Source organism: Glutamicibacter sp. 0426, assembly GCF_001906485.1.
GTDB lineage: Bacteria > Actinomycetota > Actinomycetes > Actinomycetales > Micrococcaceae > Glutamicibacter > Glutamicibacter nicotianae.
Map to the genome: position 1 here is coordinate 56,675 of NZ_MPBI01000003.1, position 111,583 is coordinate 168,257.

Below are 111,583 nucleotides of genomic sequence, written 5' to 3' on the forward strand. Positions count from 1 at the left end.
TATTTGTGTAAGCTCTACCCAGAACCTTCAACCACGGGAGAACTCATGGCCAGGCCCTCCAAGCCCAAGCTCAGCACTACTGCTATCGCCGATGCAGCACTTGAGCTCGTTGATGCCCATGGCGAGTTCACCCTGCCGCAATTGGCCAAGGTGCTTTCGGTCTCGGCCTCATCCCTGTACAACCACGTGCAGGGAAAGGGAGAAATCATCGAGTTGATGCGCGGGCGGGCCATGGCTGAAATCCGCCTGCCCGACCTGGGCAACGTCTCCTGGCAGGAAGCCGTGCGGGATATTGCCACGGAATACTGGGCCTCATACTCCCAGCACCCGCGGCTGATCCCGTTGCTGACCAGTCATACGGTTCGCGACAGCACCACCCTGCGGGTCTACGACGCGCTGGCCGAAGCTTTTGCGCTGGCCGGATTCGAACCGAAGCAGCGGCTGCAGGCCATCACGATCGTCGACTCTTTCGTGCTCGGTTCAGCGTTGGATGCGGCCGCCCCGGCAGAGGTCTGGCAGGCTGATGCCGAATCCTCAAAGGCGTTTACAGACGCACTTTCAGTAGGACTAGGCATCCATCAACGGGCCGAGCAAACTTTCTTGACAGGACTTGACGCCATTCTGCGAGGACTTGATCCCGCGGATCACGGATGCGATTAAGCCATTCGACGACAATACTGGCCATCCGGATAGAATCCCATCCCTTCTGGCAGGTTTCCCAGACCTCTAGGTTAGACGAATAGTTCATTTCGTCCACCTGCTCGCCATTACCCATTGGTAATGATCAAAGGGTCTATTAATCCCTGATACGTTGATAAATTCACAGGCATTCGCACGTCAACACACCACTCAGGAGGATAATTCATGGCTCCGACTTCAAGCCAAAAATCACGCAAGGTCAAAGCCCTGCTTGCCGGCGGTCTGGTTCTCGGTGTCGGCGCTGCCGTAACTTTGGCAGCCTGGACCGACCAAGAATGGGCCACCGGAACTTTCAGTGCTGGCACTTTCGATATTGAAGGCAGCATCGACGGAACCACTTGGGCTTCGCATGCGTCATCAGGCGAAGCCGCAGCGCTCTCGTTCGAACTTAACGCGGATAATCTAACACCAGGCGACAAGGTTGCAGAAACATTCGCACTGCGAACCGCTGCAGGAACCACCTACGGTGCCACCGTCGATTTGATCGAGGCATCGTCAATCGGCGATAACGCTTCTAATCTCAGCTACGAGATCTTCACTGTGCCTGCAATCGGCGACTGCAACGCTGACGCCACCGCTGGAACGGGTACAAGTATTGTCAGCACTGGAACTGCCTTCAGTGCAGGAACTCCTACTGCTACGGAATTTAATTTGGCAGCTGGGTCTACTGCAGATGCTGGCTCATCGACCGTGCTGTGCTTCCAAGTAATTGCGGGCACAGGCTTGATAGAAGGCGGGGACGCAACCGCGACCTGGGGCTTCGAAGCTACTTCGCAGCAACCTTAATAGCGAATATTCGCTTGGCATTGTCGCTGGAACCGTGACCGCGAGCCCGCGTTCGGGTGATAACTTGAACGCGGGTTTCGTGCCGTCCAATTTCGGTGTCTAGTGGCATTGAAATCAGAAAATACGACTGAGTCACGAAATGAGGGCAGGGTGGGAGCACACAAAGCGCAAGCCCACACGGCGTCGACGTTCGCTGTCCGCCTAGGGGATCTCCTGCTCACGATCTTGGCCCTTGCAGGATCATTGTGCTTGGTGTTCGTCATACTCAGCTTGACTCTGAACATTTCGATAATGATGTTCAAGACTGGTTCCATGAGCCCTACAATCACTGCTGGTTCCATCGCACTGGTCAAGGAAATCCCTGCAAGCGAATTAGAAGTCGGCGATATTGCCACTGTTCAACGCGGCCACGGAGAATTGCCTGTTACCCACCGAGTCACAGAGATCAAGAGCGTTGCCCGAGACGGCACAGTGACCTTTACGATGAAGGGCGATGGAAACGCCACGCCAGATGTAGAGCCGTACAGCGCCTCCACTGTCCAGCGCGTGTTCTTCTCCGTCCCAGAGCTTGCTCCCCTGATCCAGAAGCTCAATTCTCCATATGTACTTGGCATGCTGACATTAGGAGCCGCCGCGCTCGTCGTCTGGGCCTTCTGGCCCCACGATCGAGGTGAAGAGGAAGAAGACGAGCAAGTCAAGGAGCAGGGGTATCCACAGTACTCGGTGCTCCTGCCAGCGGTGCTCCTCGCTGCTACCGTGACTTTCGTCCCGCAAACGCAGAACTCCACGATCCATAACGTGGAAGGGGAATACCTGCGCCTCGCGTCCATCTCAACTGCGACAATGTCGAATATGAGCCCTGGTCAATCAGCAACATGGTCGATCGATGTTTGGGCAGAGGCAGCAGACGAGGGCCTCATCGATGTAGAGCTGCGCATCCTGCCCTCATCGGGCGAGTCCTCTCCATGGGAAATTACTGTGCTCAGCTGCACTGTTTCTGGCGATGCGTTGCCTTCTGCCTGCATTCAGCCCCCACGCGAGTTACTTTCGGATCTGTCTGCGTCCATGGTCGCGGTTAAGCCGGGCATCAGCGTTGCAAGCTTTAGTTCCGAAGAACGGCACAGGTTCCAAGTCGTCGCTTCGCTAAGTTCAGGGCTCCCGGCAAGCAAATCTATTCCGCCCTTGGAAGTGGCTCTTCTCGCCACTGGCTTAGGAGAAGAAGTTTCCGCCTCCCCAGATCCGCCGGACTCAGACTCCCCCGACGGCCCCGGTGAAAACAACCGCGATCTTGCTGAGACAGGCTCAGCGAACCTGCCAGCATTCGTAATCCTTGCGTCGTCCGTTACAGCCCTAGGGGCCTCGCTACGCTTACTCGGAAGGATGCGCCGAAATGGATAAACATCGCTTCGGCACTCTTCCTAGAAGGAAAATAATCGCAGTCCTTCTGGTCCTAGTACTGTCTCTTGCTGGCCTGGCTAACACCCGGATTGCCAGCACAACGGCAACGTGGACAGAGCGATCAATCGCCTCCGCGCAATTCTCAGCAGCATCGCTCGGGCCGGTTAAATCAAGTTCCTTCCAATGCTTCGACATCGACAGTGGATTGCTCGGCACAAAATTGCTGAGCAATGAATTGCTCTTTACCTGGGACGACCCGATTGGTTTTGAAGATCGCCCCATGGAGTACCGGATAACTTGGGATGGTGGAATACTCGGCGCGAAGGGTGAAGCGAGGATCACGGACGGAACTAATCAGTACAAATACCGGGCTGTGCTGCTCGGACAAATTCTCAGTTTCAATATCGATTTCAAGGTCTACCCGGTATACGGAACGTGGGAAGGACCGCCGACAACGTACACAGCAAGAACTATCTCCCTGCTGTTATCTGTAACGATGGACTGTTAGCATTCCAACGACTGTTAATCTCGGTTCGCCAGATTCATCCCGGTAGTCGCGTCCGGCGCGGAGGCAAAGAGATTCAGGCCCATGGCGCGCGAGAGCTGCCCGATGGCAAGCTGCGCACGCACCGAGTTCCCGGCCATGTCCAATGGCGGCGAGAACGCGCCGATGGCACCCTTGCCGGGAGCCACCGCGACGATACCGCCGGAAACACCTGATTTCGCCGGGATACCGATTTCAAAAAGCCATTCACCCGAGCGCTCGTACAAGCCATTGGAGGCAACCGTCGCCAAGGTGTCGCGGCAAACATCAGCATCCACAACGCGCTGTCCGGTCACCGGGTTCACGCCGCCGTCAGCCAGTGTCGCTCCCATGATGGCCAAATCGTGCGCGTTGATGTTCAGCGAGCACTGCTTGGTATAGACATCCACGGCATCATAGGGGTCGCCATCCAACCGGCCGTAGCTCTTGAGCAAATGCCCCAGGGCCTTGTTCCGCTCGTTGGCCAACGACTCGGAATGGTAGACCTCGTCATCCAGGCTCAGCGACCGGCCGGCGAAGGCGGAGAGTCCTTCGCGCACGTTCTCCCATTTCTTGGCAGCGGTCTTCCCCGGCATCAGCGAGGTCGTGGCGATGGCACCGGCATTGACCATCGGATTCATCGGCAACCCGTTGTTCAATTCCACTGCCATGACCGAATTGAACGACATGCCGGTGTTATTCACTCCGATGCGGTCCCGGACGACTTCGCGGCCGTGCTCCTGGACTACCAGCGCATAGACGAACATCTTCGAGATCGACTGGATCGAAAAGAGATGGCTGCAATCGCCCACCGTGTGGACCGAGCCGCCCACGTGGGACATGGCGATGCCAAAGAGGTCGGGATCGGCTTGACCCAGGATCGGAATGTAGTGGGCCAGCAATCCCTCATCGACATCCGCATAGCGCTCATGGGCTTCCTTGAGCAAGGCATCGATGCGATCATGCTCCAGCTCTCCGGTTGAAACCTGCTGAACGACGTCGTCGAAGTCGGTAGGAATAGTTTCGTTATTCCCTTCCGAAGGATAGGTCATTTTCACCTGCCTTTGATCCTGTGGCCATTAGTCCATGCTGCTTGATTTGACCTTATCAACAGCTTCGGCGCTTGGCACCTCGCGTCAACCTCGAAGCGGACAGAATCACGCTCGCCGCGGACCTCCAACTAGAGAATCCCCTGTGTTTTCCCCGACATTGTGGAGCAACTAACAGCGCAAAGTCCTCCGCCTGACTTAGCATTTTGTGTATGGCTAAGGGTATTACTTTTCATACGCGCAAGTGGGTTCGCCCAGAAGACTTGAACGCAAACGGCACGCTGTTCGGCGGCAGCCTGTTGCGCTGGATCGATGAAGAAGCTGCGATCTACTCGATAATCCAGCTGGGCAACAAGCACGTTGTCACCAAGTTCATGTCCGAGATCAACTTCATCGCTTCCGCAAAGGAAGGCGATTTGATCGAGATGGGCCTGACCGCCATCGACTTCGGCCGGACCTCGATCACCCTGCGCGCAGAGGTGCGCAACATCTTCACCCAGGAATCGATCCTGACCATCGAAAAGCTGGTGTTCGTGAACATGGGCACGGACGGCAAGCCCCAGCCTCACGGCTACGACCAGATCACCTACACCCGCGATCGCATCCCGCTGGAAATCACCAAGGCTCTGATCTAGCCTCTGTTCGATTGCCCGAAGCCCTCACTAAACCAAGGGTTAGATTCAAGGTCCCGCTCGGCCGCACCTCGTTGCGTGCCCCGGCGGGACCTTGCTTTATTTGCAGGCAATTCACCCCAAGCTCTTGCACTGGGTTCTTGCGTCCAGCAAAGTTGATTCTGCACCGAGGAATTCCCGCCTACGCAGAAGCGAGCCACCCATGGGACAAATGATTTTCGTCAACCTGCCGACCGCAGATCTAGCAAGAGCCGACAAGTTCTACGAGGCTCTGGGCTTTACCAAGAACTCCACGTTCTCCGATGAGAACGCCACCTCCTGGATCATCGACGAGAACATCTTCGTGATGGTGCTGCGCCAGGAGTTCTTCTCCAGCTTCCTGGTCAATGGCGATCAACCGGCACTCGGAAATGGCGTGCGCGAAACGCTCAATGCCATCTCTGCGGAAACTCGCGAAGGCGTCGACGATTTTGTCGCACGTGCCGAGGCCGGCGGCGGCAACGTCTACCGCCCGGCGGATGAGCCCTTCCCGGGCATGTACCAGGCAGCCGTCCAGGACCCGGACGGGCACGTCTGGGAAATCGCGTGGATGAGCCCCGAAGCAATGGAAAACCCTGCCGGCTGACCTGCTAGCCAAGCTCGGAATTCCGCAGGTGCCGCGACTCTTCTGATTTACGGCGCCTGCGGAACTGCTTTTTCATCCCCTGTGCCGGATATATCGGCTCAGGCCAGCGAGGTTGCAGCTGGTCGCCTAAGGTAATGCCGCGCATGCGCCGCCCGAACATCGGCAGCACCCATTGCCTCAGCCATTCCACATCTCGCTGGGTGGCCTGCCAGAACGCGACCCGGTCCGCGGCGCCAAAGGGATCGAAAACCAGCTGGTGCGGATATCCGAGGATCTCCAGGATCCGGATGGCCATATAGCGATGGCCTGCACGGTTCATATGCAGCTTGTCGATATCCCACATGCGCTTGTCCCGGTAGTCATCCCAGTTCCAGTAATCAACGAGCACCACCGAATCCGGGTAGCGTTCGGCCAGCTGGCGCACGCAGTCGTTGAAGCGCCAGTTGCGCCGCTTGAACGGGGCGAGCACCGGGTGCACCGGGATATCGAACCCGGTGAACAACAAGACCTTGGCGCCAGTGGAGACCAGAGCGTCGACTGCTTGGGCATATTGCGACAGGAACTCCTTCATGTCCTTACGGAATTCGAGGATGTCGTTGCCGCCGGCATAGAAGGTAATCACCTCCGGCTTGAGCTCCAAAGCAACGGGGATCTGCTCGTCGATGATCGATTTCAGCCGGCGGCTGCGGATGCCCAGATTCACGTACTGCCATTCGGGATCCGACTTGGACAGCTGCTTGGCCACGCGGTCAGCCCAGCCACGCACCCCGTTGGGCAGCCTGGGTTCCCAGTCCCCCACGCCTTCGGTGAAGGAATCCCCGATCGCCATAAACAGCCGTCCCATGCTACCGACGCTAGAAGCCGAAAGTTCCTAGCAGGAAGCTTGCTGTTGAATTTCTGGCAAACGCTGGCAGTTCAGAAAGCCTTGCGCATGATCAGCCGCGGCATCTTGCTGGCTTGGGCGTCGCTGACTCCGACGATCTCGAACCCGACCTGCTCGAACATTTTCCGCGTTCCAACGAACGCCATAGTCAAGTCCATGCGTCCTTCAGGATCCACCGGGTAGGCCTCGACCGCTGGCGCCCCGAGCTCCCGCGCATACTCCACTGCGCCATGGAGCATGGCCCGGTTCACGCCCTGGCGGCGGTGGCCGCCGCGCACCACCATGCAGATGATGCTCCAGACCTCCACGTCATCCACGGGCCTGATCAGCTTGGACCTCTCCAGCAGCGGGATCTGCGAGCGCGGGGAGATGCTGCACCAGCCTACCGGTTCACCGCCACGATAGGCGATGACACCCGGGGCAATCGTCTCGGCGCTCAGCGAGCGCATGGCTTCGAACCGGTCCCCTGCGCCGCGCTCCCTGATTTCGGTGGCACTGAGCCGGTGCGACAAGCACCAGCAGTGATTCTCGCGATGGTGCGGGTTCACTACCGTGGCGAAGTCTTCCATGCGCTGCTCGGTCAGGGGCTTGACCTCGATGGGCGCTGTTCCGACGGCTTGCGGATCCTGATTCGTTTCCATCTGTCCATCCTGCGCTTCGAACGGCCGCAATGGCACCCCGACAGGAAAATTCTTCGGGTTTTCCATAATGAAGAACTCCGGTTCCCTCGGTGTTGGCGCTGACCTGCGCACTCTAGTGTTGAGGTATGACTTCGACACCTAAGGTTTCACCGGGCACCGCACCGACCCGTCCCCCACTGAGATTAGGCATGACGCTGCTGCAAATGGCGTTGCTCGGTTCCGCCGGCCTGATCATGTTTTCACTTTTGCTCGGATGGCTCTCGCTCGGCATCGCGCTGACCCCTCTGCTCGGCCTGGGGCTGGTCTTCCTGGCCGGCCTCGTCTATGCATTCTTCGGCATCGCCCGCTTCGAGCTCATGCGAGTCAGCAACCTCTACGACATGGACGTCACTGCCCTGATCTGGCGGTCCCGCCGCCGCGAGGGTTTCGGCGAATACGTCCGCTCGTTGGGGCGCAACCTGGCCAACGGACGCATGTGGGCCCTGCTGGGAAGCTTGCTCTTCTCCTGCCTGGCCGGTTCGCTGATGCTCAGCGCAATGGAGCTGGCAGTCCGCACCGGCATCGTCGCCTTCGCCCCGGTCCTGCAATCGGGTCAGGCTGATCCGCTGGCGAGCGTTCCAGGGCTGTGGGGCCTCCAGATCCCGGTTGGCCAGGCTCCGTGGCTGCTACTGGCTACCCTGCTGGGACTGGCAGTAGTTGTCGGCCTCGTCTTCTTGCACCGCATGGTCACCGTGGGAATCGTCGGCTCGATTGCCCGCGAGAGCGCACTGGTGGAACGCGTTCGCACCACCGCGGTGCAGCGCGAAGGAGCCGTGCGGGCCGCAGAGGTGGAGCGTACCCGCATCGAACGCGACCTGCACGACGGGGTCCAGCCCCGGCTGGTTTCCGTGGCCATGACCCTGGGCCTTGCGCACCAGCAGATCGACTCCGATCCGCAGCAGGCCAAGGATCTGGTGGCTGAAGCCCACGCTTCGACCAAGTCGGCGATTACCGAACTGCGCCAGCTCACCCGCGGAATCTATGCCTCGGTGCTCGATGACCGCGGACTGGATGCGGCGCTGTCGGCCATCGCGGGCCGCTCGCACATCCCGGTGGGACTGGATGTCCAGCTCAATGGCCGCTACCCGCGGGTGGCTGAGGCGGCGGTGTACTTCGCCATCGCCGAAGCGCTGACCAACGCGGCCAAGCATTCGCGGGCCCAGCGGTGCCAGGTCACCGTGAGGGTGCGGGAGCACGAGGGCCAGCAAAGCTTGTGGGCCCGCATCGAGGACAACGGCACCGGCGGGGCGCGCATCACCCCCGGCGGAGGCCTGGATGGTATCAACAATCGGGTTCTCGCCGCCGGCGGCACCCTGAACCTGGACAGCCCGGCCGGCGGGCCAACCGCAGTGGAGGTGAACGTGCCATGCGCGTACTGATATGCGAAGACTCGGTCCTGCTGCGCGAAGGACTGGTCAGATTGCTGGCGCACAGCGGCCACCAGGTGGTCGCGGATCTGCCAGAGGCCAGCGGGCTGATGGATTTCCTGGAGACCGCCTCCGCGGAAGAATTCCCGCAGATTTGCATCCTGGATGTCCGGCTCCCGCCGACCTACACGGATGAAGGCATCCGCGCGGCGCTGGAACTGCGCAAGAAGTATCCGGATCTGCCGGTGCTGGTGCTCTCCCAGTACGTGGAGGAACGCTACGCCTCTGAACTGATCTCCACCCAGTCCTCAGCGATCGGCTACCTGCTCAAGGACCGTGTTGCGGATGTCAGCGAGTTCATTGCTTCGCTGGAGCAGATTGCAGGTGGCGGAACAATCCTGGACCAGGAAGTGGTGGCACAGCTGTTGACCCGGCGAAATCACGATGACCGCATGCAGAACCTGACCGACCGGGAACGCACAGTCCTGGCCGCATTGGCCGAAGGAAAATCCAACCAGGCCATCGCCGCGCTGCTCTTCCTCTCGGAAGCCAGCGTTGAAAAGAACATCACTTCCATCTTCCAGAAGCTCGGCTTGGAAGCCGACGGAACGGGCAACCGGCGCGTGCTGGCAGCCCTGGCCCATATCGAAACCCTGGGCACCAACCGCACAGACAGGACAGGATCATGACTTCCACGCACACCATGCCGCTACCCCCAACCCCTCCGGCTCCCTCCAACAACGGCAAGCCGCTGAACATCATCCTCGCGGTGCTAGGCGGGCTGGTCATTCTCACCCTGGTCATCGCCACGGCACGCAGCGCTTTCGCTTCGGTGTCCCGGGAGCATTCGATCCACGAAGCCGAGGTCTCCGGGGTGACCGCCTTGGAAGTTTCGGCCAGCTCGGGACGCTTCGATCTGGTCTTCGCAGACACCGAGAAGGCAAGCCTTGAAGTGCGAAGCGCCAAGGCCGCCAGCTGGAAGCTGCACCGCGAAGGCAACCGGCTCGTTGTCGATGCCCCGAACGCCTGGGACAACTTCTGCTTCTTCGGCTGCGGATTCGACGAAAATGAGGCAACGCTGGTGCTTCCACAATCCCTGAATAACGGAACCCTGGATGCCGACTTCGATTTGTCCGCCGGATCCTTCAATGCCGTTGGCAACTACAAGGATGTCGTGGTGGAGGTCGGCGCCGGGGATCTGGAACTCACCGGCAGCGCGCACACCGCCGATGTTGATCTGGGTGCCGGCGAAGCAACGGTCCGCCTGGAGAATGTCGAGAGCGCACGGTTCGACATCTCGGCCGGCGAACTGATCGGCGAACTGTCGGGCGAGGCGCCCAAGAGCATCGACGGCAGTGTCAGCGCCGGCTCGCTGGAGCTGCAGCTGCCCGAAACCACCTACGACCTGCGGCAGAATACGGCCGCCGGTTCGGTTGAGAACCAGCTTGCAACCGATCCGAACTCGCCGCATAAGATCACCATCCAGGTGGCTGCCGGCAATGCCATCCTGTACCCGGAAGGCACCGACAAGGAATCGATTGACCGCTAGTGCCGGTTTTCCCGGACAAGCAACAGCGTCCCTTCCTTTGATCAGTTCACGCTGATCGAAGGAAGGGACGCTGTTTCGTTCTGCTGGCAGTGGCCAGACCCCGGCGTGCGGACCGGCCGAAGATGCTGCCCGTTAGGTCCAGCCGTCCGTCGCCTCGCGCAGTTCTGCATAGCGGGCATAGATTTCCGGACGCGGCTGCGCCTCGAAACGAGTCGGCGCGGCAATATCCCAGTGCGGAGGCTCCTCCTTGCCGCTCAGTGCCCAGGCCGCTTGCCGGGCGGCTCCCAGCGCCACGTATTCCGCGGGCTGCGGAACGTCCACGGCGACGCCGAAGACCTGCGGGGCAATTCGCCGCACGGCTTCGGATTGGGCGCCGCCGCCAATCAGCAGGATCCTGCGGGTCGCCACCCCGGTGGCATTTTCAAGGGCTGCCACCGCATCCTTCATCGAGCACAGCAGGCCTTCCACGTAGGCGCGGGCCATCTCATTGCGTGTGGTGCCCGTGCGCAGCCCCCGCAGCACGCCCGTGGATTCGGGCCTGTTGGGGGTCCGTTCGCCGCCGAAATACGGCAGCAGGGTGACACCGCCGGATCCGGGTTCGGCACCCAGGGCAAGATCGGAGAATTCCTGCTGGGTCACGCCCAGCATGCGCGCACCGAAATCCAGCACCGGCGCTCCATTGAGCGTGCAGGCCAGCGGCAGGTAGTTCGCGCCGGCCGCCACGAAGCCGCTGACCATGCCGCTGCCATCATGCACGCTGCGCTCGACCAGCGCGGAAGCCACGCCCGAGGTGCCCATGGACACGCACACATCGCCCGGCTGCAAGTCCAGCCCCAATGCGGCAGCCATGTTGTCACCGGTTCCGGCCGCGATCTTGGCTCCCTGCGCGGTCTGCCCGACCAGTTCATTGGCGGCGGCAAGCCGCGGGAGCTGAACAGGATGCCCCAGGGCCTGCTCCGCCAGCTCGGGCAGGAACCGCCGCTCGGCCGTCGAGTAATAGCCGGTCCCGGAGGCATCTCCGTGATCCGTGACGAATTCCTTGCGCCCGCCCAGGTGCCAGGTGAGGTAGTCGTGGGGAAGCACCACGCGGGCGGTGCGCCGGGCGTTCGCCGGTTCGTGTTCGCGCAGCCAGCGCAGCTTGGTGATCGTCAGCGACGCCACCAAGACGCTGCCGACCTTGTCGGCGGTAGCTTGGGCACCTCCCAGTTCACCGCCCAGCTGCGCGGCCTGCGGTGCCGAGGACACGTCATTCCAGAGCATCGCATCGCGCACCGGCTCGTTCCGGGCATCTAGAGCCACCATCCCGTGCTGCTGCCCGGCCACGGACAACGCAGCGGCCCGGTCGATCAATCCGCCAGCGCTGGCTTCCAAGGCTTCGATCCATCGTTCGGGATTGATCTGGGTGCCCGGCAGATGCGGCTGGCGGCTGCTTGCCACTATCTCGCCGGTGGCTGCGTCGACAAGCAGCGCCTTGCACGATTGCGTCGAGGAATCGATTCCAAGGACATGGGTAGGGGTCATGAGTTGGCCTTCGTCGAGGTAGTGGCGATATGGATGCGCGGGCCCAGGCGTTGCAGCTCGGTGCGCGTTGCGGCGTCGAGCCCGTCATCGACCACAATGTCGTCGAATTCGCCGAGATCCATCACATGGTACATGCCCGAAGATTCGAATTTGGTGGAATCGACGACCAGGATCTTGCGCCCGCCCATTTTCAGCAGGCTTCGCTTGGTCAGGGCGGCTTCCGCGTCCGGGTGCAGCAGCGCATGGTTCTTGATCGCGGTAGTGGACACGAAGACCGCGTCAGCGGTGAGGCGCTGCGCCTGCTCGACCACGATGGATCCGAGGAACGAGTCGGTTTCCTGGTAGTACTGCCCGCCCAGGCCGACCAGGGCGATGTTCGGCAGCGAGGAAACGATCCCCATCAGCGCGAGCGAGTGCGTGATCACGGTGGATGGCTGCCGGGCTTCAAGGTGCGCGCCCAGTGCACCCACGGTAGTGGAGTCGTCCAACGCTATGACAGCGTCCGGCTCGATCAGCGTTGCGGCCGTGGCGGCCAGCTCCTGCTTGATCTCGGCATGCAGGTGCCGGCGCAGTTTCACGTCCCGCTCAGCAAGGCGTGCGGTAATCGCCCGCGCTCCGCCGCGGATGCGTTCCAGCCGGCCGTCCTTGGCCAGGTGGTCAAGGTCCCGGTGGATCGTCATTGCGCTGACGCCGAAAATCTCGGCCAGCTCCTCGACGCGCGTACGCTGCATGCGATTGACGTAACCGGTGATCTCATCACGCCGGTCGTCAGGAGACAATCCCGCGACATCTTCGGCAGCAGCTGTTCCCACTCTGGATTCCCCATTATTCACAATTTCGATGATATGTCCTGTGCACTGAGTCGCAAAAGACTGAACCTCAGACAAATAATTTAACACTTTTAATGTTGAGTTTGTGTTTGTGGTGTTAGATTGATTCCAGCACAAAGCAGAGAAGGCAGTCCGGCCGCAAAGGAGCGCATACGATGTCCATCCCCCAGTCCACCGCACCGGGAGGCGTTTCGCCCCGGGAATCCTTGCTGGATCGAATGGGATTGCCCCGTCCCCTGCTGTGGGGATTCGTCGGCCTGATGATCTTCATGATCGGCGATGGCGTCGAAACCAATATCCTCGCGCCGTACCTGACCGGCGAGCACGGCTTCTCCATCCCGCTGGCCGGCACCCTGGTCACGGTCTACGGCGTGGCGGTGGCCGCGGCCGCATTCCTGTCCGCTTCGCTCTCGGATCTATGGGGCCCGCGCAAGGTCATGCTGATCGGCGCAGCCACGTGGATCGTGTTCGAAGTGCTGTTCCTCGGGGTTGCACTGAACTCGTCCAGCACCGCGCTGGTCTTCATCACCTACGGCTTGCGCGGTTTCGGTTATCCGTTCTTCGCGTACGGTTTCTTGGTGTGGATCTCCGCGACGGCAAATGCCAAGCGCCTGGCTGTGGCCATCGGCTGGTTCTACGTGGCCTTCAGCGCCGGCTTGCCAACGCTGGGTGCACTGACCGCCAGCGCATCCATCGATTTGTTCGGGTTGGGCTACTACCAGACCCTGTGGCTGTCCTTGGCCCTGGTGGTCATCGGTGCCGCGGTAGCCCTGATCGGAGTCAAGGAGAAAACCGGACGCGCGCCGCTGGTCGACAACCCCGAACAGGTCTGGCAGACCATGAGCTTCGGCTTGCGCCTGTTGGTCACCAACCGCAAGGCCATGATGGTGATGCTCACCCGCACCATTAACTCCGTGCCAACCTACGGCATGGCAATCTTCTTCCCGGCATTGTTCGTTGACCGGTTCGGCTGGAGTGTTGGCCAGTTCCTCATCCTGACCACGGTGATCTACGCAGTGAACATCCCCTTCAACCTGGTCTTCGGGGCGCTGGGCGACAAGCTCGGCTGGTCCAAAACCGTGGTGTGGTTCGGTGCGGTGCTGTGTGCCATCTCCATGCTCTCGCTCTACCTGGTGCCGGCATGGGCCGTGGATAACGGCCTGGACTTCGCCTACGGACTGACCTTGTTGTGCGGTGCAGTGTTCGGCATTGGGCTGGCCGGCTTCGTGCCGCTGTCCGCCATCGCGGTCTCCCTCGCGCCGCAGAACCCCGGCGCTGCCATGGCTTCCTACAACTTGGGTATCGGTGCTGCAGTCTTCGCCGGTCCACTGCTGGTCGCCCTGCTCTACAACCTGCTGGGCGCTGCCGGCATGGTGTACCTCTTCGCGGCGCTCTACCTGGTGGCAGCCCTGATGTCCCATAGCCTGCGCGGAACCCAGCCCTGTGCGGAAGCTGCGCCGCTCAGCGAAGTCGCCCAGCGCGCCTAAGCATCCCCCGACCTCCCACTTCCTAGGAGTTGTGAAACCGTGAAACTGTCCAACAACGCGCTGGCCAATCTCCAGACCGACGCCGAGCTCCCCCGCTACGACCGCAGCCAGCTGCGCGCTGGCATCGTGCACTTCGGAGTAGGCGGATTCCATCGAGCGCACCAGGCAATGTACCTCGATCAGCTCATGAACGAGGGCAAGGCTCTTGACTGGGGCATCATCGGCATGGGCGTCATGCCTTCGGATGCGCGCATGCGCGATGTCCTTGCCGAGAGCGACGGGCTGTACACCCTGATGGTGAAGAACCCCGACGGCAGCGTCGAGGGCCGCGTCATTGGTTCCATCCTGGACTTCATCTACGCCCCGGATGACCTGCAGCGGGCCATTGAGCAGCTGGCAGACCCGCAGATCCGCATCGTGTCCTTGACCGTCACCGAGGGCGGCTACAACGTCAACCCGGTCACCGGCGAGTTCGACCAGCAAAATCAGGCCATCCTCGATGACCTGGCCAACCCCGAACAGCCGCGGACCACCTTCGGGCTGATCTGCGCGGCACTGAAGCTGCGCCGCGAACGGGGCATTGCTCCGTTCACCGTGATGAGCTGCGACAACATCCAGGGCAACGGCGAGGTCGCACGCAAGATGTTCGGCGCCTTCGCCTCCGCGTCTGACCGGGAGTTCGGCGCTTGGGTTCAGCGGCATGTCCCGTTCCCCAACTCCATGGTGGACCGCATCACCCCGGTGACGACCGAGGCCGATCGCGCCGAGGTTTCAGAACGCTATGGCATCGACGATGCTTGGCCGGTGGTCTGCGAGGACTTCGCGCAATGGGTCCTGGAGGACAAGTTCACCAGCGGCCGGCCACCTTTCGAGGAGGCCGGGGTCCAGCTGGTAGATGACGTGGTCCCCTACGAGCTGATGAAGCTGCGTCTGCTGAACGCCACCCACCAGGGCCTGTGCTACTTCGGGCACCTGGCCGGCTACCGTGCCGTGCACGATGCGGCCCGCAACCCGCTGTTCGCGCAATTCCTTCTGCGCTACATGAAGACCGAGGCAGAGCCGACCTTGCGCCTCCTGCCCGGCGTGGATCTGGATGCCTATCAAAACAAGCTCATCGCCCGCTACAGCAACGAGCATGTGGCAGATACCATTGCACGGCTGTGCGCCGATTCCTCAGACCGCATCCCGAAGTGGCTGGTGCCGGTAATTCGCGAAAACCTCGCCACTGGAGGCGAGGTGGCCCTGTCCGCCGCGATCGTTGCCAGCTGGGCGCGCTACGCCGAAGGCGTCGATGAAAACGGCGAGCCGATTGAGGTGGTGGACCGCCTGGCCGATCAGGTGCGCGCCGCGGCAGCGCGCCAGGGACAGGACCCCCTGGCCTTCCTGCGCCAACGCGACCTCTTCGGGGATCTGGTGGAGGACGAGCGATTCACCGCGCCCTACCTGCGGGCGCTGGAATCCTTGCACGTCCACGGCGCCATGCAGACCCTGGAAACGATCATGAGCGCCGAGCTCTCCGCCTAAAAACAGCGAAAGGGACAGCTTCTCTCACGAGAAGCTGTCCCTTTCGTTCGTTGGGCAAAAATTGCTGCCAGCCTGCTGCGGGGCAATTCCGCGGGGGAATTTGCCGTGCTTGGCCGGGGCCTAGGCCTGGTTCTTCTTCAGAGCGGCCAGTCGTGCTTCGATCTCGGAAACCTGCGGTTCGCCGGCTTCGATCTGCGCGGCGCCGTCGGCTTCTTCCAGGATGTCCTGCGGAGCGTTGCTGGCCTTCAATGCCGCCAAGCGCGCATCGACTTCGGTGGCCGCACCGAGGTCATCGAGCTGCGCGAACTGCGCATCGAGTGAGGATGCGGCCAGTTCCTGCGCACCACGGACCTTGGCTTCGTCCTGGCGGATCTTCTGCTCGAAGCGGCTGATCTCGCTGGTCGGGTCGTTGATGTCCAAGGCCTTGAGGGTGTCCATCATCTGGTTCTGGGTCTTGGCATTGCGGGCGCGAGCTACCAGCTCATCGCGCTTGGCCACCAGTTCCTGGCGTTTGGTCTGCATGGTGTTCAAGCCGGTCTTCAGCTTGTCCACGACTTCGCGCTGGGTGGAGATGGTGGATTCCAGGTTCTTGGCGCGCTTCTCGGCGTCCATCTGGCGCTGAATCGCCACGGTGGCCAGCTGGTTGAACTTCTGCTGGTTGGCGGAATCGCCGTCGGCGGCATATTCATCAGCCTTGTTCGACGCGGCCAGCGCCTTGCCGCCCCAGTCCTTGGCTTCCTGCAGGAACTTGGCATGGTCATCCTCGGCCATCCGCAGGTTGCCGATGGTCTGGGCGACTGCTTGCTCGGCCTGGGCAATGTTGTTGGTGTAATCGCGGACCGTCTGGTCCAGCATCTTCTTCGGATCCTCCAGGGCATCCAAGGCAGCGTTGGCGTTAGCCTTGCCGATACCGAAAATCCGTGCCCAAATTGAGCGCTTCTTGGCCATAGTGCGTCCCTTCGTCTTCCGTTGCTTAAAGCTTAGGGGAATTAGCGGTGGCGCTCTAACCAGAGATCCTTCTGCGTCGGGAAACTGCCTACGTTAAATGGCGCAGGTACCGGCCCGGGGCGTCCAGGAAAAGCCGCCAATTGCGCACCATGTCCAAGTCGTCATAGCCCGATTCGCGGATTCCCCATTCCCCGATTTCATAGATTTTCGCCTCCGGCAGGGAAGCAAGAAGCGGCGAGTGGGTGGAGAGAATCACTTGGGATCCGGCGCGCAGCAGATCGGCAATATGCGAGAGCAGCATCAGGCAGCCGTTGAAGGACAGGGCTGATTCGGCTTCGTCAAAGACCCACAACCCGTTTACCGCGGAGCGCTCGGTGAAGAATTCGATGAATGATTCGCCGTGGCTCTGGAAATTGTGCTTTCCGTGCGAGCCGATGGATCCCAGGTAGGCGAAGTGCCCATGCATGGTCTCCGCGCGCAGGAACACTCCTGCCTTCGACGCCCCGGCCCCGCGTTCCAATTGCAAGTGCGAGGACAGCCCGGATTCGGTGGCCTGCGTGTGGTGCATGCTGTGGTTGGTTCCGCCCTCGGCATTCAACCCGAAAGCCGCGGCGATCGCTTCGACGAGCGTGGATTTTCCGGCGCCGTTTTCGCCAACCAGCACGGTCAGCTGGCCAAGTTCCAGCCCCTCGTCCAGCAGTTGCCTAACTGCCGGGATCCGGGCCGCCCAGTCGGAGCGATCCATCGGTGCCTTGGGATGCTCGGTGATCCGGCGAACCGGCAACGTGTCGAAAGCTGCGCTCATGAACCCGAGGCTACCAGCAGCCCGCGACAGCCTGGCCGGCGTAGAACAGTAGCGGCCCCGTGGCCGCGCGGCTGCGTGGGCAGGGCGCGGCCACGGGGCCACATCGGTTTCCTAGCGGTTGACCGGGAGCATGTTTCCGGCGAAGAACTCGGACAGTTCCTCGCGCGCATCCAGCGCGAAGATGCCTGCGACGTACTGGTCCGGGCGGACCACCACGATGGCGCCATCCTTGCTGATCTCGCGGTCGCGGAAAATGTCGCGGCCGTGGCCGGCAGCGAATACCTGGTTGATGTCGTGCAGGCCGTACGGAACCTTCAGCGGCTGGAAGGCCTTGGGCACGTCATGCAGCTCGACCTCGGTGTAGTCCTGCTGGTAGATGGCCTTGGCGTCGAAGACCGCATCCTCGTCCCCGCCGGCCGGGGTGTAGACGTTGCGCGGCGAGGAAGGATCCTCGGCCCACCAGGTGGCGAAGTCCGCCATCTTGGTGCCTTCCAGCGCCGGGGCGGCGGCGTCGGCGAAGACGTAGACGCGCCAGCGGCCGTCGGCCTCGTGGAAGTGGCCCAGGTGGCGCCAGCGGTTATCCGAGCGGCGGATGACCTCGGCGGACTTGAAACGCTTGCCGATCGGGAAGCCGGGGGCCAGTTCCTGGTGCTCGGTGCCGGTGGTGATCGAGGAATCGGTGTACTGGGTCATGAACCCGGCAGGGAATTCCATGGTCTGGGTGTAGTACTTCTCCAGCTCGTCCGGGTCGTCCCAGTCCTCGACGGACTTGGCCATCAGGGTGGACCATTCCTTGTCGAAGTCGATCAGGTTCTGCGCGATCACCTTGCGCTCCTCGGCGTAGGTGTCCAGCAGCGAGTCCGGGGCGCGGCCTTCGAGCACCGCGGCCAGCTTCCAGCCCAGGTTGAAGCCGTCCTGGATGGACACGTTCATGCCCTGGCCGGCCTTGGCCGAGTGGGTGTGGCAGGCGTCGCCCATGATGAAGGCGCGGGCGCAGCGGGTGCCGCGCTCCTCGTCTTCCACGTCGTCGAAGCCGTCGGTGATGCGGTGCGCCACCTCGTAGACCGAGAACCAAGCGACGTTCTTCACGTCCATGGTGTACGGGTGGATGATGCGGTTCGCGGTGGCCACGATCTCTTCGACCGGGGTCTTGCGGATGGCTCCGGCGTCCTCGGGGGTCAGTTCGCCCAGATCCACGTAGAAGCGCACCAGGTAGCCGCCCTCGCGCGGGATGAGCAGGATATTGCCCTGGTCATGGGACTGGATGGAGCACTTGACCTGGATGTCCGGGAAGTCGGTGTTGACCATGACGTCCATGACGCCCCAGGCGTGCAGCGCGGCATCGCCGTGCAGCTTGTGGCCCAGCGAGCGGCGCACCTGGCTGCGCGCCCCATCGCCGCCGACCAGGTACTTGGCCTTCACGGTGCGCTCCTCGCCGGCGCGTTCCCCGGCAACGTACTTGATGTGCGCGGTGACCGGGTATTCGGCCGACGGGTCGATCTCGCAGTCCAGGAATTCCACGCCGTAGTCCGGGGTGATCTTGCCCGGCGCTCGCTCGGCGTCGCGCAGGAAATAGTCGAGGATGCGCGACTGGTTCACGTAGATGTGCGGGAATTCGCTCATCCCGGTGGAGTCGTCAGCGGCGCGGGAGTGGCGCTTGATGTTCGCAGGGTTTTCCGGGTCCGGGGTCCAGAAGCACATCTCCACATTGCGGTAAGCCTCTTCGATGACCTCATTGGCGAAGCCGAAGGCCTGGAAGGTCTCCACCGAGCGGGCCTGGATGCCGTCGGCCTGGCCGACTTCGAGGCGGCCCGGGCGCATCTCGATGGCGCGGGCGTTGATGCTCGGGAAGCGAGAGAGCTGCGCGGTCACCACGGCGGCGGCCGGACCGGTGCCAACGATCAGCACATCCATTTCATCGGGGATTTCCTCGGCGCGGTTGATACCGTAGCCGGCGGCTTCCTTGACGCGCGGGTCTCCGGAGACGTATCCCCTGTGGTGAATCTGCATTATCTGGCTCCTTGTACTGTGCCGCCACCCGGCATTGTCTCTATAGTTGCGACACTGTTGTAACTATAGAAACAATCGTAGCTTTCACGTAGGCTGGAGGCAAGACGTACGTCACACCGGGAACAGCGCGGGAAGCTTCCGCGCATGCCAGATGAAATGATTGGATCATGAGCAAAACCACCGAAGGCGGTTCGCAGACCCTGGGTCGCGGGCTAGAAGCACTGACCCTGATCGGGGAATCCCCGGCGCCGCTGAGCGTCTCGGAACTCGCAGGGCTGCTGGGCGTGCACCGCTCCATGGCCTACCGGCTGGTCAAGACCTTCGAGCAGTACGGTTTCGTGGAACGCAATCCGGCAGGCGAGCTTGAATTGGGAGCACGCCTGGGCGCGCTGGCACGCAATGTCGCCAAGTCCCTGCAGGCCGCGGCCGCACCGCATTTGGCCACCGTCTCCGATGAGCTGCAGATGACCGCGCTGCTGGTGGTCTTCGACGGTGAAGCGGCTGTCACGCTGAGCACCGCCGAACCCCGGCTGGCCGATGCCACCGTGGCCCAGCGCCCGGGCACCCGCCATCCCATCGACAACGGGGCACCGGGACGGGTCATCCGCTCCATGCTCAATCCCGGCGAATATCCGGCCAAGGATTTCGAATTCAGCCATGACGAAGTGATCCCGGGGCTGACCTCGATTGCCGTTCCGCTGCTGCTTCCGCAGGGCAAGCCAGCGGCCATTGCCGTGATCTACCCGCCACTGGAACGCGACCGCAACCACATTGCCCACGTGCTCGCGGCCGCGTCGGCGCGCATCTCGGCAAGCCTTGGCGTCCGCTCCTGACGCGGCACCGGCTGGCTGGCTGCGCTAGCTACGCGGTACAAGCCTCATTGGAGCACCCTGCATCGCGTGGAAGGTAGGTGTCGGTTCCCTCTACCTGCTCCCACACGATGTGGCGGTGCTGCCCGCAGCGCTCGCACGAAGGAGCCAGGTACGTGGACCGCTCTTCCATGGTGTATGCCCGAAAATCACCCATCACAACCTCCCGATGACCAGCCGCGAAGCGAGGTTCACGGCCTGCTGGACCTGCTTGGTGCCTACACTCTACGCGCGGAAAGCACAACCGGCTAGGGTCTGCCGCAAGCGGTTACCCACAGCCCCGCCAGCAGGCTCGGCCACCTCGTGGCAAACTAGGGCAGAGAACCGGAGACCACCGTTTCACCACTGCAGGACCGCTACCAAGGAAGAAGCCATGAGCACCTCAGAGCAGAAGCTGCACCGCTTGAAAGAACGCATCACCCTGTTGCTGAACAAGGCGGAGAACACCAATTTCCCGCATGAAGCGCAGGCGTTCCAGGAGCATGCCGAACGGCTCATGGTGCGCTACGGCATCGGCCGCGCCGAGCTGGACGCGGATTCGGCTGACCGGGGCAAGAAGAAGGAACCCATCGTCGAGGAGCACTTCGATATGCGCGGCGTCTACCGGCTGGGCCAGCGCGACGGACTGTCCGCGGTGGGACGGGCCTTCCGCACGGTGTCGATGCTGCAAAGCAACTACTCGAACTCCTGCCGACTGTACATCATCGGCCACGAATCGGATGTCGCCACGGTCAAGAACCTCTTCGCTTCCCTGGTGGTCCAGGCCACCGCCGCCATGGCCCACTGGTGGGCGCAGGAGGGCAAGCTCTACACGAACTGGTACACCGACTCGGAGAAGACCATCGAGCGCCGCGAGTTCCAGCGCAGCTTCTACCTGCAGGTCGCCTCGCGCATCGCCAACCTGTATCAGGAAGAAAGCGAGCAGAACGGCAGCGGCACCGAACTGGTCCTGGCCAGCCGCAAGGAGCAGGTGGACGACTACGTCAGCAGCAACTACCCGTTCCTGCGCCGCAGCAGGAACCGCGCCACCTCCGGCAGCGCCAATGCCTCATTGGCCGGACGCGTGGCAGGATTCAAGGCGGATCTCGGTTTCGGCAAGCACGTCGATTCGGCCACTCCGGGCGAGGTTGCCAGCTAGCGCACTTCCCGAAGCTGGGTGTCCTCGATGTAGCGCGGACGCCCGGCCATGATCCCGACCAGGGTCTGGAAGACGATCAGGCCGGCGATCAGCCAGATCGGGGCGACCCATGAACCCGAGGTCTCATGCAGCACCCCGACCAGGAACGGTCCGGGAAAGGCCATCAGGTAGCCGGCCGATTGGCCGAAGGTGGACAGCTTCGACACCCCGGCCGCAGTACGGGCCTTCAATCCGATCATGGTCAGCGCCAGCGGGAAGTTCGAACCGCAAATGCCCAGCAGCACAGCCCAGAGCACCGCTCCCTGCACCGGCGCAAGCAGCATGCCGATAATCGCGATGATGCCCACCGCCCCGTTGAAGATCACCAGCGGAGCCTGATTCGAGAATTTGGCAGCCAGCGCTGGCATCACGAAGGACAGGGGAACGCCCACGCCCAGCAGGATCGCCAGCAGGGATCCGGCAAAGGCCGGCGAGACTCCGAAGTCGATGAAGATCTTGGGCAGCCATCCCATGAAGATATAGGCGACTGCGGACTGGCCGCCGAAGAACAAGGCCACCCACCATGCGGTGGCATTCTTGCGCATCGGCCCGATGCCTGCCCCGTCAGTTGAGCTGCCGGCCAGCTGCTGCTGGGCCGCGATCTGGTTGCGCATGCCGAAGTACACCAGCAGCCACAGCATCAGGGCCAGCAAAGCCAATATCGCCCAGAAGCCCAGGCCCAGGCGCCAGTTCCCGCCAAGCATCTGGTTCACCGGCACGGCAATCCCAGCCACCCCGGATGCGCCCAAGGCGACCGCCGTGGTGTAGGCGCCGGTGACAATCCCGATCTTTCCCGGGAACCAGCGCTTGACCAGCACCGGCATCAGGATATTGCCGACCGCGATGCCGGCCAGAGCCAAAGCGGTGCACAGCAGGAAGAACCCGGTCCCCGGCGCGACCGCGCGCAGGGCGATGCCCAGCAGCACGGCTGCCATGGCCGCGGCCACCACCAGCTCCGGGCCGCGCTTGCCCGCCAGCCGCGGAGCCAAGGGGCCCATCAGCGCAAAGCACAACGGGGGGATGCCGGTGATCATTCCGGCCACGAACCCATTCATCTGCAGGTCCTCGATCACCAGATCGAGCAGCGATCCCAAGGAGGTGACGGCCGGGCGCAGATTCAGCGAGGCCAGGATGATCGCGAGGATCAGCAAGGCGCCAAACCCCTTGGACAGGGTGGCGTGGTTTTTCGGGAAGTCAGGCATGGTATCCACAGACTATCCGCTTCAATTCACGGATCCCATATCCGTTGCCTTCACTACGCTAAAAGGCCGCCCCGGAAAAGGGGACGGCCTCGTGGCACAGGGCAATACCCAACGGATTAGCCCAGTTTGGCGCGCACCATCTGCGAGAGGGCCTTGCCGTCGAAGCGGCCAGCGATTTCGGCGCCAACCAGCTTCATTGCCTGGCCCATGTCCTTCATGGTCAGCTCGTGGTCGGCGGCCAGTTCCGCCATGACGCGGTCGACAACCTCTTGGGCTTCTGCTTCGCCCAGCGCCTTCGGCAGGTAGGTGGAGATGAAGGCGGCTTCGGCCAGCTCGCGTTCGGCGTGTTCGGCACGCCCGTCCTTGGCAGCCAGGGCAGCGGTTTCCTCGCGGTTGCTGACTTCCTTGCGCAGCAGGTTCTCCACGTCCTGGTCGTTCAGTTCCGTGGGGTTCTTCCCGGATTTCTCCTTGGTGCCGATGGCGCTGAGGATATTGCGCAGGGTCGTCTTCTCCAGCTCGTTGCCGGCCTTCAGGTGGACGATGCTGTCATCGCGCAGGCGATCTTTCAAACTCATGGGAGCTGCCTTTCACTTCGTGTGCTTGAAATTTTACCCGCATAGCTTCCTGCACTATTTCTTTTAGGCCAGTGCGGATGCACGTAGCCGCTTTTGATACAGTGACCAGATGAAACCACTGCGCGCTGGCGCCATCGTTGCCGCGCTGGCGCTGATCGCAGTTCTCCTGATGGTCTGGAAACCATGGGACTCCTGCGATGCTCCCGATGACGTGTGCGATTTCCTGGCAACCGTCGCGGATCGAGATGGCGTCTTGGGCTCCCAGGTGTCCTCCAGAGTATCGAAGCACGACCCCTTGGACGCACCAGAACTGTCAGTTGACGTGCAATTCGAGCTCTCAGATCAGCTCGCCCCCGGGCAAGCCAGAGAAGCCGTCACCCAGATGGCCCAAGACATCCAGGCCGGAGCCCCGGCGCTGGACATGAATGAAATCCACCTGTCTTTCGTTGCCGGCCCCTCGCGGAAAATCCAGGGGTCGAAGACCAAGGCCTACCCGTTGGAAGTCAGCGAAATTATCTCCCCCGCCGCCGCTGACGAACAAGCGAAACCTGGCCTGCTGGGCGAGAAGGCAGCCTTCGCCTTCGGCCTGCGCCGCCATGGCGCGGCCAGCGTGATCAATGGTTCGGCCACGGCGGACAATCTGGAACAGCTGCTGAAACTGGGAGAATTCACGGCCCGGGCCAAGCACCCGGCCGAGCTGGCGCTCGCAGATCACAGCGTGCGTTATTCGGCCACAGACCGCACCGACATGTCCGAGCTCCAGCTCCTTGCCGATGCAGCCAAGCGGGGGATCTTCCAGAACGCCGGCATTGATAATTCCGGGTTGCACCTGACCCTTGGCAACCAGACGCCAGCAGCAGCGAAGCAGGAAACCCGCTTGTGGCTGGAGCAGCATGAAGCATTTGACGAGGCCATGCCCTATAAGCTGTTCTCGGCTGGATACGAGATCCTTGCCGAAGGCTGGGTTGGCGGCAAGAAACCCGAGTCGCTCATTCCCCGACCGGTGGTTCTTCCCGATAACGTCACCAGCTGGCCGCAAGACCCGTCGGCCCCATGGTGCACGGAAGGCGATGTGGACATTGCTTTGGGAGCACCCGACGCGGCTGCCGGTTCCCGGTACCTGCCGGTGTTTGCCAAGAACGTTTCTGCCCGCCCGTGCGCGCTGCGCTCCTACCCGCAGATCGCTTTCCTCAACGCGGATGGCGACGCCCAACCGGATGTCCAGCTGCAGCCCGAACCGGGCATCCTCCTTGAACGCGTCACCATCCCTGCGGGCGAAGCGGTGATCTCGACTTTGGAGTGGAATGCCATGTCGACATCCCTGGATCCGGATGAAACCGTTGCACTGGGCATTGCCGCGGCCAGGGGCATGACACCGGTCGAGCTCGCACCGGCCGTCGACGGCCAGCCCACAACCCTTGACATCCTGGATGGCGCGCGGATCACGCAGAGCCCTTGGGTCCAGGCCCGCGACGGGTGGACAGTTCCATCCGGCGCTTTCGCCCAGTAATCCCCTGCCCGGCCAAGGCCCTAGGCGAGGTTGCCTACTGCTCGCGTGGCGGGAATGCCTTGTACTTGCGGTAGTGGTTGACCGCGTTCAGCAGCAGGTAGAGCTTGCGGCGTGGGTGCTTCTCGGCGGAGAACTTCAACGGGTTCGACACCTTGCCGGCCTTGAGCAGCCCCTCGGCCTTGCGTCCGGTATCGCTATCGAAGAATCGGCGCAGCAGATGGTGCGGCAGCACGGTGAACAGCCGCTGGCGCGACAGTTGCAGCACCCCTGCCCCGGTCTTCACCACGGCGTCCGTTTCCGGGTCTGAATTGTCGAACTGCGCGCCGAGGAACTCGGTGACGTAGAAACGGGCAGGGTTCACCCCGGCCGCGGTCAGGTAGAAGTGGTTGCGGCCCAGGCGCGGGTTGATCTCGAAGAATTTGATCTGGCCATCGCGGTGGTCGTATTTGGCATCGATCATGGCGATCCCGCGCCAGCCCAGCTCCTCGAGCATGCGGGCTCCATCCGCGGCCATTTGGTCGTTCCGGCCGGTGACGATGGCGGCGGAGTTGCCCAGCACCAGCGGGGCGTGCTCCTCGATCACCACTTCGCCGTAGCCTGCGAAGATGACCTTTTCTTCCTGGGTGGCGAAGTAGGTGCACAGGCGCATCGCGTCATCGCCGCCGGGAATGTATTCCTGCAGGATGTAGCCCGCGTCGTAGCCGCTGCCATCGATCTTTGCCAGCAGCGCTTCAAGCTCCGCACGGCTGTTGATGGTGTGGATCTTCTGCTTGCCTTCGAACTTGGCGGCAATCCACGCCGCGGAGCTCGAGGGCTTGCCGATGACCGGGTAGTCGAAAGAGCCAACCAGGGATTCCAGCTCGGATCCCGGGTAATACACGGCCGTGCGCGGGTGGGCGATGCCCAGCTTCTCGGCGAGCGCGTAGAAGTTCTCCTTCAGCGCCGCCCCCTCGATGGTTTCCAGCTCGGGGTACGGGATGACGTACTGGCCTTCCAGCTGCGCGCGGTGCTTGGCGATCAGCATGATGTGGAAGTCCAGCGAGCCGAAGAGCATCAGCGGCCGGTCCCCCGCGGCTTTCAGCTCATCGGCCAGATCGGCCAGGGCCGCGACCACGCGTCCCTCGTCGGCCATGGATCCGATGGGGCGCAGCTCGATGGCGACCGAGTGCTCGATGACGCCGTTGCCGGCGGCCGGCAGGACTACCGAGCGCACGCCGTAGGCCTCGTAGAATTCGCGCGCCAGGGTGTAGGTGCCGATATCTCCGCCGAGGATGACGGGGACAAAGGGCTGGGTTGGATCGATTGCCACAGTGGTGCTGTCCCTACTTCTTGCGCCAGTTCATGTACTTTTCGAAGGCCCAGGCCAGCGGCTTGTTCAGCGCAAGGTCCCATTCGCCGTTGGTCTGCACGATGTCGCAGCCGGTGTTGGTCTTGAACTTGGTCAGCCCGGAGAGGTGGTGCTCCTTGTCCAGGGTTGCGCTCACGCCGCCCTGGTCCAGGTAGCGGCAGCCGGCCTCGATGGAGTCGCTGACCATATGGTGCATGATCGCCTTCGGGGCGAACAGCTTGCGCTGCTCCGAGGAGGAGGCTCCGTACAGGTACCAGGCAAGGTTCGAGGAGCGGATGACAATGGCGGCCGCGAGGTCCACGCCTTCATTGCTGGCAAGGTACAGGGTGCAGGAGCCCGGCACCGCTTCGTTGAGCACGGTGTGCATCTTCTCGAAGTAGCTCAGCGGGCGGCCGGTGAACTCCTGGCGGTCGGCGGTGTGGTTGTACAGGGCATGGAAGCGGACCATGTCCTTGGTTTCGCCGATCTCGATTTCCAGGGTGCTCTTCAGCGCCTTGCGGGTCTCGTTGCGGGTTGTCGAGGAGTAGCTGGCCATAACCTGCTCGCTATCCAGCTGGTTGCCCTCCTCATCCTGCAGTGCCACGCGGGCCACGTATTCTGGCTGGCCAGCGGCGAAGTCCAGGCCCACGTCTTCTTTGGTGAATCCCAGGTCCAGCAACGCGTCATTCAGTGCCAGTGCGGTGCTCGACGTGCTCTTGGTTTCCAGGTCCTGCAGCTGGGTGAAGCCTTCCTTGCCCAGGTTCTTGCGCACGGCGGCGGCACCCCAGGTGCGTACTGCAAGCCCCGGGCCCATTTTCAGCTGGAAGGCGCCACGGTTCTTGAGGTAGGAGGCCAGGGGGCGGATGACCGCTGCCGGTGCGTAGGCACCGAAGTCGATAACCGGGCCATCGGGCAGGTAGGCAAGGGTCTTCTTGATGACCGGGGCCGCACGATGCAGCACCAGTGCGGCTCCTACCAGTTCGTCTTCCTCGAAGAAGCCGAGGGATTCACCCCTCCAGCCGCCCTTGACCTGAGCCCATTCGGGACGCTGCAGGAAGCTGACGTCGTGGGCGGTCTCAAGGAATGCTGAGTGCTCGGTACCGGATATCGGACGCACATGAAGTTCGTTGTGGCTCACGGGTGAAATCCTACCGTGCTTCCCTGCCGGATTGGGGGACGCAAGATACCCCCAGGGGGTACTTGACTTAATACCCCTAGGGGGTATTATCGAAGTATGGATACCAACCACACGCCACATGAAACAGCCGAGCACCACGGCTACCACGCGGACAAAAGCGCTCTGGAACGACGTTTGAAGCGCATTGAGGGCCAGGTGCGCGGAGTGGCCAAGATGGTAGATGACGACAAGTACTGCATCGACATCCTGACCCAGATCTCCGCCATCAACGCGGCATTGCACAAGGTCAGCGTGCAGCTCATCGATGACCACATCGGCCACTGCGTGGTTGATGCGGCCAAGTCCTCCATCGAGCAGGGCGACCCGTCCATCGTGCAAGACAAGATTGCCGAGGCCACGGCCGCCATATCCCGCCTGGTGCGCTAAGCCCGCGCCCACGCACCAATTTTCCAATTCACACAGAATTCATCGAAAGAGAGCAAGATCATGAGCCACAACTGCAACTGCGGATGCTCCTCGGAAAAGAACTCCAACCAGGGCCTGCAGATCCAGCCGCGCACCGACATCGCCGCGGCCCCGACCCAGACCGAAATCAAGGTCTCGGGCATGACCTGTGGGCACTGCGTCGCTTCGGTCACCGAAGAACTCAAGGAGATCGCCGGGGTTGATTCCGTGGACGTCGCACTGGACGCACAGGGAATCTCCACCGTGAAGGTCACTTCCGCCTCGGCGCTCGCCGAGGATTCCATTCGCCAGGCTATCGACGAGGCAGGCTACACCGTCGAAGCCATCAACGCCTAGCCACCGCACGGCACAGGCACCCGCGCCGCCGCCGGCGGCGGCGGGAAAGTTCAAGGTATTTTCATCATGACTTCCGAAACCCCCACCCACTCCCCCGAATTGCGCACCGTAGATCTGGACATCCAGGGCATGACCTGCGCCTCCTGCGTTGGCCGCGTAGAGCGCAAGCTGGGCAAGCTGCCCGGGGTGACCGCTTCGGTCAACCTCCCGTTGGAAAGCGCCAAGGTCCAGGTCCCCGCGGGGATCAGCGATGACGAGCTGATCAGCACGGTCAAGGCCGCCGGCTACGGCGCCTCGTTGAAGCCCGAGGCCAAGGCCCCCGTGCACCACGAAGAGCATGAGCACGGCGGGCACGAGCATCTGGTGCCCAACCACCTGCTGCGCCGGCTGGTGGTCTCCGCGGTCTTCACCATTCCGCTGTTCATCATCTCGATGGTTCCGGCCGCCCAGTTCCCGCACTGGGGCTGGGTAGCCTTCGCACTGGCCACCCCCGTGGTGCTCTACGGCGCCTGGCCATTCCACAAGGCGGCCGCAATCAACGCGCGTCACCTGGCCTCCACCATGGACACGCTGGTGTCGCTGGGCGTGCTGGCCGCCTACCTGTTCTCCGCCATCCAGCTGTTCCTCGATCCGCAGATGACCGCCCATACCGGCATGGCCATGAGCGAGCACCAGCTGTACTTCGAGACCGCAGGCGTGGTGGCCACACTGCTGCTGCTCGGGCGCTACCTTGAGCACCGGGCCAAGTCCTCGGCCTCCGATGCGCTCAAGTCGCTGCTGAACCTGGGCGCCAAGCACGCCACCGTGCTGCGCGAGGGCCAGGAAGTGAAGATCCCCGCCGACCAGGTGCGCCTCGGGGAACACTTCGTGGTGCGCCCGGGCGAGAAGGTCGCCACCGACGGCGTGGTCATCTCCGGCACCAGCGCCATCGACACCTCGCTGATCACCGGCGAATCGGTGCCGCAGAAGGCACAGCCCGGAACCAACGTCACCGGTGCGACGCTGAACACCTCCGGACGGCTGGTCGTCGAGGCCACCCGCGTCGGTTCGGACACCACGCTGGCCCAGATGGGCCGGCTGGTTTCGGAGGCCCAGTCCGGCAAGGCCCCGATCGCACGGCTGGCTGACCGCATCTCGGCGGTCTTCGTGCCGATCGTGCTGGGCATCGCCGTGCTCACCTTCCTCACCTGGTGGCTGGTCACCGGTGATACCTACGCGGCCTTCGTCGCAGCCGTCGCCGTGCTGGTCATCGCCTGCCCCTGCGCCCTGGGCCTGGCCACCCCGATCGGCCTGCTGGTCGGCACCGGCCGCGGCGCCCAAATGGGCATCCTGATCCGCGGACCCCAGGTTCTGGAGGACACCCGCAAGCTGGACACCATCGTGCTGGACAAGACCGGCACCGTCACCACCGGCGTCATGGCGCACACCGGAACCCGCACCGTCGATGGCGTCGACGAGGCCACCGCACTGGCGCTGGCAGGAGCCGTGGAGCACCACTCCGAGCACCCCATCGCCCAGGCCATCGCCGCCGCGGCGTCCGCCCAGGCCCCGCTGGCCGAGGTCACCGGCTTCCATGCGGAGCCAGGCGGCGGCGTGAAGGGCACCGTAGGCACCCAGCTGGTGGTCGTCGGGCGCCCCTCATGGCTCGAATCCCAGGGCGTCATGCTGGACGGAACCGCCCGGCAGATGCTCCACGAGGCCGAGCAGGCCGGCGCGACCGCCATCCTGGTCGCGGTGGACCAGCAGTTCCAGGCAGTGATCTCGGTGGCAGACAAGATCAAGGACAGCTCCGCGAAGGCCATTGCCGAACTGCAGGAACGCGGCCTGCGCGTCGTGCTGCTGACCGGCGACAACAAGTCGGTAGCCGCCGAGGTGGCAGCCCAGGTTGGCATCGAGGAAGCCGATGTCTTCGCCGGAGTCTTCCCCGCCGACAAGGCCAAAGCGATCAGCGCGCTGCAGGAGCAGGGCAAGGTCGTGGCCATGGTGGGTGACGGCGTGAACGATGCGCCGGCACTGGCCCAGGCGGACCTGGGAATCGCGATGGGCTCGGGCACCGACGTGGCCATCGAGGCGGCTGACATCACCCTGATGGGCAATGATCTGCACCAGGTCACGCAGGCCATCGACCTGTCCGCCAAGACCCTGTCCACCATCAAGATGAACCTGTTCTGGGCCTTCGCCTACAACACCGCAGGCATCCCGATTGCGGCCCTGGGCCTGCTGAACCCGATGATCGCCGGTGCTGCCATGGCGGCCAGCTCCGTGCTGGTGGTGCTCAACTCGCTGCGGCTGCGCAGTTTCGGAAAGCAATAGCGCTAACTAGGAACAAATCATGGGGCGGACCGTGCAAGAAATTGCGCGGTACGCCCCATCTTTTCTGCAATCCCCTAGCCACCCCCGTTTTTCCGGCAAGAAATCGTCCGGGGAAAAACGATGCCAAAGACCCCGATCCTCAAGTACGTTAGAGCCAAGCGCGCACCACGCGCAGATAGCTGAATCGTCTTCCGCACAGGAAACCACGGCAGGCCGCCAGCGGTATGCGGCGCTCGCCGACCAAGACCTGGGAATTCCAACCCGGCACCGGCTGTCCCGGGTTGGAATATTTTCAAGGATTGGCAGCTCTCCATGAAATTGTCAGCCGCAGTACCCGCCGTCGTGGACAGCAGTTCCACCGATATTCTTGCCGTCGCCAACTCGCCCATCTTGTGGGCCTGCGCGATCGGCGTTTTCCTGGTCATCGTCCTCCAGAGCCTTATCTACATGAAAGCGGCCAAGACGGCCGCCCCGCATATCGGGATGAGCCAGGAAGAAGTCAGCACCAGCTTCAAGGCCGGCGCAATCTCGGCCCTCGGCCCGTCGCTGGCGGTGGTCCTGGTGGCCATCGCGCTGCTGACCGTCTTCGGCACCCCGGCGGTGCTGGTGCGCATCGGCCTGATCGGCTCGGTCTCCTACGAGACCGCGGCCGCCGCAATTGCCGCCAAATCAGCCGGAGCCGAATTAGGCGGCCCCACCTACACCCAGGCAGTCTTCGGGCTGGCGCTGGCGGCCATGTCGCTGGGCGGGGCCATGTGGATGATCGCCACGCTGATCCTCACTCCCCTGCTCAAGCGCGGCGACTCCGCCTTGCGCAAGGTCAACCCCGCGGTGATGTCCGTGGTGCCCGGAGCCGCGATGATCGCGGCGTTCATGGTCCTGGGCATTGGCGAACTGCCGAAGTCCGCATTGCATATCGTCGCCTTCGCCTCGTCAGCGGTGATCATGACGATCTTGATGCTGCTGGCCCGATGGCTGCAGGCATCCTGGATCAAGGAATGGGCATTGGGCATCGCCATCCTGCTCTCCTTGGCCATCACCTATTTCGCTGGCCGAATCTAGCGCGCAAGGAAACCAAGGAGCACATCATGCCACAGGCAACGAACATCCACGAAGCGCTGGGAGCCTTCGACAGGACCACCTCGCGCTGGGGACGGATCACCATGCTCATCGGCCTGGCCTTCTCTCTCGCGGCCCCCGCCTACCTGGTCTTCTTCTCCGGTCTGGATATCCCGCTCTCCGGCATACTCGCGGCTTTCGGCGCACTGGCTGCGGTCTTCGGAGTCATCTGGATCGTCGAACCGCTGACCTACTTCCCGATCCTCGGCGCCTCCTCGATGTACCAGGCGTTCATGATCGGAAACATCTCCAATAAGCTGCTGCCGGCGGCGATGATCGCCCAGTCCACCATCGGGGTGAAACCGGGCACACGCAAGGGCGAGCTGGCTTCGGTGGCCGCGATCTGCGGCGCAGCCGCGGTGCATTTGGCCTCGCTGTTCATCTTCGTCGGGCTGCTGGGCACCTGGCTGGTCAGCGTCATTCCCGCCGGCCTGATCACCACCGTGCAGACCTATATCCTGCCCACCGTCATGGGTGCTGTCGTCGTCCAGGCCATCGTCAGCCAGAAGGCCCCGCGTGCGGCCATCATCGCGCTGGTGGTCTCGCTGATCGTGGTCTTCGGGCTGGTTCCGCTCTCCCCGCAGATGGGCTTGTTCTCCACGGCCATCGCGGTCATCGGCTCGGCGGTCATCGCCTGGTTCCTGCGCGACAAGCGGGCCATCGCCGCGGCCCGGGAACCCGATGAGCACGGCAATCCGCCCGAGGGCCCGGTCTACTAGGACCGGATGCCGCCAACTACCCCGCCACCGCATCGACTGGAAGGCCAGAACCGGAAATGACCCGCATCCCAGCATCCTTGCAGCTCACCGCCGCATCCGCGGCAGAGCTGATCAGCACCTACAAGCATCTGCATGCCCATCCCGAACTGTCCATGCAGGAGCACCGCACCGCGGATTTCCTGGCCCGCAGGCTGGGCGACGCGGGATTGGAGGTCTTCCGCTGCGGCGGCACCGGAGTGGTGGGGGTGCTGCGCAACGGGCCAGGCCCGGTGGTGGCCTTCAGGGCCGATACCGACGGGCTGCCGGTGCTCGAGGACACCGGCCTGGACTATGCCAGCGAAGCTACCGGTGTGCTGGAGGATGGCACCGAGGTGCCGGTGATGCATGCCTGCGGCCACGACTCGCACATGGCCGTGGCCCTGGCAACCGCCGAGCTGTTTGCCCGGGGAACCGATGCGTGGGCGGGCACGCTGGTCTTCATCCTGCAGCCGGGCGAGGAAACCGCTGCCGGGGCCAAGGCCATGGTGGAGGACGGATTGTGGGACAAGGCGCCCAAGCCCGAGGTGGTCTACGGCCAGCATGTCATGGGCGAGCTGGCCGGCACCGTCACCCTGATGGGTGGGGCGGCGATGACCACCGCTGATTCCTTCCGGGTGACGGTGATGGGCCAGGGCTCGCACGGCTCGATGCCGGAGCATTCAATTGACCCGATCGTGCTGGGAGCCGCCATGGTGATGCGCTTGCAGACCGTTGTTTCCCGCCAGGTGGCCCCGCAGTCGGCAGCTGTGCTCACCATCGGCTCCTTCAATGCGGGGCTGAAGGAGAATGTGATTCCCGATCGCGCGGTCTTCACGATCAATGTGCGCACCTTCGATCCCAAGGTGCGCCGCACCGTCCTGGATTCCCTGCGCCGGATCATTGCCCACGAGGCACTGGCCTCGGGAGCACCGAAGCCGGTCATCGAGGACATCTCCAATTTCCCGCCCTTGTACAACGACCCGGAGGAAGCCGGGAAGCTCGCCGAGCAGTTCCGCGGGGAATTCGGTGCAGAGAAGGTCGTGCAAGGCACTCCGGTGATGGGCAGCGAGGATTTCGGCGCGCTGGCATCAGCGATCGGGGTGCCGAGCGTGTTCTGGTTCTTCGGCGGCAACAGCGCCGAAACCCTGGCCGCCGGGGCTCCCCCGGCCAACCACTCGCCGTTCTTCGCCCCGATCACCGATCCAACGCTGGCCACCGGTGTGCGGGCCGCCGTGCGTGCCCTGTACTCAAAGGTTGGCCAGCAGTGAACAAGGACTGCCACTTGCCCCGGGGGCCATCCTGGCGCTGGCCTTGGAGCCGACAGGGATCGGGGCCGCGACGGAGTCCACCACTTCGCATTGGCTGGTGAAGCCGTCGGCATCCATCGGGCTGGTTGCCGCGAACTGCAGGAATTTGTGCGCCTTCGGCCTTCTTAGTTCCAGTTGGGCTCCTCGTTTGGCGTACCGGGATTCCCTGGCCGGGCGGAGTCACGAGGTGGCGAAGCGACCGGCAAGCCTGCTGAATGCCACCGGGCGTGATCCATGGATCACGAAGAACGCTCGGCACTAGACGATCTCGTGCTTGGGACAACCGCCCCGCTGGTGCCCCGCCGGGCAGGCAAGCACGGCACCGCTGCCGCCTGGACGCCGCAGGGCCGTGCTTGCCTGCTTTGGCGACTACATCGGCAGATGGTTCTCGTACCAGTGCTTGGCAATATCCACGCGGCGGGCTACCCAGATGTCCTCGAACCCGGAAATGTAGTCCAGGAAGCGGCGCAGGCTGGCGATGCGGCCCGGCTTGCCCACCAAGCGGCAGTGCAATCCGATGCTCATCATCTTCGGCGAGCCTTCCTGGCCTTCGCGATACAGGGTATCGAAGGCATCCTTGAGGTAGGTGAAGAATTGGTCACCGGAGTTGAATCCCTGCGGCGTCGCGAAGCGCATGTCATTGGCATCCAGGGTGTAAGGAACGATCAGGAACGGCTTGCCTTCCTTCGTCTGGGTCCAATAAGGCAAATCGTCTGCATAGCTGTCGGCCGAATAGAGGAATCCGCCTTCTTCCATGACCAGTTCCAAGGTGTTGTCCGAAGGCTTGCCCTGGTACATGCCATAGGGTCGTTCACCGGCCGTTTCGGTGTGAACCTTCACCGCGTCATGGATGTGGCGGCGTTCCTCTTCCTTATCGAAATCCTTGTATTCCAGCCAACGGTAGCCGTGGCTGGCAATTTCCCATCCGGCCTCGTTCATGGCCTGCACGGCTTCGGGATTGCGTGCCATTGCGGCAGCCACTCCGAAGACGGTAACCGGAAGGTTCCGCTCGGTGAATTCGCGATGCAGACGCCAGAATCCGGCGCGCGAGCCGTACTCGTAGAGCGATTCCATATTCTGGTTGCGCTGTCCTGGCCACGGCGCGGCACCGACGATTTCGGAGAGCAGATGCTCGGAAGCGGGGTCTCCGTCAAGAACGCAGCTTTCGCCGCCTTCTTCGTAGTTGACCACGAATTGCACCGCAACCTTGGCACCTGCGGGCCACTGCGGGTCAATGCTCTTGCGGCCGTAGCCCACGAAGTCGCGATTGCCGTTCTTTTGCTCAGATTCGCCCATGGATGGTCCCTTCTTTGTTCACTCCGCACGCATGGCAGGCTCGGAAATACATGATGATGCAGTGCTTCTCGCGCTGCCGGAAGACCGGACTGGCCCGGACTGGAAGTTTGTATTGTGCATCCTGCCACACCCTGCCGCAGACGGTGAATTGTGAAACGTCTCCCCAACCCGAAGCACCCCGGCCTCGCCCTCTGCTGGATCGGCAGTCGCGTGCCTATGGCAGCAACACCGCCGTGGCCCCGATGCACGCACCATGGGAAAGCCCGCTATTCGTTACGAAGCAAGAAATCCTTGATTTCCGGCAGGTGATCTCTTGTTCCCGGGGATTGCGCGGTTGCTGTCGGCCCAAAATGTGAAAATACGACTTGCACCACGTTGAGGTTTCTGCGCATACTGTGATGGCAATCACCACATATGCCGCTGATGCGTGGCGGGAGAGACCCGCCCACACCATGGGCGGGCGCCGTAGGAGCAATTTCCTCCCCGGGAAACTCTCAGGCACCCGTACCGCCACGACTAGGCAAATCTGGAAAGCAGTGCGGCACGGCCGCACTCACCGAAGGAGCAAGCTTCGCCCAGTAATCGGGCCGAAGTGAAAACTCTCAGGTCGACATACAGATTGGGGAGGGACCAAGAACAGTGCCGCACCGAGCGCACCGGATTCGAGGTACTCCCCGTGGCTGGCCTGGTCCCTGCTCTTTGCGCAGCGTCCCGGGCAAGCCTGCTGGACTGCTCCGAAACGGAAGTGTTCATCGAAGCGAGACTGCGCTCCAAGCCAACCCGGCTTGGAGGCAGATCAGCTTCGGGGCGCCACGCCACACTCCTGGAAGGCAACCAGCATGAGTACCACCAGTTCTGACCCCACTCTCGAGCGCGGGCTCTCCAATCGACACATCCAGCTGATCGCCATTGGCGGCGCTATCGGCACGGGCCTGTTCATGGGCTCCGGCAAGACCATTTCGGTCGCCGGCCCGTCGGTCATCTTCGTCTACATGATCATCGGCTTCATGCTCTTCTTCGTCATGCGCGCCATGGGCGAGCTGCTGCTGAGCAACCTCGAATACAAGACTTTCGCCGATTTCGCCGGAGATCTGCTCGGTCCCTGGGCCGCCTTCTTCACCGGCTGGACCTACTGGTTCTGCTGGGTAGTCACCGGCATCGCCGATGTGGTGGCCATCGCCCACTATGTCGCCTTCTGGTGGGGCGACCTCCCGTTGTGGATCCCGGCCCTGGCATGCATCGCACTGCTGCTGGTGCTGAATCTGGCCACCGTGAAGGCCTTTGGCGAAACCGAATTCTGGTTCGCGCTGATCAAGATCGTGGCCATCGGCGCGCTGATCGTGGTCGGCCTGGTCATGATCATCACCGGTTTCCAGCACGACGGCACGACTTCCTCCTTCGCCAACCTGTGGGCGCACGGCGGCATGTTCCCCACCGGCTTCATGGGCTTCGTCGCCGGCTTCCAGATCGCCGTGTTCGCGTTCGTGGGCATCGAGCTGGTGGGCACCACCGCAGCCGAAACCAAGGACCCGGAAAAGACGCTGCCCAAGGCGATCAACTCGATTCCCGCGCGCATCCTGTTCTTCTATGTCGGCGCCCTGCTGATCCTGATGATGGTCGAGCCGTGGAACCTGTTCTCCGCCGAGAATTCCCCGTTCGTGGGCATGTTCGCCCTGGCCGGCCTGGCCGGCGCCGCGGGCATCATCAACTTCGTGGTGCTCACCTCCGCCACCTCCAGCGCCAACTCCGGCATCTACTCCACCTCGCGGATGCTGCGCGGCCTGTCCCTGGAAGGCGATGCCCCGAAGAGCTTCGCCAAGCTCTCCGGACGCAAGGTCCCGAAGAACGCGCTGATGTTCTCCTGCATGTTCCTGCTGGCCGGCGTCGCCCTGCTCTACAGCGGCGACTCGGTGATGGGCGCCTTCACCTTGGTCACCACCGTCTCGGCCCTGTGCTTCATGTTCGTGTGGACCATCATCCTGCTCAGCTACCTGGTCTTCCGGGCCCGCCGCCCGCACCTGCACGATGCCTCGAAGTTCAAGGTGCCAGGCGGAGTTCTCATGCCGTATGTGGTGCTCGGCTTCTTCGGCTTCATCATCTGGGCACTGACCACCCAGGCCGATACCTTCACCGCCCTGCTGATCACCCCGGCCTGGTTCCTGGTCCTGGGCGCCGGCTACCTGTACATCCGCCGCAACCCGCAGCACCAGGAGCTGCGCGCCGCGCACCTGGCCAAGGTGGCGCACGAACGCTACGAAGCGGCCGCCTACCGTGACGCGAAATCTTTCGCCAATCACGAGCAGGAAGCTGCCCCGCGGGCCAACGAAAACGTGCACCAGTAGCACTGCACGCACCGGCTGCGCAGCCCAGGCCCCGGCATCTTGCCGGGGCCTTTCTGCGTGCTCGCTGGGATCGCTATTGAGGCTTGCAGGATTGATGCCATCATTGGTTCAGCCAGCAAGCGCTGGCTACCTTCGAAAAGCTGCCTCAGGAGGAAAGAACCATGACATCAACGGGTCCATTGCCGCGCATCGAATCCGGCCAGGTGCCGGCGGACTTGCCCGACTGGATGCGTGATGACCGGGGGCTGCGGGCCGCCTACCGCTTCGATTCCTCCAGCACTGCCCTGCAGTTCATAGTCCAGGTGGGCTTGCGTGCCGAGCAAGACAACCGGCATCCGCATCTGGATTGGCGGATCACCACCGTGGAGCTGCGTCTGGCGCCCAACCAGCCTGAGCGGCTCTCAGCGCCCGAGATGCAATTGGCCCGCCACATCTCCATCGAAGCCAGCAAGCTCGATGCCCAGGTGATCACCGGGAATCAGTAGCCGCTTCCCCCGTTCATCTGCGCTGGCGGCGGGACACGATCGAGGAAATGATGATGCTCTGCGCCGCACCCACAGCGGCGCCGAGCGCCGTCATGGATATCCGGTCGATGAGCAGCGACGAAGGCGGTTCCGGGCTGACCAGGTGGACCATGAGCAGCGCGGAGATGGTCATGAAGACCATGCCCACCGCATAGTTGCGCAGGATCACCAGCTCGATGATGAACTGCGAGGCCAGCGCGGCGGCCAGGACCACCCAGAGCGGGGAATCGAAGGCGAAAACCACGGCAGCCAGCGCCACCCCGAGGCAGGTGCCCACGCAGCGCTGCAGCCCACGGGCCACGCGCGCATAGGCATCGATGCCGGTGACCGCAGCGATCGCGCCGAGGCTGGCCCAGTACCAGTGGCCGTCGCCGACCAGGCAGGCGATGACTGCAGCGAGCAGCACGCCCGAACCCATCTGCAGCGACTCCGGCATGGCACGGTCGCTGGGAGCCCAGTTGAATCCGGAGCCAAGGGTATGGCGCAGGTTCGCTTTGCGCAGCGAGAGGCCCAGCATCAGCAGCATGCTGAAGACCATCGTGCCGCCGCCGGCCAGCAGCACCCCGGTGAAGTTGTCCACGGTAGCCGGCAGGCTCAGGCAGGCTCCGCCGGCGAAGACCGCGAAGATTGGTCCTGGCGGCATCCAGCGTGCGGCATGCGAGACGTAGTTGGCGCCGAAGCCGATAACTGCCAGCACCAGCGCGCGCACCAGGAACGGCGCATCGATGAGCGAGAAGTAGGTGCCCAGCAGCATGGCGAGCAGCTGCACGATGCCTGCCGAGAGCTGCTGCCAGAAACGCGGCGCATAGGCATCGAAGCGGCCGAAGACCGCGCAGAAAGCGCCGAATGCGGCGTACATTGCCCAGTCCAGCCGGCCAGCACTTGCCACGAGGATCAGCGGCACGGCCAGGCTGAGCGTCGCCTTGGATGCCGGGATGAGCGACGGGCGGTGCGGGGCCACGATGACGCTTCGCCGCATGACTTCCTTCAGATGGCGTTTCACTGCTGCGCTTCCCCGTCCTGGGCGGCGACCAGCTGGAGCAAGGTGCGCAACTGGACTTGCTGTTGCGCATCCAAGGCGCCAAACACCTTGGCCTCGCTGTGCTCGGCGGCGGCCATCGCCCGGGCAGCGAACTTCCTGCCTGCGGCGGTCAGCGTAATGAGGTTGCGGCGGCGGTCTTCCGGATCGACGTTGCGTTCCAGGATGCCGCGACTGGACAGCTGGTCGAGGTAGGCCACCAGGTGGCCACGGTTCAGATTCGAGCGTGCCGCCAGGTCATTCTGCGAGATGCCGCCGAACTCCTCCAGCGCGCAGATTATGGTGAAATGATGCCTGGTCAAGGACTCGGATTCCATCAGCTCGGTCAGCTCCTGGGTGCCGATGCGTCCGGCGCGGGCAGTGAGATAGCTCAGAGAGTTCCATTGGAACTGGGGAATCTGGTGTTCAGCCATTCCCCCAAAATATCATTTCATTTCGAAACGATTTCAAAAAGAAGCGTTTTATCGATGAATCTCACATGGCAATGACGGCCATCATCGCCCACCCGTTCTGCTCAAACACCATCCAGCGGGACGGGTGGACGATTTGGCTTGGCCTCCCCGCCGTTCAGAGCCCCTGGTCTGCCACCAGGAACTTGGCTCCCATCTCGCCGATGAGGATGGCCGGGGCGTTGGTGTTGCCGGTGGTGATCTTCGGCATGATCGACGCATCAATGACGCGCAGGCCGGCCAGGCCGCGGACGCGCAGCTGCGGATCCACCACTGCCTGCGCATCGGTGCCCATGCGGCAGGTACCCACCTGGTGGTGGTAGGTCACCACGTTGTTGCGGATGTACTCCCCCAGCTGCTCATCGCTCTTCACCTCATTGCCCGGGTACACCTCCCGGGCACCCCAGTCCTGGGCCAAGGCGTCCTGCTGGACCATCGCTCGGCACTGCTTCATCGAGTACACGAACGCCTCCAGATCCCGCGGATCATCCAGGGCATTCAAATCGATGTTCACCTGATCTTCCAGTCCAGGTCCGCTCAGGGTGATTTCTCCACGGCTGTGCGGGGTCACGATTCCGGAGTGCAGGGTGAATGCAGTGCCCTCGATCGGTTCCATGCCCGGGGAGTACATTGGCACGGCGAAGAAAATCGGCTGGGTGTCCGGGCGGTCCAGGTCTGCGCGGGAGCGGGAGAACATGTGCGATTGCGAGACCGAGACCCCGGTGCGCGGGGCAGGAATGTCCCGGGTGGTGGTTTCGGCGATGACCGGGGCGAGCAGGTGGTCATGCAGGTTCTTGCCCACCTGGTCCAGCTCATGCAGCGGCTCGACACCCACGGCCTGGAGCTCGGCCGCCGGACCGATTCCGGAGCGCAGGAGGATCTGCGGGGAGCCCAAGGCGCCGGCGCTGAGCACCACCTCATCGGCGCGCAGCTCCTGCAGCTGCCCGCCCTTCTGATAGCGCACGCCCACCACGGTGCCGGATTCCAGGATCACCGAGTGCACTTCGGCGTCGGTGATGATCTCAAGACGCTCGCGCACCGGCTTGAGGTAGGCCTTCCAGGTGTTGATGCGTTCGCCGCCAACGACGTTGATCTGCTCCTTGGACACGCCGTCCAGCTGCTCACCGTTGTAGTCGGGGTTGAACTCGATGCCGGACTGCACTGCCGCGTCGATGATCGACTGCTGGATTTCATCCAGCTCGTAGTCGTTGTCCACCGGCACCAGCCCTTCGGTGCCGTGGAACTTGCTCGCGCCGCCGGAGAAGTTCTCGATATCCTTGTAGATCGGCAAGACGTTCTTCCAGGCCCACTGCTCGCCGCAGTCCTTGGCCCAGTCGTCGTAGTCCTGCGGTGCGCAGCGCACCCAGATGGTTGCGTTCAGCGCGTGCGATCCGCCGAGCACCTTGCCACGAGGCAAGTGCATCGGCTTGTTGGCGGCCCCTGCCATCGGGACCGTGTGATAATCCCAGTCGTCCTTGCTATGCCACAGTTCGCCCATGCGCGAGAGGTCATGGATGGCCGGGTTGGTGTCTTCGGACCCGGCTTCGAACAAGGTCACATGCGCTCCCGCGTCCACCAGCCGGCGCGCGACGACCGCACCTGCTGAACCTGCTCCGACGACAATGACCGACTTGCTGCCCATGGAAACTCCTCCACCTTGAGGTGCTGCGAAATGTATTTATCCCAGTCTGTACAGGTCAGCAGGTTTTCCATTGTCATCGTGCGCACAGCAATTGGCAACGCGTGCGCAGTATCCGCTTGGGGCCGCTTCGGCTATTTGCGGATCCGGGCCGCTCGCAATTCGTCGATGCGGACCAGGACCACTCCGCCCACGATCAGCAGGCCGCCGAACAGCTGCACCGCACCGGGCAGCTCGGCCAGCAGCAGCCAGGCCCAGAGCACCGCGAAGAGCACCTCGGTCAATGAGATGAAGCTTGCCACCTTGGATCCCAGTTCCCTCGCGGCCATCACGCCGGTGGTGTAGGAGAACACGGTGGCGATCAGGATCAGCCCGGTCAGCGCCAGCCACCACGGGGTCTCGAAGCCGGCGAAAGAGCCAGTGCCGGGAGCCCAGTGCATGGGAAGGATGCCCAGTCCTCCCACGGCCAGCATGGTCAGCGCACCGACTGCCATGCCCCCAGCAGAGAGCATGATCGGCGGCAGCGCTCCATCAACCTTGGCGCTGATGAAGAAGTAGACGGTCAGCCCGATGGCCGCGCCCAGTCCCCAGAGCACGCCAATCGGATCGATACGTGTCGTACCGGTCAGGTCGAGCACCGCTACCAGCCCAGCCAGCGACAGCAGGGTTCCGGCGATGGTCGCCACGGACGGGCGCTTCTGGTGCCTGGCCCACAGCACCAGCACAATCAGCACCGGCGCCAGATACTCCAGCAACAGGGCCACGCCCACATCCAATCGCTGCACCGCCAGGAAATAGCACAGCTGGCAGGCGCCCACCCCGAAGAGTCCGAAGAGCACAATCGATACCCAGTTGGTGCGCAGCAGCACCCACCGTCCGCGCATCGCCAGCAGCGCCGGGATGGCCAGCACCAGCGCCGCGCCCGCCATGCGGGCAGCTACCGCGGCGGTAGGGCTCCAACCGGCCTCGAAAAGCCCCTTGGCGAAGGAGCCCGACAACCCGAAGGCGGCCGAGGAGGCCAGTGCAATCCAAATGCCCTTCGATTGGCTGGGATGGCTGGTCGCAGCGTAGGTGGAAGCTGCAGGCGCACCGGGGGTAGGCAGGTCGCTCATGAGGGTCTTTCGCGCAGAATTTCATGCCCCGTTCAGGGGCAAATGGGGGTATGAGCATGACGATACGGTTAGGCTTGAGTGGCAGTCAATCCACCCACCCTCCAGGAACGAATTATGACCTTTGCCCCAGATATCGAAGCGTCGCTGAAGACCGTGGTGAATCTGCTGAATACCGAGGTGCAAATCGTGGATATGCTCTCCACCGTCGCTGATCTCGATGAGTTCCTCGACGCGGAGAACTTCGACGGCTCACGCGCGCACAACCAGGCGGAGCTGCGTTCCATCCGCCAGCTGCGTTCCCAGCTGAAGAACATCTGGATCGGCACCGAAGAAGAATCGGTGTTCCGGGTCAATGCCATCCTGCGCAACGCCAACGCCCAGCCGCAGCTGATCAAGAGCGAATCGCTGGGCTACCACCTGCACGCCACCACCAACAGCACCCCGCTCTACGACCGGATGGCGGTGGATGCCGCGATGGCGCTGGCCGAGGTGATCCGTTCCGGCGGTTTGCAGCGGCTGCGCATCTGCGCCTCCAAGGACTGCGAGGCGGCATTGCTGGATTTGTCGCGCAACCGTTCCAAGCTGTACTGCGATACCCGCAACTGTGCCAACCGCGAGCATGTGCGCGCCTACCGTGCGCGCAAGGCGTCAAAGCGCTCGGGCCAGCAGCTGCCCGACCGCTGAGCGTCCGGCCTGGATCGAGTTGGGCGATGCTCCTCGCCTTTTGCCTTGCGCGGGCCATATGATGAACACACAACCGGGACACCGGCAGTTGCAGTAGTGGAAGGGGCAGGCCATGACTCAGGAAACCCACGCTTCGGATGATTACGAGGCTCGGATCGAAGCTGCTGAGAGCGGCCCGCTGAAAGCCGCCGCCCGCTGGGTTGTAGCCCTGGCATCGGCAGCCTTGGGCGATGCCGAATACGAAGCGAATGAGCCGCAGGTTGTCGTGCATTCGCGCCAAGACGATTCGGTAGTCCTGCGCATCACGACCTCCAGCCTCGAGGAGGCTGAACGTCTGGTCGTCCAGATCCGCGAGGACCTGGAAACGTTGAGCACCGACGAGTTCAAGGCGGAGTGGGAAGGCGCCGGCGACAAGTCCTAGCCGCGCCGGTCGGCGATCAGTGCTCGACGAGAATCCCGTCGATATCCGCGTACACCATCGCGCCGGGACGGATGTTCACGTCCCCGATGCTGATGGCTTCGTCGACTGAGCCATGCGAGCGCTTGACGGTCTTGCGCGGGTTGCTGCCCAGCGCCTTGATGCCCAGCTCCAGTTCGGCCAGTGCGGCCCGGTCGCGCACGGCGCCGCTGATGATGACCCCGGCCCAGCCATTGGCTTCAGCGCTCTCTGCAATCATGTCGCCCATCAGTGCGTAGCGCAGGGACGCTCCCCCATCGACCACGAGCACCGCGCCGTTGCCCGGGAAGCTCAGGATTTCCTTGACCAGGCCATTGTCCTCATGGCACTTCACGGTGCGTGCCGGCCCGTAGAAGGACAGCCGCCCGCCAAAGTCCTGGAACTGCAAGGAGACGGACTGCAGCGCATCTCCATGCTGGTCGTAGAGGTCGGCGGTGCTGATCGGTTCCTGGTGCATGTCGCTTCCTTCGTGAGCTGCGATAGTGGTCCACCACACAGCTTAGCCCTCAGCGCACGCAACCCCAGAGCATGACAAAAGGTTTAGAGGTTCAGCTCCGCCTCATACGCCTTGGAGTCCAACGCTCCCAGACGCGAATTGCGCCGGCCATAGGCCAAATAGATCGCGGCGCCCACGGCCATCCAGATTCCGAAGACCAGCCAGGTGATCCCGGCCAGATTGAACATCAGGAACAGGCAGGCAGCGATACCCAGCATCGGAGTCACCGGATACAGCGGGACGCGGAAGGTGCGCGGGATATCGGGCTGGGTCTTGCGCAGGTAGATCACCGAGACGCCCACTAGCGAGAAGGCGAAGAGGGTGCCGATGCTGGTCGCTTCGGCCAGCTGGCCCAACGGGATCAGCGAGGCGGCAATGGCCACGACCGCGCCGGTGACGTAGGTGCCGATGACCGGGGTGCGGGTGCTCGGCGAGATCTTGGCGAAGAAGCGCGGGATCAGGCCATCGCGGCCCATGGACAGCAGGATGCGGGTTTGGCCGTACAGGGTGGTGAGCACCACCGAAACGATCGCGATCACCGAGGCCAGGGCGAAGGCCAGGACCATCCACTTCTGCCCGGTGATCTCTGAAACGATTTGCACCAGGGCGGCTTCCGAATCGGCGAACCACTCCCATTCCCGGGCGCCGATGGCCGCCACGGCAACCAGCACGTAGATGGCGGTCACCATCACCATGGCGATCATGATGGCCCGCGGCAGATCCTTCTGCGGGTTCTTGGCTTCCTCGCCAGCGGTCGAGGCGGCATCGAAGCCGATGTAGGAGAAGAAGACCATGGAGGCAGCACCGGTCACGCCCGCGGCGCCCATGGGCAGCAGCGGCGCGAAGTTGCCGGCATTGAAAGCGGTGAAGGCGACGACCACGAAGAAGACGAGGATGGCGATCTTCACGATCACCATGACGGTGTTGGCCAAGGCCGATTCACGGGCACCGCGGACCAGCAGCAAGGTGGCCAAGATGACCACAATCAGTGCCGAGAGGTTGATGATGCCGCCCTCGCCCGGGCCGGCGGCCAGTGCTTGCGGCAAGGCGAGGCCGAAAATCTCCAGGGTCTGGTTCACGTAGGACCCGGCGCCTACCGCCACCGCGGCCGCGGACACCGCGTATTCCAGAACCAGGCACCAGCCGCACACCCAGGCCATGCCTTCGCCCAAGGTGGCATAGGAATAGGAGTAGCTGGAGCCGGAGACCGGGACCATGCCGGCCATTTCGGCGTAGGACACCGCCGAGAGCAGCGCGGTGATGCCGGCCAGCACGAAGGCGATCCAGATCGCCGGGCCGGCGACCGGAACGGCTGATCCGAGGATCACCAGGATGCCGGTACCCAGGGTGGCGCCAACCGAGATCATGACCAGCTGGGTGACGCCCAGCGAGCGCTTGAGCGTTCCGAGTCCGGTGTTGTCCACCGCATCGTTGGCCATCGCCTGGATGGACTTGCGCCGCCGCAGCTGCGTGCCCAATGGGGTATGGCTGTGCTGCTCTGTGTTGCTCGTGCTGCTCACTCGAAATCCTTGGTGCGTGCTGGAGGCGTTTCGCATCGATTGGCCGACCCGGCAAACGACAACGCGCTGGGACTATCTGTGGATGGACAGTCCCAGCGCGTCATGCCGCGTGGCTAAGCTTTATTATCAGTCTTCAAACTTCTTGTCCGGATTGGCAGAGGATCGGTTGACCCCGGTGCCCTTTCCAAGGTCAGGATCATTTTCCTTGGCTGCCATGGTCAACACCGAGATGACCAGCAGGCTGGCAACGAAGGCGATGCCGAAGGCCGCCAAGCCGATGTCGAAGCGCAGTGGATTCTGCGATCCGCCGGTGGAGCTGATCAGGCCGACCACGCCGGAGACAAGGCCCAAGATCAGCGAGAAGCTCAGTGGGCCCTTGATTGACTGGCTCCACGGTTGCTTCTTCTTATTGTTTCCCACCAGAAACTCCGTTTCTACTCTTGCTGCTGACCTGAGGACTAGTTGTTGCCCTGGTCCGGGGTATTGTTCGTGGCCGGTGCGGCCGCCTTCATCTCGTGGCGATGGCCGAAGGCTGCAATCAGCGCGAAGACCGCGAGAACAATGGTGCCGCCGCCAATCAGGCCGAACAATGCGTGTGCATCCAGGCCGCCGCTGAAGCACAGCGAAATGGCCAAGATCACGCCCACCGCGCCGGTCACCAGCTGGTTCCTGAACGGCGGGAAGGCCTCGCGGAGCTTGGCGAAGACCACGAGTTCGGCAATGCCGGCTGCCAGGAAGGCGAACGCTGCCACGTAGCCAACCCAGGTGATCGAGCTGACGAAGATGGTTGCGATGCCAGCCATGAGCATCAGCCCAGCACCCAGTGCGTAGGGGGCGCGCGACTTCTCAGGAGCGCTTTCCACCGATACGTACTGCCACATGAATACGCCAGTGACAACGAGGAACGCTGCCGTCGAGTAGGTCACGACCTTCTCATCTGCGCCGATCCAGAAAATCGACATCAGGGCATAGGCCAGGGCTGCCAGACCGCGCAGGAACACTGGGCGGAAGACATCTGAAGCTTGGACTGGGGTGGTTTTTGGTGCAGGCACAATCTCTATTCTACCGCTCATAGAACTAACCGCCACTTCGCCCGGAGTTAATCACGTCAGCGGCGGCGGCGGATCAGCGACTCGCCCAGGTCCTTGATGCTGGCAGCGCCCATCAGCTGCATATTCACTTCCACTTCCTTGGCCAGCAATTCGATGGCACGGCTGACGCCTTCCTCGCCGCCAGCCATCAGGCCGTAGAGGTAGGCGCGGCCAATGAGCACGAAATCGGCTCCGGCGCACAGTGCGGCGACAATGTCCGCACCGGACATGATGCCCGAATCCATGATGATTTCCATGCCCTCACCGACTTCGGCGCGCACCTCGCTGAGCGCTTCGAAGGCAATCGGCGCACGGTCCAGCTGGCGTCCGCCATGGTTGGACACCACCAGGCCGTCAGCACCGGCAGCCTTTGCCTTGGCGGCGTCCTCGCGGGTGAGCACGCCCTTGACGAACAGCTGGCCGGTCCACAGCTCGCGGATCCATTCCAGGTCGTCGAAGTCCAAGGAGGAATCGAACATGGAGTTGATGATGGTCGGCAGGTCTGCCGAGGTATCGGATAGCGAGGCGAACTTCAGCGAATCGGTGGTCAGGAAGTTGTACCACCACTCCGGACGGTAGGAGGCATCCAAGACGGTCTTCAGCGTCAGCTCGGGCGGGATCTTCATGCCGTTGCGGGCATCGCGGTGGCGCTGGCCGGCTACCGGGGTATCCACGGTGACCAGCAGGGTGTCGAAGCCTGCCGCGGCCGCGCGTTCCACCAGCGCCTTGGACTTCTCGCGGTCCTTCCACAGATAGAGCTGGAACCACTTGCGCCCCTCCGGTGCCGCCGCGGCGACTTCCTCGATGGAGCGGGTGCCCATGGTGGACAGGCTGAAGGGAATCCCGGCCTTCTGGGCAGCCCTGGATCCGCCGATTTCTCCCTCGGAGTGCATGAAGCGGGTGAAACCGGTGGGCGCGATGCCGAAAGGCAGCGCCGATGGCGCACCGGCAATGGCGGTGGACAGGTCCGAGTGCGCGGTGCCGTGCAGGATGCGCGGCAGCAGCTCGACGTTGTCGAATACCTCGCGGGCGCGCCTCGCGGTGATCTCGCGGCCGGCGGCGCCGTCGACATAGTCGAAGGCCGCGGCGGGGGTGCGGCGCTTGGCGATCCTGCGCAGATCCCAGAGGTCAGCGGCGCTGGCCAGGCGGGCGGCCCGGCGATCGGTGGTGGGGAGCTTGAACTTCATCAGGCTGACCAGTTCGGCGACGTCCGGCAGCTGGCGCTTGAGGTTACCCATTGGTTGTTCCTTCTTCGGTGGAAATGCGTTGGTTCAGTACAGGTTGCGCGTGCTCGCGCGGGTGCCGATGAAGATCGCCACGGCCGAGGACAGGCAGCACAGGGCCAGGTAGCCGGCCGGCATCACGATGGAGCCATTGCCTGCCTGCAGCAGCGCGGCGGCGATCAGCGGCGAGAGTCCGGCGACGATGGCGCCGTTCAGTTCGCGGGCCAGGGCGATCCCGGAGAAGCGGATCGAAACGGGGAACAGCTCGGTGAGGAAGGCGCCCTGGGCACCTGAGGTGCACGGAATCACCAGTGCGTAGCCGGCGGCGATGCCCAATAGCCCGTAGGCGAATTCGCCGGTGGAGACCATCGCGAAGATCGGGAAGGCGAGGACCAGGCCGGAGATGTTTCCAGCAGCCAGCACCTTGGAGGCGCCGAACCGGTCAGCCAGCCAGCCGCCGACCGGCGTGAGCACCACGGAGACCAGCGAGCCCAGGGTGACCGCCAGCAGCGCCTGGCTGCGTTCCATGCCGCTGGTGACCATCAGGCTCAGCGCGAAGACCGCGAGGATGTAGTTCACCGCATTGTGCCCGGTGATGGCCAGGAAGCCCAGGATAACCCGGCGCCAGTGCCCGGCGAACACCTGCACGATGGGCAGCTTGGCCTGCTGCTGGCTGGCGCGGGCCGAGGCCATGGCGGCGGCGTAGTCCGGGGTTTCCTCCAGCTTGTTGCGGATGTAGATGGCCACCACGAACAGCAGCGCCGAGATCAGGAAGGGAATGCGCCAGGCCCAGCCGAGCAAGGCCTCGTCGCCGGCCAGCGAGACCAGGAAGAAGCACACGGTGGCCAGAGCAATGCCCAGCGGAGGGGTGGCGAGCACCAGCGAGGTGTAGAGGCCGCGTTTCTTCGGCTCCACGTATTCGGCTACCAGGGTCATTGCCCCGGTCAGCTCGGCGCCGGCGCCGAAGCCCTGGATCAGGCGCAGCAGCACCAACAGGCCCACGGACCATACGCCCCAGCTGGCTGCGGTGGGCAGCAGGCCGATGCCCACGGTGGCGACGCCCATCAGGATGACCGAGAGCAGCATCGCTGGGCGGCGGCCGAACTTGTCCCCGAGATGCCCGATGACCACTCCGCCCAGCGGGCGGGCCACGAAGCCCACCGCGAAGGTGGCAAAGGAGGCGATGGAGGCCGCCGAGCCACCGGCCCCGGAGAAGAACAGCGGGCCGATCACCACCGACGCGGCCGCGCCATACAGCGCGTAGTCATACCATTCGATGGCCGTGCCGAAGACGGAGGCGAACAGGGCTCGACGCCGGTTGCGCGCTTGCTGCCCGCTGGCTGGGTTCTGGGTGATCGGCACAGTCATAGTCCTTGCGATGAAGTAGTGTTCCCGTAAGATTCCTGAAATATATTTCAGCCAAGACTAGAGTGTTGCCCAGAACGGCACCTAGATCAGGTAGCTACATTACGCGCAGGAGAATCGGAGAATCATGGCCAGCTCACTCTCCGAACAGCTCACCATCACCTTGCGCGAACGCATCAACCGCGGGGAGCTCGCCCCAGGCACCCTGATCATCGAGCCGGCCCTCGCCCAGGAATTCGACGTCTCCAAAACCCCGGTACGCGAATCCCTGCGCCAGCTCACCAGCGAAGGCCTGCTGCAGATCCTGCCCAAGAAGGGCTATCTGGTGTGCGCCATTTCGCTGAACGATGTCTACGAAGTCCTAGAGCTGCGCAGCCTGCTCGAACCGCATGTGGCCGGACAGGTGGCCAGCATGCACTCGGCGGCGCTCGTCGTGTCCCTGGCCGGTCATCTGGAGGCCCAGGAGAAGCTGTCGGTCAGCGATCCCATCGCCTCCATGCATGCGGCCCAGCGCTTCCACAGCGAACTGGCGGCGGCCTCGCGCAATTCGCGCCTGGTAGCCAGCCTGGAAAACTGCTTCGCGCAAACCGCCCGCGCCCACTACGTACTGCCTTCCATGCAGCCGTACATGTCCCAATCGGACGAGCTGGCCGAGCACCGGGCGATCTTCAACGCCATCCAGAATTCAGATCCAGCCGCGGCCACCGAGGCCATGGCGCTGCACCTGGAATCCATCCGCACCGCCATGCTCGGCCAGCACTAGCCGCCGAGCCCACCGACTGCCAAACGGACTTTGACCGGGAGCCGCAGCTCCCGGAGCAACCGGCATCGGGTGGCCAGGTGGCCGGCCATCAGCTGCCCAGCCGCATCCATGCGGTGTTCTTGGCGCGCAGCGACAGGGTCACACCGCGAGCCGCCATGTAGCCCAGGGCGAAGGCTACCCAGATCCACAAGATCGCCGAGGTGGCGTCCTGCGCGAAGACATGGATCACCCAGAGCATCGGTGCGTAGACCACTAGGTTCAGCACACCGACCAAGCCGAGGTAGCGGGCATCGCCGGCTCCAATGAGCACCCCGTCCAGGACGAACACCAGGCCGCACAACGGCTGGGACAACGCCAGCACCCACAGCCCGATGGTGGTCAGCTGGCGGATCTGCTCATCCTGCGTGAACATCATCGGGAAAACCCACGACGTGGCAAATAGCAGGATGCCGGTGGCCACGCCGAAGTAGATGCCCCAGCGGCTCATGATGCCGGTAAGCTTGCGGACCTGTTCGGCATCCCCGCGGCCCAGCTCCTGGCCAATCAGGGCCTGGGCCGCGATGGCCAAAGCGTCCAGCGCGAAGGCCAGGAAGCTGAAGATGGTGAAGACCAGCTGGTGCGCGGCCAGCGTCTGGTCGCCGGCATTGGTGGCCACCAGAACGGTGAGCAGCAAGGCCGCGCGCATGCTCAGGTTGCGCAGCATCAGCCAGGAGCCGACCTGCCCGGTGGAAATGAACCCGGACCAGCTCGGTGCCAGGGAGATCCCTTGAGCCCTGACCCTTGGAAGGATCATCCACAAATACACCAGTGCCATCATCCACTGGGCAATCGAAGTTCCCAGCGCGGCACCCGCTACCGACATGTCGGCCCAGTAGACCAGGATGAAGTTCAGGACGATATTCAGTCCGAAGCCGACGGTGGCCACGACCAGCGGCGTTTTCGTGTCCTGCATGCCGCGCAGCACGCCGGTGGCTGCCAGGACCAGCAGCATCGCGGTCAGGCCGGGCATCGAATAGTTGATGTAGTCCACGGCGAATTGCGCGGTTTCCCCTTCGCCGCCCATCAAACGCACCAGGCTCCCGGCACCGAAGTATCCGGCCAGCGACAGCACCAGGCCGAGGACGACGGCAAACCACATGCCGTCGCGGCCTGCGGCCATGGCCTTGCCCGGATCGCCGGCACCCAGGGCGCGGGCCACTGCAGGGGTGGTGGCGTAGGCCAGGAAGATCATCAGCCCCACCGCCGTATGCAGCACCGTGGTGCCCAGGGCGGCGCCGGCCAGCTCGGCCACGCCAAGGTGGCCGACAATAGCCGAGTCAGCCATCAGGAACAGCGGCTCGGCAATCAGCGCGCCCAGCGCGGGAACGGCCAGGGCAAGGATCTGCCGGCCCATGCTCCGCGGGGATTCGGTGGGGGTTGAAGGATTCACAACCCCAACTCTACGAAGCGGCGTGCAGTTTCACCATTTGCGTCCCGGGTGCGGAGATTGCAGATGCCGTCCTCTTTCCTGCATCCGGGGCTGGCACTAGGTTGGATGGCAAGCAAGACGCAACCATCACCATCAATAGAAGACGGATTCATCCATGGGAGAAGAACAGATCGGCCATTGGCAATGCGCAGGCTGCGCCGTGGAGTTCCCGCCGGGCGCTCCACCTGCCGGCCCGTGCCCCATCTGCGCCGATGAACGCCAATACATTCCCGGCGGCACCCAGCGCTGGGTGCGCACCGAAGAGCTGGCAGCGGCCGGGCACCAACTGACCATCACCTCCCTCGAACCGGGGCTGAGCGCCATATCTTCTCCGGAGATCGGCATTGGCCAAAGCTCGCTGCTCGTGGAGACCACCGATGGCAACCTGCTCTTCGATGTGCCGGGGCTGATTACCGGCGAGATCATTGACTGGCTCAGGAGCCGCGGAAAGCTCGCGGCGATTGTGGCAAGCCATCCGCATATGTACGGGGTGCAGCAGCAGTACAGCCAGGCGCTGGGCGATGCGTCGATCTTCGTCGCCGAGAAGGATAAGGCGTGGGTCCAGTATTCATCGGACGCGATCACTACCTGGTCCGAACCCTTTGACGTGCTGCCCGGGATCAAGCTGATCCAGCTCGGCGGCCACTTCCCCGGCAGCACGGTGGCCATCTGGGAAGCAGGTGCCGATGGCCGTGGCGTCATGCTGGCCGGTGACGCGATTTTTCCTGTGGCCGATGGCAACGTGACGTTCCTGCGCAGCTATCCCAACCGGATTCCGCTCTCGGCTGCTGTGGTTCGGCGCTTGGCCGCGACGCTGGCGCCGGAAAGATTCGACCGCCTCTACAACAACTTCGCTTCCTGCATCCGGGCCGATGCGCACCGGGTAGTGCAGTTCTCGGCCGAACGCTATGCACGCTGGGCATCTGGAGAATTCGACCATCTGACCTGATCATCTGCGAAGAAAATGAGTATTCCGTGTGCGGAATATGATTTACCGGCGCAGGGATGGATCCGTCCTGGACAGCAAGGAGGCCAGGATCAGGGCAACCACCTGCAGTGCTCCCACGCAGAGCACCACGCTGGCCCACCCGTAGTGCAGGAACGGGATGCCGATGAGCCAGCCCAGCAGCGATGAGCCGACGTAGTAGAACAGGTTGTACAGGCTGGAGGCTTGGGCGCGGGCCCCGGTTGCCAGCACCGGAACCCACCCGCTGGCCACCGCGTGGGCGGCGAAGAAGCCGGCAGTGAAGATCAGCAGCCCGGCGATGATGACAACCAGGTTCCCGGCCAGCGTCAGCAGCAGGCCGACTGCGCTGAGCAGGATGCTGATGCGCAGCGTATTGCGGCGTCCGGCCTTGGCCACGAGCTTGCTGCTGGCCACCGAGGTGTAGGTCCCCGAGAGGTAGGCCAGGAAGACCAGTGCCGCCCACGAGGCCGGGATCAGGTAGGGCGGTGCTTCCAGCCGGAATGCCAGGTAGTTGTAGACGGCGACGAAGCCGCCCATGAGCAGGAAGCCCTGTGCATAGACCAGCGCCATCCTGCCGCGCAACGCCTGCGCGAATTTCCTGGCGATGCTGCCCAAGTTCTGGTCCCGGATGGGAGCGAAGCCCTGCGCGCTGGGAGCCTTGAGCAGGAAGAAGAGCGTCGCCAGGCCGGCCATGATGCTCACGGCAGCGATGCCCCAGCGCCACCCCGCAGGGTCTGCGACAAAGCTGGCAACCAGGCGGCCGGCCAGCCCGCCCAGGGTGGTGCCGGAAATATAGGTGCCGCTGGCCACCGCAACGGCGCGCGGATTGACCTCATCGACCAGGAAGGCCAGTGCCGAACCGGGCACTCCGGCCAGGGCGATGCCTTCGAAGAAGCGGATCGCCACCAGGAACTCGAAGCTTGGCGCCAGGCAGCTGAGCATTCCCAGGGCAACCGAAGAGACCAGGGCGATGCTGATGACCTTGCGGCGCCCGACCCTGTCGGAGATGATCGCCCAGGGAGTCACCGCCAAGGCCAGCCCCAGGGTTGCCGAGGACACGGCCAACGCTGTTCGCGAGGAGGTGATCTCGAAGTAGCTGGCGATCACGGGCAGCAGCCCCTGCACCGCATACAGCTGGGAGAAGGTGGCGACACCCCCGGCAAAAAGCGCCAGCAGCATGCCGCGGTAGGCGGGGGTATTCGGTTCGAGCCCGGTAAATGCCACTGCCTAGACCCCGGCAGGAAGCAGCGGGTAGATCAGGTAGACCACCAGCAGCGCCACGGTGTTGTTGATGACATGCAGCATGTAGGAGTAGGCCAGCGACTTGCCGCTGAGGATGTATGCGACGGCCATCATGACGCCCAGCATGAAGTACGGCACCACTTCAAGCCAGGATCCGATGCCGGCCCCAATGAAGTGGATGCTGGCGAACAGCACCGTGGAGATCAATGCGCACAGCCAGACGTTCAGCTTGCGCGACAGCTTGCCGATGAGCAGATGGCGGAACAGGTATTCCTCGACGAAGGGGCCGAAGAGCGCGGTCACTACCAGCATGACCGGCAGCGGCACGGTTCCGGCCATGGATTCCAGGGCTGCCTGGTTCTCGCTGGTGACCACCTGGCCAGTCAAGGCGGCGATGATCCCGTTGACCATGATGGTCAACAACCAGCCTCCGGGCAGCATCAGCCATTTGGCCCAGGGGTGGTACCGCATGGTCTTGAACGATTCGAAGAACTGCGCCCCGCACTGGATCATCGCAAGAATGAAGAAGGTGACGTACAGGATCAGGTTGATCCCGAACAACGCCTGTTCCTGGGTCGAGAAGGCACTCATGTAGCCGGGGATCAAGCCGATGAGGGCTGCCGCGCCGCCGACAAAGAAGACGAGGTAGGCAATGACTGTCCAGAGGTCGCCCTTGGTGAACGGTCCTGCATCGAATACACGCTGTCTGCGTCGGGGAACAACAGGATAGTTCGGGTAGTCAGGCAGCTGATGCATATCCCCTAGCCTATCTGCCTCGGCTGGGGATCCGTTGTGTTTGGGGTTTGACGCACGCAAGCGAAACCGAAGACCTCGCAGGTGTGGTCAGTGAACGAGCGGAGCGGGCCGAGCTCCAGGACAAATGTTCCGCGGAATTCGGCAGTGATCTTGGCCAGGCATCCAAGATCAAGAATGCGTCATGATGGCTCATGCTGCTGAGTTCAGTTGCCCGCATATTCGAAGTGCCATGCTTCGGCGTACGGATTCCTGCTTCCGTTGGCGCGGAATTCTTCCAGATTTTTCCGGTGAATCCAGTTGTATTTCTTGGAGTTGGCCTTCAGCCACTTGTAGTACTTGCCCTTGAATGAGTAGTTGAAGGTCTCAGGCACGTCGATGGCCAATCCCCAACCGTGGTTCGAGGTGCCCGGTTTGGCCGCGATGTAGTGGCCGAGCTCCTGATAGAGGAGCTTCTGCGTATCCAGGGTGCGGTAGGCCAGATCGATATCCAGGTTCTTCCCGAATTTCTTCTTGAAGGCGGCGTTCAACCTGCCCAGGTCTGCAGCGGCCGGGGCGGCGATCAGCGTTTTCTCCTTGTCCCAGTGCAGGGCCACCAGCATCGAGGAGGGCAGCTTCCCATTGGCTTGCTTCAGTACTGTGGCCCGGGTGGTCTTCGCGGAGTTGCTGGTCTTGGCATTGGTGCTGCGTTTCAGTGCCGAGGCTTTCATCCAGCCATCTGCCCCTTGGGTGCGCATGTAGTACCAGCCGGAGACCGGGCCGGCTTTCTTTTCCCACGCTTTGTCGCGATAGGCGATCGAGTTCTTCGGGATGTCGCCGATGCGCTTCTTGCCCTTGACCGAGGCGAACAGGTCTGCGCCGGAAGTTTTGGCGAAGTAGCGGTCCGTCAGGCCTGCGCGGTTGGTGGTGTACGGGCCGGCATCGATGGCGCAGCCCTTGGAGCAGGTCGTGACGTATGCGCCAGAGATCCACCCAGTCTTGCCCTGGGTGGATATCTTGTACCAGCCGTTGGCTGCTTTGGATGTCGCGTAGGCCGGCTGGCCCTTGCTGATCTTCCCGACGACACTGTGCCCGGTTCCCGCCCCCTTGCGGATATTCATCGTCGATTCCGGGGTGACCCAGAGCTTCACGCTTTTCACCCGCTTCGGCGTCTTGCCGGTGCCGGAGGTCTTGGTGACCTTGGCGTATTCATTGGAAATCCAACCGGTCTTCTTGTTGTACGTGACCTGGTACCAGCCGTTGGAAGCCTGGGACTTGACCGTGACCGTCTTGTTTTTCGGGATGGTTAGGATGACGCGGTGCTTGGTGCTGGAACCGGAGCGCATGTTCAGGTTGCTGGTGGTCTTGACCTGCACTACACGGTTGGCGGCAGGCACCTGCAGTGCTCCGGGGGCCGATAGCGACGCGGAAGGCTGGGCAGACGCAGCTTGCTGTGTAACCGGGTGCGGCTGCGCGGCGCCGGCCGGCACCAGGCCGCCCAAGGCCAGCGCACCGGCCAGCAGTGCGCTGGCAGTTGAAACGGCGAATCGTCGCGGAGAACTGAACTGTGTTTTCACGGCGGTGGAATCTTCCATTGGGCACGGATTGGATGGTGTCCTGCGCAAAGCCGTTCCCGATGCGAGCGAGATTGCCGATTCGACGCCTGACCTAGTTAATCATGCAACGTCCAGGCCAAATCCGGTACTTCGTCAGCGGGGTTTGCGATCGAAGAGCTGCGCACCGACGATGCCAGCGAGCACTCCCAACAGGTTGCCCGCGGCGCGTTCCCAAAGGACATCCGCATTGACGCTCGGGTCGGCGAGCTCAAGCATCAGCATGATCAGCGGAGTGAAAAAGCTCAGCGCCAGCCCGTAGTTTCGGGTCATGTAGCCCTCGGTGGGGAACATCAGCACGATGATCACCAGCCCCAGGGCCAGCTGGGGCAGCTGCAGATGGTAGATGCCCAGAAGCACCCCCAGTCCGGCCACGGTGCCGGTCACACGGTGCAGTCCCCTGCCCAGGCGGCCACGGGCGTTGCCCGCCGCCAGCGGCACCACCGAACCGGCCATGACCCATTGCAGGTGTTCCAGGTGCAGCCCGATGGCCAGGGCTCCTGCCAGCATCACCACGCTGGCGTAGCAGGCGGCGCGGCGCAGCGCTTCCGGCCAGCCGATCGGATCATGCCCGGGATATCCGCTTGCCGCAGCTCCAAACGTGGCGGTCTGTCCCACAGCAATGCAGAACAGTGCGGTGACCACGAACGCCGCCAAACCCGCCACGGACGGCGATTGCCCCACCGGGAGGCTGGCCAGCGCCCCGAAGGCGAACAGCGGGAAGAACGAGCCGCCGGGCTTGAGCCCGTAGCGGTCCGCGGCCAGCGAACTAGTGCAGGCCCAGAAAATGCCTCCGGCGAGCAGCGCCCATCCGTCAAGTCCCCACGGCGCGATGACGATGCCGGATATGCCGGCGCACAGCATCATGGTTCCGGCCAGGGCCTGGTCCTTGAGACGCTGCACCCGGTGCGGGCTGCGGCCGTACATTCCGACCACCGAACCGAAGACCGCGTAGACCATGAGGTCCACCCGCCCCAGCAACAGCAGTGCGGCGCCGGGAATCGCCAATCCGAAGCCGACACGCAGGGCGGGGCGGATCTCGGGGCTGTGGGACAGCACAAAACCCCGCCACGCCGCGGAGGCCAACGCCGGGGCCAGGCTTCCCGTTTTCGGGATTCTGGCCGGCTCGGCCGGCACATTCCGGAAATTCGCCATGATCGCTCCTTGCGGGTCGTCCAGCTTCCTGCAAAAAGGAGCGGTTCTACCACTTCAGAGTTGCATCAACACTTTGATCATGTCCAAGCATTATTTCTGATGTTTCAATCGGTCTAACTTATCAAGCCAAGTCAAGATCCTTTGTTACGGATGGATACAGGTCGCCCGTCGCAGAGAGCAATGCGCGTAACATGAGCGGCAGCGGCTGGTGCCCGGTCATCACCAAGCTGATTTGGCTGGTGATGCGGGGACCGGCAAGGGGCGTCTGGACAAGGCCCGGCAGCTCGCCCAGGGGTTCGAGCCACTGCTTCGGGACTACGCTCGCCCAGCGGCCGGTGGCCACCTGCGCCAGCAGCGTGATCATCGAATCGCACTCGATGCGCGGCTCGGCGCTGCGCCCGTGGCAAGCCAGCACCTCGTCCAGCAGCTGGCGGCCGCGCATGGAGGAATCCAGCAGGCACAACGGCAGCGAGAGCACCTCGTCCACGGCGGTTGGCTGCCCCTCGCCAGCGAACATCCCTGCCTTGGTGAGAAGCACGTGCTCCTCACGGTACAAGGGCAACGCGAGCAGTCCACCCAACTGCGCAGGATCCGCGTAGACCAGCCCCGCATCGAGTTCGTAGCCGCGGACCTGGGCAATGATGCCGGTGGAGCGCAGGCTGCTCTGGACATGGATCGCTGCTTTTGGATTGGCCCGGGCGAAGGCATCGGATAGCTGCGCGACCGTGGAGGACGCGGCGGGCACCACGCCCAGGCGCAGCGTGCCGGTCAGCCCGGATTGCAGCGCTGCCACCTCCTGGGCCAGCGCATCGCGGTCGGCCAGCAGGCGCTGGGCCCAGCGCAGCACCGTTTCGCCTTCCGCGGTCAGCCCCTGGAACGCGTGCCCGCGGCGCACCAGCGGCACCCCGAGCCCGGCTTCAAGCTTCCTGATGGATTCGGACAGCGCCGGCTGGGAAATGCGGCACTCCTGGGCGGCCCGCGCGAAATGCTGTTCCCGGGCCAGGGCAACGAAGTATTCCAACTGCCTAAACATCACCTGTCCATTGCACCACGCTCACCTCGGGTCGCGCGGTCGGGGCATGCAAAAAGCCGCGGCTGGAATGGACCAAGGTCCAGTCCAGCCGCGGCTCTGATACCGCTAGTTCCTATGAGTCGAGGTTCGTCCCTGGCTCGGGAACCGGCGCATCGGTCAGCGGCATTCCGCCGGTAGCAGGCACCGCAGCCGTATCCGGGTTCGCATCCACGTCCTCGGCCGGGCCGGCAAACTGGGACTGGTACAACCGGTAGTAGGCGCCCTTCGTTCCCAGCAGGTACTCGTGGTTGCCCTGCTCCACAATCCGTCCAGCCTCCATCACCAGGATGGTGTCGGCATCGCGGATCGTCGACAGACGGTGGGCAATCACGAAGCTGGTGCGGTCGCTGCGCAGCGCGGCCATGGCCTGCTGCACCAGCAGCTCGGTACGGGTATCGACCGAGCTGGTCGCTTCGTCCAGGATCAGCAGCGACGGGTTCGCCACGAACGCGCGGGCGATGGTGATCAGCTGCTTCTCGCCGGCCGACACGTTGGTGCCTTCCTCGTCGATGATGGTGTCGTAGCCATCGGGCAGGGCGCGCACGAAACGGTCCACGAAGGTCGCCTTGGCCGCCTCGATGACTTCCTCATCGGTCGCATCCAGCCGGCCGTAGCGGATGTTCTCCATGATGCTTCCGCCGAACAGCCACGCATCCTGCAGCACCATGCCCACCTTCGAGCGCAGGTCGGCGCGCGAGAGCTCGGTGATGTCGCGGTTATCGAGCATGATCTTGCCCGAGTTCAGCTCGTAGAAGCGCATCACCAGGTTCACCAGCGTGGTCTTGCCGGCGCCGGTCGGCCCGACAATGGCCACCGTGTGGCCAGGATCCGCATCGAAGGACAGGTTCTCGATCAGCGGCTTGTCTTCGCTGTAGGAGAAGGACACGTTCTCGAAGGAGACATGGCCATCGGTACGGGCAGGCAGCGTGTCCTGCGCGCGGTCCGGCTCCTGCTCTTCGGCATCCAGCAGCTCGAAGGTGCGCTCTGCCGAGGCCACGCCGGACTGCAGCATGTTGGCCACGCCGGCAATCTGGCCCAGCGGCTGGGTGAACTCGCGCGAGTACTGGATGAACGCGGTGGCATCGCCCAGGCTCATGGTGCCCGAGGCCACGCGCAAGCCGCCCACCACAGCGATGCCCACATAGGCCAGGTAGGAAACGAAGTTCATCACCGGCATGATCATGCCCGAGACGAACTGGGCGCCGAAGCTGGCTTTGTACAGCTCCTCGTTGCGTGCGGTGAAGCGCTCTACCATGTCCTCTTCACGGCCGAAGACCTTCATCAGCTCGTGGCCGGAGAAGGATTCCTCGATCTGGCCGTTGAGCGCACCGGTGTTCTTCCACTGCGCGGTGAACAGCTTCTGCGCCCGGGTGCCAATGACGCCCGCGGCGACTGCCGAGAGCGGCAGGGCCACCAGCGCAATCAGCGCCATCTGCCAGGAGACCACGAACATCATGATCACGATGCCCAGAACCGTCATGATCGAGGAGACCAGCTGGCTCAGCGCCTGCTGCAGCGCGTTCTGGATGTTGTCCACGTCGTTGGTCACGCGCGAGAGCAGGTCGCCGCGCTGGCGCGTGTCGAAGTAGTTCAGCGGCAGCTTGTTGATCTTGTCCTCGACGTCCTTGCGCAGGTTGTAGACCACGCGCATGACCAGCTTGTTCAGCAGCCAGCCCGAGGCCCAGGAGAAGAGCGAGGCGATGAAGTACATGGACAGCACAATCAGGATGTACTGCGAGAGCTGGGTGAAGTCGATGCCCTGCCCGGGGACGAAGTCCACCTTCGAGAGCATGTCGGCCTGGGTGTCCTGCCCGGAGTCGCGCAGCTGCGCAATGACCAGTTCCGCGGGCGTGCCCTCGGGGATGTTCTTGCCGATCAGCCCGGCAAAGATCACGTCCATGGCCTTGCCCAGGATCCGCGGGGCGATCACCGAGAGCACCACGTATACGGTGATCAGGCCGAAGACCAGCACCATGCCCAGCTTGTATGGGGACATCAGCCCGATCAGCCGCTTGGCCGATGGCCAGAAGTGCTGGGCCTTGCGCACCGGTGCGCCGCCGGACCAGTCGTCGGCTCCCGCCGCGGCTTCGAATTCATTGACGTCTGCGAGCTCGCTTTCGAGCTGCGCCGAATCGATATTCTTCTGCTTCTTCGCCACTTAGGCCACCTCCTCCACGCTCAGCTGGGATGCAACGATTTCCTGATAGGTTTCCGAGGTTTCGAGCAGCTGCTCGTGGGTTCCCCGGGCGACGATTTCGCCATGGTCCAGGACCAGGATCTGGTCTGCACCGGTAATCGTCGAGACGCGCTGGGCCACGATGATCACCGCGGCGTCCTTGGTCGGTTCGGCCAGGGCGGCACGCAGCTTGGCATCGGTGTTCACATCCAGCGCCGAGAATGAATCATCGAAGAGATAGGTGTTCGGCTTGGCGGCCAAGGCCCGTGCGATGCACAGGCGCTGGCGCTGTCCGCCGGAGACGTTGGTGCCACCCTGGGAGATCTTGGAGTCCAGCTGGCCCTCGCGTTCTGCCACGAACCCTTCGGCCTGGGCGACCCGCAACGCTTCCCACAGCTCGTCCTCGGTGGCCTCCTGGGCGCCGAAGCGCAGGTTGCTCGCGATGGTTCCGGAGAACAGGTAGGGCCGCTGCGGCACCGCGGAGATATTCCGTGAAATGGTGTCGCGGCCCAGGTCCTTCAGCGGCACCCCGCCGATGAGGATCTCCCCTTCGGTGGCGTCGTAGAGCCGCGGAATCAGGTTCAGCAAGGTGGTCTTGCCAGCACCGGTGGACCCGATGATGGCAGTGGTCTGCCCGGGCTTCGCGGTGAAGGAGATGTCCGAGAGCACCGGAGCCTCGGCCCCCGGGTATCCGAAGGTGACGTTCTTGAATTCCACGGTGCCCGGGGTGGGCAGCTCGATCTGCCTTTCGGCGGCGTCGAGCATGCTCGGCTCGCTGTCCAGCACCTCGGCAATGCGGTCGGCGGAAACCATGGCGCGCGGGACCATCATGGCCATGAAAGTGCCCATCATGACTGCCATGAGGATCTGCAGCAGGTACTGCAGGAACGCGGTCAACGCACCGACCTCCACGTCGCCGTTGTCCACGCGGTGACCACCGAACCAGAGCACGGCGGCGGTGGACAGGTGCAGGATCATGGTGATCGCCGGGAACATCAGCACGAACAGGTTGCCGACCTTCACGCCCAGGTCGGTCAGCTTCTGGTTGGCATCGGCATAGCGTTCGGTTTCATGCTCTTCGCGCACGAAGGCGCGCACCACGCGGATGCCGGTGATCTGCTCGCGCAGCACGCCGTTGATCCCGTCGATGCGGGTCTGCATGTCGCGGAACAACGGCATCAGCTTGATGACCAGCAGGCCGACGACAATGAGCACCAGCGGCACGGATACCCAGACGAGCCAGGACAGCCCCGGGTCTTCGCGGATCGCCATGATCACGCCGCCGATGGACATGATCGGCGCGGTGATCATGAAGTTCAGCGCCATCAGGGTGAGCATCTGGATCTGCTGCACGTCATTGGTGCCGCGGGTGATCAAGGTAGCGGCACCGAACTTGTTGACGTCCTGGGCGGAGAAGGTGGCGACCTTCTCGAAGACCGCCTGGCGGACATCGCGTCCGACGCTCATGGAGGTCTTGGCGCCGAAGTAGACGGCGGCGACGGCGGTGGCCACCTGGATCAGGGCCACCACCAGCATCAGTCCGCCGGTGCGCCAGATGTAGTCGATATCGGCATTGACCACGCCGACATCGATGATCTTGGCGTTCAGGCTGGGAAGGTAGAGCGTAGCCATGGTGGTGGCCAGCTGCAATATGACTACTGCGGCAATCCACCCGGCATAGGGTTTGGAGTGTTTCAAGATGAGCTTGAGAAGCATGTGGAAAATCCTCGCTGGCATCACGCTCTCCGGCATGCTGGGCCTTCGGATTAAGGGCAGCGTGATTGAAGAGCGATTGCCAGTCTAGCGCTCCGCTTGGACACTTAGTATCATCCTTCCGATTGATATTTGCCAACCAGTGATTAACGCCCGATTAACCTCAAGATTCCGGGGATGGTGGCGTTAATCATAGATTATGGAATTAACGCAAAGCGGCTTGGTTTCCGGCGGATTTTCATCCACCGGAAACCAAGCCCCAGTTACGCCTGCACGCTGCCGGGAACCTCGCTGGCGCAGTTCCCTCGGATGTACTTGGACAGGGCCACGGACGGGCGTTCGAAGCCCAGCAGCCGCGGGAATTCCGCCCAGGCTTCGGGCACCAGCTGCACAATGTGCTCAGGGCGCGTCCGCTCTTCCATGATGCTTCGGCCAGTGATCGGGTCCTTGCCGGTCACCCGCAGATATCTCTGGCCAGCCTGCGGGTTTTTGGCGGTGATCCCGAGCAGTTCCAGCCGTCGCCCAAGGAGTTCTTGGTCCCCGACATTTCTGCAGAGCCGGCGGGCATGGTCCAGCGCGGCTTTCAGCCCTGCGTTGACAGCCCAGTACAGTTCCGGGGTGAATCCGGCGGCAATCCAGCGGGCCACGTATTCGTGGATGTGGGGAAGATTCAGGCACAGCAGTCCACCTCGCTGCTTCTCGGCTTCGAAGGCCAGGAATCCCCCTGACTGGAGGGTGCTCGATCCTGCGTGGAAAGGATAGTCCAGCAGCACGCTGTGCCACTTCCGCTCGCCGTCGGTTCCTTGCGGATTCCCTGTTGTGTATTCATGATTGGCGCCCATGTCATCCTCGCGTTCCGTCCAGGCGGCGCAGCATCTTGAAGGATCAGCACCACCGATCGACTTGCCCGGGATGGCTTCCCGGACCGGCTCTTCCCCTGGGGCACCCCGCTCGATGAGGAGGGTTGCCACGCGGCTAGCCAGGTACTTAGCGCCGCGATTCTGTGAGCTTGGTTCGATAGTACTGGGCACCACCGACAGTTCGGCTTGGGCCGGTGCGCAGCACCGGCCCAGCAAGCGATTCGATCAGTTCCCGATTGGCGGCGGCGCCACCTCGTCGTGCTTGGTCTTCTCGCTGTCCTTCTGCTTTTCGGAAGGCACAGTCACGATGATCGACGCGATGGCGATGACCACCATCAGCACGTTGAACAACAGGCCGATGGCGCCACCGAAGCGCAACGCCACATTGTCCTGCCGGCCAATGAACAGGCCCCAGGACTGGATCAGTGCCGGATCCATGGCCTGTCCAGCCACATACAGGGCCGCGGAGATGGCCACGCCGATGGCGTTGCCCAGTGACGAGGCCATCTTGTAGATGCCGGACGCGGAACCCACCTCGCTGTCGGGGACATTGGACAGCGCCGCGTCGGTGGACGGCGTGGCATAGAAGCCCAGGCCGATGCCGAACAGCGTGAACCCGATCACGGAGAGCAAGATGTACTGGTCGATATACAGGAAAGTCATCGAGCACATCAGGATGCCCACACCGGTGATCATCGATCCCCAGAGCATCGGCTTCTTCGGCCCGAAGCGCTGCAGCAGCTTCTCACCCACGCGGATCGTGGCAAGGATGGCCACCAGATAGCCCAAGGTCAGCAGGCCGGACTGCAGCGAGGACATCCCGGCCGCCACCTGGACCAGGCCCAGCGAGACAATCAGCGTGCCTGCCGCGCCATTGAGCAGGAAGTTGGACAGCGTGGCGCCGGTGAAGGTGCCGTTGGAGAACAGCTTCAGGTTCACGAAGGGATTGCGGCTGCGCACCTCGATCTGCAAGAACAGCAGCCCGGTGACCACGAAGATCGCCACGAGCGCGATGCCTCCCAGGCTCAGCCAGCCGATATTCGGACCCTGGGAAATGTAGACGTTGATGGAGACCAGCATGACGATGAAGAAGATGAGGCCGGTGAAGTCGACGCGGCGCTCGGCTGCCGGATCCTGCTCGGCCTTGGATTCCGGGGTGCCCTTGAGCAGGAAGAGCGCCAGCACCGAGAGCACGATGGAGGTCCAGAAGATCGAACACCAGCCCAGGAAGCTGGTGGCCATCAGCCCGCCGAACAGTGCGCAGAACCCGGAACCGCCCCAGGAGCCGATGGACCAGTAGGACAGGGCCGCTGGCGGCCCTTCCCCTCGTAGTAGGTCTTCACCAAGGCCATGGTCGCAGGGATGATGCAGGCGGCGGACAGGCCCTGGACCACGCGGCCGCCCAGCAGCATGGCGCTGGTCAGCCCGCCCAGGTTCTCCGGGGTCAGGGCGATCAGCAGCGAGCCGGCGATGGAAAGCCAGATGCCCAGGTAAAGGATTTTCGCCCGGCCCAGCCGGTCGACCAGTCCGCCGGCGACCACGATGAAGATGCCGGAGAACAGCGAGTTGATGGACACCGCCAGATCGGCCAACGTTTCTTCGACGCCCAGCTGTCCGCGGATCCCGGGAATGACGTTCAGCAGGGTCTGGGCGAAAAGCCAGAAGTTGATGACTGCCAGGACGATGCCCAGCAGCCATTTGTCGGTGGGCTGCTAGGTAGTGGCGCCCGTGGTTGGTGCTGCGGACATCGTCTGCTCCCTACTCTTGTGCTCCGTTGTCCAGGTAGGCCAGTGCGGCCACCACCTGGGTGCTGGTTGCTGTTTGGAGGGTTGGGTGGATCACCGGTGCGAAGAACGGCGAGTGGTTGGCAGGGATATCGGAGGCGACGGTTCCCGCGGCCACCGCATCCTTGTATTTCTGCGGATCCACGCAGCCCACCGTCCAGTAGGCATAGGGAATGCCGAAGGCATCCGGAATGGTGCTGAAGTCCTCCGAGGCGGTGGCCGGGTCTGCATGGTAGACCTGTCCCTCGGGGAAATGGGCCTCGAAAGCCGCGGTGATCTTGGCGTTGGCCGTCTCGTCATTGCTGGTGAGCGGGAACTGGTCGTAGAACTCGAACTCCGGTTCCTTGGGCGAGCCGGCAGCCTGGCATTCGCCGCGCACAATCCGGTGGATGGAATCGATGACGCGCTGGCGGATGGCTGGCTCGTAGGTGCGGATATTCAGCAGCAGCTGAGCGCGGTCCGGGATGATGTTCGCGGTGGTGCCCGCGGTCAGCGACCCGACGGTGAGCACCGCGAAGTGCCCGGGCTGGGTTTCGCGGGAAACCACTGTCTGCAGCTTGAGCACAATGGAGGAGGCCAGCACCACAGGGTCCACCGAGTTGTGCGGCATCGAGCCATGGGCTCCGCGTCCATGCACAGTGATCCGAAGGCAATCCCCGGCAGAGAGAATCGGCCCGGCGGTGGTCCCGATCATTCCGGCTTCGGCAGGCATCACATGCTGCGCCAAGGCCACCTCGGGCGTGGGGATCTTGTCCACCAGCCCGTCTTCCACCATCGCCTTGGCGCCGGCAGCGGTTTCCTCGGCCGGCTGGAACAGGGCAATGTAGATGCCGGACCAGGCCTCCTTGTTCCTGGCGAGATACTTTGCCGCACCGAGCAGGGTGGCCATGTGCATATCGTGGCCGCAGGCGTGCATGGCGCCCGGAACCTCGGAGGAATACTCCAGCCCGGTGTCCTCGGTGACCGGCAGCGCGTCCATGTCGGCGCGAGCCAGGACTACCGGGCCCTCGCCATTGCGCAGGACGCCCACTATTCCGGTGCCGCCGATCAGCTGGACTTCATAGCCAAGATCTTCAAGTTCCTCGCAGATCCGCGCCGAGGTTTCATGCTCCTTCAGCCCCAGCTCGGGATTGCGGTGGAAATGCTTGTAGAGCTCTTCTTGCCATGACAGCTGTTCCTCGATCGAAGCGGTGATTTCCTGTGCAGTGCCCACTGGGTCCCCCTCTCTTCGCGCCGAGCTGCGGTTAGCCGACATGGCCCAGCTGGCTCCGGTGATTTCAATCTATCCCCCGGCTGGCCAAGCAGTCCAGCAACCGGTTGAATGCAATATTCGGCAACTTCGGCGAGCGCCCGCGCCGCTAGCGGTCCTGCTCGGTGCAGATGCAGAACCTGTTGCCCTGCCGATCCGTCGCCACGGTGAAGCTCGGAGCGTACTGGCTATCAAGTTCCGTGCCTTCGCTGCCCAGCGCTTCGAGTACCGGCTGGCTCTCCGAGAACGGGACCCAGACATCCAAATGCAGCCGGTTAGGGTTGGGGTCTTCTGTTTTCTGGAACCAGATGGCAGGCAAGCGGTGGTTCGGGTCAACTAGGCTGCCGTCCTCCTGCTGCTGGTATCCCAGGCCGGCAGCCCACTGCGCGGCGACCTGCTGCGGGTCGGCTGTATCGATGCCGATTTCCAACGTGCGGATCAATTCCGGGCGGGAAGTGGCGCCAAGTGCCCGGGCCTGTTCGGAGATCCTGCGTGCCAGGGCGATATCCCGGGTGGTCACCCGCCCTCCGGCGTCATGGGAAGTAGTGGTGACGAAGACGCGGTTGTAGCGCCAGTCCACGTCCGGGTGGTGGTTGTCCATTTCGGCGGCTCCGGCGATATCACTGAAGAGCTCGATGGCGGATGCCGCTGTTTTGGTCTGGAAAACGGCGGCTATGCCGCCGGGGATTTCCCGCCAATGCGGCAGGTCCTCCAGATAGTCGCTGATCTGCTGGTCACTGAGAATGTCGTTGCTGCCCATGCGTATCTCCTCCTTGAAAACACGATGGCACCGGTGCCGCTTCGCCTCAAGGAGATTTCCTGAATGCACAGGTTTCCATCAGTGCCAGCGATCTGGATGTCTCCTGTGAACTGATGCGCCACCTGTCCGTACGCGGGCGGGACGGCCTAGCCTCGATGGCAAAGCGCAAGGAGGCCAGAATTCCATGCTGAACATCTTCCAAGCCGAGATCAATGATTCGACGCTGGATGACATCAAGTCTGCGCAAAGCAATCGCAAGCGCCGGCGGCTGCGCCGTGCCGCTGTCCTGGCGGTTGCGGTCATCGTCGTGGCTGCCTTGCTCGGCCTGTTCGACCAGGAGCAGACCGTGGTGAAGGACGGCGACAGCTTCACGGCCGAAGTGCAGCTCCCCACCGTGATCAGAGCCGGAAATGAAATCGAGCTGAGGATTGAAATCACCGCTGCCGAGCCGTTGCCCGAGACCATCACCCTGGAGCTGAACGAGGACTACCTGATGCTCTTCGAGGACTTCTCGGCCTTTCCCGAACCCGAGTCCGTAGCAAGCGGCGCAGGTGGCACCATCCAATTCGAGGTGGCCCCGGTGCCAGGGTCCAGGCAAATGGTCGCCACGCTCACCGGCCGCGCCTCGGATCAGTGGTCCCCGAGCACCGGCGGGGTGCTGGGCATCGAGGTGAAGGGCAATACAACGGAACTAGAGATCAGAACCTGGAGGATCCCCTGATGGATATCGTCATCCGCGCTGCCGTCGCGTTCATCATCCTGTGGCTGGCCACCCGCACCGCGGGACGGTCCACCCTCGGCGAGCTCAGTTCATTCGAGCTGGTGCTCTTCGTGGTGCTGGGCGATTTGGTGCAGCAAGGCATCACCATGGAAGACCGTTCGCTGGTCGGCAGCTTGCTGGCGGCCTTCACCATGATCGTGCTCGCAGCGATCCTGAACTATGCAAATATGCGATGGCCCAAGCTGGGCAAGCTGATGCAGGGCAGGCCCATTGTGCTGGTGCGCGACGGGGTGCTTGACCGCAAGGCGTTGCATGCTGAGCGCATTGGCCTGGATGAGTTGAGCATGCTGGCCCGCCAAGCCGGCATCGAGAACTACAGCAGCATCCGGCTGGCCATATTGGAAGCCAGCGGCAAGATTTCCTTTTTCACCCAGGAAGCCCAGTCCCGATCCTGAGCACAGTTGCCGGAAATGCGGGAAAGCGAGCGGTGCCAACCAGATAGGTTGGCACCGCTCGCTTTGTGCGCTCGGTCCGCTACTGCTCTTCCGGGGTCTCGCGCTGATCGGGCAGGTTGGCGCTGCGCTCCGCGTCCAGCCCGGGGTCCTCGAACTCTTCGGGTTCATCGAGCTGCGTGTCATCGACAGCGCGTTCCCCGTCCAGCGGTTCGACCAGCGTGGTTTCGGGATTCAGCAGCAGCGGGTCCTCGTCGCGTTCGGCCAGGATGCGCTCTGCCCCGCGCAACGGGTCATCCGCATCCAGCTGCGCAGGCGCATCCGAGGAGCCTTCGGCCGGTTGGCTGTCGCGGCCATCCAGCGGCTCGTCGATGTCCTGGTCCTTGCGCACATTCTCGAATTCTTCATTGTTCAGTGACATTTGCGCTCCTCTTTCCTTGTCAATAGGGAAATGATTTCTTCGGTGTCCATCAGTTTCTGCCGATGCTGGGTGCTCATGTATTCCAGTGCGTTCTGCCCTGCCTGCGGGTCCGGGGACGCACAGGCATCGGTGGCGACCGCAACCGGCAGGTTCGCGGCAAACGCGTCAGATGCCGTAGCCCGGATGCAGGTATCGGTGGCGACCCCGGCCAGCACCAGGGAACTGGCGCGGCGTTGCAGCAGCAGCGTCGTCAGCTCCGTGTTCCAGAAGGCGCTGTCCCGGCGCTTGACCACTTCGATGGCCCCGGCCAGCTCCAGCTCCTCCAGGTACCCGGCTTTCGCCGTGCCTTCGAAGAGGTAGCCCTGGCCATCCTCGAGCATGTTCAGCGTCCAGGTGGACCTGTCTTCATTGTGCACGGTGCGCACGCTGATCACCGGCACCCCGTCCCGTGCCGCCGCCGCGGCCAGCCGATTGCAGTTGGCAGTGATCTGCTGCCTCGATGCGGCCAGCCCGGGGTCTGCGAAGAAGCCGCGCTGCAGATCGATGAGCAGCAGGGCCGGGTGCCTGAAGTCGCTCGTGGAATCCGTAGCACCCATGACTCAGCTGTGCGCCGCGCAGTGCTGGCAGCAGAACACGTCCTGTTGCTGGCGCACCGGATGGCCCAGGATGGCGCAATTGCAGTGCGCGCACCGCTCAGCCATGTCCTGGATGGCGCATTCGAAACTGTCGTATTGGCCTGAACGCCCATCCCTGCTGAGCATGAACAGCGGGTCCTGGTCGTTTCCGCACAAATCGCAGGTCTGCATTGGTTCTCTCCTGTCTTCTGCTGAGTGTTCCCCTTTGCGGCTAGCGTTCCTCGTCATCCTCGCGGTACTGGTCTTCGGTCGAATCATCCAGATCCGGGTCGATGCCCTCGGCCTCGTGGGCCGGGGCGGGAACGTGCTCGTCATCCGGCTGGCCCAGCGGCCAGGTCTTCTCGACCAGATCCTGGTCCGGGTCCTTCAGCCGATCTGCGGCGTGGGCAATGGCTTCCTTGGCCTTGTCGATGAGTCCCATGGTTCTTGTCCTTCCGGATTGATCCGATACGGTCCTCTAACCGAATACCAGTGAAGCGTGCCCCGCGTACATGGTTAATCGGCTGTTGCCAGCTTCGCCCTGGGCGAGCCTGCAAGGACGCTGGCAATGATTGAAGGCCTGCTTGCGGTGCTGGAACGTGGGGAGCGTCCCCGCAGGAAAACGCGAAAGGAGCACGATCATGGTTGCAGCCAAGGAACTAATGACCTCGCCAGCCAAATGCGTCAAGGAACAGGACTCGGTCCAGGTCGCAGCCCAGCTGATGAAGGACCTGCAGGTCGGCATGCTGCCCATCTGCGGCAAGGATGACCGGCTGGCCGGCACCATCACCGACCGCGATATCGTCATCAACGCCGTAGCCGACGGCGTGGTCACCTCCAGCACCAAGGTCGCCGACTATGCCCAGGGCAAGCCGGTGACCATTGGCGCCGACGATTCCATCGAGGAAGCCATCCGCACCATGCAGGAGCACCAGGTGCGCAGGCTTCCCGTTATCGACGGGCATAAGCTGGTGGGAATGCTCGCCCAGGCGGACATTGCCCGCTACTACGACGAGCAGAGCACCGGAAGCCTGGTCGAAGGGATTTCCCAAGACTAGGACCAGACCAGGACCTGCCGCCGGCAGCAGCACAAGGAAGAGCTTCCGGGCAAACCACGGTTTTCCCGGAAGCTCTGTTCTTGCTCTTGGCGATTTTTCGCGGCAGTTGCCGCGTCACCGTCCGTTGGCGTCCGTGCCTCCCCTCGGGTCATCCAACGAGCTTGGTCCCCGAACCAGGCGGTACACGCCGTAGATGAAGAGCAATGCGCCCCAGCCTGCCACGATCCACAGTGGTCCCGAGGTGCTGTCAGGCGCCGCGAGCAGCGCGTAGATGGCGAATCCTACGGCCACGAGCCCGCCCACAATCGTGAGCCACAGGCCGGGCCGACGGCCGTGAGCCCTATTAATCGGTTTGTCCGTCATGTCTTCATCCTTTCCTGGAAGGAAAGCTCAACCCGCGTCAAAGCGGTCTTCGCTTTCCTCAGACGTATCCTCGGTATTTTCTTTGATGCTCCCCCGGCGGGCCACACGCTCGTCGCCGGGTTCTGCTTCGCCATCCGGCTGCGTGGTGCGTGCCAGGTTCTCGGGCTTGTCTCGGTCGCTCATTGCTTCTCCTGTCGTGGCGATCGGCTATGAATTGCGCAGGGCATCGATGAGCTCGGCCTTGCGCATCTTCGAACGGCCCTCAACCCCGATTTCCTTGGCCCGGTCCTGCAATTCCTCGACGGTCCAGTCCTCGTAGTCCCCGGATTTGCCGCCGCGCTTGCCCACCTCGGAGCGGCCATCTCGGGCGGCGGCATTGGCGATGCGCGCCGACTTCTGCTTGGAGTTCCCCTCCTCGCGCAGCTCTTCGTAGAGTTCCTCATCCTTGATCCGGCTCTTGCCCTTGCCTGCCATGGGTTTCCTCCCTCTCACGCTTCGCCAGCTGGCCTTCGGATAACCAGCACTGTGCGTCCCACGCTAGCTACCTGCGGCCACGGGCGACAGGGCAACCCCCGGACTTTATGCTGGATCCCAGACTTCGGCGCTAGCACATTTTCTGGCAGCAGCCGCGAAACTGATGCTTGCCCGAAAGCTCTCTGGCCGTTGCCGCCAAGTGGGCACCGTGCTATTCACCGCCGGTGCCCCGCGAAGAACACTGGGAGGTGTCCCTGACGCCGTTGGCGCTCTCGCGACGGCGTCTTCCAGCAACTGAAGGAGGAAAAGCCATGCCCGGGAAGAATCCCCCGCACCACAATGAGCCAGTAGGCACTGCCAGCGATTCGAGCAGCACCGGGTTGCCGGATCTTGGTACAGCAGATGAGCCGGTGGGCACCGGCAGCCACCCGGATTCGCGCACCAGCGATTCCGCGGAAACCGAGCGTGCTGGCAAGGAAAAGATCAGCCCTCCCGAACAGCGCCAGCCGGAGCCCGGCCTGGATCAGGAGTTGAAGCCGAAGGCGGATCACGGCGAGCGAAGCTACCAGGGACGGGATCGGCTGGCCGGAAAACGCGCGCTGATCACCGGTGGCGATTCGGGTATTGGAGCGGCGGTGGCGATCGCTTTCGCCCGCGAAGGGGCCAGCGTCGCCTTGGCCTACCTGCCCGCTGAGCAGCCGGATGCGGATGCCATCGCCGGGCTCGTGGAAGAGGCCGGCGTCGAGGTGCACCTGCTGCCCGGGGATCTGCGCGACCGCGAGTACCGCGGTTCGCTGGTCGACAAGGCGGTGGCCGCACTCGGCGGACTTGACATCCTGGTGAACAACGCCGGCAAGCAGATCAGTGTCGAATCCTTGGAGGAGCTGAGCGATGAGCAGATTGAGGCGACCTTCGATGTGAATATCTTCGCGATGTTCGCCCTGAGCCGGGATGCGCTGAAGGTGATCCCGGCAGGCGGATCCATTATCAATACGACGTCCATCCAGGCTTTCGATCCCTCGGATCACCTGATGGACTACGCCTCAACGAAGGGGGCGATCAGCAACTTCACCAAGACGCTGGCCTCCCAGGCCGCCAAGCAGGGCATCAGGGTCAATGCGGTGGCTCCCGGTCCCATTTGGACTCCGCTGCAACCCTCGGATGGCCAGCCCATCGAGGCGTTGCCGAAGTTCGGCCACGATACCTGGCTGGGCCGGGCAGGTCAGCCGGTGGAACTCGCTCCAGCCTATGTGTTCCTGGCCAGCGACGAGGCTTCGTATGTTGTCGGATCGACGGTGCACGTCAACGGGGGGAAGAACCAGCCGTAGGACTGTGTATTTGTCCCCGGGCGGATAGGGGTCCGGGGATCAATCCACCTCGTCCTTGCTGATGGTGAATTCCATGTTCCTCCGCTCGTACTCGCGCTGGCTGAAGGTAGCGCGCTGGACTTCCTTGACCTCGTCGAAGCTGGAGCCGATGGCCCCGCCCATGGTTCCCAGCGAGGATGCCAGCCAGGCAAGATTGACGTATTCGGCCAGCGACACATTGTGGCGCAGCTGATAGGCGAGGTATTCCTGGTCAATGACAATCAGTGCACCCGCCAGCAGCGCCAGGAATAAGAGCAGGTACATGGCCGTCGCTGCAAACCCGACCGTGAGCACCGTGGCCGCGTTGTAGATAACCATCCGCTCGCGGCGGCGGTTGCCCTGGGGCCTCTCCCACAACCGGTTGTGCAGCAGCAGCCAGAGCGTGAGGATCAGAATGCTTGACAGCGTGATAAGCGCAAGCCGCGTAGCGGGCAGGTAGTCGGCCATTGACCAGATGCTCGTGTAGAACACGCCGAAGGCTCCGGTGGCCACCGCACCTGCCATCGCGGAGGAAAGCCGCGGCACCAGTTTCCACGGCTGGTTGCTGCGCACCATTCCGGCGACCAGCAGCAGCCGCCCGCGCAGGCCCTCGATGCTCGTGATGCGGTTCTGCTCGTTCTGCCCGTCCTGCCGGCTGGCGTGCACGCTCATTGCCCGGCCCAGCGGGGTGGGCGGCGGGGCGGGCTGCTTGCCGGTAGCCAATTCCCTGACCAGTTCGGCCAATTCCCGTGCCACCGTGCGCGGCCGGGCCATCCCGAGACTGGGCATGGAAAGCACGGCCGAAGCATCCTCGACGGAAATCACCGAACGCACCGGCCGGTTCTGCACATAGTGCGGTGCATCGGTCAGGTAGATGATGAAGTCCCAGCCGTGCTTCTCCCGCAGCTTCGGCACCTTGTCATTCAACGCCACCCGTCCGCTCTCCCCCAATGGCAGGGAGAACGGAGCCACCTGCACGTCCCACCGGTGCTCCTGCTCCTGCAACTTCTCCAAGACCCCTTCCAACCGCGCAGCTACCCGATTGGCCATGGCATCGGCGATGCCGGGATCGGCAATTATTCCTATCGTGCGCATCTCGGGATCTTGCACGCTCATCAGCACCTCGCAGCTCTCCGGCAGCAGCTTGAGCCGCTCCCACAGCACACCCTAGGAAGTTGTGCCATGGCATGCAGTGCCGTTCAGCAACCTTGCAGAAACCAGCATCGGCACTGCACCCTTGATCCCCGGGATTCCACGGATTCCTGACTCACAGGCAATGCCCATCAAACTTCCCTTGTTGCCTGCGGCCCGGTGTGGCAGGGTCGGTGCCATCGCCCATCTGGTACAGGAAGGAAAGACCATGGACTCCAATCAGCCAGAAGAAGAGACGCGCCAGGGGACCCCTCCGCTGCGCGATGAGCACTCAGGGAAGGATCCCGCGAAGGACAAGCAGAATCCGGTTGGCAGCAATGAGGATGCTTTCGAGCAGCCGGCGGAAGACCAGGACCCAGACGCGGTGGACACCCACCGGTTCAATACCGACTGACTGCTGTCGATAACGGGAAACGAAGCACGGAGGAGAATGATTTGAAGGCACTGACATGGCAAGGCAAGCGAAAGGTCGCATTCAGCGACGTCCCGGATCCGGTGATCCAGGATCCCGGGGACATCATCATCAAGGTCACTTCCACCGCAATCTGCGGATCAGACCTGCATCTCTATGAGCTGCTTGGACCCTACATGCATGCTGGCGACGTGCTGGGCCACGAAACCATGGGGATTGTCCAGGAAGTTGGCAGCGGCATCACCAAGCTGTCGGTGGGCGACCGGGTAGTCATCCCGTTCAACATCTCCTGCGGCCACTGCTGGATGTGCCAGCATGACCTGCAGTCGCAGTGCGAGACCACCCAGGTGCGCAAGCACGGCAAGGGCGCCCAATTCTTCGGGTACTCCGAACTCTATGGACAGGTTCCCGGCGGCCAGGCCGAATACCTGCGGGTGCCCCATGCCGATTATGGTGCCGTGAAAGTTGGCCACGAGCTGCCCGACCACCGCTATCTGTTCCTCTCCGATATCCTGCCCACCGCGTGGCAGGGCGTGGAGTACGCAAGCGTCCCGGACGGCGGAACCCTCGCGGTCTACGGGCTCGGACCCGTGGGCCAGCTCGCCGCGCGAATCGGCCGCCATCTGGGCTATGAGGTGCTGGGTATCGACCCGGTAGCCGAACGCCGCGCCATGGCCGAGCGCCACGGGATCCAGACCCTGGACTTCACCAAGGACACCGTGGGCGAACTGCGCGGGCTCACCGGGCGCGGCCCCGATGCCGTGCTCGATGCAGTGGGCATGGAAGCCCATGGTTCCCCGGTCTCCTCTATGTTCCAGCAAGCCACCGGGCTGCTGCCGGACAAGGCCGCGCAGCTGGCCATGGAGAACGTCTCCGCGGACCGCACCAGCGTGCTGGATTCGGCCATTGATGCGGTGCGGCGTGGCGGCACCCTGTCGATCAGCGGCGTCTATGCCGGGGCAGCCACACCGATGCCGATGGTGAAGCTGTTCGACAAGCAGATCCAGATCCGCCAGGGCCAATGCAATGTGCGCTCATGGACGCGGAAGCTGCTGCCGCTGGCCGAGGATGCAGCCGATCCGCTAGGCCTGGACGACCTTGTCACGCACGAGCAGCCGCTCTCGAACGGTCCGCAGATGTACGAGACCTTCCAGAAGAAGCAGGATGCGTGCATCAAGGTGGTGCTCAAGCCGTAGCAAGCTAGGCACTTTTCTTCCCGGAACCGGAGGCCTTCTTCTTGTGTGGCGAGGAGGAGGCCTCCTTTGCCGTCGCCTTCTTCTCGGCTGGTTTCCTGGCAGCAGCCGGCTTCTTGGCTGCGGACTTCTTCGCCGGCGCTGTCTTGGCTGGCGGTTCCTTGCTCTTCGCCGCGGACTTCTTCGCCGGCGCCTTCTTGGCTGGCGGTTCCTTGCTCTTCGCCGCTTTGCTCCCGGCTTTTGACTTCCGGCCCTCGATGCTGCGCTTGAGCGCTTCCATCAGATCGATGACCTCCCCGGAGTCGCTTCCGTGCTCCTCGGAGCCGAAGGTCGCTTCAGTATCCAGTTCCTCGCCTTGCTCGATTTTCGCTTCGATCAGCGCTTGCAGTTGGAGCTGGTAGTCGTCCTGGAATTCTTCCGGGGTGAAATCGGTGCTGTACTGGTCCACTAGGGCAGCAGACATCTTCAGTTCCTGCTCACTGATCCGCGGTGATTTCTCCGGTGCCACCTGCTCGGCGTCGCGCAGCTCGTCCGCCCACATGACCGCTTGCAGCACCATCACCTTGGACCGGACACGCAAGATGCCCAGCCGGGTCTTCTGGCGCAGGGCAAAGCGCACCACCGCCAGTTTCTCAGTGTTTTCCAGTGTCCGGCGCAACAGCTCGTACGCCTTGGGCGACTTCGAGTCCGCCTGGAGGTAGTAGCTCTTCTCCAGCATCAGGGGATCGACTTGGCTTGCCGGGACGAACTGGACTACCTCGATTTCGCGGCTTTTCTCCGCAGGCAGAGCGTCCATGTCCTCATCGGTGAGCACAATGGTCCGTTCCCCGTCTTCATAGGCCTTGTCCAGATCCTTGTAGGCGATTTTCTTCCCGCAGACTTCGCATCGGCGTTCGTAGCGGATTCGGCCGCCGTCCTTGTCATGGACCTGATGCAGGTCGATGTCGTGGTCTTCGGTGGCGCCGTAGGCCTTGACCGGCACGTTCACCAAGCCGAAGGCAATTGATCCAGTCCAGATAGCTCGCATGGGCATAGTGAAGCATCTTTCCGGCCGCGCGTCACTGGCCGGATGAGACTGGCAGGCTGCACGGAGGTTCAGCAGCGCAAAACGCAAAGCTTGCTTGGAACGCTGGATTCCCCGGCGCTGCTCGGGAAGATTGGCCGCATACGGAAAAGCAAAGGACAGCGCATGGCACGCAGGGAGCAAACCGTGAAAGTCGCGGGGCACACGCTGAAGGTCAGCAATCTGGACAAGATCTTGTACCCGCAGACCGGAACCACCAAGGGAGAAGTCATGGACTACTTCCAGCAAGTGGCTCCGGCGCTGATTCCGCATGCCGCGTGGCGCCCCGCTACCCGCAAGCGCTGGGTGGACGGGGTGGGCACTGCCGAAGAACCGGGCAAGGTGTTTTTCCGCAAGGATCTTGAAGACTCCGCCCCCAGCTGGGTTCCCTCCGCCAAGCTGCAGCACAAGACCCATGCGAATACCTATCCGCTGGTCAATAACGAGGCGGTGCTGGCCTGGCTGGCCCAAATGGCAGCGCTGGAAATCCACGTTCCCCAATGGCGTTTCGATTCGTCGCTGGAACCTGCCAACCCGGACCGGCTGGTTCTGGACCTCGATCCCGGTCCCGGTGCCGGTTTGGAGCAGTGCGCTGAAGTCGCGCTGATCTGCCGGGAGATCCTCGACGGCATGGAGCTGCCCAGCTTCCCAGTGACCTCTGGTTCCAAGGGCATCCACCTCTATGCCGGGCTGGATGGCAAATACACCTCAGACCAGATCAACGAGGTGGCCAAGGAACTGGCTTCGACGTTGGAGAAGGAGCACCCGCAACTGGTTCTCTCCAGCATGAAGCGCTCGCTGCGCGAGAACAAGGTGCTCGTGGACTGGAGCCAGAACAATGCCTCGAAAACCACTGTCTGCCCATATTCGCTGCGGGGTCGCGCCCGGCCCACCGTCGCGGCCCCGCGGACCTGGCAGGAAATCGAAGCGCAGGGGTTGGCGCAACTGGACTTCCACGAGGTGCTGGAGCGCATTGCTGATGGAATGGAACCCCTGGCGCAACTGGCCTCGGCGCAACGGCAGGACCCGGATCGCCTGGCGGCCTACCGCTCCAAGCGCAATGCGTCGCTGACACCCGAACCGGTGCCGGAGCAGTCCGGGAAGGCTGAAAAGGCACAGTCCGTTCAGGCCGGAAGCGACGGCACCGGGTTGTCTTTCGTCATCCAGGAACACCATGCCCGCCGGCTGCATTGGGATTTCCGCCTGGAGCACGAGGGAGTGCTGGTCTCCTGGGCAGTGCCCAAGGGCCCGCCGCTGGAACCCGGAGTCCAGCGCCTGGCAGTCATGACCGAAGACCATCCGCTATCCTACGCAAGTTTCGAAGGCAGCATCCCGAAGGGGCAATACGGCGCCGGGGAAGTATCGATCTGGGATTCGGGCCGGTGCGTGATCGAGAAATGGCGCGAAGGCAAAGAAGTCATCGCGGTACTCACCGGTGATTCAGCAGGAGGACTGGGCGGCGTGCCACGGCGTTTCGTGCTGATCCAGGCCGCAGGGATGGGCGGAAAGGACAATTGGCTGCTTCAACTGGCCAAGGACCAGCCTTCGGCAGCCGAGGGCGGGGCCTCCGCTGATTCCAGTGGCGCAGGACCGGACGCAGCTCGCGAGCCCAGCGCCAAGCAGGCCGTGGCTGACCTGTCTGGCCAACCCTTGCGCCCCATGCTGGCCACGCCTGGCACGGCCGGGGACTTCGGCGTTGAGCAGGACTGGAGCTTTGAAATGAAATGGGACGGCTACCGAGCACTTGCAGTAGTCGGTGACGGCGTAACCAAGCTGCTCAGCCGCAACGGCCATGACCTGACCGGCGACTTCCCGGAACTCGGAATTCTCGGTTCGTTGCTGCCGGACCGCTGCGTAGTGGATGGGGAAATCGTTGCCCTGGATTCTACGGGCCGCCCAGATTTCTCGCTGCTCCAGCAACGGGTGTCCCACCAGCGCAAGAAGCGCACGAAGCAGGCCTCGGCCATCAGGATCCAGTACATGCTCTTCGACGTGCTGCAGTTGCCTGCCGGCAAAGGCGCCGGGCTAGAGGATCTGACTGCGCTGCCCTACGAGCAACGCCGCCAGCGGCTTGCGGGCCTGGATATCGACCACCAGTACGTGCAGGTTCCCCCGGCCCACACCGGGACCTTGGAACAAGCCATCGGGACCAGCCGCGAGCTAGGCCTGGAAGGCGTGGTGGCCAAGGAACGCGACTCGGCATACGAGCTGGGCCGGCGCAGCGGCAGCTGGTTGAAGCTCAAGCACCAGCTGCATCAGGAAGCCGTGGTGATTGGCTGGCGGCCAGGGCAGGGGTCGCGCAGCCGCGGCCTGGCGTCGCTGCTGCTGGCCATTCCGGGACATGGCGGTTTGGAGTACGCCGGCCGGGTGGGCACCGGATTCAGCGACACGCAACTTGCCGAGATCCGCGAACGGCTTGAGAAGATCGAGCGCAAAACTCCCCCGGCCAAGGACATTCCCGCAGCGCATCGGCGCGATGCCCGCTGGGTAAGCCCGAAATATGTGGCAGAAGTCCGATACAGCGAACTGACCTCGGAGCGCCTTCTGCGCCATCCAGTGTGGCGCGGTTGGCGCGACGACAAGCATCCGGATGAGGTCCACTGGGAAACAGCGGATCCTTCCTGAAACCGAACCGCAAATGACAGCTAAGACAAGGAGCAAAACATGAAATTGCTGGCAAAGATCTTCGGAACCCTGGTCTCGCTCGGCGCAGGCTGGCTTGGCGCCAAGCTCGTCTCCGGGATCTGGCACAAGGCCATGGGCGAAGAACCGCCGTCACTGGCCAACCCCGATAAGCAACAGCAGGCAGCCGTAGGCAAGGTGCTGGCGTTCGCCGTGATCTCAGGAGCAAGCGCTTCCGCCATCCAGGCTCTGGCCAAACGGTGGACGCGTTCCCTGGAAGCCAAGGCAGCGGGCCGGTAGCTGGCCGCAGTCAGGCAGAAACCCGGATGCACTGGGTCGGGCAGCTGTTATGCAGTCGCCCGACTCGCTGCTGCCCGGCCCTGCGGAATGGTTGCTCTCGGTGCATCCACCGCAGTGATGAATTACGGATACCTGAAGCCCTTTGGGATACGAGCGGCGATCAGTTGGCCGGCAGATTCATATCCGCCGGCGGAAAGATCCATGCCGTAGCCATTACGCGTGGCGATCTGCGAGGGCAGGCAAAAGCAGCTTCGGACTGGCCGGCAATCTCGACGAGATCGAAGGGCAAAAGTGCAGCGATGCAACTCGCGGCAAAATCACCGACTCCTCTGGCATCTGGGCAATCATGGACTTAGAATGGAAAGAAAATATCACTATACGAAAGTGGAATCCATGTCCATCCAGTCTTCTCCCCTAGCCGCAGGCCAGGCAGCTCCGGACTTCTCCTTGCAGGACGCCAAGGGGGAAACAGTTTCCCTCTCCGACTATTCAGGTCAGAAGGTTATCGTCTATTTCTACCCCAAGGCCGCAACTCCAGGCTGCACCACCGAGGCCTGCGATTTCCGCGACAACCTCAATTCGTTGCAAGCGGCAGGATACTCCGTACTGGGCATCTCCCCGGACGCACCGGAAGAGCTGGCAGCCTTCGCCAACGACGAATCGCTGAACTTCCCGCTCCTCTCCGATCCTGGAAATGAAGTTGCGACAGCCTACGGCTCTTACGGCGAAAAGACCATCGGTGGAAAAACGATCGTGGGCACTTTGCGCTCCACTGCAGTCATCAATGAAGATGGCAGCATCCAGCAAATCGAATATTCGGTGGATGCCACCGGACATGTAGCCCGACTCCGTGACTCGCTGGGAATCTAGAGGATTTCACATCCGGTTCTTTCCTGCGCCAGTAGTGATGCTTCAGCCGGGGCCAGCTTCGTCTGGCCCCGGCTGTGCTCTGCAGCCCGTGTTGGGACCGTCAAGCTATATCTGCATTTCGGCATGGGCGTTGGCCAAAAGATGCATGAAAGCACCACGGTCGAATGCAGCTCGCTGCCGGACCGCGCCATTGCCCGTCTCCAGCATATTTCTCAGGGAAATCACGGCGAAGTCGTAGTCCCCATGAGCTCGCAGTGCGTCCTCGGCAATACGCAGCAGCCTGCGAGCCAGCTCTTTCACCGCAATCGGTGCGCCGGTTTCCGTATCCACTTGCTCTCCGGTGATTCCATTCTTGGCCGCTTGCCACAATGACAGATCCAGGACTTCGGGAAGATACTCGACAGCTTCGAATTCACCGGCCACGGCAGTTTCGACAAGCCCCCGCAGCAGCACGGCAAGCAAGACCGAATCTTGCGCTCTGAGCTGCGAATCGGCGACACGAATTTCGACTGTGGGATACTTTTCCGACAGCCGTGCGGACCATCCGATATGCCCGGGGTCGGGTACAGCAGCGGTGCCGTTGATGCGCGCAAGACGCGACTCATAGTCCCGGAAATCTGCAAAGTATGGCGGGATTCCCTGGACAGACCACTTCCGGTAATGAATGGTTCTCCACGATGAGAAGCTGCTGTCGACGCCTCGCCAATATGGTGAATTCGCGCCTAATGCGCAAAGAAGGGGCAGCCAGCCGCGCAAGAAGTTCAGTGCACGAACGCCGGCTTCCGGATCAGGGACCGAGACATGGACGTGCAAACCGCACATGTAGTGCTCGGCAGCTATTCCTGAAATGAATTTGCCGATTTCCTGATACCTTGCGTTATCGGTAAATGCCGGAGGCTGCTGGGGAATCATTGGCGCCGAACCTATGCCCGCGACCAGCAGACCGCTAGAGGCCGCTTTGCTTGCCAGGGCCCTGCGAAAGCTTCCCAACTCGTGCAACGCCTGGTCCCGGTCTTCGCAGATGGAACTCGCGTGTTCAACTTGGCAAGCTAGAAACTCATTTTGCACTTCCCCATCGCGTTGCGAATCCAGTGCCTGCCGGAACGGCTCCTGATCCACGCTGGCAGGCAATCCTGTTTCTGCGTCAAACATGAAGAATTCTTCTTCAATGCCAAAGGTACTCATCTCATGCCTCCCGGAATGGGTTTGCTTGGGCGCCAAGCTAGCAACTGGCCAGCCTCGAATTTCCAGGTCGCCGCAGGACCACCCGCATCAGTTGTTTGCGCTATTGCGCGTGCGGCTTTTGAAACACTAGTTCGCATGGCTTGGATGCACCCGGTTGAGGCAGGGATTCCCATGGACCTCCCATCAATCCGACATGAATCGAACAAGAAGGCTGAAACAGGCCCGGACGTGGAATTGATGCGCTGCAGTGTCCTCGCCCGCGTGAATCCGGCGAAGTTCGGATGATATTGCGGAACCTGCGAACCAGCTACTGACTAGTAGGGAAACTCGCGCTGGCAATAGGCTGGGTGCGGATTGATTCCCGCCCACGCCCAAGCCAAATACCTTACGCTTGAAGCACACTCCGCTTCTCATTGACGGCGAACTATGCCCTGCCAGCAAGCCAACCTGCAATTTGCGAAGTGGCGTGACTTATGGGGATAACTCGAAAGTTACGAACAAAGTGGAGGTAGTACCAATGTCAGGTCGTATGGTCAGGTCGAAAACTGCTGAACGTGTCGCGGAACTTCTGGGATCCCGAGAGGGACGCTCCCATCTGAGCGAGCATGGATGGATCCGGGGAATGCCGGTGATCATTGCACAAGTCAACGAGCCGGTTGACGATGTCATGGGTCTCGTTTCCGTTCACAATTGCCCTGTTCTTGTGGCAATACTCGACAACCGGGGTGACCGGCTTCGTTTCATGCATGTCTCGCCGCCAAATGATGCTCTCGAAATAGTTGAAGAAACCCCGGCGCACCACCCGATCTGCTCTCTTTTCGAGCTAGCCGAGGAACACGGCATGCTGGAGTTCCGAGTCCGGTACTGGGCGCACACTGCTGTCGCAAACGTCCTTCCGGACTTCACTCCGAAAGAACAGGTGCAAATGACAATGCTGCGCAGATAAATCCCGAACTGCGTGACGTACGCCCGCCGGGAATGACAGGCTTGCGCCATACCGCTGGGCACCGATTGCAGCCTAAGGCGCCAAAACGAGAACGGTCCTGCTCTCCGATTTACGGAAGGCAGGACCGTTGTCGTTTTGCGGACGGCTAGCGGCCGGCGATCTTCACCAGCTTGTGGTTGATGAATTCGTCCATGCCGTACTTGCCCAGCTCGCGCCCGATGCCCGAGCGCTTCACTCCCCCGAAAGGCAGCTCGGGGTAGGAAGCGGAAGGCTCATTGATGGCCACCATGCCGCTTTGCAGCTGCTGTGACACGCGCTGCGCGCGTTCCATGTCCTGCGTGTGGATGGAAGCTCCCAGCCCGTAGTCGGTGTTGTTGGCCAGGGCCACGGCTTCCTCTTCGCCGTCCACCTTGTAGAGCACGGCGACCGGGCCGAAGAGCTCTTCGGAGAACGCACGCATCTCGGGAGTCACCCCGGCCAGCACGGTCGGTTCGTAGAATGCGCCATCGCCCTGGATCGGCTTGCCGCCGGCCAGCACCTGGGCACCCTTGTCGATGGCATCCTGCACCTGGGCGGCCAGTCCGTCGCGGGCTGCGGCGGAAGACAGCGGGCCGAGGAAGTTCTCTGGCTGGGACGGGTCACCCACAGTGATCCCGGAAACCTGCTCTACCAGTGCCTTGGAGAAGTCCTCGTAGACCGAGGAGTCGACGATGAAGCGCTTGGCGGCATTGCAGGCCTGCCCGGTGTTTCCGAACCGTGCACGCATGCCCAGCTTGGCGGTGCGCGCCACGTCCGCGTCTTCGAACACCATGAATGGATCCGAGCCGCCGAGCTCCAGCACGACCTTTTTCAGGTTGCGTCCGGCAATTTCCGCAACAGCGGCGCCGGCACGCTCCGAACCGGTCAGCGAGACGCCCTGCACCCGGCGGTCCGCGATCATGCCCGCGATCTGCTCATTGGTGGCAAAGATGTTCACGTACGCGCCCTGGGGCGCACCGGCTTCGCGGAAGATCTCTTCCATGGCAAGCGCCGACTCCGGGCACTGCGGAGCGTGCTTGAGCAGGATGGTGTTGCCGTTCATCAGGTTCGGTCCGGCAAAGCGGGCCACCTGGTAGTACGGGAAGTTCCACGGCATGATGCCCAGCAGCGCGCCCACTGCTTCCTTGCGCACCAGCGCCGTGCCGCCGGAGGCGATTTCCAGCTCTTCGTCCTCCAGGTACTTCGGTCCGTTCTTGGCGTAGTAGCGGTAGATTGCCGCTACGATGCCGATTTCGCCCAGCGCCTGCTTGATGGGCTTGCCCATTTCGCGGGTGATGATCGCTGCCAGTTCCTGGGCTCGTGCCTCGTAGATGTCGGCCACGCGTTCGAGCAGGGCAACGCGCTCCTCCAGCGCCGAGACCGACCACTGGGTGTAGGCGTGGTGCGCCTTGGCCATGGCTTCCTGGATCTGCTCATCGGTGGCGGTCGGGTAGGTTGCCTCGACGACGCCGGTGGCAGGGTTGGTAACAGCATAAGTGGACATGGTGCTCCTTCGACGATTCGCTATTTGGACACTTAGCGCCCAGTCTTCCAGCTCCCGTCGCCAATTCCCCGGACTCTTCGGCTATTGGCGTGTTCGCCGCGGAAACTGCCGCTGTTCCTCCAAAGTCGCAGACTGGGCCGGCAGCAGGGATTGCAGTACTGCTGGACTCCTCGCAGCTGCGCCGGGTGATGCGCTGGACGCTCGGGATCCGGCTCGATCCTACTCGCTTGCCTCCTGCTTTCCTGGAAGCTCCGAGCTCTCGCCATCGAACCTGAATGCTTCCTGCGGATTGGCCGCGATCCGTGACCTGCGGCGCGCTCTTGCCTAGCGTCGTATGCAACCAGCAGCGCTCCGCACGGACTGCGGAGCCGGATGCGCGGCCACCCGCCGCGCCACCCGCAGCTGACGACAGCAGCAGAGGAAGGGAAGACATGAGCACCAACGATCACACCAGTTCGAATCCATTCCCCGATGACCCGCGCAGCACCCCGCAACCCGGAACCGTCCGCCACGGCCTGAACGATCCGGATCCATTGACCGAGCCGCAAACCGACCTGTTCCCTTCGGGCACTGTCGAACCGGTGCCGGCCGACGCGCATGATTCCGGTGACCTGCAGTCCGCAGAAAGCGGCAGTACGTCGGGCAAAGCGCAGGCAGCCCAGGATCTGGCGCGCGAGGGCCAGGAATCCGCCACCCACGTGCTTGACAGCGCCAAGCAGGAAGCCTCGATGCTCGCTGAGCAGGCCAAGGACCAGGCCACCCACCTGTGGGATGAACTCGGCTCCGACCTGAAGGAGCAGACCTCCGCGCAGCAGCGGAAGGTCGCGGCCAACCTGCGCGACATCAGCGATGAGTTCCGCGCCATGCTGGACCAGTCCAGCGCGAGCGGAACCGCGTCCATGCTGGTGGATCAGGCTTCGCATCACAGCGGCCAGGCCGCCGATTGGCTCGAACAGCGCGAGCCGCACGACTTGCTGAATGAGGTCAAGGGCTTTGCACGCAAACGCCCAGCCGCCTTCTTGGGGCTGGCGCTGGGCGCCGGCCTGCTGGCAGGACGCATGACCCGGAATGCCAGCGAGCCGAAGGAAGGCACAGGGCACCGCGATCAGGAACCGCGCCCCGGCACCACCAGCGCACCGAACGCCGCGTCCGGTGACGGGCCAGGTCCGGTGCGGGTTAACCCGTCCTTCCAGGGAACCACCCGCGTGGATTCGGCAGGCAACCCGCTGCATGCCGATTCGGTGGATGTGGACCCGCTGCGCTCCTACCCTCCTGGGGATCCGCGCAGCACCGACTACCGCTAGGAGCATTCGATGACTCACACGACGCCAGATCCCGATTCCGCAGAACATGAACGCAGTTCCCTCGGCGCCCTGTTCAATGACCTGACCCAGAATGTATCGCTGCTGGTTCGCCAAGAGATCGAGCTGGCAAAGACGGAGTTGAAGGAGTCGGCCAGCTCCGCCGGCAAGGGCGCGGGAATGTATGCCGGTGCCGGTGTTGCCGGCCATTTCGTCTTGCTGTTCCTTTCCGTTGCGGCTTTCTTCGGATTGTCGCTCTGGATTGGCTATGGCTTCTCGGCCTTGGTGGTCGCCGCCCTCTGGGCGGTGATCGGTCTGGTCTTGGCTAGCGCGGCCAAGAAGAAGATGCAAGAGATCAAGGGACTGCCTAATACGGCCGAGACAGTCAAGAGGATTCCGTCAGCTTTTACTCCGAAGGATGATGCACCATGAGCAAGAATTCAGAAGAACTCCGCGCGGAAATCGCCCAGACACGAGGCGACCTGCAACAGGATGTGGACGCGATTGCCGACAGGGTCAGTCCCAGCCACATTGCCCACCGACAATCCGAAAAGGTCAAGGACTCATTCAGGAAGGTGAAGGACTCCGTCATGGGAACCGGTGAATCAACGAGTGACCAGCTGCACCACTACAGTGAAGACGCCGCGGAAGCCGTCAGGGAGGCACCGCACAGGGTGGCGGAGCAGACCAAGGGCAATCCGCTGGCCGCCGGAATCATCGCCTTCGGGGCAGGATTGCTGGCCTCGTCGCTGCTTCCGGGGACCCAGAAAGAAGCCGAGCTGGTCCAGCGGGTCAAGGACAAGGCAGAACCGCTGGCCGCAGAGGCCAAGGATGCGGCGAAGCAGATTGCCGAAGACCTTCGGGAGCCTGCGCGACAGGCCGCCGAGGACCTGCGGGATTCCGCCCAGGAATCCGTGGAGACCGTAAAATCCGAAGCCAGCTCCGAAGCCGAGCATTTGCAAAGCGAAGCCAAGGACACGGCCAAGGGCATGAATAACGGCTCCTGATCCCCGGGTAGCGGTAAGAGGCTGGTGCGTGCAATCACTGATTGGAACCACCAGCCTTTTGCTATGCCCGGTAGCCGCCGAGCTAGACGGACCATCCACCATAATTTAGCTAGCCAAGCTAAATAAACACTAGAATGGTTCCATGGAGAATTCCAAATGACTCATTCGGCCTTGCCTACCCAGCTGGTTTGGTTCCGCGATGATCTGCGCACCAGCGACCACCCAGCGTTGAATGCCGCTCTTTCCTCCGGTCCGGTGATCGCGGTGTATGTCCTGGACCAGAAATCTGCCGGCATCCGCCCGCTGGGCGGCGCGGCCAAATGGTGGCTGCACCACGCGCTGGCGAACCTTCGCATATCGCTTGGGCAATTGAAAATCCCGCTCATCCTGCGCCAAGGCCCGGCCGCCGGGATCATCGACGAACTCGTGCACGAAGGCAGTGTGCAGGCAGTGCACTGGAACCGCCGCTACGGCCACGCTGAACGCGCCGTCGACATGCAGATCAAGCAGGACCTGCAGGCCCGAGGCGTCCACGCCCACAGCTACAGCGGGACGCTCCTGCATGAGCCTTGGGAGCTGCTTACCAAGAACGACACCGGCTACAAGGTCTTCACGCCCTTCTATAATGCGTTGCGCGACGACGAGATCCGTCCTCCGTTGCCCGCGCCACAGGCACAAGAACCTCTCCCGGACACTAATCTTCCCGCCAGCGACGAATTGGAGAGCTTGGGATTGTTGCCGGCTTTGGACTGGATTGACGGACTCGCCGCGCAATGGGGACCCGGAGAAGCGCCTGCCCGCCAGCGCCTGGAGCAGGTGCTGGAATCAATCGCCGAAGGCTACGCGGAGCACCATGACCGCCCCGATCTGGACGGCACCTCGGCTTTGTCCCCCGCTCTGCGCTGGGGACATCTGAGTGCGCCCGAGATGTGGGATGCCCTAGGCCGCCTTGCCGCCGAAAATCCCAAAGCTGCAGCAGGAGCCACCGCAATGCGGCGCCAACTGGCCTGGCGGGACTTCTGCTGGCACCTGTACTACCATCACCCGCAACTTCCGGAGCGGAATCTGCGTGCGCAGTTCGACCACTTCGACTGGGCCTGGCCTGAGCAGGACCCGCACGCTGCCGACCAGGTGCGGCTCTGGCAGAAGGGGCGCACCGGCTTCGGGCTGGTCGATGCCGGCATGCAGCAGCTCTGGCAGACCGGCTGGATGCATAACCGAGTGCGGATGGTGGCAGCCAGCCTGCTGGTCAAGAACCTGCAAGTGCATTGGAAGGTCGGCGAGCGGTGGTTCTGGGACACCCTGGTTGATGCGGATCTCGCCAGCAATTCGGCCAATTGGCAATGGGTCGCCGGCAGCGGAGCCGACGCTTCCCCATATTTCCGGGTCTTCAACCCGGAACTGCAGGCCAAGAAATTCGATCCCCAGGGAAGCTATGTGGCTCGATACGCGCCGCTGGCCGCGGAGCCCATTGTGGACCTGAAGCAATCGCGGCAGGCTGCATTGGATGCTTACGAGCAGATGAAACTCATCTCATAGTCGCGAAGCGTCTGGCAGCGGGAAGATGAAGCCCGCTGATCCAGATGATCTTCAACTGCTATTCGATGTTTCGGCCCAACGCATCTTCGGCTCGCTGTCTCAACGCATCAGCTTCCTTGCCGAGGGATCCAGAGCATCCTCAACCGAACACCAATGCGAAAACGCCTACCCGCTCACTTGCGTGCCTCCGATGCCTGCAAATAAGTCCAACCAAGACCAATCCGCCTTCCATCCTCCTCCGAAGAACCATTACAGGGCTCCTCCCGGAACCCGCAGAACTCGACGCGGAATAGAATCCGTGTCCCAGGAAGGACTGATTGCAATGCGCACTTCGCCTAACCGCTTGCTCGCAACAATTTTCGGGGCCGTGTACCTCCTTGTCGGCCTGCTCGGGTTCCTTGTCACTGCCGGCGTGGACTTCTTCGCAACAGAGGGCGGGAAGCTGATCATTTTCGAGGTCAACCCACTTCACAACGTGATCCACCTGGCCATCGGCGCTGCACTGCTCATCGCTGGGCTCGGATCCGTGCGTGCTTCCAAGCTCACCAACACCACGGTGGGCGCCGTCTACCTCCTGGTTGGCATCCTCGGCCTCTTCTTGGCCTCGACAGCGTTGAACATCATTGCCCTGAACGGTGCGGATAACGTCCTGCACCTAGCCAGCGCGATTCTCCTGCTGTCGGTAGGGCTGTCCCAGGACCGGACGCCAGCAGCCCATACCGCACGATCATGATTTCCCACGAGGCCATGGAGCCTGCCACCGAACCTGCCACGCAAGGGCGAGATGCAGTTGCGGGCTCCGTTGCCTTCGGCGGCCTCTATGCCGGGATCGCCGGACTGGGAGTCGCGGCGCTGGCCGCGGCCTCCTCCGCCAGCCTGGCATCGGCATTCGGGGTCGGGTCCGCCCCGGCACCGTGGTGGGCGTGGCTCGGCGCGATAGCATCCGCGGCCTGGGCCGGGATGGCGCTGGTGTACGCCGTTGCCAGCCTGCTGAAGGCAGCGGCACCTGCCGTGAAGCTTGCGGTCCCCTGCCTGGCGCTCGTCTCCTCCGTGCATTTAGCCAGCATTGCTCCTGGTCTTTGGGGGTTCCCGGAGGGAGCGAAAAATATGGATCTCACTATTGCTTCCTTGCTGCTGCTTGAGCTGTCGGTGCTGGTGGTCTTCGTGTGGCAGCGCAAGCGGGGGAAGAACTATCCGCACCGGACAGTGCGGTCCAGCAGCCTAGTTGTCCTCGGGAGCATGTTTGCCGGTTCAGTTGCGGTTGCGGCGGTTGCCAGTTTGGGGTTGGCAGCTTCGTCCGCCGGAGAACTGGCGGTACCTCATTCCGAACACGGCATTCACCATTCGGGAGACATCGACCCGGGAATCATTCAAAAGATGAAACAGGCAGAACACCACCACTAGCCGCAGCCCGGGGGCCAGTGCCAGGTATCCTACTGGCCCCCCATAGCCGAGGATTGCTGGCTAGGCCCGCGGATCAACGATGATCTTCACGTGTTCCTCATTGTTGTTGATCAGCTGGTCAAAGCCTTCGGAAATAAGCTCATCAAGTCCGATGCGCCCGGTGATGAACGGTGCCAGATCCAGCTTGCCGCTTTGCACCAATGCAATGGTGTCCGGATGGTCATTGGCGTAGCCAATGGTGCCGCGCAGGTCGATCTCCTTCAGCACCAGCTTGGGCATGTCCACTTCAGGCTTATGCCCCCAAATCGAGACATTGACGATCACCCCGCCGGGAGCCACCGCGTCCAGGAGCATGTCCAGCACCGCCGGGACCGAGGAGCACTCGAATCCGGCATCCGCACCACGGCCACCGGTAGCTTCGCGCACCTTCTCGGCCACGTCCCCGTCCCTCGGGTCGAAAACCTCGTCGGCAACCCCGGTTTCCCGTGCCTTGGCCTTGCGGGCCTCGGAGAGCTCCGAGATGTAGACTTCCAGGCCCTTCGCCTTGAGCACCGCTGCGGTCAGCAGGCCGATCGGGCCGGCCCCGCCCACGATGGCCACCTGCCCGGCTTGGGCGCCCGAGCGGACGAAGGCGTGGTGGGCCACCGACAGCGGCTCGATCAGCGCGGCTTCATCCAGTGGGATCTTGCCGATGGGATGCACCCAGCGGCGTTCCACGACGATTTTCTCCGATAGCCCGCCGCCGCGGCCGCCCAGGCCGATGAAGTTCATGTCCCGGGAAAGCTGGTACTGCTGGCCTTCGCCGGTGTCCACATCCTCGTGGATGATGTAGGGTTCCACCACGACGTTCTCGCCGACTTCGAGACCGGTGACACCCTCGCCCAGGGCGGTAATGGTTCCGGAGAATTCATGGCCCATGGTCACCGGCGCGCTCTCCCCCGAGATCGGGTGCGGATGCCCGGCCGGCGGGATGAAGATCGGGCCCTCCAGGTACTCGTGCAGATCGGTGCCGCAGATGCCGCACCAGGCAACATCGATGGCCACCGTTCCGGGCTTCAGCACCGGCTCATCGATGTCTTCGATCCGGATGTCCTTCTGGTCGTAGTACCGTGCTGCTCGCATGGCTCCCCCTCGAATCTTCCTGCCTGTTCCCGACCGGCCCAATGCCGATCGGTGCTTCCAGCACCCAAGCTACTGCGGCCGCCAGGATTTGAGAACCGTTGCAAGAGGTTTCACCCGATGGCCTCAGCAAGCCATCCAGTCAATGCCCAGCCAGCAACGCACGGCCTGGTTAGCGGCGCACAATGGACTATGGACATCATGTCGGCGGCGCAGCGTTCGCGGCTCATGTCGCGCATTTCCAGCAAGAACACCGGGCCGGAACTGGCCTTGCGCCGATTGCTGCATGCCGCCGGGTACCGTTACCGCGTGCACGGCATCCTGCCTGCACAGCAAGTTGCCCAGCTGCGCTCTTTGCATCCCGGGATCCCGTTGCGGGGCGGGAAGCTCCCCGGTTCCCCCGACCTCGTCTTCAGTGCCCGGCGGAAGGCTATCTTCGTCAACGGCTGCTTCTGGCACGGCCACGACTGCCCGGTGGGCCAGCGCCGCCCCGCATCCAATACGGGTTATTGGAATCCCAAGCTGGATGCCAATATCGCCCGGGACCAGCGCAACCTCGATAACCTGGCCGCGCTTGGCTGGGAATCGCTGACGCTCTGGGAGTGCGAACTGAAAACCATGGATGACGTCCTGCGCAGGGCAGCAAGCTTCCTCGGCCCCGCGCGCATCCTGCCGCGTGGCGCCACCGCGCAGGAGCCGCCCCAGGGCACCGGCGTTGGCTAAGATCGGAGAGTCCACCCGGGACATGGGTACTGCCGCCGCCAACGGCTCGAACCATGAGGCCTGCCATGGCCTGCCCGCAGCAAACCAACACGTTCCCCGAGGTCTATGAAAAACAGCACGTCCCGCTTCGAAGTCCCGGTACTGCTGGGAACACAGACGCTGTTCAATATCGGTTTCTACGCTGTGGTTCCTTTCCTTGCTGTAGTGCTAGCCAACGACTTCCTGCTGGCAGGTACCGCGGTGGGCCTGATCCTGGGTGTCCGGACCTTCGCCCAGCAAGGGCTCTTCCTGGCCGGAGGCAGCCTGGCCGATCGCTTCGGCGCCCGGCGCATGATTCTCATTGGTTGCGCGGTACGCGCCGCAGGGTTCTCCACACTGGCGGCCTCGCTGTCCTTGGGCGACCCGCAGCTCTGGCTATTTATCCTCGGCACATTGCTCACCGGATTCGGCGGAGCGCTCTTCTCCCCGAGCCTGAGCATCCTGGTGGGCGCGGCCCAGACCGCTCGCGACAGGGGCCAGGCCACAGGAGCCAAACGGGCCTCCCTGTTTGCCTGGCTGAGCATTACCGGAGAGATCGGCGCCGTGACCGGACCGCTGGTCGGGGCAGCACTGTGGGGCTGGGGGTTCGCAACAGTTGCAGGCTTCGGGGCGCTGTTCTTCATCGCCATCGGATTGTTCCTCGCTGCAGCCTTGCGCCGTCCCGCCTCCGACAGTTATTCGCGCGATCGCTCGGAAAGCCCGGCACAGCCGAAGCACCAGCCCGGCAGCCTGCGGCGCTGCCTTGCAGACCGGAAGTTCGTGGCGTTCTGCGCCTTGCATGCCTCGGACTTGCTGGCATATAACCAGCTCTATTTGGCCATTCCCCTGGAATTGCAACGCACTGGCATGCCCACCCAGTGGCTGGGACTGGTATTCGCTTGGATCTCTGTACTGACCTTGGGCTTGCAATTGCCCGTCGCCTGGATCGCTGCACGGATCGGCGCGGCGGCGACCCTGCGTTGCGGGTACTTCTCGAGCGTTTTGGGATTTGGCGTGCTGGCGTTTCTCCCGGCCTCTGCCTTCGGCGAGCAGACTGGTCCGATCCGCATTCTGTGCGCGGTCACTCTGCTGGCTTTGGGGCATATGAGCGTTCATCCCACGGCCTTGTCGTTGGTTCCAAAATTCGCCGGGCACCGCGCCACTGGATCCTACTTCGGCCTGCTCGCCAGCTGCGGCGGCCTGGCTGTGCTGGTGGGGAACATGCTGGTCGGGTGGCTGCTGGCGCAGGCCGGCCAGAATCTCATCCCCGGCTTCCTGCCTTGGCTTTTCCTCATGCTCCCCTTGGGCCTTGCTGCTTGGCTCGCCGCATTACTCGTGCGACGCTCAGGTGTCCTTGCCCAGGGTGCATGAACTGCGACACATGACGCTTAATCTGCGAAAAATTTCCATACGGCACCCCAACTTTGCACTACTCAGCTTCAACTCTTACAGAACGCTGCACGGGTGCTTTCCTTCCGGTTTTCAAGCGGGGTAATTATCAGCAAGACAAGGCCGCTAATTAGGGTACGCTTACCAAGGCACTATTGCATTAGATGCCAATCCATCACGTAATGCCGAAGGATTTCCATGAAACTTGGACGATTGAGCGCTGCCGCAGGATTCGCGGCCCTTGCCCTCGCGCTGGCCGCCTGCAGCTCCACCTCCGCCAGCTCCGCTCCGGAGAAAGCAGCGGACCCGGAGGCCCGGGTAGTCGTGGCCAACTTCCGTGCCCCGGTCTCCAATTGGGCGCTGGAAAGCGACGACGCCTACGTGCTCTCCATCGCCGGCTGCCTGGAAACCCTGGCCAAATACGACCAGGGAACCAAAACCGTCGAACCGATGCTCGCTACCTCCTGGAAGCAGTCCTCGGACACCGAATGGGACTTCGAGCTGCGCAAGAACGTGGAATTCCAAGATGGCACCATCATGGATGCCAAGGCCGTAGCCGCTTCACTCAACCATGTGCTCAAGGCGACCGCACCGGCCCGTGCGGTGAACCCCAAGACCATCAAGAAGGTCGAAGCCCTCGACGCTGATACCGTGCGGGTCACCACCCCCGGCGCGGATCCGCTGCTGCCCTACCGCATGGCCAGCGTGAACGCAGGTGTGCTCTCCCCTGCCGCGTACACCGGCAAGGGCATCGATCCGATGAATCATTGCACCGGGCCTTTCGCCCCGGTCTCCGAAAAAGCCGGGCAGTCCCTGACCTTGGACCGCAATGAGAATTACTGGGACGGCGAAGTGAAGCTGGCTGGCGGAGAAATCCGCTACATCACCGAAGGCGCCACCCGTGCTACCCAGGTGCAGACCGGCGAAGCGGACATCTCGATGTCCATCCCGGCCACCAGCCTGGCTACCCTGGAGGCCGATGACAAGATCAGCGTGCTGAAGGCCGATTCGCCCCGCACCTCGACCCTGTACCTGAACAACTCGCGCGCTCCATTCGACAACCCGGAGCTGCGCAAGGCCGCCACCATGGCCTTGGACCTGCCGGCCATGGCCGCGAGCATCTACGAAGGTGCAGCGCAGCCTGCCACCGGCCCCTTTGCCCCGAGCGAGCCTTGGGCCAACCCTGACCTGGCCGTACCGCAGGTGAATATCGAAGAAGCCAAGAAGCTGGTGGAAGCCTCGGGATACCAGCAGGAGAAGCCGCTGGAAATCATTGCGATCACCGAACGCGCGGAGTTCGCCGGGGTAGGCGCCATCATCCAGGAGCAGTTCAAGCAGATCGGTTTGCAGGCCAACGTAGTGACCAAGTCCTACGGCGCCGCGGAGCCCGATGTGCTGGCCGGCAAGTACGACATGATCCTCAGCCAGCGCAACCGGATGATCGACATCGCTGATCCGATCGGCTTCCTGCAGTCCGACTACACCTGCGAGGGCGGCTACAACCTGAGCCACTACTGCAACGAGGACTATGACAAGCTGGTCGGCCAGGCACTGGTGGAGAAGGATGAAACCAAGCGCCACGACCTGTACCGCAAGGCAGGCGATATCCTCGCCGAAGACGCCGCGAACGTCTGGCTGGTCAACGAGCAGGCAATTGACGCCGTGGGAGCCAAGGTCCAGGGCTACGTCCAGGACCCGCTGACCCGCTACGTGCTGACCAAGGATCTGGCGAAGACCAGCTAGCGTGTCTCCTCTAACCACCATGCTGCGCCGGGTCCTTGGACTCGGCGCGGCAGTTCTGCTTTCATCCTTCGCGGTATTCCTGGTCCCCTTTGTTTCCCCCGGGGACCCCGTGCGGTCCTTGCTGCGCGCACGCATGGACATCGGGGCTGCCGATGAGGCAACGGTGCAGGCCTACGCGGAGCAATTCGGCCTGCATGACCCGATGCTGGTGCAATTCGGAAGGTGGCTGGGCCGGTTCGCCACCGGAGACATGGGCATCTCGCATATCAGTGGTACCCCGGTAGCCGACCAGGTGCTCCCGGCCATTGGCGTCACCCTATCCTTGGCCGGCAGCGCCCTGCTGGTGGCCATAGTGGCCTCCATCCTTTTGGGCGTCGCTTCGGCAACCCGCGCCGGGCAATGGCCAGATAGGCTCATCACCTCCATCACCCATGCGCTCATTGCGATCCCTGAATACGCGCTGGCTCCGCTGCTGGTGCTGCTCTTCGCGGTGCGCGTCTCGCTGCTGCCCTCGGCCGGGTTCGATTCCCCTGCCTCGTTGGTGCTCCCGGTCTTCATTCTGGCCTTGCGCCCCATCAGCTTCTTCACCGTCGCGGTGCGCTCGGGGGTGTGCCAGGCTTTGGACTCCGAACATGTGCTGGCGGCTCGTGCCCGCGGGCTGAGCAGCGCCCAGGCTTTGGTTCGCCATGTGGTTCCCCACGGACTGCTGCCATTGTGGACCATGGTCGGTGTCTGGTTTGCCGGGTTGCTGGGCGGCTCAGTCATTGTGGAGGTCATCTTTGCCATTCCCGGCATGGGCAGGCTGATCTTCGACTCCATCGTTGATGCTGATATCCCGGTAGCCCAGGGCGGCGTGGTGGTTGTCGTGGCCTGTGCCGTGGTGGTGACCGGAATCGTTGACCTGGTGCACAAGATCAGTGACCCCAATGTGAGGATTGGTGTACGGCATGGCTAGGACTCATTCCAGGGAAATCCTGCTTTCACCTCCCGCGTTCATATTGCTGGCAGTGGTCATCCTGACCATCGCCGCCTCGTGGATTTCCCCTTATGATCCCAACGCCCAGAGCCTGGCGGACCGGTTGCAGGCACCCAGCCTGGCCCACTTGCTGGGCACCGATGCCCTGGGCCGTGACACCTTGAGCCGGGTGCTGCATGGTGGCCGGTTCTCGCTATCGGTAGCACTGATCACCACGCTGTTCTCGCTGCTGGTGGGCACCGCACTGGGCCTGCTCAGCGCGGTGCGCGGCGGCTGGCTGGATGAGCTCTTCCTGCGCGTGAACGACTTGCTGCTCGCGTTGCCCGAAATCGTGATTGCGCTGCTGATCATCGCGGTCATGGGTCCCGGATTCTCCACCATGGTGCTTTCCGTGGGCGTCGTGGCATGGACCCCCACGGCACGGTTGGTGCGATCCATGGCGGCCCAGGCATTGAGCACCCACCATGTCGAGGCCTCCAAGCATGTGGGCGCTTCACGCTGGTTCATCCTGCGCCATCATGTCCTGCCCTTCGTCGCGGGTCCGGTGCTGGCCCAGGCCGCTTTGCGCTTCGGCCTGTTGCTCGTATTGCTCGGCTCATTGTCCTATCTGGGCATCGGAGTCCAGCCGCCGCAGTCCGACTGGGGTTCGATGCTGGCCGAGGCCCAGCCTCATGCGATCCGCTCCCCGTGGGGCATGATTGCACCGGGCGCAGCCATCTTCCTGGTCAGCTTCTGCGTTACCCTGCTGGGCAATCGCATCACCCACGTGCTGGGCGGGCAGGACGTGCTTGCTACCGAGGCCAAGGCGGAAATCCATGACTAGAGAACTTGAATTCATTGATCTCTCGGTCAGCTCCGGCGATCAGCGGTTGCTTTCCGAGGCACGTGGCGCCTTGAGAGCCGGCGAACTGGTGGCGGTGGTAGGGCGTTCCGGTTCCGGCAAGACGCTGCTCACCAAGGCGATTATCGGCCTGCTGCCCCAGCAGCTGCGTGCTGAGGGGAAGATCCTGCTTGATGGCCAGCGCCTTGACCAGCTGGACGAGAAAGCCATGGACTCGGTGCGCGGACGACGCATCAGCATGCTGTTCCAACAGCCTAAGCGCGTGATGAACCCGCGGTTGACCATCCGCGCGCACCTGCTCGAGGCCTTGGGAGCCCACGGCTGGGGCAAAGCCCGCCAGCATGAGGATCGGGTGCTGTCCTTGCTCGAGGAAGTAGGCCTGTCTCCCGCCAAGCAGATTGCCGGCAAACGCCCGGACCAGCTCTCCGGCGGGATGGCCCAGCGCGCCATGCTTGCCATCGCCCTAGCCGCTGATCCGGAGTTCATCCTGGCCGATGAACCGACATCATCTTTGGATTCGATCCTCAAGTCCGAGGTGCTGCAATTGCTGCGCCGCAAGCAGCAGGAGCGCGGCGTAGGCGTCCTGTTCGTTACCCATGACATCGCCAGCATCCAGCACATCGCGGATCGCGTTGTAGTAGTCAGCGACGGTCAGATTGTGGACCAGTGCCCTACCGCGCTGATCTTCTCCAAGGACCGCCACTCCAAGACACGCGAGCTGGTCGAAGCCAGCTTGCCTCCTCTGCGCACGCTCCGTGCGACGGATTCGGCATGCTTGCTCGAGGCGGTGGACGCGGGCAAGAACTATACGCGCCGCGCAAAAGGCCCGGCAGCGTTGAACCCCACGAGCTTGCGCCTGCACGGTGGCCAAGTCCTGGGGGTGGTGGGCCGCTCAGGTTCCGGCAAGAGCACCTTTGCCAGGCTGCTGGCCGGGTTGGAACAGCCAACCACCGGTCGGATCATTCATGCGCACCATAATGGCGAAGCAACCCGGGTGCAGGTCATTGCCCAGGAACCGTATTCCTCCTTCGATCCCCGGCTTACCATCCGCACTTCGATGAGCGCGGCGGTGCACCGGCTGCCGGCAATCCAGGCCGGCGAGCGCATGGCGCAAGCCATGGCCCAGGTGGGATTGCCCGAGCAATTGCTGGATCGCAGGCCGGGCCAGTGTTCAGGCGGCCAGCTCCAGCGACTGGCTATCGCACGTGCGCTGCTGACCGAGCCGCAGGTTTTGATCTGCGATGAATCCACCTCGGCACTGGATTCGGTAGCCCAGCGCCACATCCTCGACCTGCTGCTTGATTTGCGCGAGCAAATGGGGCTGAGCCTCGTGGTCATCTCCCACGACATGGACGTGATCCGCTATGTGAGTGATGACGTGGCAGTGTTCTACGAGGGCGAGCTGGTGGAGCATCGCCCCCTCGACGATTTCCTGGCTGACCCGGAACACCAGCACAGCAAGGACCTCGTGGCCGCGCTGGACATCACCGCTGCGGTTCCTTCCGCCAGCTGATTTCCGCTTCCGCAAGAAAACCCGGAAGTCTTGTGCCCTGATTCGGACGGCTTATAGATTGATGGACTATGACCGACAGTTCACAGAAGAATCCGTCCATCACCCGCCGGTTGCCATTGCTGTTCCTATGCGCGGCCTTGTTCCTTTCAGGCTGTTCGGCTCCAGCCCCGGAATCCGGCGACGACCAGAAGCCAGCTTCCGACAGCACCCGGCTGGCCAGCGTAATTGAAGCCGGAACGCTGAAGGTCTGCACCACCGGGGACTACCGGCCGTTCACCTACCTCGACCCGGAAACCGGGGAATGGTCGGGAATCGACATCACGATGGCCAAGGATCTTGCCGAGTCCATGGGCGTCGAACCCGAGTTCATCCAGACCTCATGGAAGGACTTGATGCCGGACTTCCTCTCCAAGTGCGACATGGCAGTAGGCGGGGTTTCCATTTCCATGGAACGTGCCCAGCAGGCCTACTACAGCGAAGCCACACTGGACGAGGGCAAGACACCCATCACCCTGTGCGAGAACGTGGAGAAGTACGACACGATCAAGGAAATCAACCAGCCCGGGGTCCGTTCCATCACCCCGATCGGCGGCACCAACGAGAAATTCGCAGACGCGAATTATCCCGACGGGGAAATCATCCGCTTCGAGGACAACAACAAGATCTTCGATGAGATCATTGCCGGACGGGCGGATGTAATGACCACCGATGCCTCGGAAACCCGGTGGGTGGCCAATGAGCATCCCGAGCTGTGCGCAGTGCACCCGGACAAGCCGTTCAACTTCTCCCAGAAGGCCTACCTGCTGCCGCTGGGTGATGACGAGTTCCAGGAGTACGTGAACCAGTGGCTGAACATGGCCAAGAACGACGGGACGCTCGCCGCGGCCGAGAAGCCCTGGTTCGGGTAACGGCCGCCAGAACATGACAATAAGCCAGCGGCCACGACCCGAAATTTATCGGAGCGTGGCCGCTGGCTTCCTCTTTTCCTCGAACTTGCCCGGACCTCGAACTGCTAATGCATGTGGCTGCCACCATTGATATCAATAGTGGTGCCGGTGAGGTAGGAAGCACCTTCGGATGCCAGGAAGCCGATGACCGATGCGACTTCTCCAGTGGTTGCGGTGCGCCCAATGGGGATTCCCGCGGCAATGGCCGCTTCCTGCTCGTCGGTGCTGCCAACACGGATATTGGTATCCACAGCGCCTGGTGCAATCGCGTTGACGGTGACGCCGCTGGCCGAGATCTCACGGGCCAGCGCCTTGGTGAAGCCAAGGATTGCCGCTTTCGCCGAGGAATAAGGAACCTTGCCGAAGACGCCGCCGCCACGTTGGGCTGACACGGAGGACATGTTGATTACTCGTCCCCATCCACTGTCGATCATTTCCGGCAGGAATGCCTTGGTAACCAAGTACGTGCCCGTGGCGTTGACGTTCATGATCTTGTTCCAGATATCCAAAGTCGTATCCAGGAAATCCACCGGGGACGTAATACCCGCGATATTCACTACGGCGCCGGTGGGAGGCAGCTCCTGTGCGGCGACGCGCGCTGCCACTGCCGCCTGCGCCGTGGCGACCGAGGACTCGTCGGCGACGTCGATCTCGTGGCCGAATGCCGGCACGCCAAATTCTTCAGCAATCTCCGCGGCTACGCGCTCGGATACGGCGTGGTCCAGATCCAGAATCGCTATGCCCCAGCCTTCCCGGGCTAAGTGCCGGGCGGTTTCGATGCCGATCCCCTGGGGCGAGGTTGCACCTGTCAGTACAGCAGTGCGCTGGATTTGTTTCATCGGATTCCTGCTTTCAATTCGGCTCGCCCTAATAACAATGAGGCGAACTTAGTGGTTATGGTGCCCTGCCTTGGACAAGCGCACCAGGAGTTTGTGGTGCACACCACGATAGTTTTGTTTACTGTTGACAGTCAACTGTTAAATTTTCTATTGACAGACCTTGTGCAGTCGCTCACACTTCTATTAGTGTTGACTGTCAACAATGAAAGTTGCCCGTATCCAACAACTCACGAAGGGAGCCACCCATGAGCAGCGAAACTCTAGAAATTCGTGGCCCGATTCACGGCACCAAGGACGCCAAGCGCGTCGCGATAGGCTCCAGCGTTGGAGCCACCATTGAAACCTACGATTTCATCGGCTTTGGCACCGCTGCCGCCCTGTATTTCGGCCACGCATTCTTCCCGGGCACCGATCCACTGCTCGGAACGCTGGCATCATTCGCCACCCTGGGCGTAGGCTTCGCCGCCCGGCCGCTCGGCGGAATTATCGGCGGCCATCTCGGTGACAAGATCGGGCGCAAGCCGGTACTTGTCACTTCGCTGATCGTCATGGGCCTGGCCACTTTCTTCATCGGTTTACTGCCCACCTACGAGCAAGTTGGCGTGCTCGCTCCAGCGCTCCTGGTTTTTGTGCGCATCGTCCAAGGACTGGCCTTCGGCGCTGAATGGGGCGGGGCAATCCTGATGACCTATGAACACGCACCATGGAAGCAAAAGGGCAGGTTCACCGGGATCGTCCAGTCCGGATTCCCAGTAGGATTGCTGCTGGCCAATCTGGTGTTCCTGCTCAGCGTGCAACTGCCTGGCGACTGGGGCTGGCGTGTTCCATTCCTTGCCAGCATCCTGCTGGTCATCGTTGGACTGGTCATCCGCTCGAAGGTCCCGGAGTCGCCTGTGTTCGACGATGTCAAGAATTCAGGGCAGATCGTCAAATCGCCGATTATGGATGTCATCCGCACCGACTGGCGCAATATCCTGCGCGGCATCGGGTTGCGCATTGCCGAGACCGCAGGCTACGCGGTCTCCATCACCTACATGATCTCCTACCTGCACACCACAGGCTTGGCGGCGAACTGGCAAACGCTGACCGCTCTGAGCATCGCCTCGGCCGTTGGCATCTTCGCGACCTATCGCTGGGGCCGGCTCACCGACCGCGTCGGACGGCGCACTGTCTACCTGTTCGCTTGCGCCTTTGCCGCGCTCTTCGGCATTCCAATGTTCCTGATGGTCAATACCGGCTCGTTCCTGATGATCATCGCCACGATCGTTATCTCCTATGCGATCTGCCAGAACTCCATGGCCGGCGCCCAGGGTGCCTGGTTCCCCGAGCTCTTCCAAGCAAAGACCCGCTCCTCCGGCGCATCGCTGGCCTACCAGATCTCAGCCATGGTTTCAGGTTTCACACCGTTCATCACCACCTTGCTCTTCATGCAGTTCGGCTGGATGGGCCCGGCCGCGCTCTTCATCGGCTACGCGCTGATCGGCTTGTGGGCGGCACTGGTCACCAAGGAAACCTGGGGCGCACGCGAACGCCGTCTGGCCGACCAGGCCATCGCCGCGAATCCGCAGAAAAGCTGCGTCTGATCCCGGGCAGCAACCCCGAACACCGACCCGTTGAATTCTCGAGAGGACAACCTATGGCAATCGCAGCCACCGAAAATCAAACGTTGACTTTGGACCAGCGCACCGAAAGGGTCCGCGGCGCCGCGTACCGCATTCGCCACCACTCACTGAATATGGGCGAGGTGCAGGGCCAAGGATATGTAGGGCAGGCATTAGGTGCGGCAGACATGTTCGCCACCATTTACGTGGACCAGCTGAATTTCCGCCCGGCAGAACCGGATTGGCAAGACCGCGACCGCTTCCTGCTCTCCACCGGCCACTACGCCATCGGCTTCTACGCCGCGCTGGCCGAAGCGGGCATCATCCCGGTGGAAGAGCTGGAAACCTACGGTTCGGACGATTCCAGGCTCCCGATGTCCGGAATGTCCACCTATACCCCCGGCATGGAAATCTCCGGAGGCTCCCTGGGGCACGGCCTGTCCATCGCGGTCGGCATGGCCCTGGGCCTGCGCCACCAGAACAGGACCCAGCGGGTGATCAACTTCCTCTCCGATGGCGAACTGGATGAGGGCTCCACCTGGGAAGCGGCCATGGGTGCCGCCCACCACCAGCTGGGCCAGCTGACTGCCATGGTGGACATCAATGCCCTGCAAGCCGATGGTGCTACGGCCGGGGTACTGCGCACCGAACCGGTCGCCGAGAAATGGGAAGCTTTCGGCTGGTACGCCCAGCGGATCAACGGCAATGACCCGCGAGCGCTGCTGCAGGCTTTCGACAACATCGCGGCCCAAGCGGCCCTCACCTCGCGCCCGTCGGTCATCTTGTGCGACACCAAGGTAGGCCGTGGCGTTCCACTGCTGGAAAACCGCGAGAAAGCCCACTTCATGCGCATTGAAGACAACGAATGGCAGATCTGCCGCGACCAACTCACCGAAGGCTTCGAAGGGAGCAACTCCTAAATGTCTGCCACCGCCAAACCACGACTGAAAACCTCGGCCATGATCGCCTCCTTCGCAGAGCCCGGCCAGAAGACCGCGCCAGCCCCTTTCGGCCATGCCCTGGCCAAGGCGGCCGAGAAGGATCCGCGCATCGTAGGCCTGACCGCCGATCTAGGCAAGTACACGGACATGCACATCTTCGCCCAGCAGCACCCTGAACGCTTCTTCCAGATGGGCATGGCCGAGCAATTGCTGTTCGGAGCGGCCGCGGGGTTCGCCGAAACCGGCATGATCCCCTTTGCTTCCACCTATTCGGTGTTCGCTGCCCGACGAGCCTATGACTTCTTGTGCTTGGATATTGCCGAGCCGAACCTGAATGTGAATATCGTGGGAGGTCTGCCAGGACTGACCACCGGCTACGGCCCGAGCCACCAGGCCACCGAGGACATTGCCATCTTCCGCGGGATGCCGAACCTTACCATTGTGGATCCCTGCGACTCGGTGGATATCGAGCAATCGGTGCCGCAGCTAGCAGCTTGCGAAGGGCCAACCTATCTGCGCCTACTGCGCGGCAAGGTGCCTACCGTCTTGGATGAATACGACTACAGCTTCGAATTGGGCAAGGCAAAAGTACTACGCGGTGGAAACGACGTCGTCTTCGTATCCAGCGGCCTGATGACCATGCGCGCGCTGGATGCCGCGATGGAACTGGCCAGGCACAACGTAGATGTTTCCGTGGTGCACTCCCCCACCATCAAGCCCTTCGACTCGAAAACGGTTCTGAAGGAGATGGCCGGGGACCGTCTGGTGGTCACGCTGGAAAATCATTCGGTGATTGGCGGGTTGTTCGAAACCCTGGCCTCGACCATGGTCCGTGGCGGGATTTCCTCGAAGGTCGTTCCCATCGGCCTGCCTGACGAGTTCCTTGACGCAGGAGCTTTGCCGACACTCCATGACCGCTACGGGTTGTCGATCAGCGCGATCGTCGCCAAGGTCCTGGCTGAGCTCGACTAGATGTGCCCTGATCATCTTGATGTGCTGCCTTGGGCGGGCGCAGTGCTCGCACTGCACCCGCCCAAGGCGCTAAGATCAACAGTTAACAATCGACAGTTGATTTCCAATTACTAGGGGTGTTCCATGGCCATCGCCGATTCTTCCTTGGTAGGCCTTCGCAAGAAGAGCCTGCGCGAGCAGGCATTGATCGCATTGCGCCGGGCCATCACTACCGGCGAATTGCAACAGGGAACCCACTTGGTGGAAACCGAGCTTTCAGCCTCCATGCAAATCAGCCGTGGCACCCTGCGAGAAGCACTGCGCCAATTGGAGCAGGAGGGCTTGGTCTCCGCTGGAGAACGCGGACGGCTGTCAGTTCGCCACTTGGACAACAAGGAAATCCAGGACATCTTCGCGGTCCGGGCCTCACTGGAGACTCTGGCGGCAACGACGCTGCTTCAGCGCGAAGACCTTTCGGACGCTCTCGCGCAGTTGCGCGCCGCGGTAAGCAACATGGAGCAACTCACGGACGATGAAATCGAGGATCGCATTGAAGCGGATCTTGAATTCCATCGCACTCTGTGCCGGCTGTCCGAGAATGACACCCTGCTGCATGCGTGGGAGCAGCTTGAGGGCTCCATCCGCATGTCAATCATGTTCGGCGGCTACGAACGTGGGGTGCGCAATATGGATGTCGCACGCCATTTCAAGCTGGTGGACACCATCGAGGCTGGCGACAGCGCCGCGGTTAGCGCGGAAATCTCCGAGCATATGCGCATTGCCGCCGAGACTCTGATGGGCTCGTAGGGCCACCACAAATATTGCAAAAGCCAGCGGCTCCATCCAATGCAGGTTGGACGGAGCCGCTGGCATTGCTATTCAGCTGGCGTGATCAGTTCTCCCAGAACGGGTAGTCGATGTAGCCCTTGGGACCTTCGGTGTAGAAGGTCGCGAAATCCGGTTCGTTCAGCGGCAGCTGTTCTTTCCAGCGGCGCACCAAATCCGGGTTGGCAATCGCAGGGCGGCCCACGACAACGGCTTCGCCCCAGCCTTCGGCAGCCACGCGGGCGGCTTCCTCATAGGTGGTGATCTCTGCGAAGCCGGTGTTCAGCAGCACCGGTCCGCCAAAGGCCTTGCGCAGCGACTGGACCAGCTCGCCGGCTGGGTCATGGTGCAGGATGCTCAGGTTGGCCAGCCCCAGTGGCGCGATGCCCCGAACCAGCGCGGTGTAGGTAGCCAGCACATCCGCGCGATCGTTTTCCAGCGCACCCTGGACATTGTGTTCCGGCGAAATGCGCAGGCCGGTCTTCCCGGCGCCAATGGCATTGGCAACCGCGGTCACTACTTCAATGACAAAGCGGGCCCGGTTCTCCGGGGAGCCACCATAGTTATCGGTGCGGGTGTTGGCCGAAGGTGCCAGGAACTCGTGCAACAGGTAGCCGTTGGCACCGTGAAGCTCCACGCCGTCGAATCCGGCGGCGATGGCGTTGCGCGAAGCAGTCACGAATTCCTCGATGATCCGTGGGAGTTCTTCAGAACCCAGTGCATGCGGAACCGGGTAGGCGTGCTTTCCGGTGTAGGTGCGCGACTCGCCCTCAACCGCGATGGCACTGGGTGCTTCGACGTAGTCGACACCGGTGGTTTCCGGGTGGGTGACGCGGCCAGCATGCATGACCTGGGCGACGATGAGGCCGCCTTCGGCGTGCACCGCGTCGGTGACCTTCTTCCAGCCGGCAATCTGCTCCTCGGTGACTAGGCCTGGCTGGCGGACGAATCCCTGGCCGGCAAAGCTCGGGTAGGTGCCCTCGCTGACAATCAGGCCCAGGGACGCACGCTGGCGGTAATACTCCACTACATCTGCGTTGGGCACGCCGTCCTTGCCCGAACGGGAACGGGTGAGCGGTGCCATGACCAAGCGGTTGGACAGCTTGAGGTCGCCGAGGGCGAGAGGGGAAAACAGATCCATGGGATAAGACTCCTGAAGTGGAATTTGTACTTGCATAGTCCAACTAGGTTTTCCGTTGACGTATTCCAGTTCGGCTGCAAATATGAGCTGGCTAACGGCCAGGGCAGTCTGTTGAACAAGGTCCAGTGAGCAGTTTCCCCGCTGTTATCGCGGCATTCTGTGCACCCGATGGGCAGTACGCGCGATGAATCGCTCATCATGGGAAGAGAACAGCACCGCTCCCCCGCGTTCAAGCATCGAATCGATGACCTCGTTCAGGATTTGAAGCCCCGCCGAATCCAGCGCCTCGGTTGGTTCATCAAGAAGCAGCAGCCGTGGTTCGCGCACCAGCACGGTAGCCAAGGCAACAAGCCGTCGGGCCGAAGCAGGCAGCTCATAAGGATGGGTCTGGGCATAGGATGCCAAACCCAGTTGCTCAAGAATTCGCGGCACCCGGGCGCGCTGAATGCCCTTTTTGGGAAGGCCAAAGGCAATCTCGCGGGTTACCGTCCGCTCGAAGAGCTGGTCCGAAGGATTTTGCAGGAGCATCCCGGAATCGGCTGCCACCCGCAACTTGCCGGCAATTGGCTTGAGCAGGCCCGCGGCGGCTTTGAGCAGTGTAGTCTTGCCTGTTCCGTTGGCACCGGCAAGCCCCACGCATTCTCCTGCAAGGACTTCGAGATCGAGGTCGGAGATGACCGGGGCACTCGCGCCCTTGTATCCGAGTTGCACTCCGGCAAAGGCCAACAGGGGCTTTGCGAAGGCTAGTGCGACGGATGCTCGAGTCGGACTGGAAGACAACGAAGTAGTTCTGGCGGTTTCAGCCGCAGGCCGCAAAGTTCCGTCCGCCAAATTCCACAGGGCATCTGCTTCGGCTTCCCATGCTTCAGTGGTGCGGGTTAACACCACTAGCGCGGTGCCGGCGGCACGCAGCCGGGTGACCATCTCCGTCACTGCTTCGATTGCCTTGGAATCCAAGCCTGCCAGCGGTTCATCCAGCACGATGATGGTAGGCATGGCTGCTGACAGCGCCGCCAGGGCGACCAAGCGTTCTTGGCCTCCTGAAAGCTTGGCAGGATCGCGTTCCAGCAGATGCTCCATGGACAGCCGTGCTGAAAGCTCGGAGATGAGCTCGGCCATCTCTTCGCGGGGCATTCCTTCGTTCTCCCTCGCGAAGACCAGCTCTTCTGCAACCGTCTGGCGAATCCTCGAAAGGTAGAGACCAGCATCCTGGGGCAACAATCCCACATGCCTGGCCCAGCCGGCTACGTCGATTCGTGGCGAATGCTCCGGAGAATAATCGATCCGTTGCCCCGCCAGGATAAATGTTCCCTCACAACTGTCGGTTCCCTGCCGCGGGAGCATACCAGCGAGTACCCCGCCAAATGTGGATTTCCCGGATCCAGAGTCGCCGGAAATGACCGTCAAGGACCCCGGAGATAATTCCAGCTCGATTGCGCGCAAGGTATCGTGATCCGCGTCTGCGTAGCGGAAGCTTCCCAACCGGAGGTGCAGCACCGACGTGCTTTCGACAGGTGCACGGTGTTCCACGTCCATCATGCGGCACCTCCGAATGGCACCAGAATCGCTACCGGCACCACCACCGAACACAGCAGGGCAACCCAGCGGACTCCTCGCTGTATTTGCGAGTCTGCGACCTGGCGCAATCTGCTGTGCTCGCCGCGGGCTGGAAAACCGCGTGCCTCCAGATAAACCGAACGGTCATGGGCATCCTGCACCGAGGAGAGCACCAGCGGCACTGCTCGTAGCCTCAGGCGCTGCAGCCAGCCGGCCAAGCCACGGCCGGTTCCTGCCTTCCGCAAAGCTTGGGCTTCGCCAATGGCATGCTGCTTTTCCATCATCTGCGGAAGAAGGAACAAGGTGGACGCCAGCAGGTACCCCGCCTGCGGCGGAGCTGGCGACAAGTCGATGGCCGCCACCAGCTGGTGCTTGTCGATCAGCAAACCACAGAGCAAGCCAACCACCACCAGCACCGCTGTGCGCAAAGCCAAGGCCGTGGCAATCTCCACTCCCCCAAGGGTCAGGCTTACTGGCCCCCACGAGGCGATCACCGGAGACGAATCCCGGGATGCCAGTCCATGGATCATCAGCAAGGACAACAGGGTTGGAAGCATGATTGCACCGCTAAGCGCCGCGAGTTTGCGGGCTTTGCCGGCCACCGCGCCAATGGCCACGCAGAGGACTATCACCGCGCAGCTCAGCCACCATACGTTGGTAGCCGTGGCTACGGCAACCGTGAACAAGGCGAGGCAAAGCACGGTAAAGGGGTGCAACCCGGTGATGCGGCGCTTCATCGGTGTACTACTTGTTTCCGCTCTTGCCCAGCACCTTGTAGCGGCGGATGAATTCGAAGGAACCGCTCAGGCGCTTCGGCAGGGCGAAGACCAGCAGTGCCGCGATAAGGAAGACAATGGCCTTATCTCCCGGATCGGAGATCAGGGCCTGCTTGGTGACTGCGGAGAGCAGCGAATCACCCATGGAACGGAAGGCTGCAACTACTGCGCCGGTACCGACTCCCGAGGTGCCGCCGTAGACGAACGCGGCTACCGGGGAAGAGACCACACCAACCAGCACACCGGAAACCAGGCCGGCGATTGGGGCAAGGTATGGCCGGCGCAAGGCTCCGTAGCGGGCGGCGGTTCCCGCAAGGAAACCGACCAGCGCGGCTCCAGCTGCGAATGGCAATACGGTAGGTGCAAACAGCGACCAGATCAGGGTGCTGAGCACACCGGTGGCGGCACCGGCACGGCGTCCGGCCAGGAAGCCTACCAATACGGTGCCGATGGAATCCAGGTAGAGCGGGACCATGACGGATCCGACGAATTGGCCCAGGATGATGTTCAATGCCAGGGCGACCGGGATCAGCGTCAGGGCAGAAACTGGCAGATCCGGCAGGACTGCGAGCAGCAGCAGGATGGCAGCGATCAGGTAAGCGGCGAAAGTTGCCAGAGCAACTCCCTGGCCCAGCCCTTCGACGATTCCCGTTGGTTGGGTGATGACCAGAAACAGGTAGGTTCCAACGAGAAGCAGGGTTCCAGCGGCGCCGAGCACCCGGCGGCGCAGGAGCTGGGTCGGTGATGCTTCGGACAAGAGAAGATTCGGTGACATGATGAGGCAATCCTGGGGATACGAGTTAATTGCGCGCAGGATTGCTCCCGCAACGCGCGAATGGCGGGTCTATGTCACCTCGACCCGGTAGACGAGTCTAGCCCACCTGCTTGCGCTCAGGAATTCTCATTGAGTTTTCTTGCCAGCGCGCCGAGTCGTTGGACCAGCTCGGCAAATCCCGCCTCGGGATTATTTGCCACGACCACTTGTGCATTCGCCGGTTTGCCCCACAGCCCGCGGAAGTCAGCCACTGTCGTACCAAAGAGCAATGGTGAATCTGTTTCTACGTCCACCGTTGCGGGGCGGGTCTCGTAGTCCAGCGTGCCGGCGGCAACGCCAGCGGCAAAGAAGTCGTGCACGTGAGCGATGTAACCTTGGTCGTATTGGCGATGGAATTCGAAGTAGAAACGCAGGGCGTCGGAGAGATAGCGCACCAGTGGATTCGAGGACTTGCTTAATGTCCCTTCTGGATCGCTAGCCTGGACAATTTCCGGTTCAGCGCATCCAGATTCACTGGAGAGCTTTTTCAGAAAGTCGGGCTGCATTTCAAAGCGCTCCGTAGTGTCCAAAGAGCAGACAATCGGCAATTTCGAGGAATCCAATCCTTCTTCAGCGGCAGCAGTGTACGCAGCAAAGACTTCCTTTGCGGCATGCGGGTCCACGTGAGTGTTCCATTCGGCCGTAGGCGTGGTGTTGCCCTGGTAGTAGAAGGCACCGCCCATGATTACTACCTTGCGCAGCAACCAGGGAAGTCGTGGTTCGCGGCGAAGCGCAAGGGCGAAGTTGGTCAGTGGCGCGGTGAGGAGGACAGTCAGTTCGCCCGGGTTGCCCCTTGCAGCTTCGATCCAATAATCGATGGCGTCGAGAGCCATGGGCTCTGGGTACATTGGGTCTGGAAGGGTCGCGTAGCCAACGCCTTGCGGACCATGAGTTTCCGGCGTAGTCACCAAAGGAATTTCTAGCGGTTCGCGCGCACCAATGAGCACTGGAATGTCCGACTTTGCGCAGAGCGTAAGCAAGGCACGATTATTCGCTGCGACCTGCCCGACATCGATGTTGCCCGGAGTACAGGTGACAGCTTCTATCCGAATATGGTCGAGCGAGGAGAGGTACGCCAGCGCCAAGGCATCATCTATCCCGGTGTCGCAGTCGATCAGGAGTCGACTCGACGGCCGTTGGTAGGCCTCGTCTGCAATTTCGAGCTTTCCCGGCACGTCATTCCTCATCTTCCTCACTGCAAAGATCTAAGCAGATAGTTCTCACTGTCATGGAAATAACCGCCACATTCTCAACGAGCAACTGCATTCGCTGATGTGAATACGCTGACCGGCATCTCTCGATGCAACTTCCACGTGATGGCGATGGGTTTGGAACCTTCGTGTTTCACATAATCGACTGTGCCCAAGCATGTGAACGGCAATACCAGCCCGTCAATGTCCCTCGCGGCGTCTCTGGTGAAAAGCAAGATATGCGAAGCATGCTCTTTGCGGTTCAAGTAGCGTTTGCCGGTAGGGCTGGTTGGGCTGGTGGCGTTCTGTGATTCCCAGTGAAATAATTGCGGGCTGATCGCATAGTCCTTGTATAGGGTATTTGGATTGTGGACGGATTCGTCCTTGTCCAGCGTTACGAAGAGCGCGTCGGTATTTGCCTGTGAACACCATGCGACCCCTTCACGGTGGTTGACTCCCTTGCCAAGTTCCAACGATCCGTATTCAAGTGCTGCTAGAATCTCAGAGCGCCAGTATGTGGCATGCGAATACAGCGGGATATGCTGCAGTCCGAGCGGGAGTCCCCTTGGTGCGTGCGCTCCGCGGTCCACACCTCTCGCAAAGGCAGCTCGCAGCTCTTCAACCAGGTATCCGTTTGCACGAATGCGATCTAGTCCCTGGTCGTAGGTTTCAAACCCGCCTCCGTTATCCCAGAAGGTATAGAACAGCATCCGAGCAAATATTTGCACTCGCGGTTCCAAGTCGGCATAACGTGGGGCGCTAGTTGAAAGCAGCGCCGAGTACGCATCAGCGCGCTCTGCATCGTCAACATGGAGGAAACGAGTTACCCGTTTAAGAAGTTCATGTTCTTCATTTAGTTGGTCGACACCGATTCGGTTCAGCTCTTCTTCCCAAGGAGAACGCGATGAGATCAGTCCTGCTCGACGAACCAATTCAGTCCACGAATCTCCCGTTTTGCGGTAAATATCTTTGACATCTCGTCCGGACGCGGCGAGGTAGTCGTCCATGGCAGTCAGCCCATGCGACTTAATTTCATTTACCAATGCCGGCTTGTTGAGCTTTAACTGAGATCGAATGTTCTCTAGCACGATCGCGCGCGCCACGCGGTCGAGCATTAGCTGGCACCCCGAGGGAAGTCCGGGCGCACCGTCATCAATGATGTGCTCCAATTTTTTGCGCGGAACATCCAGCAAGGCACGAAACTTCACGTCGAAACGGAACTCCCGACGTTGTTGGCCGATGAAGTCCAATACCGTAAGTACTGCCTTGTCGTCTGCGCGCCGGAGTCCACGGCCGAGCTGTTGCAGGAAGATCGTGGAACTCTGAGTGGGACGTAGCAAAAGAATGGTGTCGATCTCCGGAACGTCGAGGCCCTCGTTAAAAAGATCGACGGCAAAGATGCAGTTCAGTTCACGGGCACGTAGTTTGGCTAGCGCTCCCTCGCGTTCCTCGGTGCTTGAAATTCCGGACACCGCTACCGAAGGGATTCCTGCCTCGTTGAAAACCTTGGCCATGTAATGCGCGTGTTGGACCGAGACACAGAAACCCAGTGCACGCATCGCGGACGTGCTGACCACCTTGTCGCGCAGTTCGTTGATGATCTTCAGTGCACGCATGTCATTACCTGTGTAAACATTACTCAGCTGTTCCAGGTCGTAGGAACCGCGCTTCCATTCGATTGCGGTGAGGTCGACGTCGTCTGCCACCCCGAAATAGTGGAAAGGAACCAGGAGGTCTGCGTCCAAGGCATCCCACAGGCGCAGTTCCGCGGCAATTCGACCGCCGAAGTAGGTGTCAGCCACATTGACGCCGTCGCCACGTTCGGGTGTTGCAGTGAGTCCCAGCAGTTCGATGGGCTTCAGGTGCTCAATGAGCTTGCGGTATGAAGATGCTTCGGCATGGTGGAATTCATCGATCACCACCACATCGAATGCCTGCGGGTCGATCCTGGAAAGTCCGAAAGCGGCTAAGGACTGGATACTGGCGAACACGTGCTTCCAGGCTTCCGGTTTTTGTCCATCCACGAACATCTCGCCAAAGGAGCCCTTCCCCAGTACCTTGCGATACGTTTTGAGCGATTGCTCTAGGATCTCCTTGCGGTGAGCCACGAATAAAAGGGTAAGGTCCCGGCCAGCAGCTTCGCACAGTCGCTCGTAATCCAGCGCCGCGAGTACGGTCTTGCCGGTCCCCGTTGCAGCAACCACCAGGTTTCGGTGCTCGTTGCGGTTTGTGCGGGCGGCTTCGAGTTCTTCGAGCATTTCCTTTTGGTGCAGCAGCGGAAGCACTTCCAGCCCGGTGGATCCGAGCATTCGTTCCGCCGTCGTTCCGCCCGCCCGTTTCAGTGCAGCGTCAAGTCGCTCTGCGTCAGTATCGGGATCGTATGGAACGAAGGCGTCGTCCTCCCAATAGCTGTCGAAGGTCATCGAGAATTTTTGCAACAGACTTGGAGTTGCCACGCCAGAGAGTCGAACATTCCATTCAAGGCCGTCGAGCAGTGCCGGTCGGCTCAGGTTGGAGCTTCCAACGTATGCAGTGTCAAACCCTGAATTCCGGTGGAACATCCAGGCCTTGGCGTGAAGCCGGGTCGCATTGGTCTCGTAGTTAATGCGAACTTCGGCACCGAAACGGCGAACCAATTCGTCGATTGCGTGACGTTGGGTGGCACCCATATATGTTGTGGTGATGACCCGGATCGGAATGCCGTAATCCTTGAGTGTCTCCAGCGAATCGGAAAGCAACCGGAGACCTTCCCATTTGATGAAGGCACACAGCAGATCGACTCGATCGGCCGAAGATAACTCGGCTCTCAGCTCGGCAGCCAGTTGCGGGTCTTCGCGGCTATTCGTGAGTAGGGCAGCCGAGCTTAGCGAGGTCTGCGGTCGTTTGAATGACCGCATCCGAATTGCATCGTCGCGTTGCAACTCCAAAAGTTTTTTCGGGCCCGGTAGAACATCCTGTGAATGACCAACCATGTCAAGTATCTGGTTGGACAGGTCAATCATTTGATCCGGCGTTAGCGCGCCCAACCGCTTCTCAATCGCGCGCCCAAGAAAGCGGGCCAGTTCACCCGGGGCGTTCTCGGGAACAATCGGTTCCACTGTCCGCTTGTAGCCGGACAATGCCTGAAGTCGCCCTGCTAGGTGGTCGGTAATAAGAATCTCGAAGATTCCTTCACCCAAGTCGAACGTATTTAGCTCTTCCCCGATGTCCATGTTGCCAGGTTACTCGACTCATAGGACGATTTGCGGCACTGAAGATTGCACTCCGTGGCTATTGCACTCCCCGTTAGCACTGTTTCAACTGGATAGGAGTGAAACTGCAGTAGTTACGATCGAGATTAGACCGCGAGGCAGGAATCTTGCGATAAATTATCAACGTGCCACTATCTATTCGCGAGCTCTTTGCCGCTGCAGATCTAAATCCATCCGGCGTGGTCCAATGGGGCGAGCTGGCTCTTCCAAACGTTCCGGGTGTTTACTGTGTCAGTTGGTCCGTCGATGCGGAGGCCACACGCGTGAACAGAGATATTTAT

Annotated in this window: 109 protein-coding genes and 2 riboswitches (1 of these 111 only partly in view); of the genes, 54 read left to right on the plus strand and 55 right to left on the minus strand. The window is 62.5% G+C overall.

Going from position 1 to position 111,583, the window contains the following annotated elements; genetic code table 11:
* Positions 1–45: 45 nt before the first annotated feature.
* The 4 genes from BKX98_RS08600 (at position 46) to BKX98_RS08615 (ending at position 3,391) form a co-directional block, all read left to right on the plus strand.
* On the plus strand, positions 46–660 hold the full coding sequence (locus BKX98_RS08600) for a TetR/AcrR family transcriptional regulator (protein WP_073706904.1): 615 nt from the start codon (positions 46–48) through the stop codon (positions 658–660).
* Between the two features lie 204 nt (positions 661–864).
* A complete protein-coding gene (locus BKX98_RS08605) occupies positions 865–1,485 on the plus strand; it encodes a SipW-dependent-type signal peptide-containing protein (RefSeq protein WP_073706905.1) in 621 nt (206 codons plus the stop codon).
* 252 nt (positions 1,486–1,737) lie between these two features.
* Positions 1,738–2,883: a signal peptidase I gene (locus BKX98_RS08610; protein WP_233125350.1), complete on the plus strand. Its 1,146-nt coding sequence runs from the start codon at positions 1,738–1,740 to the stop codon at positions 2,881–2,883.
* Positions 2,876–3,391 (plus strand): hypothetical protein, encoded by a 516-nt coding sequence (locus tag BKX98_RS08615; RefSeq protein WP_073706907.1) that lies wholly within the window; start codon positions 2,876–2,878, stop codon positions 3,389–3,391. The genes BKX98_RS08610 and BKX98_RS08615 overlap by 8 nt, the downstream gene beginning before the upstream one ends.
* A gap of 14 nt (positions 3,392–3,405) precedes the next feature.
* Here the strand turns inward: BKX98_RS08615 and glsA are convergent, their stop codons facing one another.
* Complete coding sequence (gene glsA / locus BKX98_RS08620) at positions 3,406–4,458, minus strand: glutaminase A (RefSeq protein WP_073706908.1); 1,053 nt, start codon at positions 4,456–4,458, stop codon at positions 3,406–3,408.
* 209 nt (positions 4,459–4,667) lie between these two features.
* On the opposite strand from glsA, the gene BKX98_RS08625 reads away from it, so the two are divergent.
* Both BKX98_RS08625 and BKX98_RS08630 read left to right on the plus strand, forming a co-directional pair.
* The gene (locus BKX98_RS08625; RefSeq protein ID WP_073706909.1) at positions 4,668–5,090 is read left to right on the plus strand and encodes an acyl-CoA thioesterase; all 423 of its coding nucleotides are present in this window, start codon (positions 4,668–4,670) and stop codon (positions 5,088–5,090) included.
* Between the two features lie 199 nt (positions 5,091–5,289).
* Positions 5,290–5,712 carry a VOC family protein gene (locus tag BKX98_RS08630; protein WP_073706910.1) on the plus strand — a complete coding sequence of 141 codons (423 nt, stop codon included), beginning with the start codon at positions 5,290–5,292 and terminating at the stop codon, positions 5,710–5,712.
* 4 nt (positions 5,713–5,716) lie between these two features.
* Here BKX98_RS08630 and BKX98_RS08635 read toward each other — a convergent pair whose 3' ends face one another.
* Both BKX98_RS08635 and BKX98_RS08640 read right to left on the minus strand, forming a co-directional pair.
* The gene (locus BKX98_RS08635) at positions 5,717–6,556 is read right to left on the minus strand and encodes an SGNH/GDSL hydrolase family protein (RefSeq protein ID WP_073706911.1); all 840 of its coding nucleotides are present in this window, start codon (positions 6,554–6,556) and stop codon (positions 5,717–5,719) included.
* Between the two features lie 71 nt (positions 6,557–6,627).
* Positions 6,628–7,236 (minus strand): GNAT family N-acetyltransferase, encoded by a 609-nt coding sequence (locus tag BKX98_RS08640; protein WP_073707234.1) that lies wholly within the window; start codon positions 7,234–7,236, stop codon positions 6,628–6,630.
* Between the two features lie 125 nt (positions 7,237–7,361).
* On the opposite strand from BKX98_RS08640, the gene BKX98_RS08645 reads away from it, so the two are divergent.
* From BKX98_RS08645 to BKX98_RS08655, 3 genes are read left to right on the plus strand one after another with little or no spacing between them, the layout of a single operon-like run.
* The gene (locus BKX98_RS08645) at positions 7,362–8,654 is read left to right on the plus strand and encodes a sensor histidine kinase (protein WP_073706912.1); all 1,293 of its coding nucleotides are present in this window, start codon (positions 7,362–7,364) and stop codon (positions 8,652–8,654) included.
* Complete coding sequence (locus BKX98_RS08650) at positions 8,642–9,331, plus strand: response regulator transcription factor (protein ID WP_073706913.1); 690 nt, start codon at positions 8,642–8,644, stop codon at positions 9,329–9,331. Before BKX98_RS08645 ends, BKX98_RS08650 begins: the two co-directional genes overlap by 13 nt.
* Positions 9,328–10,191, plus strand: a complete 864-nt coding sequence (locus BKX98_RS08655) for a DUF4097 family beta strand repeat-containing protein (RefSeq protein ID WP_073706914.1) — start codon at positions 9,328–9,330, stop codon at positions 10,189–10,191. The genes BKX98_RS08650 and BKX98_RS08655 overlap by 4 nt, the downstream gene beginning before the upstream one ends.
* A 132-nt stretch (positions 10,192–10,323) precedes the next feature.
* Here BKX98_RS08655 and xylB read toward each other — a convergent pair whose 3' ends face one another.
* Positions 10,324–11,712: a xylulokinase gene (gene xylB, locus BKX98_RS08660; protein ID WP_073706915.1), complete on the minus strand. Its 1,389-nt coding sequence runs from the start codon at positions 11,710–11,712 to the stop codon at positions 10,324–10,326.
* Positions 11,709–12,524, minus strand: a complete 816-nt coding sequence (locus tag BKX98_RS08665; protein ID WP_073706916.1) for a DeoR/GlpR family DNA-binding transcription regulator — start codon at positions 12,522–12,524, stop codon at positions 11,709–11,711. Before BKX98_RS08665 ends, xylB begins: the two co-directional genes overlap by 4 nt.
* Positions 12,525–12,697: 173 nt before the next feature.
* Between BKX98_RS08665 and BKX98_RS08670 the strand changes: the two genes are divergently transcribed.
* A complete protein-coding gene (locus BKX98_RS08670) occupies positions 12,698–14,029 on the plus strand; it encodes an MFS transporter (RefSeq protein ID WP_073706917.1) in 1,332 nt (443 codons plus the stop codon).
* A 39-nt stretch (positions 14,030–14,068) separates the two neighbouring features.
* Positions 14,069–15,553, plus strand: coding sequence for a mannitol dehydrogenase family protein (locus BKX98_RS08675; protein ID WP_073706918.1), 1,485 nt, complete (start codon positions 14,069–14,071; stop codon positions 15,551–15,553).
* A 120-nt stretch (positions 15,554–15,673) separates the two neighbouring features.
* Here BKX98_RS08675 and BKX98_RS08680 read toward each other — a convergent pair whose 3' ends face one another.
* From BKX98_RS08680 to BKX98_RS08690, 3 genes are all read right to left on the minus strand, one after another.
* A complete protein-coding gene (locus BKX98_RS08680) occupies positions 15,674–16,501 on the minus strand; it encodes a PspA/IM30 family protein (RefSeq protein ID WP_073706919.1) in 828 nt (275 codons plus the stop codon).
* An 88-nt stretch (positions 16,502–16,589) separates the two neighbouring features.
* A complete protein-coding gene (locus BKX98_RS08685; protein WP_073706920.1) occupies positions 16,590–17,306 on the minus strand; it encodes an AAA family ATPase in 717 nt (238 codons plus the stop codon).
* Positions 17,307–17,417: 111 nt separating this feature from the next.
* Positions 17,418–19,316: an FAD-dependent monooxygenase gene (locus BKX98_RS08690; RefSeq protein ID WP_073706921.1), complete on the minus strand. Its 1,899-nt coding sequence runs from the start codon at positions 19,314–19,316 to the stop codon at positions 17,418–17,420.
* A 167-nt stretch (positions 19,317–19,483) separates the two neighbouring features.
* On the opposite strand from BKX98_RS08690, the gene BKX98_RS08695 reads away from it, so the two are divergent.
* Together BKX98_RS08695 and BKX98_RS08700 are read left to right on the plus strand one after the other, a co-directional pair.
* Entirely contained in the window at positions 19,484–20,149 is a 666-nt protein-coding gene (locus BKX98_RS08695) for an IclR family transcriptional regulator (protein ID WP_073706922.1), read from the plus strand.
* 409 nt (positions 20,150–20,558) lie between these two features.
* Positions 20,559–21,323, plus strand: coding sequence for a DUF2786 domain-containing protein (locus tag BKX98_RS08700; protein ID WP_073706923.1), 765 nt, complete (start codon positions 20,559–20,561; stop codon positions 21,321–21,323).
* On the opposite strand, the gene BKX98_RS08705 is transcribed toward BKX98_RS08700, so the two are convergent.
* Both BKX98_RS08705 and BKX98_RS08710 read right to left on the minus strand, forming a co-directional pair.
* Complete coding sequence (locus tag BKX98_RS08705; RefSeq protein ID WP_233125317.1) at positions 21,320–22,564, minus strand: MFS transporter; 1,245 nt, start codon at positions 22,562–22,564, stop codon at positions 21,320–21,322. The two genes, BKX98_RS08700 and BKX98_RS08705, sit on opposite strands and share 4 nt — an antisense overlap.
* A gap of 116 nt (positions 22,565–22,680) precedes the next feature.
* Positions 22,681–23,139: a GatB/YqeY domain-containing protein gene (locus tag BKX98_RS08710; RefSeq protein WP_066142085.1), complete on the minus strand. Its 459-nt coding sequence runs from the start codon at positions 23,137–23,139 to the stop codon at positions 22,681–22,683.
* Positions 23,140–23,248: 109 nt separating this feature from the next.
* Here BKX98_RS08710 and BKX98_RS08715 point away from each other — a divergent pair, with 109 nt between their 5' ends.
* Positions 23,249–24,649, plus strand: coding sequence for a DUF4232 domain-containing protein (locus BKX98_RS08715; RefSeq protein WP_073706925.1), 1,401 nt, complete (start codon positions 23,249–23,251; stop codon positions 24,647–24,649).
* A gap of 34 nt (positions 24,650–24,683) precedes the next feature.
* On the opposite strand, the gene BKX98_RS08720 is transcribed toward BKX98_RS08715, so the two are convergent.
* Positions 24,684–25,958 (minus strand): carbamoyl-phosphate synthase, encoded by a 1,275-nt coding sequence (locus BKX98_RS08720; protein WP_073706926.1) that lies wholly within the window; start codon positions 25,956–25,958, stop codon positions 24,684–24,686.
* A 13-nt stretch (positions 25,959–25,971) separates the two neighbouring features.
* Positions 25,972–27,114: a peptidoglycan bridge formation glycyltransferase FemA/FemB family protein gene (locus BKX98_RS08725; RefSeq protein ID WP_073706927.1), complete on the minus strand. Its 1,143-nt coding sequence runs from the start codon at positions 27,112–27,114 to the stop codon at positions 25,972–25,974.
* 96 nt (positions 27,115–27,210) lie between these two features.
* Here BKX98_RS08725 and BKX98_RS08730 point away from each other — a divergent pair, with 96 nt between their 5' ends.
* The 6 genes from BKX98_RS08730 (at position 27,211) to BKX98_RS08755 (ending at position 33,352) form a co-directional block, all read left to right on the plus strand.
* Complete coding sequence (locus BKX98_RS08730; RefSeq protein WP_038993099.1) at positions 27,211–27,540, plus strand: metal-sensitive transcriptional regulator; 330 nt, start codon at positions 27,211–27,213, stop codon at positions 27,538–27,540.
* Positions 27,541–27,600: 60 nt separating this feature from the next.
* A complete protein-coding gene (locus BKX98_RS17235) occupies positions 27,601–27,915 on the plus strand; it encodes a heavy-metal-associated domain-containing protein (protein ID WP_083515604.1) in 315 nt (104 codons plus the stop codon).
* A gap of 66 nt (positions 27,916–27,981) precedes the next feature.
* Positions 27,982–30,228, plus strand: a complete 2,247-nt coding sequence (locus tag BKX98_RS08740) for a cation-translocating P-type ATPase (protein ID WP_073706928.1) — start codon at positions 27,982–27,984, stop codon at positions 30,226–30,228.
* Between the two features lie 312 nt (positions 30,229–30,540).
* Complete coding sequence (locus BKX98_RS08745) at positions 30,541–31,290, plus strand: DUF5058 family protein (RefSeq protein ID WP_073706929.1); 750 nt, start codon at positions 30,541–30,543, stop codon at positions 31,288–31,290.
* Positions 31,291–31,316: 26 nt separating this feature from the next.
* On the plus strand, positions 31,317–32,066 hold the full coding sequence (locus BKX98_RS08750; RefSeq protein ID WP_073706930.1) for a hypothetical protein: 750 nt from the start codon (positions 31,317–31,319) through the stop codon (positions 32,064–32,066).
* Positions 32,067–32,122: 56 nt separating this feature from the next.
* Complete coding sequence (locus BKX98_RS08755) at positions 32,123–33,352, plus strand: amidohydrolase (RefSeq protein ID WP_073706931.1); 1,230 nt, start codon at positions 32,123–32,125, stop codon at positions 33,350–33,352.
* Positions 33,353–33,760: 408 nt separating this feature from the next.
* Here the strand turns inward: BKX98_RS08755 and puuE are convergent, their stop codons facing one another.
* Positions 33,761–34,687, minus strand: a complete 927-nt coding sequence (puuE, locus tag BKX98_RS08760; RefSeq protein ID WP_038993093.1) for an allantoinase PuuE — start codon at positions 34,685–34,687, stop codon at positions 33,761–33,763.
* A gap of 421 nt (positions 34,688–35,108) precedes the next feature.
* Positions 35,109–35,207, plus strand: a riboswitch (glycine riboswitch).
* Between the two features lie 319 nt (positions 35,208–35,526).
* On the opposite strand from puuE, the gene cycA reads away from it, so the two are divergent.
* Positions 35,527–37,029: a D-serine/D-alanine/glycine transporter gene (gene cycA, locus BKX98_RS08765; RefSeq protein ID WP_073706932.1), complete on the plus strand. Its 1,503-nt coding sequence runs from the start codon at positions 35,527–35,529 to the stop codon at positions 37,027–37,029.
* 161 nt (positions 37,030–37,190) lie between these two features.
* Positions 37,191–37,514 (plus strand): 4a-hydroxytetrahydrobiopterin dehydratase, encoded by a 324-nt coding sequence (locus tag BKX98_RS08770; protein ID WP_083586714.1) that lies wholly within the window; start codon positions 37,191–37,193, stop codon positions 37,512–37,514.
* A 13-nt stretch (positions 37,515–37,527) separates the two neighbouring features.
* Here the strand turns inward: BKX98_RS08770 and BKX98_RS08775 are convergent, their stop codons facing one another.
* From BKX98_RS08775 to BKX98_RS08790, 4 genes are all read right to left on the minus strand, one after another.
* On the minus strand, positions 37,528–38,556 hold the full coding sequence (locus BKX98_RS08775; RefSeq protein WP_143181073.1) for an FUSC family protein: 1,029 nt from the start codon (positions 38,554–38,556) through the stop codon (positions 37,528–37,530).
* Entirely contained in the window at positions 38,553–39,005 is a 453-nt protein-coding gene (locus tag BKX98_RS08780) for a MarR family winged helix-turn-helix transcriptional regulator (RefSeq protein ID WP_073706933.1), read from the minus strand. The genes BKX98_RS08775 and BKX98_RS08780 overlap by 4 nt, the downstream gene beginning before the upstream one ends.
* A gap of 154 nt (positions 39,006–39,159) precedes the next feature.
* Positions 39,160–40,683 carry a GMC family oxidoreductase gene (locus BKX98_RS08785; RefSeq protein WP_073706934.1) on the minus strand — a complete coding sequence of 508 codons (1,524 nt, stop codon included), beginning with the start codon at positions 40,681–40,683 and terminating at the stop codon, positions 39,160–39,162.
* Between the two features lie 131 nt (positions 40,684–40,814).
* Positions 40,815–41,792, minus strand: coding sequence for a DMT family transporter (locus tag BKX98_RS08790; RefSeq protein WP_073706935.1), 978 nt, complete (start codon positions 41,790–41,792; stop codon positions 40,815–40,817).
* A 114-nt stretch (positions 41,793–41,906) separates the two neighbouring features.
* On the opposite strand from BKX98_RS08790, the gene BKX98_RS08795 reads away from it, so the two are divergent.
* Both BKX98_RS08795 and BKX98_RS08800 read left to right on the plus strand, forming a co-directional pair.
* A complete protein-coding gene (locus tag BKX98_RS08795; protein ID WP_073706936.1) occupies positions 41,907–42,476 on the plus strand; it encodes a CGNR zinc finger domain-containing protein in 570 nt (189 codons plus the stop codon).
* Positions 42,477–42,588: 112 nt separating this feature from the next.
* Positions 42,589–42,897, plus strand: a complete 309-nt coding sequence (locus BKX98_RS08800; protein ID WP_038993088.1) for a hypothetical protein — start codon at positions 42,589–42,591, stop codon at positions 42,895–42,897.
* 16 nt (positions 42,898–42,913) lie between these two features.
* Here BKX98_RS08800 and rraA read toward each other — a convergent pair whose 3' ends face one another.
* The 6 genes from rraA to BKX98_RS08830 form a co-directional block, all read right to left on the minus strand.
* A complete protein-coding gene (gene rraA / locus BKX98_RS08805; RefSeq protein ID WP_073706937.1) occupies positions 42,914–43,390 on the minus strand; it encodes a ribonuclease E activity regulator RraA in 477 nt (158 codons plus the stop codon).
* A gap of 83 nt (positions 43,391–43,473) precedes the next feature.
* Complete coding sequence (locus BKX98_RS08810) at positions 43,474–44,985, minus strand: amino acid permease (RefSeq protein ID WP_143181074.1); 1,512 nt, start codon at positions 44,983–44,985, stop codon at positions 43,474–43,476.
* Between the two features lie 90 nt (positions 44,986–45,075).
* Complete coding sequence (locus BKX98_RS08815; RefSeq protein ID WP_223308794.1) at positions 45,076–45,369, minus strand: hypothetical protein; 294 nt, start codon at positions 45,367–45,369, stop codon at positions 45,076–45,078.
* Between the two features lie 38 nt (positions 45,370–45,407).
* Complete coding sequence (locus BKX98_RS08820; RefSeq protein WP_073706939.1) at positions 45,408–46,001, minus strand: DUF308 domain-containing protein; 594 nt, start codon at positions 45,999–46,001, stop codon at positions 45,408–45,410.
* A 56-nt stretch (positions 46,002–46,057) separates the two neighbouring features.
* Entirely contained in the window at positions 46,058–47,278 is a 1,221-nt protein-coding gene (locus tag BKX98_RS08825; protein ID WP_073706940.1) for an alpha-hydroxy acid oxidase, read from the minus strand.
* A gap of 33 nt (positions 47,279–47,311) precedes the next feature.
* Positions 47,312–48,631: an MFS transporter gene (locus tag BKX98_RS08830; RefSeq protein WP_073706941.1), complete on the minus strand. Its 1,320-nt coding sequence runs from the start codon at positions 48,629–48,631 to the stop codon at positions 47,312–47,314.
* Positions 48,632–48,755: 124 nt separating this feature from the next.
* Here BKX98_RS08830 and BKX98_RS08835 point away from each other — a divergent pair, with 124 nt between their 5' ends.
* Entirely contained in the window at positions 48,756–49,391 is a 636-nt protein-coding gene (locus tag BKX98_RS08835) for a GntR family transcriptional regulator (protein ID WP_073706942.1), read from the plus strand.
* An 88-nt stretch (positions 49,392–49,479) separates the two neighbouring features.
* Here the strand turns inward: BKX98_RS08835 and BKX98_RS08840 are convergent, their stop codons facing one another.
* Positions 49,480–50,784: an MATE family efflux transporter gene (locus BKX98_RS08840; protein WP_073706943.1), complete on the minus strand. Its 1,305-nt coding sequence runs from the start codon at positions 50,782–50,784 to the stop codon at positions 49,480–49,482.
* Between the two features lie 190 nt (positions 50,785–50,974).
* Between BKX98_RS08840 and BKX98_RS08845 the strand changes: the two genes are divergently transcribed.
* Positions 50,975–51,808 carry a hydrolase gene (locus tag BKX98_RS08845; protein WP_073706944.1) on the plus strand — a complete coding sequence of 278 codons (834 nt, stop codon included), beginning with the start codon at positions 50,975–50,977 and terminating at the stop codon, positions 51,806–51,808.
* A gap of 42 nt (positions 51,809–51,850) precedes the next feature.
* Here BKX98_RS08845 and BKX98_RS08850 read toward each other — a convergent pair whose 3' ends face one another.
* The 12 genes from BKX98_RS08850 to BKX98_RS08895 all read right to left on the minus strand — a co-directional run bounded on the left by BKX98_RS08850 (position 51,851) and on the right by BKX98_RS08895 (position 66,182).
* On the minus strand, positions 51,851–53,050 hold the full coding sequence (locus BKX98_RS08850; protein ID WP_073706945.1) for an MFS transporter: 1,200 nt from the start codon (positions 53,048–53,050) through the stop codon (positions 51,851–51,853).
* A 3-nt stretch (positions 53,051–53,053) separates the two neighbouring features.
* A complete protein-coding gene (locus tag BKX98_RS08855) occupies positions 53,054–53,824 on the minus strand; it encodes a CPBP family intramembrane glutamic endopeptidase (protein WP_073706946.1) in 771 nt (256 codons plus the stop codon).
* 203 nt (positions 53,825–54,027) lie between these two features.
* Positions 54,028–55,377, minus strand: a complete 1,350-nt coding sequence (locus tag BKX98_RS08860) for an SH3 domain-containing protein (RefSeq protein ID WP_158024676.1) — start codon at positions 55,375–55,377, stop codon at positions 54,028–54,030.
* Positions 55,378–55,509: 132 nt separating this feature from the next.
* Positions 55,510–56,568 (minus strand): FUSC family protein, encoded by a 1,059-nt coding sequence (locus tag BKX98_RS08865; protein ID WP_083586715.1) that lies wholly within the window; start codon positions 56,566–56,568, stop codon positions 55,510–55,512.
* Between the two features lie 121 nt (positions 56,569–56,689).
* A complete protein-coding gene (locus tag BKX98_RS08870) occupies positions 56,690–57,601 on the minus strand; it encodes a LysR family transcriptional regulator (RefSeq protein ID WP_083586716.1) in 912 nt (303 codons plus the stop codon).
* A gap of 112 nt (positions 57,602–57,713) precedes the next feature.
* Complete coding sequence (locus BKX98_RS08875) at positions 57,714–59,798, minus strand: ABC transporter ATP-binding protein (protein WP_073706949.1); 2,085 nt, start codon at positions 59,796–59,798, stop codon at positions 57,714–57,716.
* Positions 59,799–61,532 (minus strand): ABC transporter ATP-binding protein, encoded by a 1,734-nt coding sequence (locus BKX98_RS08880; RefSeq protein WP_073706950.1) that lies wholly within the window; start codon positions 61,530–61,532, stop codon positions 59,799–59,801.
* Positions 61,533–61,792: 260 nt separating this feature from the next.
* Entirely contained in the window at positions 61,793–62,371 is a 579-nt protein-coding gene (locus tag BKX98_RS16825) for a hypothetical protein (RefSeq protein WP_143181077.1), read from the minus strand.
* Positions 62,372–62,425: 54 nt separating this feature from the next.
* A riboswitch (SAM riboswitch) is annotated at positions 62,426–62,538 on the minus strand.
* Between the two features lie 76 nt (positions 62,539–62,614).
* Positions 62,615–63,631 (minus strand): MFS transporter, encoded by a 1,017-nt coding sequence (locus BKX98_RS08885; protein WP_233125318.1) that lies wholly within the window; start codon positions 63,629–63,631, stop codon positions 62,615–62,617.
* Positions 63,631–64,083 carry an MFS transporter gene (locus BKX98_RS17240; protein ID WP_369826779.1) on the minus strand — a complete coding sequence of 151 codons (453 nt, stop codon included), beginning with the start codon at positions 64,081–64,083 and terminating at the stop codon, positions 63,631–63,633. Before BKX98_RS17240 ends, BKX98_RS08885 begins: the two co-directional genes overlap by 1 nt.
* A 64-nt stretch (positions 64,084–64,147) precedes the next feature.
* Positions 64,148–65,386, minus strand: coding sequence for an amidohydrolase (locus BKX98_RS08890; RefSeq protein WP_233125319.1), 1,239 nt, complete (start codon positions 65,384–65,386; stop codon positions 64,148–64,150).
* A 145-nt stretch (positions 65,387–65,531) separates the two neighbouring features.
* Complete coding sequence (locus BKX98_RS08895) at positions 65,532–66,182, minus strand: 4a-hydroxytetrahydrobiopterin dehydratase (RefSeq protein WP_073706952.1); 651 nt, start codon at positions 66,180–66,182, stop codon at positions 65,532–65,534.
* 184 nt (positions 66,183–66,366) lie between these two features.
* Here BKX98_RS08895 and BKX98_RS08900 point away from each other — a divergent pair, with 184 nt between their 5' ends.
* Positions 66,367–66,903, plus strand: coding sequence for a hypothetical protein (locus BKX98_RS08900; RefSeq protein WP_073706953.1), 537 nt, complete (start codon positions 66,367–66,369; stop codon positions 66,901–66,903).
* A complete protein-coding gene (locus BKX98_RS08905) occupies positions 66,903–67,358 on the plus strand; it encodes a DUF421 domain-containing protein (protein WP_073706954.1) in 456 nt (151 codons plus the stop codon). The genes BKX98_RS08900 and BKX98_RS08905 overlap by 1 nt, the downstream gene beginning before the upstream one ends.
* Before the next feature lie 79 nt (positions 67,359–67,437).
* Here BKX98_RS08905 and BKX98_RS08910 read toward each other — a convergent pair whose 3' ends face one another.
* The 4 genes from BKX98_RS08910 to BKX98_RS08925 are packed head-to-tail and all read right to left on the minus strand — an operon-like array spanning position 67,438 to position 68,832.
* The gene (locus BKX98_RS08910; protein WP_073706955.1) at positions 67,438–67,776 is read right to left on the minus strand and encodes a hypothetical protein; all 339 of its coding nucleotides are present in this window, start codon (positions 67,774–67,776) and stop codon (positions 67,438–67,440) included.
* Positions 67,767–68,372 (minus strand): cysteine hydrolase family protein, encoded by a 606-nt coding sequence (locus BKX98_RS08915; RefSeq protein WP_073706956.1) that lies wholly within the window; start codon positions 68,370–68,372, stop codon positions 67,767–67,769. The genes BKX98_RS08910 and BKX98_RS08915 overlap by 10 nt, the downstream gene beginning before the upstream one ends.
* 3 nt (positions 68,373–68,375) lie before the next feature.
* Positions 68,376–68,582, minus strand: a complete 207-nt coding sequence (locus BKX98_RS08920) for a hypothetical protein (RefSeq protein ID WP_073706957.1) — start codon at positions 68,580–68,582, stop codon at positions 68,376–68,378.
* A 40-nt stretch (positions 68,583–68,622) separates the two neighbouring features.
* Complete coding sequence (locus BKX98_RS08925; RefSeq protein ID WP_073706958.1) at positions 68,623–68,832, minus strand: hypothetical protein; 210 nt, start codon at positions 68,830–68,832, stop codon at positions 68,623–68,625.
* 199 nt (positions 68,833–69,031) lie between these two features.
* Between BKX98_RS08925 and BKX98_RS08930 the strand changes: the two genes are divergently transcribed.
* Positions 69,032–69,448: a CBS domain-containing protein gene (locus BKX98_RS08930; protein WP_073706959.1), complete on the plus strand. Its 417-nt coding sequence runs from the start codon at positions 69,032–69,034 to the stop codon at positions 69,446–69,448.
* A 114-nt stretch (positions 69,449–69,562) separates the two neighbouring features.
* Here BKX98_RS08930 and BKX98_RS08935 read toward each other — a convergent pair whose 3' ends face one another.
* The 3 genes from BKX98_RS08935 to BKX98_RS08940 are packed head-to-tail and all read right to left on the minus strand — an operon-like array spanning position 69,563 to position 70,285.
* Positions 69,563–69,811, minus strand: a complete 249-nt coding sequence (locus BKX98_RS08935; RefSeq protein WP_066142266.1) for a hypothetical protein — start codon at positions 69,809–69,811, stop codon at positions 69,563–69,565.
* A gap of 27 nt (positions 69,812–69,838) precedes the next feature.
* Positions 69,839–69,994: a hypothetical protein gene (locus BKX98_RS17030; RefSeq protein WP_158024677.1), complete on the minus strand. Its 156-nt coding sequence runs from the start codon at positions 69,992–69,994 to the stop codon at positions 69,839–69,841.
* A gap of 24 nt (positions 69,995–70,018) precedes the next feature.
* Complete coding sequence (locus tag BKX98_RS08940; protein WP_028268631.1) at positions 70,019–70,285, minus strand: Rho termination factor N-terminal domain-containing protein; 267 nt, start codon at positions 70,283–70,285, stop codon at positions 70,019–70,021.
* Between the two features lie 311 nt (positions 70,286–70,596).
* On the opposite strand from BKX98_RS08940, the gene BKX98_RS08945 reads away from it, so the two are divergent.
* Positions 70,597–71,613, plus strand: a complete 1,017-nt coding sequence (locus BKX98_RS08945) for an SDR family oxidoreductase (protein WP_083586717.1) — start codon at positions 70,597–70,599, stop codon at positions 71,611–71,613.
* A 39-nt stretch (positions 71,614–71,652) separates the two neighbouring features.
* Here BKX98_RS08945 and BKX98_RS08950 read toward each other — a convergent pair whose 3' ends face one another.
* Complete coding sequence (locus BKX98_RS08950; RefSeq protein ID WP_073707237.1) at positions 71,653–72,747, minus strand: hypothetical protein; 1,095 nt, start codon at positions 72,745–72,747, stop codon at positions 71,653–71,655.
* Between the two features lie 244 nt (positions 72,748–72,991).
* Here BKX98_RS08950 and BKX98_RS08955 point away from each other — a divergent pair, with 244 nt between their 5' ends.
* Positions 72,992–73,177, plus strand: a complete 186-nt coding sequence (locus BKX98_RS08955) for a hypothetical protein (protein ID WP_073706960.1) — start codon at positions 72,992–72,994, stop codon at positions 73,175–73,177.
* A gap of 41 nt (positions 73,178–73,218) precedes the next feature.
* Positions 73,219–74,391, plus strand: a complete 1,173-nt coding sequence (locus BKX98_RS08960) for an alcohol dehydrogenase catalytic domain-containing protein (RefSeq protein WP_073706961.1) — start codon at positions 73,219–73,221, stop codon at positions 74,389–74,391.
* Positions 74,392–74,395: 4 nt separating this feature from the next.
* Here BKX98_RS08960 and BKX98_RS08965 read toward each other — a convergent pair whose 3' ends face one another.
* Entirely contained in the window at positions 74,396–75,415 is a 1,020-nt protein-coding gene (locus BKX98_RS08965) for a Ku protein (protein ID WP_073707238.1), read from the minus strand.
* A 162-nt stretch (positions 75,416–75,577) separates the two neighbouring features.
* Between BKX98_RS08965 and BKX98_RS08970 the strand changes: the two genes are divergently transcribed.
* From BKX98_RS08970 to bcp, 3 genes are all read left to right on the plus strand, one after another.
* Positions 75,578–78,076, plus strand: coding sequence for an ATP-dependent DNA ligase (locus BKX98_RS08970; protein ID WP_073706962.1), 2,499 nt, complete (start codon positions 75,578–75,580; stop codon positions 78,074–78,076).
* 39 nt (positions 78,077–78,115) lie between these two features.
* On the plus strand, positions 78,116–78,373 hold the full coding sequence (locus tag BKX98_RS08975) for a DUF4235 domain-containing protein (RefSeq protein ID WP_022875705.1): 258 nt from the start codon (positions 78,116–78,118) through the stop codon (positions 78,371–78,373).
* A 393-nt stretch (positions 78,374–78,766) separates the two neighbouring features.
* Positions 78,767–79,243, plus strand: a complete 477-nt coding sequence (bcp, locus tag BKX98_RS08980; RefSeq protein ID WP_073707239.1) for a thioredoxin-dependent thiol peroxidase — start codon at positions 78,767–78,769, stop codon at positions 79,241–79,243.
* 105 nt (positions 79,244–79,348) lie between these two features.
* Here the strand turns inward: bcp and BKX98_RS08985 are convergent, their stop codons facing one another.
* Complete coding sequence (locus tag BKX98_RS08985) at positions 79,349–80,428, minus strand: YbdK family carboxylate-amine ligase (RefSeq protein WP_073706963.1); 1,080 nt, start codon at positions 80,426–80,428, stop codon at positions 79,349–79,351.
* A 622-nt stretch (positions 80,429–81,050) separates the two neighbouring features.
* Here BKX98_RS08985 and BKX98_RS08990 point away from each other — a divergent pair.
* On the plus strand, positions 81,051–81,374 hold the full coding sequence (locus tag BKX98_RS08990) for a hypothetical protein (RefSeq protein WP_233125320.1): 324 nt from the start codon (positions 81,051–81,053) through the stop codon (positions 81,372–81,374).
* Positions 81,375–81,519: 145 nt separating this feature from the next.
* Here BKX98_RS08990 and BKX98_RS08995 read toward each other — a convergent pair whose 3' ends face one another.
* Positions 81,520–82,896 carry an NAD-dependent succinate-semialdehyde dehydrogenase gene (locus BKX98_RS08995; protein WP_073706965.1) on the minus strand — a complete coding sequence of 459 codons (1,377 nt, stop codon included), beginning with the start codon at positions 82,894–82,896 and terminating at the stop codon, positions 81,520–81,522.
* Between the two features lie 431 nt (positions 82,897–83,327).
* On the opposite strand from BKX98_RS08995, the gene BKX98_RS09000 reads away from it, so the two are divergent.
* The 6 genes from BKX98_RS09000 to BKX98_RS09025 all read left to right on the plus strand — a co-directional run bounded on the left by BKX98_RS09000 (position 83,328) and on the right by BKX98_RS09025 (position 88,147).
* Complete coding sequence (locus BKX98_RS09000) at positions 83,328–84,200, plus strand: hypothetical protein (protein ID WP_073706966.1); 873 nt, start codon at positions 83,328–83,330, stop codon at positions 84,198–84,200.
* Positions 84,201–84,209: 9 nt separating this feature from the next.
* Positions 84,210–84,629 carry a phage holin family protein gene (locus BKX98_RS09005; RefSeq protein ID WP_066142299.1) on the plus strand — a complete coding sequence of 140 codons (420 nt, stop codon included), beginning with the start codon at positions 84,210–84,212 and terminating at the stop codon, positions 84,627–84,629.
* Positions 84,626–85,204 (plus strand): DUF3618 domain-containing protein, encoded by a 579-nt coding sequence (locus BKX98_RS09010; protein ID WP_066142303.1) that lies wholly within the window; start codon positions 84,626–84,628, stop codon positions 85,202–85,204. Before BKX98_RS09005 ends, BKX98_RS09010 begins: the two co-directional genes overlap by 4 nt.
* A gap of 156 nt (positions 85,205–85,360) precedes the next feature.
* On the plus strand, positions 85,361–86,743 hold the full coding sequence (locus tag BKX98_RS09015) for a deoxyribodipyrimidine photo-lyase (protein WP_083586719.1): 1,383 nt from the start codon (positions 85,361–85,363) through the stop codon (positions 86,741–86,743).
* A gap of 322 nt (positions 86,744–87,065) precedes the next feature.
* The gene (locus BKX98_RS09020) at positions 87,066–87,476 is read left to right on the plus strand and encodes a DUF4383 domain-containing protein (RefSeq protein ID WP_066142563.1); all 411 of its coding nucleotides are present in this window, start codon (positions 87,066–87,068) and stop codon (positions 87,474–87,476) included.
* A complete protein-coding gene (locus BKX98_RS09025) occupies positions 87,473–88,147 on the plus strand; it encodes a hypothetical protein (protein WP_073706967.1) in 675 nt (224 codons plus the stop codon). Before BKX98_RS09020 ends, BKX98_RS09025 begins: the two co-directional genes overlap by 4 nt.
* Positions 88,148–88,207: 60 nt before the next feature.
* Here the strand turns inward: BKX98_RS09025 and BKX98_RS09030 are convergent, their stop codons facing one another.
* On the minus strand, positions 88,208–89,269 hold the full coding sequence (locus tag BKX98_RS09030) for a 2,3-butanediol dehydrogenase (RefSeq protein WP_073706968.1): 1,062 nt from the start codon (positions 89,267–89,269) through the stop codon (positions 88,208–88,210).
* A 117-nt stretch (positions 89,270–89,386) separates the two neighbouring features.
* On the opposite strand from BKX98_RS09030, the gene BKX98_RS09035 reads away from it, so the two are divergent.
* The 7 genes from BKX98_RS09035 to BKX98_RS09065 all read left to right on the plus strand — a co-directional run bounded on the left by BKX98_RS09035 (position 89,387) and on the right by BKX98_RS09065 (position 97,377).
* Entirely contained in the window at positions 89,387–89,989 is a 603-nt protein-coding gene (locus tag BKX98_RS09035) for a very short patch repair endonuclease (RefSeq protein WP_349362301.1), read from the plus strand.
* Between the two features lie 105 nt (positions 89,990–90,094).
* Positions 90,095–91,378 (plus strand): MFS transporter, encoded by a 1,284-nt coding sequence (locus BKX98_RS09040; protein ID WP_073706970.1) that lies wholly within the window; start codon positions 90,095–90,097, stop codon positions 91,376–91,378.
* A gap of 216 nt (positions 91,379–91,594) precedes the next feature.
* Positions 91,595–93,139, plus strand: a complete 1,545-nt coding sequence (locus tag BKX98_RS09045) for an ABC transporter substrate-binding protein (RefSeq protein ID WP_073706971.1) — start codon at positions 91,595–91,597, stop codon at positions 93,137–93,139.
* A 1-nt stretch (position 93,140) separates the two neighbouring features.
* Positions 93,141–94,094, plus strand: a complete 954-nt coding sequence (locus tag BKX98_RS09050) for an ABC transporter permease (protein WP_233125321.1) — start codon at positions 93,141–93,143, stop codon at positions 94,092–94,094.
* The gene (locus BKX98_RS09055) at positions 94,087–94,938 is read left to right on the plus strand and encodes an ABC transporter permease (protein ID WP_073706972.1); all 852 of its coding nucleotides are present in this window, start codon (positions 94,087–94,089) and stop codon (positions 94,936–94,938) included. The genes BKX98_RS09050 and BKX98_RS09055 overlap by 8 nt, the downstream gene beginning before the upstream one ends.
* A complete protein-coding gene (locus BKX98_RS09060; RefSeq protein WP_073706973.1) occupies positions 94,931–96,469 on the plus strand; it encodes an ABC transporter ATP-binding protein in 1,539 nt (512 codons plus the stop codon). The genes BKX98_RS09055 and BKX98_RS09060 overlap by 8 nt, the downstream gene beginning before the upstream one ends.
* A 68-nt stretch (positions 96,470–96,537) precedes the next feature.
* On the plus strand, positions 96,538–97,377 hold the full coding sequence (locus tag BKX98_RS09065; RefSeq protein WP_073706974.1) for a transporter substrate-binding domain-containing protein: 840 nt from the start codon (positions 96,538–96,540) through the stop codon (positions 97,375–97,377).
* 104 nt (positions 97,378–97,481) lie between these two features.
* Here BKX98_RS09065 and BKX98_RS09070 read toward each other — a convergent pair whose 3' ends face one another.
* Positions 97,482–98,255 carry an SDR family NAD(P)-dependent oxidoreductase gene (locus tag BKX98_RS09070; RefSeq protein WP_073706975.1) on the minus strand — a complete coding sequence of 258 codons (774 nt, stop codon included), beginning with the start codon at positions 98,253–98,255 and terminating at the stop codon, positions 97,482–97,484.
* A 245-nt stretch (positions 98,256–98,500) separates the two neighbouring features.
* Here BKX98_RS09070 and BKX98_RS09075 point away from each other — a divergent pair, with 245 nt between their 5' ends.
* The 4 genes from BKX98_RS09075 (at position 98,501) to BKX98_RS09090 (ending at position 102,555) form a co-directional block, all read left to right on the plus strand.
* Positions 98,501–99,838: an MFS transporter gene (locus BKX98_RS09075; RefSeq protein ID WP_073706976.1), complete on the plus strand. Its 1,338-nt coding sequence runs from the start codon at positions 98,501–98,503 to the stop codon at positions 99,836–99,838.
* Positions 99,839–99,891: 53 nt separating this feature from the next.
* Complete coding sequence (locus BKX98_RS09080; protein WP_073706977.1) at positions 99,892–100,776, plus strand: transketolase; 885 nt, start codon at positions 99,892–99,894, stop codon at positions 100,774–100,776.
* Positions 100,777–101,769, plus strand: a complete 993-nt coding sequence (locus BKX98_RS09085; protein WP_073706978.1) for a transketolase family protein — start codon at positions 100,777–100,779, stop codon at positions 101,767–101,769.
* Positions 101,770–101,892: 123 nt separating this feature from the next.
* A complete protein-coding gene (locus BKX98_RS09090) occupies positions 101,893–102,555 on the plus strand; it encodes a GntR family transcriptional regulator (protein ID WP_073706979.1) in 663 nt (220 codons plus the stop codon).
* Between the two features lie 85 nt (positions 102,556–102,640).
* Here BKX98_RS09090 and BKX98_RS09095 read toward each other — a convergent pair whose 3' ends face one another.
* From BKX98_RS09095 to BKX98_RS09120, 6 genes are all read right to left on the minus strand, one after another.
* Positions 102,641–103,714, minus strand: a complete 1,074-nt coding sequence (locus BKX98_RS09095) for an alkene reductase (RefSeq protein WP_073706980.1) — start codon at positions 103,712–103,714, stop codon at positions 102,641–102,643.
* Positions 103,715–103,858: 144 nt separating this feature from the next.
* Entirely contained in the window at positions 103,859–105,253 is a 1,395-nt protein-coding gene (locus tag BKX98_RS09100; protein WP_073706981.1) for an ATP-binding cassette domain-containing protein, read from the minus strand.
* Positions 105,250–106,008, minus strand: a complete 759-nt coding sequence (locus BKX98_RS09105) for an energy-coupling factor transporter transmembrane protein EcfT (RefSeq protein ID WP_073706982.1) — start codon at positions 106,006–106,008, stop codon at positions 105,250–105,252. Before BKX98_RS09105 ends, BKX98_RS09100 begins: the two co-directional genes overlap by 4 nt.
* Before the next feature lie 7 nt (positions 106,009–106,015).
* The gene (locus tag BKX98_RS09110) at positions 106,016–106,822 is read right to left on the minus strand and encodes a glycosyl transferase family 9 (RefSeq protein ID WP_073706983.1); all 807 of its coding nucleotides are present in this window, start codon (positions 106,820–106,822) and stop codon (positions 106,016–106,018) included.
* Positions 106,823–106,938: 116 nt separating this feature from the next.
* Complete coding sequence (locus BKX98_RS09115; protein WP_233125322.1) at positions 106,939–108,036, minus strand: nucleoside hydrolase; 1,098 nt, start codon at positions 108,034–108,036, stop codon at positions 106,939–106,941.
* 74 nt (positions 108,037–108,110) lie between these two features.
* Positions 108,111–111,263, minus strand: coding sequence for a DUF3427 domain-containing protein (locus BKX98_RS09120; RefSeq protein WP_073706984.1), 3,153 nt, complete (start codon positions 111,261–111,263; stop codon positions 108,111–108,113).
* 164 nt (positions 111,264–111,427) lie between these two features.
* Between BKX98_RS09120 and BKX98_RS16830 the strand changes: the two genes are divergently transcribed.
* Positions 111,428–111,583 carry the beginning of a hypothetical protein gene (locus BKX98_RS16830; RefSeq protein WP_143181079.1) on the plus strand. The gene runs 510 nt beyond the window's last position, so only the first 156 of its 666 coding nucleotides appear in the window; its start codon is at positions 111,428–111,430; its stop codon lies off the right edge, out of view.

Excerpts from the sequence above, each read along its gene's own strand:
- BKX98_RS08600 (WP_073706904.1), top strand. The coding sequence starts at position 46 with ATGGCCAGGCCCTCCAAGCCCAAGCTCAGCACTACTGCTATCGCCGAT.
- BKX98_RS08605 (WP_073706905.1), top strand. The coding sequence starts at position 865 with ATGGCTCCGACTTCAAGCCAAAAATCACGCAAGGTCAAAGCCCTGCTT.
- BKX98_RS08615 (WP_073706907.1), top strand. The coding sequence starts at position 2,876 with ATGGATAAACATCGCTTCGGCACTCTTCCTAGAAGGAAAATAATCGCA.
- glsA (WP_073706908.1), bottom strand. The coding sequence starts at position 4,458 with ATGACCTATCCTTCGGAAGGGAATAACGAAACTATTCCTACCGACTTC.
- BKX98_RS08625 (WP_073706909.1), top strand. The coding sequence starts at position 4,668 with ATGGCTAAGGGTATTACTTTTCATACGCGCAAGTGGGTTCGCCCAGAA.
- BKX98_RS08630 (WP_073706910.1), top strand. The coding sequence starts at position 5,290 with ATGGGACAAATGATTTTCGTCAACCTGCCGACCGCAGATCTAGCAAGA.
- BKX98_RS08635 (WP_073706911.1), bottom strand. The coding sequence starts at position 6,556 with ATGGGACGGCTGTTTATGGCGATCGGGGATTCCTTCACCGAAGGCGTG.
- BKX98_RS08640 (WP_073707234.1), bottom strand. The coding sequence starts at position 7,236 with ATGGAAACGAATCAGGATCCGCAAGCCGTCGGAACAGCGCCCATCGAG.
- BKX98_RS08645 (WP_073706912.1), top strand. The coding sequence starts at position 7,362 with ATGACTTCGACACCTAAGGTTTCACCGGGCACCGCACCGACCCGTCCC.
- BKX98_RS08650 (WP_073706913.1), top strand. The coding sequence starts at position 8,642 with ATGCGCGTACTGATATGCGAAGACTCGGTCCTGCTGCGCGAAGGACTG.
- BKX98_RS08655 (WP_073706914.1), top strand. The coding sequence starts at position 9,328 with ATGACTTCCACGCACACCATGCCGCTACCCCCAACCCCTCCGGCTCCC.
- xylB (WP_073706915.1), bottom strand. The coding sequence starts at position 11,712 with ATGACCCCTACCCATGTCCTTGGAATCGATTCCTCGACGCAATCGTGC.
- BKX98_RS08670 (WP_073706917.1), top strand. The coding sequence starts at position 12,698 with ATGTCCATCCCCCAGTCCACCGCACCGGGAGGCGTTTCGCCCCGGGAA.
- BKX98_RS08680 (WP_073706919.1), bottom strand. The coding sequence starts at position 16,501 with ATGGCCAAGAAGCGCTCAATTTGGGCACGGATTTTCGGTATCGGCAAG.
- BKX98_RS08685 (WP_073706920.1), bottom strand. The coding sequence starts at position 17,306 with ATGAGCGCAGCTTTCGACACGTTGCCGGTTCGCCGGATCACCGAGCAT.
- BKX98_RS08690 (WP_073706921.1), bottom strand. The coding sequence starts at position 19,316 with ATGCAGATTCACCACAGGGGATACGTCTCCGGAGACCCGCGCGTCAAG.
- BKX98_RS08695 (WP_073706922.1), top strand. The coding sequence starts at position 19,484 with ATGAGCAAAACCACCGAAGGCGGTTCGCAGACCCTGGGTCGCGGGCTA.
- BKX98_RS08700 (WP_073706923.1), top strand. The coding sequence starts at position 20,559 with ATGAGCACCTCAGAGCAGAAGCTGCACCGCTTGAAAGAACGCATCACC.
- BKX98_RS08705 (WP_233125317.1), bottom strand. The coding sequence starts at position 22,564 with ATGCCTGACTTCCCGAAAAACCACGCCACCCTGTCCAAGGGGTTTGGC.
- BKX98_RS08710 (WP_066142085.1), bottom strand. The coding sequence starts at position 23,139 with ATGAGTTTGAAAGATCGCCTGCGCGATGACAGCATCGTCCACCTGAAG.
- BKX98_RS08715 (WP_073706925.1), top strand. The coding sequence starts at position 23,249 with ATGAAACCACTGCGCGCTGGCGCCATCGTTGCCGCGCTGGCGCTGATC.
- BKX98_RS08730 (WP_038993099.1), top strand. The coding sequence starts at position 27,211 with ATGGATACCAACCACACGCCACATGAAACAGCCGAGCACCACGGCTAC.
- BKX98_RS17235 (WP_083515604.1), top strand. The coding sequence starts at position 27,601 with ATGAGCCACAACTGCAACTGCGGATGCTCCTCGGAAAAGAACTCCAAC.
- BKX98_RS08740 (WP_073706928.1), top strand. The coding sequence starts at position 27,982 with ATGACTTCCGAAACCCCCACCCACTCCCCCGAATTGCGCACCGTAGAT.
- BKX98_RS08745 (WP_073706929.1), top strand. The coding sequence starts at position 30,541 with ATGAAATTGTCAGCCGCAGTACCCGCCGTCGTGGACAGCAGTTCCACC.
- BKX98_RS08750 (WP_073706930.1), top strand. The coding sequence starts at position 31,317 with ATGCCACAGGCAACGAACATCCACGAAGCGCTGGGAGCCTTCGACAGG.
- BKX98_RS08755 (WP_073706931.1), top strand. The coding sequence starts at position 32,123 with ATGACCCGCATCCCAGCATCCTTGCAGCTCACCGCCGCATCCGCGGCA.
- puuE (WP_038993093.1), bottom strand. The coding sequence starts at position 34,687 with ATGGGCGAATCTGAGCAAAAGAACGGCAATCGCGACTTCGTGGGCTAC.
- cycA (WP_073706932.1), top strand. The coding sequence starts at position 35,527 with ATGAGTACCACCAGTTCTGACCCCACTCTCGAGCGCGGGCTCTCCAAT.
- BKX98_RS08770 (WP_083586714.1), top strand. The coding sequence starts at position 37,191 with ATGACATCAACGGGTCCATTGCCGCGCATCGAATCCGGCCAGGTGCCG.
- BKX98_RS08780 (WP_073706933.1), bottom strand. The coding sequence starts at position 39,005 with ATGGCTGAACACCAGATTCCCCAGTTCCAATGGAACTCTCTGAGCTAT.
- BKX98_RS08785 (WP_073706934.1), bottom strand. The coding sequence starts at position 40,683 with ATGGGCAGCAAGTCGGTCATTGTCGTCGGAGCAGGTTCAGCAGGTGCG.
- BKX98_RS08790 (WP_073706935.1), bottom strand. The coding sequence starts at position 41,792 with ATGAGCGACCTGCCTACCCCCGGTGCGCCTGCAGCTTCCACCTACGCT.
- BKX98_RS08795 (WP_073706936.1), top strand. The coding sequence starts at position 41,907 with ATGACCTTTGCCCCAGATATCGAAGCGTCGCTGAAGACCGTGGTGAAT.
- BKX98_RS08800 (WP_038993088.1), top strand. The coding sequence starts at position 42,589 with ATGACTCAGGAAACCCACGCTTCGGATGATTACGAGGCTCGGATCGAA.
- rraA (WP_073706937.1), bottom strand. The coding sequence starts at position 43,390 with ATGCACCAGGAACCGATCAGCACCGCCGACCTCTACGACCAGCATGGA.
- BKX98_RS08810 (WP_143181074.1), bottom strand. The coding sequence starts at position 44,985 with ATGCGAAACGCCTCCAGCACGCACCAAGGATTTCGAGTGAGCAGCACG.
- BKX98_RS08825 (WP_073706940.1), bottom strand. The coding sequence starts at position 47,278 with ATGGGTAACCTCAAGCGCCAGCTGCCGGACGTCGCCGAACTGGTCAGC.
- BKX98_RS08830 (WP_073706941.1), bottom strand. The coding sequence starts at position 48,631 with ATGACTGTGCCGATCACCCAGAACCCAGCCAGCGGGCAGCAAGCGCGC.
- BKX98_RS08835 (WP_073706942.1), top strand. The coding sequence starts at position 48,756 with ATGGCCAGCTCACTCTCCGAACAGCTCACCATCACCTTGCGCGAACGC.
- BKX98_RS08840 (WP_073706943.1), bottom strand. The coding sequence starts at position 50,784 with ATGGGCCGGCAGATCCTTGCCCTGGCCGTTCCCGCGCTGGGCGCGCTG.
- BKX98_RS08845 (WP_073706944.1), top strand. The coding sequence starts at position 50,975 with ATGGGAGAAGAACAGATCGGCCATTGGCAATGCGCAGGCTGCGCCGTG.
- BKX98_RS08855 (WP_073706946.1), bottom strand. The coding sequence starts at position 53,824 with ATGCATCAGCTGCCTGACTACCCGAACTATCCTGTTGTTCCCCGACGC.
- BKX98_RS08865 (WP_083586715.1), bottom strand. The coding sequence starts at position 56,568 with ATGGCGAATTTCCGGAATGTGCCGGCCGAGCCGGCCAGAATCCCGAAA.
- BKX98_RS08870 (WP_083586716.1), bottom strand. The coding sequence starts at position 57,601 with ATGTTTAGGCAGTTGGAATACTTCGTTGCCCTGGCCCGGGAACAGCAT.
- BKX98_RS08880 (WP_073706950.1), bottom strand. The coding sequence starts at position 61,532 with ATGCTTCTCAAGCTCATCTTGAAACACTCCAAACCCTATGCCGGGTGG.
- BKX98_RS16825 (WP_143181077.1), bottom strand. The coding sequence starts at position 62,371 with ATGGGCGCCAATCATGAATACACAACAGGGAATCCGCAAGGAACCGAC.
- BKX98_RS08885 (WP_233125318.1), bottom strand. The coding sequence starts at position 63,631 with ATGGCCACCAGCTTCCTGGGCTGGTGTTCGATCTTCTGGACCTCCATC.
- BKX98_RS08895 (WP_073706952.1), bottom strand. The coding sequence starts at position 66,182 with ATGGGCAGCAACGACATTCTCAGTGACCAGCAGATCAGCGACTATCTG.
- BKX98_RS08900 (WP_073706953.1), top strand. The coding sequence starts at position 66,367 with ATGCTGAACATCTTCCAAGCCGAGATCAATGATTCGACGCTGGATGAC.
- BKX98_RS08905 (WP_073706954.1), top strand. The coding sequence starts at position 66,903 with ATGGATATCGTCATCCGCGCTGCCGTCGCGTTCATCATCCTGTGGCTG.
- BKX98_RS08910 (WP_073706955.1), bottom strand. The coding sequence starts at position 67,776 with ATGTCACTGAACAATGAAGAATTCGAGAATGTGCGCAAGGACCAGGAC.
- BKX98_RS08915 (WP_073706956.1), bottom strand. The coding sequence starts at position 68,372 with ATGGGTGCTACGGATTCCACGAGCGACTTCAGGCACCCGGCCCTGCTG.
- BKX98_RS08920 (WP_073706957.1), bottom strand. The coding sequence starts at position 68,582 with ATGCAGACCTGCGATTTGTGCGGAAACGACCAGGACCCGCTGTTCATG.
- BKX98_RS08925 (WP_073706958.1), bottom strand. The coding sequence starts at position 68,832 with ATGGGACTCATCGACAAGGCCAAGGAAGCCATTGCCCACGCCGCAGAT.
- BKX98_RS08930 (WP_073706959.1), top strand. The coding sequence starts at position 69,032 with ATGGTTGCAGCCAAGGAACTAATGACCTCGCCAGCCAAATGCGTCAAG.
- BKX98_RS08935 (WP_066142266.1), bottom strand. The coding sequence starts at position 69,811 with ATGACGGACAAACCGATTAATAGGGCTCACGGCCGTCGGCCCGGCCTG.
- BKX98_RS17030 (WP_158024677.1), bottom strand. The coding sequence starts at position 69,994 with ATGAGCGACCGAGACAAGCCCGAGAACCTGGCACGCACCACGCAGCCG.
- BKX98_RS08940 (WP_028268631.1), bottom strand. The coding sequence starts at position 70,285 with ATGGCAGGCAAGGGCAAGAGCCGGATCAAGGATGAGGAACTCTACGAA.
- BKX98_RS08945 (WP_083586717.1), top strand. The coding sequence starts at position 70,597 with ATGCCCGGGAAGAATCCCCCGCACCACAATGAGCCAGTAGGCACTGCC.
- BKX98_RS08950 (WP_073707237.1), bottom strand. The coding sequence starts at position 72,747 with ATGAGCGTGCAAGATCCCGAGATGCGCACGATAGGAATAATTGCCGAT.
- BKX98_RS08955 (WP_073706960.1), top strand. The coding sequence starts at position 72,992 with ATGGACTCCAATCAGCCAGAAGAAGAGACGCGCCAGGGGACCCCTCCG.
- BKX98_RS08965 (WP_073707238.1), bottom strand. The coding sequence starts at position 75,415 with ATGCGAGCTATCTGGACTGGATCAATTGCCTTCGGCTTGGTGAACGTG.
- BKX98_RS08970 (WP_073706962.1), top strand. The coding sequence starts at position 75,578 with ATGGCACGCAGGGAGCAAACCGTGAAAGTCGCGGGGCACACGCTGAAG.
- BKX98_RS08975 (WP_022875705.1), top strand. The coding sequence starts at position 78,116 with ATGAAATTGCTGGCAAAGATCTTCGGAACCCTGGTCTCGCTCGGCGCA.
- bcp (WP_073707239.1), top strand. The coding sequence starts at position 78,767 with ATGTCCATCCAGTCTTCTCCCCTAGCCGCAGGCCAGGCAGCTCCGGAC.
- BKX98_RS08985 (WP_073706963.1), bottom strand. The coding sequence starts at position 80,428 with ATGAGTACCTTTGGCATTGAAGAAGAATTCTTCATGTTTGACGCAGAA.
- BKX98_RS08990 (WP_233125320.1), top strand. The coding sequence starts at position 81,051 with ATGCCGGTGATCATTGCACAAGTCAACGAGCCGGTTGACGATGTCATG.
- BKX98_RS08995 (WP_073706965.1), bottom strand. The coding sequence starts at position 82,896 with ATGTCCACTTATGCTGTTACCAACCCTGCCACCGGCGTCGTCGAGGCA.
- BKX98_RS09000 (WP_073706966.1), top strand. The coding sequence starts at position 83,328 with ATGAGCACCAACGATCACACCAGTTCGAATCCATTCCCCGATGACCCG.
- BKX98_RS09005 (WP_066142299.1), top strand. The coding sequence starts at position 84,210 with ATGACTCACACGACGCCAGATCCCGATTCCGCAGAACATGAACGCAGT.
- BKX98_RS09010 (WP_066142303.1), top strand. The coding sequence starts at position 84,626 with ATGAGCAAGAATTCAGAAGAACTCCGCGCGGAAATCGCCCAGACACGA.
- BKX98_RS09015 (WP_083586719.1), top strand. The coding sequence starts at position 85,361 with ATGACTCATTCGGCCTTGCCTACCCAGCTGGTTTGGTTCCGCGATGAT.
- BKX98_RS09020 (WP_066142563.1), top strand. The coding sequence starts at position 87,066 with ATGCGCACTTCGCCTAACCGCTTGCTCGCAACAATTTTCGGGGCCGTG.
- BKX98_RS09025 (WP_073706967.1), top strand. The coding sequence starts at position 87,473 with ATGATTTCCCACGAGGCCATGGAGCCTGCCACCGAACCTGCCACGCAA.
- BKX98_RS09030 (WP_073706968.1), bottom strand. The coding sequence starts at position 89,269 with ATGCGAGCAGCACGGTACTACGACCAGAAGGACATCCGGATCGAAGAC.
- BKX98_RS09035 (WP_349362301.1), top strand. The coding sequence starts at position 89,387 with ATGGCCTCAGCAAGCCATCCAGTCAATGCCCAGCCAGCAACGCACGGC.
- BKX98_RS09040 (WP_073706970.1), top strand. The coding sequence starts at position 90,095 with ATGAAAAACAGCACGTCCCGCTTCGAAGTCCCGGTACTGCTGGGAACA.
- BKX98_RS09045 (WP_073706971.1), top strand. The coding sequence starts at position 91,595 with ATGAAACTTGGACGATTGAGCGCTGCCGCAGGATTCGCGGCCCTTGCC.
- BKX98_RS09055 (WP_073706972.1), top strand. The coding sequence starts at position 94,087 with ATGGCTAGGACTCATTCCAGGGAAATCCTGCTTTCACCTCCCGCGTTC.
- BKX98_RS09060 (WP_073706973.1), top strand. The coding sequence starts at position 94,931 with ATGACTAGAGAACTTGAATTCATTGATCTCTCGGTCAGCTCCGGCGAT.
- BKX98_RS09065 (WP_073706974.1), top strand. The coding sequence starts at position 96,538 with ATGACCGACAGTTCACAGAAGAATCCGTCCATCACCCGCCGGTTGCCA.
- BKX98_RS09070 (WP_073706975.1), bottom strand. The coding sequence starts at position 98,255 with ATGAAACAAATCCAGCGCACTGCTGTACTGACAGGTGCAACCTCGCCC.
- BKX98_RS09075 (WP_073706976.1), top strand. The coding sequence starts at position 98,501 with ATGAGCAGCGAAACTCTAGAAATTCGTGGCCCGATTCACGGCACCAAG.
- BKX98_RS09080 (WP_073706977.1), top strand. The coding sequence starts at position 99,892 with ATGGCAATCGCAGCCACCGAAAATCAAACGTTGACTTTGGACCAGCGC.
- BKX98_RS09085 (WP_073706978.1), top strand. The coding sequence starts at position 100,777 with ATGTCTGCCACCGCCAAACCACGACTGAAAACCTCGGCCATGATCGCC.
- BKX98_RS09090 (WP_073706979.1), top strand. The coding sequence starts at position 101,893 with ATGGCCATCGCCGATTCTTCCTTGGTAGGCCTTCGCAAGAAGAGCCTG.
- BKX98_RS09095 (WP_073706980.1), bottom strand. The coding sequence starts at position 103,714 with ATGGATCTGTTTTCCCCTCTCGCCCTCGGCGACCTCAAGCTGTCCAAC.
- BKX98_RS09100 (WP_073706981.1), bottom strand. The coding sequence starts at position 105,253 with ATGATGGACGTGGAACACCGTGCACCTGTCGAAAGCACGTCGGTGCTG.
- BKX98_RS09105 (WP_073706982.1), bottom strand. The coding sequence starts at position 106,008 with ATGAAGCGCCGCATCACCGGGTTGCACCCCTTTACCGTGCTTTGCCTC.
- BKX98_RS09110 (WP_073706983.1), bottom strand. The coding sequence starts at position 106,822 with ATGTCACCGAATCTTCTCTTGTCCGAAGCATCACCGACCCAGCTCCTG.
- BKX98_RS09120 (WP_073706984.1), bottom strand. The coding sequence starts at position 111,263 with ATGGACATCGGGGAAGAGCTAAATACGTTCGACTTGGGTGAAGGAATC.